The 115,343-nt window shown below is 48.0% G+C and carries 87 protein-coding genes and 9 pseudogenes (1 of these 96 running past the window's edge); 38 read left to right on the top strand and 58 right to left on the bottom strand.

Translation table 11 applies throughout. The annotated features are described in order from the left end of the window. The 16 genes from AC0YNV_RS35150 to AC0YNV_RS35075 form a co-directional block, all read left to right on the top strand. Window positions 1–31, top strand: the final stretch of a protein-coding gene (locus AC0YNV_RS35150; protein WP_475772191.1) for a helix-turn-helix domain-containing protein. Its footprint begins 2,231 nt before the window's first position; 31 of the gene's 2,262 nt are visible here — the last part of the coding sequence; its start codon lies off the left edge, out of view; its stop codon occupies window positions 29–31. Between the two features lie 157 nt (window positions 32–188). After that, the gene (locus AC0YNV_RS35145) at window positions 189–1,709 is read left to right on the top strand and encodes an extracellular solute-binding protein (protein ID WP_475772190.1); all 1,521 of its coding nucleotides are present in this window, start codon (window positions 189–191) and stop codon (window positions 1,707–1,709) included. An 11-nt stretch (window positions 1,710–1,720) separates the two neighbouring features. After that, on the top strand, window positions 1,721–2,611 hold the full coding sequence (locus AC0YNV_RS35140; RefSeq protein ID WP_475772189.1) for an aldo/keto reductase: 891 nt from the start codon (window positions 1,721–1,723) through the stop codon (window positions 2,609–2,611). A gap of 3 nt (window positions 2,612–2,614) precedes the next feature. After that, window positions 2,615–3,238, top strand: coding sequence for an MBL fold metallo-hydrolase (locus tag AC0YNV_RS35135; protein WP_475772188.1), 624 nt, complete (start codon window positions 2,615–2,617; stop codon window positions 3,236–3,238). Between the two features lie 53 nt (window positions 3,239–3,291). After that, the gene (locus AC0YNV_RS35130) at window positions 3,292–3,681 is read left to right on the top strand and encodes a Rieske (2Fe-2S) protein (protein ID WP_475772187.1); all 390 of its coding nucleotides are present in this window, start codon (window positions 3,292–3,294) and stop codon (window positions 3,679–3,681) included. A gap of 20 nt (window positions 3,682–3,701) precedes the next feature. Beyond that, window positions 3,702–4,745: an amidohydrolase family protein gene (locus AC0YNV_RS35125; RefSeq protein ID WP_475772186.1), complete on the top strand. Its 1,044-nt coding sequence runs from the start codon at window positions 3,702–3,704 to the stop codon at window positions 4,743–4,745. A 941-nt stretch (window positions 4,746–5,686) separates the two neighbouring features. Then, a complete protein-coding gene (locus tag AC0YNV_RS35120) occupies window positions 5,687–6,655 on the top strand; it encodes an ABC transporter permease (RefSeq protein WP_475772185.1) in 969 nt (322 codons plus the stop codon). A 33-nt stretch (window positions 6,656–6,688) separates the two neighbouring features. Further along, complete coding sequence (locus AC0YNV_RS35115; RefSeq protein WP_475772184.1) at window positions 6,689–7,582, top strand: carbohydrate ABC transporter permease; 894 nt, start codon at window positions 6,689–6,691, stop codon at window positions 7,580–7,582. A gap of 121 nt (window positions 7,583–7,703) precedes the next feature. Beyond that, window positions 7,704–9,377, top strand: a complete 1,674-nt coding sequence (locus AC0YNV_RS35110) for an ABC transporter substrate-binding protein (RefSeq protein ID WP_475772183.1) — start codon at window positions 7,704–7,706, stop codon at window positions 9,375–9,377. Window positions 9,378–9,578: 201 nt separating this feature from the next. Continuing rightward, a complete protein-coding gene (locus AC0YNV_RS35105) occupies window positions 9,579–9,866 on the top strand; it encodes a hypothetical protein (protein ID WP_475772182.1) in 288 nt (95 codons plus the stop codon). Then, window positions 9,859–10,632, top strand: coding sequence for a phytanoyl-CoA dioxygenase family protein (locus AC0YNV_RS35100; RefSeq protein ID WP_475772181.1), 774 nt, complete (start codon window positions 9,859–9,861; stop codon window positions 10,630–10,632). Before AC0YNV_RS35105 ends, AC0YNV_RS35100 begins: the two co-directional genes overlap by 8 nt. Before the next feature lie 23 nt (window positions 10,633–10,655). Next, window positions 10,656–11,726, top strand: coding sequence for an enolase C-terminal domain-like protein (locus AC0YNV_RS35095; RefSeq protein WP_475772180.1), 1,071 nt, complete (start codon window positions 10,656–10,658; stop codon window positions 11,724–11,726). A gap of 73 nt (window positions 11,727–11,799) precedes the next feature. Further along, on the top strand, window positions 11,800–14,100 hold the full coding sequence (locus AC0YNV_RS35090) for a helix-turn-helix domain-containing protein (protein WP_475772179.1): 2,301 nt from the start codon (window positions 11,800–11,802) through the stop codon (window positions 14,098–14,100). Window positions 14,101–14,143: 43 nt separating this feature from the next. Next, window positions 14,144–15,226 carry an amidohydrolase family protein gene (locus tag AC0YNV_RS35085; protein WP_475772178.1) on the top strand — a complete coding sequence of 361 codons (1,083 nt, stop codon included), beginning with the start codon at window positions 14,144–14,146 and terminating at the stop codon, window positions 15,224–15,226. A gap of 16 nt (window positions 15,227–15,242) precedes the next feature. Further along, entirely contained in the window at window positions 15,243–16,301 is a 1,059-nt protein-coding gene (locus tag AC0YNV_RS35080; RefSeq protein ID WP_475772177.1) for an amidohydrolase family protein, read from the top strand. Window positions 16,302–16,316: 15 nt separating this feature from the next. Continuing rightward, window positions 16,317–16,757, top strand: coding sequence for a Rieske (2Fe-2S) protein (locus tag AC0YNV_RS35075; protein WP_475772176.1), 441 nt, complete (start codon window positions 16,317–16,319; stop codon window positions 16,755–16,757). Window positions 16,758–16,965: 208 nt separating this feature from the next. Here the strand turns inward: AC0YNV_RS35075 and AC0YNV_RS35070 are convergent, their stop codons facing one another. Continuing rightward, on the bottom strand, window positions 16,966–17,229 hold the full coding sequence (locus AC0YNV_RS35070) for an IS3 family transposase (protein WP_475772206.1): 264 nt from the start codon (window positions 17,227–17,229) through the stop codon (window positions 16,966–16,968). 362 nt (window positions 17,230–17,591) lie between these two features. Here AC0YNV_RS35070 and AC0YNV_RS35065 point away from each other — a divergent pair. After that, window positions 17,592–17,798: pseudogene (locus AC0YNV_RS35065) on the top strand (OmpL47-type beta-barrel domain-containing protein); the annotation flags it as partial. Beyond that, window positions 17,755–18,045, top strand: coding sequence for a fibronectin type III domain-containing protein (locus tag AC0YNV_RS35060; RefSeq protein ID WP_475772175.1), 291 nt, complete (start codon window positions 17,755–17,757; stop codon window positions 18,043–18,045). The pseudogene AC0YNV_RS35065 and the gene AC0YNV_RS35060, both read left to right, overlap by 44 nt. Window positions 18,046–18,953: 908 nt before the next feature. Here AC0YNV_RS35060 and AC0YNV_RS35055 read toward each other — a convergent pair. The 23 genes and pseudogenes from AC0YNV_RS35055 to AC0YNV_RS34945 all read right to left on the bottom strand — a co-directional run bounded on the left by AC0YNV_RS35055 (window position 18,954) and on the right by AC0YNV_RS34945 (window position 54,833). Further along, window positions 18,954–19,163: a glycosyl hydrolase family 95 catalytic domain-containing protein gene (locus AC0YNV_RS35055; RefSeq protein ID WP_475772205.1), complete on the bottom strand. Its 210-nt coding sequence runs from the start codon at window positions 19,161–19,163 to the stop codon at window positions 18,954–18,956. Window positions 19,164–19,554: 391 nt separating this feature from the next. Beyond that, entirely contained in the window at window positions 19,555–20,889 is a 1,335-nt protein-coding gene (locus tag AC0YNV_RS35050; RefSeq protein ID WP_475772174.1) for an extracellular solute-binding protein, read from the bottom strand. Window positions 20,890–21,023: 134 nt separating this feature from the next. Then, the gene (locus tag AC0YNV_RS35045) at window positions 21,024–22,010 is read right to left on the bottom strand and encodes a carbohydrate ABC transporter permease (RefSeq protein ID WP_475772173.1); all 987 of its coding nucleotides are present in this window, start codon (window positions 22,008–22,010) and stop codon (window positions 21,024–21,026) included. Window positions 22,011–22,016: 6 nt separating this feature from the next. Then, on the bottom strand, window positions 22,017–22,883 hold the full coding sequence (locus AC0YNV_RS35040) for a carbohydrate ABC transporter permease (protein ID WP_475772172.1): 867 nt from the start codon (window positions 22,881–22,883) through the stop codon (window positions 22,017–22,019). Beyond that, window positions 22,880–25,198 carry a DUF5696 domain-containing protein gene (locus tag AC0YNV_RS35035; RefSeq protein WP_475772171.1) on the bottom strand — a complete coding sequence of 773 codons (2,319 nt, stop codon included), beginning with the start codon at window positions 25,196–25,198 and terminating at the stop codon, window positions 22,880–22,882. The genes AC0YNV_RS35040 and AC0YNV_RS35035 overlap by 4 nt, the downstream gene beginning before the upstream one ends. Window positions 25,199–25,209: 11 nt before the next feature. Further along, window positions 25,210–25,824 (bottom strand): YIP1 family protein, encoded by a 615-nt coding sequence (locus tag AC0YNV_RS35030; RefSeq protein WP_475772170.1) that lies wholly within the window; start codon window positions 25,822–25,824, stop codon window positions 25,210–25,212. Beyond that, window positions 25,811–27,310, bottom strand: coding sequence for a hypothetical protein (locus AC0YNV_RS35025; RefSeq protein WP_475772169.1), 1,500 nt, complete (start codon window positions 27,308–27,310; stop codon window positions 25,811–25,813). The genes AC0YNV_RS35030 and AC0YNV_RS35025 overlap by 14 nt, the downstream gene beginning before the upstream one ends. 8 nt (window positions 27,311–27,318) lie before the next feature. Next, a complete protein-coding gene (locus tag AC0YNV_RS35020; protein WP_475772168.1) occupies window positions 27,319–28,191 on the bottom strand; it encodes a carbohydrate ABC transporter permease in 873 nt (290 codons plus the stop codon). 6 nt (window positions 28,192–28,197) lie between these two features. Continuing rightward, window positions 28,198–29,157 carry a carbohydrate ABC transporter permease gene (locus AC0YNV_RS35015; RefSeq protein WP_475772167.1) on the bottom strand — a complete coding sequence of 320 codons (960 nt, stop codon included), beginning with the start codon at window positions 29,155–29,157 and terminating at the stop codon, window positions 28,198–28,200. Then, window positions 29,154–32,144 (bottom strand): extracellular solute-binding protein, encoded by a 2,991-nt coding sequence (locus tag AC0YNV_RS35010; protein WP_475772166.1) that lies wholly within the window; start codon window positions 32,142–32,144, stop codon window positions 29,154–29,156. Before AC0YNV_RS35010 ends, AC0YNV_RS35015 begins: the two co-directional genes overlap by 4 nt. 505 nt (window positions 32,145–32,649) lie before the next feature. Continuing rightward, a complete protein-coding gene (locus AC0YNV_RS35005) occupies window positions 32,650–33,510 on the bottom strand; it encodes a helix-turn-helix domain-containing protein (RefSeq protein ID WP_475772165.1) in 861 nt (286 codons plus the stop codon). Window positions 33,511–33,882: 372 nt separating this feature from the next. After that, a complete protein-coding gene (locus tag AC0YNV_RS35000) occupies window positions 33,883–35,592 on the bottom strand; it encodes an alpha-L-fucosidase (RefSeq protein ID WP_475772164.1) in 1,710 nt (569 codons plus the stop codon). Between the two features lie 69 nt (window positions 35,593–35,661). Further along, complete coding sequence (locus AC0YNV_RS34995; RefSeq protein ID WP_475772163.1) at window positions 35,662–37,311, bottom strand: extracellular solute-binding protein; 1,650 nt, start codon at window positions 37,309–37,311, stop codon at window positions 35,662–35,664. Between the two features lie 113 nt (window positions 37,312–37,424). Further along, the gene (locus AC0YNV_RS34990; protein WP_475772162.1) at window positions 37,425–38,354 is read right to left on the bottom strand and encodes a carbohydrate ABC transporter permease; all 930 of its coding nucleotides are present in this window, start codon (window positions 38,352–38,354) and stop codon (window positions 37,425–37,427) included. 14 nt (window positions 38,355–38,368) lie between these two features. Next, a complete protein-coding gene (locus AC0YNV_RS34985; RefSeq protein WP_475772161.1) occupies window positions 38,369–39,292 on the bottom strand; it encodes an ABC transporter permease in 924 nt (307 codons plus the stop codon). A gap of 1,323 nt (window positions 39,293–40,615) precedes the next feature. After that, on the bottom strand, window positions 40,616–42,250 hold the full coding sequence (locus tag AC0YNV_RS34980; protein WP_475772160.1) for an extracellular solute-binding protein: 1,635 nt from the start codon (window positions 42,248–42,250) through the stop codon (window positions 40,616–40,618). A gap of 34 nt (window positions 42,251–42,284) precedes the next feature. Continuing rightward, window positions 42,285–44,525: a helix-turn-helix domain-containing protein gene (locus AC0YNV_RS34975; RefSeq protein ID WP_475772159.1), complete on the bottom strand. Its 2,241-nt coding sequence runs from the start codon at window positions 44,523–44,525 to the stop codon at window positions 42,285–42,287. Between the two features lie 95 nt (window positions 44,526–44,620). Then, window positions 44,621–44,782: pseudogene (locus AC0YNV_RS34970) on the bottom strand (alpha-L-fucosidase); the annotation flags it as partial. A gap of 1,605 nt (window positions 44,783–46,387) precedes the next feature. Further along, a pseudogene (locus tag AC0YNV_RS34965) lies at window positions 46,388–46,635 on the bottom strand (transposase); the annotation flags it as partial. A 224-nt stretch (window positions 46,636–46,859) separates the two neighbouring features. Continuing rightward, on the bottom strand, window positions 46,860–51,677 hold the full coding sequence (locus tag AC0YNV_RS34960; RefSeq protein WP_475772158.1) for a discoidin domain-containing protein: 4,818 nt from the start codon (window positions 51,675–51,677) through the stop codon (window positions 46,860–46,862). A gap of 375 nt (window positions 51,678–52,052) precedes the next feature. After that, window positions 52,053–52,828: pseudogene (locus AC0YNV_RS34955) on the bottom strand (transposase); the annotation flags it as partial. A 372-nt stretch (window positions 52,829–53,200) separates the two neighbouring features. After that, window positions 53,201–53,884, bottom strand: a complete 684-nt coding sequence (locus tag AC0YNV_RS34950; protein ID WP_475772157.1) for an oxidoreductase — start codon at window positions 53,882–53,884, stop codon at window positions 53,201–53,203. Between the two features lie 478 nt (window positions 53,885–54,362). Then, window positions 54,363–54,833, bottom strand: coding sequence for a YhjD family protein (locus AC0YNV_RS34945; protein WP_475772156.1), 471 nt, complete (start codon window positions 54,831–54,833; stop codon window positions 54,363–54,365). A 401-nt stretch (window positions 54,834–55,234) separates the two neighbouring features. Between AC0YNV_RS34945 and AC0YNV_RS34940 the strand changes: the two genes are divergently transcribed. Further along, window positions 55,235–55,921 carry an SOS response-associated peptidase gene (locus AC0YNV_RS34940; RefSeq protein ID WP_475772155.1) on the top strand — a complete coding sequence of 229 codons (687 nt, stop codon included), beginning with the start codon at window positions 55,235–55,237 and terminating at the stop codon, window positions 55,919–55,921. A gap of 275 nt (window positions 55,922–56,196) precedes the next feature. Here the strand turns inward: AC0YNV_RS34940 and AC0YNV_RS34935 are convergent, their stop codons facing one another. Then, complete coding sequence (locus tag AC0YNV_RS34935; RefSeq protein WP_475772154.1) at window positions 56,197–56,454, bottom strand: type II toxin-antitoxin system HicB family antitoxin; 258 nt, start codon at window positions 56,452–56,454, stop codon at window positions 56,197–56,199. A 663-nt stretch (window positions 56,455–57,117) separates the two neighbouring features. On the opposite strand from AC0YNV_RS34935, the gene AC0YNV_RS34930 reads away from it, so the two are divergent. Further along, a complete protein-coding gene (locus AC0YNV_RS34930) occupies window positions 57,118–57,957 on the top strand; it encodes an ATP-dependent DNA ligase (RefSeq protein WP_475772153.1) in 840 nt (279 codons plus the stop codon). Between the two features lie 375 nt (window positions 57,958–58,332). On the opposite strand, the gene AC0YNV_RS34925 is transcribed toward AC0YNV_RS34930, so the two are convergent. The 5 genes from AC0YNV_RS34925 to AC0YNV_RS34905 form a co-directional block, all read right to left on the bottom strand. After that, window positions 58,333–59,154: a MerR family transcriptional regulator gene (locus tag AC0YNV_RS34925; protein ID WP_475772152.1), complete on the bottom strand. Its 822-nt coding sequence runs from the start codon at window positions 59,152–59,154 to the stop codon at window positions 58,333–58,335. Between the two features lie 50 nt (window positions 59,155–59,204). Then, window positions 59,205–59,969, bottom strand: coding sequence for an SDR family oxidoreductase (locus AC0YNV_RS34920; RefSeq protein ID WP_475772151.1), 765 nt, complete (start codon window positions 59,967–59,969; stop codon window positions 59,205–59,207). A 187-nt stretch (window positions 59,970–60,156) separates the two neighbouring features. Continuing rightward, window positions 60,157–60,831: a hypothetical protein gene (locus AC0YNV_RS34915; protein ID WP_475772150.1), complete on the bottom strand. Its 675-nt coding sequence runs from the start codon at window positions 60,829–60,831 to the stop codon at window positions 60,157–60,159. A 12-nt stretch (window positions 60,832–60,843) separates the two neighbouring features. Further along, window positions 60,844–61,239: a PadR family transcriptional regulator gene (locus AC0YNV_RS34910; protein WP_475772149.1), complete on the bottom strand. Its 396-nt coding sequence runs from the start codon at window positions 61,237–61,239 to the stop codon at window positions 60,844–60,846. Window positions 61,240–61,406: 167 nt separating this feature from the next. Further along, window positions 61,407–61,868, bottom strand: coding sequence for a hypothetical protein (locus AC0YNV_RS34905; RefSeq protein ID WP_475772148.1), 462 nt, complete (start codon window positions 61,866–61,868; stop codon window positions 61,407–61,409). Between the two features lie 1,047 nt (window positions 61,869–62,915). On the opposite strand from AC0YNV_RS34905, the gene AC0YNV_RS34900 reads away from it, so the two are divergent. The 7 genes from AC0YNV_RS34900 (at window position 62,916) to AC0YNV_RS34870 (ending at window position 70,678) form a co-directional block, all read left to right on the top strand. Next, the gene (locus AC0YNV_RS34900) at window positions 62,916–63,623 is read left to right on the top strand and encodes a GntR family transcriptional regulator (protein WP_475772147.1); all 708 of its coding nucleotides are present in this window, start codon (window positions 62,916–62,918) and stop codon (window positions 63,621–63,623) included. Between the two features lie 39 nt (window positions 63,624–63,662). Further along, entirely contained in the window at window positions 63,663–64,658 is a 996-nt protein-coding gene (locus AC0YNV_RS34895; protein WP_475772146.1) for a glycerophosphodiester phosphodiesterase family protein, read from the top strand. Window positions 64,659–65,592: 934 nt separating this feature from the next. Next, entirely contained in the window at window positions 65,593–66,780 is a 1,188-nt protein-coding gene (locus tag AC0YNV_RS34890; RefSeq protein ID WP_475772145.1) for an extracellular solute-binding protein, read from the top strand. Window positions 66,781–66,969: 189 nt separating this feature from the next. Then, entirely contained in the window at window positions 66,970–67,860 is an 891-nt protein-coding gene (locus AC0YNV_RS34885) for a sugar phosphate isomerase/epimerase family protein (protein ID WP_475772144.1), read from the top strand. A gap of 71 nt (window positions 67,861–67,931) precedes the next feature. Further along, on the top strand, window positions 67,932–68,942 hold the full coding sequence (locus AC0YNV_RS34880) for an ABC transporter ATP-binding protein (RefSeq protein ID WP_475772143.1): 1,011 nt from the start codon (window positions 67,932–67,934) through the stop codon (window positions 68,940–68,942). Beyond that, window positions 68,932–69,792 carry an ABC transporter permease gene (locus tag AC0YNV_RS34875; protein ID WP_475772142.1) on the top strand — a complete coding sequence of 287 codons (861 nt, stop codon included), beginning with the start codon at window positions 68,932–68,934 and terminating at the stop codon, window positions 69,790–69,792. Before AC0YNV_RS34880 ends, AC0YNV_RS34875 begins: the two co-directional genes overlap by 11 nt. Window positions 69,793–69,811: 19 nt before the next feature. Then, complete coding sequence (locus AC0YNV_RS34870; protein WP_475772141.1) at window positions 69,812–70,678, top strand: ABC transporter permease; 867 nt, start codon at window positions 69,812–69,814, stop codon at window positions 70,676–70,678. 663 nt (window positions 70,679–71,341) lie between these two features. Here the strand turns inward: AC0YNV_RS34870 and AC0YNV_RS34865 are convergent. Continuing rightward, window positions 71,342–71,956, bottom strand: coding sequence for a 3-keto-disaccharide hydrolase (locus AC0YNV_RS34865; RefSeq protein WP_475772140.1), 615 nt, complete (start codon window positions 71,954–71,956; stop codon window positions 71,342–71,344). Between the two features lie 312 nt (window positions 71,957–72,268). On the opposite strand from AC0YNV_RS34865, the pseudogene AC0YNV_RS34860 reads away from it, so the two are divergent. From AC0YNV_RS34860 to AC0YNV_RS34835, 6 genes and pseudogenes are all read left to right on the top strand, one after another. Continuing rightward, window positions 72,269–73,325: pseudogene (locus tag AC0YNV_RS34860) on the top strand (IS110 family RNA-guided transposase). A 399-nt stretch (window positions 73,326–73,724) separates the two neighbouring features. Then, on the top strand, window positions 73,725–73,820 hold the full coding sequence (locus AC0YNV_RS34855) for an ATP-binding cassette domain-containing protein (protein WP_475772204.1): 96 nt from the start codon (window positions 73,725–73,727) through the stop codon (window positions 73,818–73,820). A gap of 294 nt (window positions 73,821–74,114) precedes the next feature. Then, a complete protein-coding gene (locus AC0YNV_RS34850) occupies window positions 74,115–74,234 on the top strand; it encodes a carotenoid oxygenase family protein (RefSeq protein ID WP_475772203.1) in 120 nt (39 codons plus the stop codon). Between the two features lie 5 nt (window positions 74,235–74,239). After that, window positions 74,240–74,845 (top strand): VC0807 family protein, encoded by a 606-nt coding sequence (locus tag AC0YNV_RS34845; protein ID WP_475772139.1) that lies wholly within the window; start codon window positions 74,240–74,242, stop codon window positions 74,843–74,845. 383 nt (window positions 74,846–75,228) lie between these two features. Continuing rightward, on the top strand, window positions 75,229–75,414 hold the full coding sequence (locus tag AC0YNV_RS34840) for a hypothetical protein (RefSeq protein WP_475772138.1): 186 nt from the start codon (window positions 75,229–75,231) through the stop codon (window positions 75,412–75,414). Between the two features lie 755 nt (window positions 75,415–76,169). After that, window positions 76,170–77,393 (top strand): annotated as a pseudogene (locus AC0YNV_RS34835) (IS110 family RNA-guided transposase). A gap of 155 nt (window positions 77,394–77,548) precedes the next feature. Here the strand turns inward: AC0YNV_RS34835 and AC0YNV_RS34830 are convergent. The 10 genes from AC0YNV_RS34830 to AC0YNV_RS34785 form a co-directional block, all read right to left on the bottom strand. Beyond that, window positions 77,549–77,707, bottom strand: coding sequence for a hypothetical protein (locus tag AC0YNV_RS34830; RefSeq protein WP_475772137.1), 159 nt, complete (start codon window positions 77,705–77,707; stop codon window positions 77,549–77,551). A 427-nt stretch (window positions 77,708–78,134) separates the two neighbouring features. Further along, window positions 78,135–79,247 (bottom strand): oligopeptide/dipeptide ABC transporter ATP-binding protein, encoded by a 1,113-nt coding sequence (locus AC0YNV_RS34825; RefSeq protein WP_475772136.1) that lies wholly within the window; start codon window positions 79,245–79,247, stop codon window positions 78,135–78,137. Beyond that, window positions 79,244–80,239, bottom strand: coding sequence for an ABC transporter ATP-binding protein (locus tag AC0YNV_RS34820; RefSeq protein ID WP_475772135.1), 996 nt, complete (start codon window positions 80,237–80,239; stop codon window positions 79,244–79,246). The genes AC0YNV_RS34825 and AC0YNV_RS34820 overlap by 4 nt, the downstream gene beginning before the upstream one ends. Before the next feature lie 41 nt (window positions 80,240–80,280). Then, window positions 80,281–81,135, bottom strand: coding sequence for an ABC transporter permease (locus tag AC0YNV_RS34815; protein WP_475772134.1), 855 nt, complete (start codon window positions 81,133–81,135; stop codon window positions 80,281–80,283). A 2-nt stretch (window positions 81,136–81,137) separates the two neighbouring features. Further along, window positions 81,138–82,139 carry an ABC transporter permease gene (locus AC0YNV_RS34810; protein ID WP_475772133.1) on the bottom strand — a complete coding sequence of 334 codons (1,002 nt, stop codon included), beginning with the start codon at window positions 82,137–82,139 and terminating at the stop codon, window positions 81,138–81,140. 40 nt (window positions 82,140–82,179) lie between these two features. Then, window positions 82,180–84,153 (bottom strand): ABC transporter substrate-binding protein, encoded by a 1,974-nt coding sequence (locus tag AC0YNV_RS34805; protein WP_475772132.1) that lies wholly within the window; start codon window positions 84,151–84,153, stop codon window positions 82,180–82,182. Window positions 84,154–84,473: 320 nt separating this feature from the next. Next, window positions 84,474–85,316, bottom strand: a complete 843-nt coding sequence (locus tag AC0YNV_RS34800) for a helix-turn-helix domain-containing protein (RefSeq protein ID WP_475772131.1) — start codon at window positions 85,314–85,316, stop codon at window positions 84,474–84,476. An 815-nt stretch (window positions 85,317–86,131) separates the two neighbouring features. After that, window positions 86,132–86,464, bottom strand: coding sequence for a DUF3221 domain-containing protein (locus AC0YNV_RS34795; protein ID WP_475772130.1), 333 nt, complete (start codon window positions 86,462–86,464; stop codon window positions 86,132–86,134). 1,286 nt (window positions 86,465–87,750) lie between these two features. Further along, window positions 87,751–88,524, bottom strand: a complete 774-nt coding sequence (locus AC0YNV_RS34790) for an IS3 family transposase (RefSeq protein ID WP_475772129.1) — start codon at window positions 88,522–88,524, stop codon at window positions 87,751–87,753. Window positions 88,525–88,547: 23 nt separating this feature from the next. Then, complete coding sequence (locus AC0YNV_RS34785; protein ID WP_475772128.1) at window positions 88,548–88,877, bottom strand: transposase; 330 nt, start codon at window positions 88,875–88,877, stop codon at window positions 88,548–88,550. 684 nt (window positions 88,878–89,561) lie between these two features. Here AC0YNV_RS34785 and AC0YNV_RS34780 point away from each other — a divergent pair. After that, a pseudogene (locus tag AC0YNV_RS34780) lies at window positions 89,562–90,162 on the top strand (MFS transporter); the annotation flags it as partial. 217 nt (window positions 90,163–90,379) lie between these two features. On the opposite strand, the gene AC0YNV_RS34775 reads toward AC0YNV_RS34780, so the two are convergent. From AC0YNV_RS34775 to AC0YNV_RS34750, 6 genes are all read right to left on the bottom strand, one after another. Further along, on the bottom strand, window positions 90,380–90,703 hold the full coding sequence (locus tag AC0YNV_RS34775) for a ferritin-like domain-containing protein (RefSeq protein WP_475772127.1): 324 nt from the start codon (window positions 90,701–90,703) through the stop codon (window positions 90,380–90,382). A gap of 268 nt (window positions 90,704–90,971) precedes the next feature. Then, complete coding sequence (locus AC0YNV_RS34770; protein WP_475772126.1) at window positions 90,972–91,112, bottom strand: hypothetical protein; 141 nt, start codon at window positions 91,110–91,112, stop codon at window positions 90,972–90,974. Window positions 91,113–91,207: 95 nt separating this feature from the next. After that, the gene (locus AC0YNV_RS34765; protein ID WP_475772125.1) at window positions 91,208–91,345 is read right to left on the bottom strand and encodes a DUF4023 domain-containing protein; all 138 of its coding nucleotides are present in this window, start codon (window positions 91,343–91,345) and stop codon (window positions 91,208–91,210) included. 296 nt (window positions 91,346–91,641) lie between these two features. Further along, window positions 91,642–93,660: a serine hydrolase gene (locus AC0YNV_RS34760; protein WP_475772124.1), complete on the bottom strand. Its 2,019-nt coding sequence runs from the start codon at window positions 93,658–93,660 to the stop codon at window positions 91,642–91,644. A gap of 605 nt (window positions 93,661–94,265) precedes the next feature. Then, window positions 94,266–94,577 carry a hypothetical protein gene (locus tag AC0YNV_RS34755; RefSeq protein ID WP_475772123.1) on the bottom strand — a complete coding sequence of 104 codons (312 nt, stop codon included), beginning with the start codon at window positions 94,575–94,577 and terminating at the stop codon, window positions 94,266–94,268. Window positions 94,578–95,021: 444 nt separating this feature from the next. Further along, window positions 95,022–95,186: a phBC6A51 family helix-turn-helix protein gene (locus AC0YNV_RS34750; protein ID WP_475772122.1), complete on the bottom strand. Its 165-nt coding sequence runs from the start codon at window positions 95,184–95,186 to the stop codon at window positions 95,022–95,024. A 991-nt stretch (window positions 95,187–96,177) separates the two neighbouring features. On the opposite strand from AC0YNV_RS34750, the gene AC0YNV_RS34745 reads away from it, so the two are divergent. Next, entirely contained in the window at window positions 96,178–96,462 is a 285-nt protein-coding gene (locus AC0YNV_RS34745; protein ID WP_475772121.1) for a YolD-like family protein, read from the top strand. A gap of 3 nt (window positions 96,463–96,465) precedes the next feature. On the opposite strand, the gene AC0YNV_RS34740 is transcribed toward AC0YNV_RS34745, so the two are convergent. After that, the gene (locus tag AC0YNV_RS34740; protein WP_475772120.1) at window positions 96,466–96,663 is read right to left on the bottom strand and encodes a hypothetical protein; all 198 of its coding nucleotides are present in this window, start codon (window positions 96,661–96,663) and stop codon (window positions 96,466–96,468) included. A gap of 482 nt (window positions 96,664–97,145) precedes the next feature. Between AC0YNV_RS34740 and AC0YNV_RS34735 the strand changes: the two genes are divergently transcribed. After that, the gene (locus AC0YNV_RS34735) at window positions 97,146–97,484 is read left to right on the top strand and encodes a YmaF family protein (RefSeq protein ID WP_475772119.1); all 339 of its coding nucleotides are present in this window, start codon (window positions 97,146–97,148) and stop codon (window positions 97,482–97,484) included. An 855-nt stretch (window positions 97,485–98,339) separates the two neighbouring features. Here the strand turns inward: AC0YNV_RS34735 and AC0YNV_RS34730 are convergent. The 3 genes and pseudogenes from AC0YNV_RS34730 to AC0YNV_RS34720 all read right to left on the bottom strand — a co-directional run bounded on the left by AC0YNV_RS34730 (window position 98,340) and on the right by AC0YNV_RS34720 (window position 100,802). Continuing rightward, a complete protein-coding gene (locus tag AC0YNV_RS34730; protein ID WP_475772118.1) occupies window positions 98,340–98,972 on the bottom strand; it encodes a TetR/AcrR family transcriptional regulator in 633 nt (210 codons plus the stop codon). A gap of 275 nt (window positions 98,973–99,247) precedes the next feature. Next, window positions 99,248–100,374 (bottom strand): annotated as a pseudogene (locus AC0YNV_RS34725) (IS3 family transposase). 257 nt (window positions 100,375–100,631) lie between these two features. Beyond that, window positions 100,632–100,802 carry a hypothetical protein gene (locus AC0YNV_RS34720; RefSeq protein WP_475772117.1) on the bottom strand — a complete coding sequence of 57 codons (171 nt, stop codon included), beginning with the start codon at window positions 100,800–100,802 and terminating at the stop codon, window positions 100,632–100,634. Window positions 100,803–101,126: 324 nt separating this feature from the next. On the opposite strand from AC0YNV_RS34720, the gene AC0YNV_RS34715 reads away from it, so the two are divergent. Beyond that, a complete protein-coding gene (locus tag AC0YNV_RS34715; RefSeq protein WP_475772116.1) occupies window positions 101,127–101,255 on the top strand; it encodes a hypothetical protein in 129 nt (42 codons plus the stop codon). A 1,463-nt stretch (window positions 101,256–102,718) separates the two neighbouring features. Here AC0YNV_RS34715 and AC0YNV_RS34710 read toward each other — a convergent pair. The 6 genes from AC0YNV_RS34710 to AC0YNV_RS34685 all read right to left on the bottom strand — a co-directional run bounded on the left by AC0YNV_RS34710 (window position 102,719) and on the right by AC0YNV_RS34685 (window position 113,104). Beyond that, window positions 102,719–106,141, bottom strand: coding sequence for an early set domain-containing protein (locus tag AC0YNV_RS34710; protein WP_475772115.1), 3,423 nt, complete (start codon window positions 106,139–106,141; stop codon window positions 102,719–102,721). A 237-nt stretch (window positions 106,142–106,378) separates the two neighbouring features. After that, window positions 106,379–107,254, bottom strand: a complete 876-nt coding sequence (locus tag AC0YNV_RS34705) for a carbohydrate ABC transporter permease (protein ID WP_475772114.1) — start codon at window positions 107,252–107,254, stop codon at window positions 106,379–106,381. Window positions 107,255–107,268: 14 nt separating this feature from the next. Further along, the gene (locus AC0YNV_RS34700; protein ID WP_475772113.1) at window positions 107,269–108,186 is read right to left on the bottom strand and encodes an ABC transporter permease; all 918 of its coding nucleotides are present in this window, start codon (window positions 108,184–108,186) and stop codon (window positions 107,269–107,271) included. A 231-nt stretch (window positions 108,187–108,417) separates the two neighbouring features. Further along, window positions 108,418–109,941 carry an extracellular solute-binding protein gene (locus AC0YNV_RS34695; protein WP_475772112.1) on the bottom strand — a complete coding sequence of 508 codons (1,524 nt, stop codon included), beginning with the start codon at window positions 109,939–109,941 and terminating at the stop codon, window positions 108,418–108,420. Window positions 109,942–110,147: 206 nt separating this feature from the next. Further along, complete coding sequence (locus tag AC0YNV_RS34690; protein ID WP_475772111.1) at window positions 110,148–112,415, bottom strand: helix-turn-helix domain-containing protein; 2,268 nt, start codon at window positions 112,413–112,415, stop codon at window positions 110,148–110,150. A gap of 443 nt (window positions 112,416–112,858) precedes the next feature. Next, window positions 112,859–113,104, bottom strand: a complete 246-nt coding sequence (locus AC0YNV_RS34685; protein WP_475772110.1) for a hypothetical protein — start codon at window positions 113,102–113,104, stop codon at window positions 112,859–112,861. Between the two features lie 597 nt (window positions 113,105–113,701). Here AC0YNV_RS34685 and AC0YNV_RS34680 point away from each other — a divergent pair. Then, a pseudogene (locus tag AC0YNV_RS34680) lies at window positions 113,702–114,904 on the top strand (IS110 family RNA-guided transposase). Window positions 114,905–115,053: 149 nt separating this feature from the next. Here the strand turns inward: AC0YNV_RS34680 and AC0YNV_RS34675 are convergent. Beyond that, the coding region (locus AC0YNV_RS34675; protein WP_475772109.1) for a hypothetical protein at window positions 115,054–115,343 on the bottom strand (290 nt) is incomplete at its 5' end.

The following is a 115,343-nucleotide window of genomic DNA, read 5'->3' as shown; positions in this document are numbered from 1 at the left end:
TGTACAAAAAATTTGTACAACAAATAACTAAATTAAAGGCCGTATTTTAAATTAATATACATTTTATCTTTGCAATGAATTCGCTATCATTCTCGGTAGGCTCAAGGAGGGGGGAAGCAATTGGAGCTGAAGTAGGTTCAGTTGAATACAACCGCAGGTTCTGTAAACGAAAAAGGAGGACTCATATTATGGAGAAATATTTGAAACGGCTTCGCACTTCAGTGATTGGCATGTCTGCAATAATGATGACTCTATCAGGATGTAGTTCAGCGGTAAAACCGGAATCCGAAGCCCCTACAGCCAGTGCAGACAACCCGGTTAGTGTTAATTACATGTTCGATTTTAATGTCGATTTGACGGAAGGAACCTTGCTCGAAAATAAATATGTGGATTTTTTACAGAAAAAAACGGGTGTTAAAGTGGTCATGGATGCCCCTAGCTCTAGCGGGTATGCAGATAAACTGAATATTATGATGGCTTCGGGAAACCCGTTAGATGCTTTTATGTCAAGCTCCAGAGACACGATTCTAAAATTTGCAGATCAAGGATTGCTTACTGACTTAGCACCATATATCAATGATACATCCAAGTACCCCAATATAGCTAAATTTATGAAAAAGGAAGCATTCCTTCCCGTCACTAAGGATGGCAAGATCTATGCTTTTCCTTACTCGCGATTTGATGCTCTTAATCAAACCGTCTACATTAATAAATTGTGGATGGAAAAGCTTAATCTAAAAACGCCCAAAACGATCGAAGATTTCTATCAGGTAGGGAAAGCTTTTACGGAGCAGGATCCAGATGGCAACGGTAAAAACGATACATTTGGATTCTTAAGCATTGATGGGTTGACTTATGTTGGGCAAATTTTCTCGGCGGCTATGGACGCCAATACTTATAAAATCATTGATGGTAAAGTAACTCCTCCCGAGATCACCAATGAGTATAAAGAGTATTTGAAATTTATGAAAAAATTGGTCAAGGATAAGTTGCTCGATCCTGAATTTGTAACAACCAACACTCAAATCTACATGGACAAATTAAAAACTGGAAAATACGGGATTACATCCAATTTCTGGCATGCAAATCAATTCCCAGGGTATGAAGATGGAACAGTCGACAAAGTGTGGGAAGCCATTGACCTTCCTGTCAAGCTGGATGGATCACCGGCGAAATTCAGTTACAACTCCATTAACCGCCATTATATTGGCATTCCCGCTTCCAGCAAAAATGTAGAGGAGCTTATGAAGTTTTTTGATTGGGTTTGTTCGGACGAAGGAAAAAAATGGCTTTACCTTGGGGTTGAGGATGATGAGTATAAAATGACTAACGGAATACCGGAAATACTTAAGCAAAAGCATTCCCTTCACTGGGGTTTTTCAATGGTCAATCCAGGACAGTATGATGACGAAGTGAAATCGTATTTGAGCTTGGTATATCCAAAATCTTCCATTGACCGGCTTGATAATGCAATCAAAAATGGCGCATTGGATAACCTTCAAGCAGCCTTACCTTATTACCCGGAGCTGTCCAGCTTCAGCCTTACCAAAATCTCGGATGAATACAAGGTGAAAGCAGTGCTTGGTAACGCCGATATCGATTCTACCTGGGATGATTATGTGAGAAACTGGAGATCCTCCGGCGGAGATAAGGCCATTCAATTTTGGACAGACTGGTACAATAAAGAGGGTAAAGATATTATCAAATAAAAGGAGAATGGATGATGAAATATAAAACTCTTGGTCAAACACAACTGCATGTTAGCAGGATTGCTTTGGGGGGGTACCCATTCTCAGGAGTTAATAAAGCTAATGGTTGGGATCCCTATAGTTCAGATGGTCGTACGACAGCTATACGTACCATTCACACCGCATTAGACGCAGGGATCAATTATATCGATACGGCACCTAGTTACGGCAATGGTCACAGCGAAAGCATTATTGGCGATGCTCTGAAAACCAGACGAAATGATTGTTACCTGGCTACCAAAGTCGGTTGGAAGGGCTTGGACAAAGCATCCGTCATCAAAAGCGTAGAGGACAGCTTAATTAGATTGCAAACGGACTATGTAGATGTGATTCAATTTCATGGCGGAATGTATACTCAGAAAGATACCCATCATATTCTTAATGATGGACCTCTGGAGGGATTAGAGTCACTCAAGAGTCAAGGCAAAGTCAGATGGCTGGGACTTACGACAGAGGAGCCCTTCTCGGCTCTCGATTTAGTCGAATCCGGACATTTCAGTGTCGTGCAGCCCTGCTATAACATTATTTATCAGTCCGCAGCGCTTCACTTATTGAAAAAAACAGCGGAGAAAAATATTGGTGTAGCAGTAATGCGACCGATGACTTCAGGTATTTTTCAACGTACGCTAGAGTACCTGGAGCCTCAGTTGTTGTCTGCTACCGATTTATATGCCTTATGCATGAAATTTTTACTTTCTGACTCGAGAGTTGATGTTTTGAATATCGGAATGAGATGGCCGGAAGAAGTAGAGCAAAATATTCGCCTGCTGGATGCATTCACCCCTTCGGTCGATATTTCCGATATTCCGCGGTTAACGGCACGAATTTATCAAACGGACGATGAGCGAAAAGGAGTCAAATAGGCAATGTCAGAAAATGTTGAACTAGTAAAATGGAAACTATTAACGCTTGGAAGTTTGAGCAGAAATAAGTTTTGGGGTGAGGATGAGGGAAAGTCGTATAGACGTGCTTATTGCACCACGGTATTATTGGTTGCCGAAGGCAAGAACATTCTCGTTGATCCTTCCTTCCCTGCCGATGAAATGGGACGCATTTTAGATGCACGCTGCGGACTTACTCATACTGATATTGATGCAGTCTATTTGACACACTCGCATGGTGATCATGTTGTAGATATACACGCTTTCGACAAAGCGGCTTTGTTAATGGCTAAAGAGGAATTTCACCTTTTGAAAAATCCAAATGATCCTTCTTTATCCGGTGTAAAGCCTGCGGAATCTCAACTGGCAGCCGGAATCGGGTATATTCACCTGCCTGGTCATACTTTGGGGCTGACTGGTCTCGTTTTTCAAGCGGCGGAAGGCAGAATTGTATTGGCATCAGATGCGGTAATGACCAAGGATTTTTTTAGGGCAAAGCAAGGTTACTTCAATAATGTTGATCCGGTTGCTACTGTGGACTCGATTAATCGGATTGCTGAAATCGCCGATATCGTGATACCCGGACATGATAACTATTTTTTGGTTTAAATAAACAAGCTATTAAAAATAAACAGAGGTGAATGAAAGTGGGAAGACACGTTGTGGGTACAGTGGCTGAACTGCCCCCGGGCTCAAGAAAAATCGTTACACTGGAAGATCGGCCTGTTGGGTTATTTAATGTAAATGGTATCTATTATGCATTAAAAAATACGTGTCCCCATCAAGGAGCGCCACTGTGCGTGGGCACCGTAACCGGAATGACTTTACCAGCTGCTCCAGGTGAATACATCTATGGGAGACAAGGGGAGATTGTCCGATGCCCATGGCATGGCTGGGAATTTGATCTCACCACGGGCAAATCAATCTACGACCCGCTTAAATGTTTGGTTAAAACCTATGAGGTTGCTGTGGAACAAGAGGAACAAGCTGAGGTAGAAGTCGAAACTTATCCCGTAAAAGTAGAATCGGGATTGGTCATTATCTTAATGTAAAGAAATGAGGAGGATTGAAAATGAATAAAGGAATTATCGATTGTGACGTTCATCCGATGCCCCAAAATATTGACGAAATTCGTTCTTATATGCAAATGCCATGGAAGGACAGGCATAAAGGCGGTGGGCGTGGCTTATTTGGTAATCCGGTTCACGGAGCCCGTTTGGATGCCAGACCGACAAACGGAGGACCTGAGGGAAGCGACCCGGAATTTCTCCGTGAGCAGCATATTAAGCCTTTCAATGTTGCCCATGCGATTCTCTTGCCAAGAGCTTTCTGCAACCTGCATCCTGATCCTGACTTTGCTACCGCTGTTGCTGCGGCTTACAATGATTGGCAAGCAGATACGTGGTTAGGTAAATACAACCCGGATGGCGTGTTCAAAGGATCGATCACGATTGCGCATCAGGACCCCATTGCGGCCGCGAAGGAAATCGAACGTTGGGCAGGGCATCCACACTTTGTACAAGTAATGACGGACTCTGGGGCACGAGCGCCGTTTGGGCAGCGGCAGTACTATCCGATTTACGAAGCATGTGAACGTCTTGGATTTCCTCTGGCCATTCATCCCGGTACGGATGGAATGGGGATCAATATTCAACCATCGCCGGGTTATCCCACCCATTATATTGAATGGCATACCTGCCTGTCCTTAGGTTTTCAGGCACACCTGGTCAGCTTTATTACGGAAGGCGTATTTGAAAAGTTTCCTGGATTAAAAGTTGTCATGGTAGAAGGTGGTTCAGCCTGGTTGCCAACTCTAATGTGGCGTTTGGATGCTGAATATAAAGCGCTTAGGTACGAAGTGCCTTGGGTGAAAAAACGTCCAAGTGAATATTTGCGTGATCATGTTCGTGTGACTTCGCAGCCTCTTGAACGTCCGGACAATGACAAGCATTTGCTTAATACACTAGAAGCGATGGATGCGGAACACATATTAATGTTCTCCAGCGATTATCCACATTGGGACTTTGATTCACCGAAGATGGCTTTCCCGAAATTACCGGAAGCCATGCATAACCGCATCTATTACGAAAATGCGAGGGAGTTGTATAAGCTGTAAACTATGTACATTTGATATAAAGACGATCTATGATCATCATCAGACCTCAATGTATAGATAGACAGGATAGTATGAATATTACCTAGATGTTCGATCGAAACGACCGGCTCCAGCGATGGTTTTGCTTTTTGAACCATCGCTACACTTGTTTTACGGCTTATTTACCCCAAAATTTTATTCGCTACTCCATTTGCCGGGGGTGCGGAATGTGAGGCAAGCGTGCAGTAGAACTGGAGATGGTCGACTCCATTGGGCGGGAAACGCTTCGTACGACGTTAAAAAAACACAACTCAAGCCGAATCCGGAAACCCCCCTGATCTGCATGGACGAACAGCCGTACCAGTTGCTGGATCATTTGCTGAAACCCATTCCGATGAAAAGCGGACGCGTCTTGCGAGAAGACTACGAATACGTTCGTAAAGGAACCTGCAGCATTTTCATGTTTAAAGAACCGTTAGCCGGATGGCGTCATATTGTGGCCTCACCACGTCGAACGAAAGCGGATTGAGCCTTGCAAATTCGGGAACTGCTGAAAGTGCACTATCCGAAGCTGAAGCGGATTTGGATCGTGATGGACAATTTGAATACGCACGCGATTTCGTCTTTATACGAAACCTTTCCCGCTGCCGAAGCTTTAGCGCTAGCCAAAGGCATTTTACAACCGAACAAGCACGTCACAAGCTAAAATACTTATATCCTAAAATTTAACACGGTCAAGGTACTAGGCTATACGGCGGACGATCAGTCAGCCGCGCTTGCCTGGTTCCTTCTGGAGAGCCTGTCATAATCGCGGTCATCCCGCTTGCGGCGCGCCTTTTCTGGGCCGATCCTAAAAATTGCACACTTCGCTGACTTATTTCATATTTACTCTTTCGGAGACTGTAGCTAAGATATTTCTTGTAAGCGCTTCACAAAAAATCGGCCGGAAAGGAGTCGCCCGCATGAAGGTCATGGATCGGCCGGTCAGTTCCGGCACGGAGGCGGTCGTCGTTGCCGGAAGAAGAACCTGGGTCAAACGGCTTGCGAAAAGCTGGCAGCTGCATACCCTGTTCTTTTTGCCTCTGGTCTACATTTTGGTGTTCAAGTATTATCCGATGTACGGCGCGCAGATCGCGTTCCGCAATTTTGTCGCTTCACAGGGGATCACAGGGAGCGATTGGGTGGGCTTCCGGAACTTCAGCCAGTTCTTCCACTCGTACGACTTCTGGAGAATTATCCGCAATACGTTCGGGTTGGCTATTTATCATCTGGTTGTAGGCTTCCCGATACCGGTTCTGCTCGCCCTCAGTCTCAATTATGTGCGCAGCATGAGGTACAGGCGGAGCGTGCAGATGATCACGTATGCGCCGCACTTCATCTCGGTCGTCGTCATGGCCGGCATCGTGCTGCAGATGCTCGATCCGCGGACGGGGCTGCTCACTAAGTTCGTCACGGCGATGGGGTTCGAGCGGATACAGTTCATGGCCCGGCCGGAGCTGTTCAAGACGATCTACGTCTTCAGTGACGTCTGGCAGAACATGGGCTTCGCCTGCATCGTCTATCTGGCCGCGCTCGCTGGCATCAGTCCGACGCTGCACGAGGCGGCTGTGATCGACGGGGCCAGCAAGCTGAACCGGATGAGGCATATCGACATACCGGGCATTTTGCCGGTGGCGATCATTATGCTGATTCTGAATACGGGCAACCTGATGGATATCGGCTTCGAGAAGGTGCTGCTGCTGCAAAATCCGCTGAATATGCGCAGCTCGGAAATCATCGATACGTACGTGTACAAGGTCGGGCTGACGTCCAGCGCGCCAAGCTTCTCCTATGCCTCGGCGATCGGCCTGTTCAAGTCAGCCATCAATCTGTTCTTACTCGTAACGCTCAACCGCGTGGCCCGCAAAACGGGACAGGAAAGCCTCTGGTAGGCGCTATGTCGGAAAAAGAAAGGGGGCGGTCGTATGAGTTCCGTCGGCATCCGCGAATCCAGTGGAGACAAGGCATTTAACTGGATCAACAACGTACTGCTAGGTCTGGTAACCGTCATCATTTTGTACCCGCTGATCTATATTGTCAGCGCTTCCGTCAGCGATCCGCATGCAGTCGCGTCGGGCAAGGTGTGGCTGTGGCCCGTCGGCCTGTCCTTGGAGGGCTATAAGGCGGTATTCCGTTACGACCTGATCATCAACGGATTTGTCAATTCGCTCATCTATATGGTCAGCGGCACGGCGATCAACATCGCACTGACGATACTGGCGGCATATCCGCTGTCGCGCCGCGATTTTTTCGGGCGGGGATTCTTCATGCTGCTGCTCGTATTCACCATGCTGTTCGACGGCGGGCTTATCCCAAGGTATCTGCTGGTAATGAACCTCGGAATGCTCAATACGCGCTGGGCGATGATTATTCCGTCCGCGCTGGCCGTCTATAACGTCATCATCACCCGCACCTACTTTAAGGTGACGATACCGGGCGAGATGCACGAGGCCGCGCAGATCGACGGCTGCAACGATTACCAGTTTCTGTGGCGCATCGTCATTCCGCTATCGATGCCGATTATCGCCGTCATCGGGCTGTTCTACGCCGTCGGGCACTGGAACCAGTTTTTCAATGCATTGATCTATCTCAGCAATGAGAAGCTGTTCCCGCTGCAGCTCGTGCTGAATCAGATATTGATTCAAAATCAGGTGACGCTGGACATGATGGACGTCAACGAGATGATCCAGAAAGAAAATCTGCGGCAGCTGCTGAAATATTCGCTTATCGTTGTCGCCAGCGTGCCGGTGCTGCTCATCTATCCGTTCGTCCAGCGGTTTTTCGTGCAGGGTGTCATGCTCGGCTCGCTCAAGGAGTAGCCGGAAGCGGCAGCGAAGGGAGGTGAGGGGCGACAAGGAACCGCAGCCGGATTCGGCCCGCGGTGGCAAGCGGGTTTTTGCAAAGGGCAGGTCACCACAACACAAGGAGAGATTCGGACGCATGAAAAAGATTACGATTCTGATCGCCGTCCTCAGTCTGCTCGTCATCTCAGCCGCGTGCAGCAAAAACGACGAAAGATCATCCTCAGGCTCCGCCGGAAGCGGAACGGGGAACCAGTCGGCGGCCGAAGCGGTAGCGCCGGCAGGAACCTTTCCGCTCGTGAAGGATAAGGCGACGCTTAAAATTCTCGTCATTTCTAACGAGAAAATCAATTTTTCGACCAATGAGTTCACAAAATGGTACGAAGACTACACGAATGTTCATATCGATTGGGAGGTCGTGCCGAACAGCAATCCGATGGATCAGCTCAATCTGAAGCTGAGCAGCGGCCAGTATCCCGACATTATCATGGGCTTCCCGATTACGCCGACGCAAATGATGATCTACGGCCAGCAGGGCATCTTCCTGCCGCTGAACGACCTGATCGACAAGTACGGCGTCGACGCCAAGAAGGTGTTCGAGACGACGCCGCAGGCGAAGGAAATATCTACCGCGCCGGACGGCAACATCTACGCGCTGCCGCGGATCAACGTCTGCTACCACTGCTCGTATCAGCAGAAGATGTGGATTTATCAGCCGTGGCTTGACAAGCTCGGTCTAAAGATGCCGACGACGACCGACGAGTTCTACAACGTGCTCAAGGCGTTCAAGGAGCAGGACCCCAACGGCAACGGCAAGGCCGATGAAATTCCGCTCGCCTCGCGCGATAGTACCGGCACGGACAGCATTGTGCCGTTCCTGATGAATTCCTTCATCTACACAAGCTACTTCAACGAGAGCACCAAGGATATGTATCTGGACAACGGCAAGGTTCAGGTGAACTACGACAAGCCGCAGTGGAAGGAAGGCATCAAATATTTCAAGAAGCTCTACGACGACAAGCTGCTGGCGCCGGAGACGTTCACGCAGAGCTCCGATCAGCTGATGTCGATGGGTGAAAATCCCGACGCTCCGATTCTCGGAGCCGCGCCCGGCATTACACCCGGTCTGTTCACCACTTGGCAGGGACCGAGCGGACGCTCCGAAGGCTACGTCGCCGTGCCGCCGCTCAAAGGGCCGGATGGCGTGCAGTACAGCGGCTGGGACGGTTATTCGATCGGGAACACGGGCTTCTTCGTCATTACGAACAATTGTAAAAATCCCGACCTGGCCTATCGTTGGGCGGACGCATTCTACTCCAAGGAAGTCACCTTCCGCTCGAGTATCGGTCGTCCGGATATCGAATGGCGCGACGCCAAGCCGGGCGAGATCGGCCTTGACGGCGGCCCCGCCACCTATTACGTCAATTCGGACGGCGAGAACGCGCACTGGTTCAGCTCGGGTCTGGCGAACAAGACGAACGCTCTGCGAATGAGCCGCGTCACCAATCCCGATAATCCCCTCGAGGATATTCTGTACAAGGAATCGAAGGAAAAATACGAACCGCACAAGCCGGATTTCAGCCAGATTGTGCCACCGCTGTTCATCACCAACGAGCAGGCTGCGGAAATCGCTCCGATCCAGAAGGCCGTCGGCGACTACGTCAACGAGATGTTCGCCCGCTTCGTAACCGGCGACGCCGATGTCGACAAGGAATGGGAGAGCTACGTGGCGACGTTGAAATCGATGAAGGTCGACCGCTTGCTGGAAATTTATCAAGCGGCCTACGACGGCTACAAGAAGCAGCAAAGCTAGCGCAACCTGCCATTGCAGAAGACGCGCCAAAAACGGTAAGCGCTTGACGGGAGCAGGCAGGGGCATCGCGCGTCCGTGCACTTGCTCCTCCTGCTTCCCGGCGCATCGAGTCGGAAGGGCGGCCGCCATCAGGCGGCAAGGCTATCAGCGCGTTGCGGCCGCAAGCGGATAATGGCACACATTTACGAAAGGGTGAACGAATTGATCACAAGACAGCAGTTGTTGTTTCTGAGTTTGAGATCCCCGGAGCTGGACTCCGGGACGGTCGCATGGGCGCTCTACGACGGGGCGCTGCCCAAGGACAAGATGCAGATGGGCTCGGGCGATACCGGAGAGCCGCCATACGCTTCCGTCGTTGACGCCATGCGCGACGGCTGGAATGTCATCCATATTCCGACTTTGCCCGTCTATATACCGGGACATGAGCATGAAAATGCCCACTTGCCATACGAATATGTGCTGGAGAGGAAGGTAGAGATCCATGACTAGAGCGCTGCGCGAACATTTGCTGACCGCCGGCGAGTTCGCCCGGTTTGTGGCCGACGGTTTTCTCGTCTTCGAATCGATCGTGCCGCAGGAGCTGAACGAGGCCGTCTACCGCGACGAGCTGGAGATCGAGCGGCAGGGGTACCATTTCTGGGAGGAGTCGGAGTCGCTTCGCTCGGTCTTCCAACTGCCTCGGGTGCAGGGGATCATTCAGAGTCTGCTTGGCGAAAATTATGTATACGACCACTCATTCCTGCATACCGTCAAGCCGAAGCATCTGAAGGCACAGGATTGGCATGTCGATTCGCTGATTAATCCGAATCCGCAGCGGTTCGATATCCAGATTTTCTACTTCGCCCACGATACACCCGTAGAGATGGGACCGACGCTTGTGCTGCCGGGTTCTCATCTGCGGCGCGTCAGTGGCGGCAGCATCGGCCGCTACAAAAATTTCAAGGGCCAGCGCCAGCTGGCGGTGAAGGCGGGCACGCTGGTCGTCTGGCATGCCGACATCTGGCACTGCGCGCAGCCCAACTATACCGACGACACCCGCTATGTATTCAAGCTGCGCCTGAACCCGGGAGAGCTGCAGCGCAATCTGTTCAATACGGACGGCTACCGCGATCCCGAGATCGTCGCTATTCTGAAGACGCCTCAGCCGTGGTACGGCGAGGACATGAAGATCGATTTCGAGATGCGGTATAAGATGTGGAATCATCTGACGGGCAACGACCGGGCGATTCCCGGCAGATACAAGCCGATCCCGTAAAGAAACAGGAAGGAGGTAGCGCCATGAAAATAACCGATGTCAAGGCATACGCCGTCAGGGAGACGATTCAGCCGTACGTCTGGCGCGCGGGCCTGCCCGGGTCGGGCAGCTTCAAGGAGACGACGGTGCTGCGCATCATCACCGACGAGGGACTCGAGGGAGTCGGCACCTTCCGCCGCGGAGCGATTGCCATCGATCTGATTTCGCGCAGACTGAAGAATCTGCTGATCGGCGAGGATCCGCTGATGAAGGAGAAGCTGTGGCACGACCTGTGGGAGCTTGACCGGACCGAGGAATTTCCCATCTACATGATGGGCGGCGTCGATATCGCCCTGTGGGATTTGACCGCCAAGGCCGCGGGCCTGCCTCTGTACCGGCTGCTCGGCGGCTACGCCAACCGGGTCCCCGCCTACGCCAGCACCGTCACCTACGAATCCGTCGATCAGTATTTGCGGATCGCGGACCAGGCGCTGGAGAAGGGCTACCGGGCCATCAAGCTGCATGCGTGGGGCGATGCTAGGAAGGACGCGGAGCTGGGCAGGGCGCTCCGCAAGCACGTCGGAGACGAGATCGCCCTCATGTACGACGGCTCGGGCGCCTTCGACCTGCAGCAGTCGATCTGGCTCGGCAAGCGGCTGGAGGAAGCGGGCTTTCTCTGGTACGAGGAGCCGATGCGGGAATACAATATCGGCAATTACCGCAGGCTGTGCGAGGAGCTGACGATTCCGGTGCTCGCCGCCGAGACGTCCGATGGCTGCCACTTCAACGCGGCCGACTTCATCGCCTTCGGTGCGGCGGATATACTGCGCACGAGCACGCATTTGAAGGGCGGAATCACCGGGGCGCTGCGCATCGCGCATCTTGCCGACGCTTTCGGCATGAAGGCGGAGATCCATTCGGGCGGGCTGCCAAATCTGCACCTGGCCTGCGCGATTCCGAACAACAGCTATTATGAAATCATCGTCTCCGGCGATCCGTTCGGCAGCCATATGGAGATCAATGCGGGCGGATTCGTGTCGCCGCCGATGGTGCCGGGAACCGGCGAAAGCTTTGATTGGAATCTGCTGGAAGAAAGCGCTTTTATGAAAGTGTAACCGAAACGGCGCGCCGTAATGATAAAATATAGTTGGCACGGCATTGTTCATAAGTAACCGAGGGGGGTACTTTATGAAACGCGTCTATTCTATCTTCTTTCTGCCGTATCTGTTGTTTCTGCTTATCCCGATTCTGGTGGGGACCGTCATTTATTACCAGACCGTCGACGTCGTCCGCAACGAAATTATCAGCAACAACATGTCCGTCATCGCGCAAACGCGGAAGGTGCTCGAGCGGGAGCTCTCCGGCATCGACAGCATCGTGCAGCAGGCGGTCACCGATCCCGACGTGGTGCAGTTCCAGTATGTGAACGACCCGTTCCAGGGAGCGGACGTGTACAGGACCAGAGCAACGCAGAGAAGTTTGGCAAAGTACGGGTTTTCCAATAATTTCATGCTCGATTATTTTATTCTGTTCAAGAACAACGGCGTTGCGCTGAACGGCACCGATATTTATTCGCTGAACGATTTCTACCAGAATTATATGCATTACGACAGCCTGACCTACGATCAGTGGTACAGCAAGGTGTTTGCGCAGTACCAGAAGCGCAATTACTGGCCAGCCGAGCAGGTCGTCTTCCGCAATCAGCGCCACTCGGTCATCTCCTACGTCAATTCGCTCGGATACATCGGCTATTCGGGGGGCAGCATCGTCGTGCTGATCGACAACCAGGAGATACAGCGGCTGCTGAGCAGCTTCAACATCTCCAGGGGCGGGTCGGCGTTCATTACGGACGCGAGTGGCGCGATTCTCAGCTCTTACAGCTCGGCGAAGGGCAGCGCGGAGCCGCCCCATTTGAAACTGGACGACTCGAGCGGCTTTCTGGAGCGGACGATCGACTCGGAGAAAATGATGATCACCTACACCAAGTCGCCGGCGACCGGATGGACGTATTACGTCGTCCAGCCGCGCAACCTCGTGCTCGGCAAGGTCAATTACATCAAGGGAATTACGGTCACCATCGTGCTCTCCTCGCTGCTGCTCGGGCTGATCGTCGCGCTGCTGCTGGCCCACCGGAACAGCCGGCCGCTGCGGCTGCTGCTTAAAAAGATGATGGAGCAGCTCGACGGCAAGAGCGGAAGCGGCAGAGGCAGCGGCGGCAACGCCTATCACTTCATCGAGCAGACGGTGTCCCGGCTGATTGATAACAACGAGGAGCTGCAGCACGAGATCGACAACCGGATGCCATTTTTGCGCGCGGCCTTCTTTGAACGGCTGCTCAAAAACCAGCTCTACATGAAGGACGACATCGGCGTCATGCTCAGGCACATCGGGGTCGATCTGCAGGGCAGCCGCTTCAACGTCTCGATTCTGCATCTGCACGATGACGGAAGCGCATACAACAAGCAGGCGCTGCAGGAGCTGGACGTGAAGAAGATCATGTTCCGCGAGCTGCTGCGCGACATCGTCCTCGACCGGGGCTATATTCACGAAATCCAGGAGAACAAGCTTGCCATCATTCACGTCTTCAAGTCGGGCGACGAGGCGGCTTGTCGGGCCGAGCTGGACGAGATGCTCCGGAGCGTCTATAGGGAAGCCCAGCGGACGCTGCGCTTCCGGCCGGATTTGGCCGCGGGCGGCCTGCACGGCCAGATGGCCGACCTGCCGCGCTCCTATGCGGAAGCGGAGCAGGCGCTCAGCTACAAGCTGCTGGAGATGGTGAGCGGCATCGTCATGTACGACGACCTTCCGCGGCCGGAGAACCCCGGCGCCTATTATTATCCCGACGACGTCGAGCTGCGGCTGATGAACCTGGCGAAGGCCGGCGAGGAGCGGGAGATGAAGGAGCTGCTCGCCGAGGTTGTCCGGATCAACTACGCGGAGCGCCGGCTGCCGCCTCCGATGCTCAGGCTGTTGGCGAGCGACATGGCCGGCAGCATCGTCAAGGTGCAGGAGCAGTCGCGGCTCGACGATCCACAGCTGCGCCAGGAGAGCGAGTCGCTGCTGTCCGAGCTGGAGAACTCCGAGGATCTGCCCCGGATTACGGAGAACATCGTCCGCATCTGGAGCGGCATCTGCGGCACCTTGCAGAGCCGCAAGCGGAGCAGCAACGAGTGGATGAAGCACGAAATCATCGATTATCTAAACAGCGTCTATCATTTGCCGGAGCTGAATTCGGAGCAGGTGGCGGACCATTTCCAAATATCGGCCGTCTATCTGTCACAGTATTTCAAGGAGCATACGGGTGTCAATTTTTTCGAATATCTGGAAAATCTGCGAATGGATAAAGCCAAGAAGCTGCTCCTCGATCCGGGATTGTCGATCGGCGAGGTGACGCAGCGGGTGGGCTATAATTCGCTGAATACGTTCGGAAGGGCGTTCAAAAGAATTCACGGCATCAATCCGACGGCTTACAGGCGCATCGCGAAATAAACTGTGCCGGCGGATTGCTGCCCAACAAGGAGGTTGCCCGTTCATGTTGCTAACCAAGCTTAACTCGGATGCGTCCGAAGGGCGCACCGGCGTATCCGTAATCGATTGCGACGTCCATGTCCACCCGGAGAACATAGCGGAGATCAGGCGGTTCCTGCAGCCGCCCTGGGATAAAAGGTTCCGCTTCTACCGCAGCGAGCTGTACAAGCGAACGGACCTCCCGGACGGCGATCCGAGACAGACCGCCAACGGCAAGCGGGTCGTCACCGATCCCGAACAGCTTCGCGGGCAGTGGATGAAGCCGCAGGGCATCGCCCATGCAATTTTGTTGCCGCGGGCCGAGGTGTCGGTCAACCCCGACCGCGGCTACTCGAGCGCCGTGGCGGCCGCCTTCAACGACTGGATGGCGGACACGTGGCTCGGCCGCCATAACGCCGACGGCGCGTTCAAGGGCTCGATTACGGTGGCCCACCAGGCGCCGGAGGAGGCGGCCGAGGAGATCGCCCGCTGGGCGGGGCATCCGCATTTTGTCCAGGTGCTGCTCGACTCCGGCGCGCGCGCGCCCTTCGGACAGCCGCACTATTATCCGATCTACGAGGCGTGCGAGCGTGCCGGGCTCCCGGTCGTCATCCATCCCGGCGGGGACGGCATGGGCCGGAACCTCGTCACGAGCCATGGCTATCCGGCCCATTATGCGGAGTATTACACGGGCCTGTCGTTCTCGATGCAATCCCATCTGGTCAGCCTGCTGACCGAAGGCGTCTTCGAGCGCTTCTCCGGGCTCAAGGTCGTCATCGCCGAGGGCGGCGTCCTCTGGCTGCCGGCGATGATGTGGCGGCTCGACACCGAGTACAAGGGGCTGCGCTCGGAAATTCCGTGGGTGCGGCGTCTGCCGAGCGACTATTTGCGGGAGCATGTCCGGCTGACGAGCCACCCGCTGGAGCGTCCGGCGTGCGCCGCAGACCTGACCGACACGCTGGATATGCTGAATCTGAAGGAGCTGCTGCTGTACGGCAGCGATTATCCGGACGGCACGGGCAATTTGCCCGCCGACCTGCCGGATATGGACGAAGCCGCGCTGCGGCGCATTTTGCACGACAACGCCAGGGAATTCTACAAGCTGTAACGGAGGAGATGAGGCTATGCCGACGCAAACGGCGGTCAAACGCGGCATTATCGACTGCGATGTTCATGTTACACCGTACAATGACGAACAGATTCGCAAATATTTGCCGGAAAAGTGGCGGAGCCGCTTCAACCAGACGGGCAGGGATATCTACCACCATCCGATGAGCGTCAACAGGACCGACTCGGTTCCCCCGTCGGGCCCTCCGGGGTCGGACCCGGACTTTCTGAGGAAGCAGCTGGTCGACGAGTACGGGATCGACCATTGCATCCTGCTCCATCGTCCGTTCAACAGCCCGGTTCCGTACGCGGACTATTCGTCTGCGGTCGCGAGCGCCTTCAACGATTGGTTGGCGGAGACGTGGGTCGGTGCCTATAATCCGGATGGCGTGTTCAAGGGCTCGATCTGCGTCTCTTCGCAGGACCCTGCTGGCGCGGTGAAGGAGATCGAGCGCTGGGCGGGCCGCGAGCACTTCGTCCAGGTGCTAGTCGATTCCGCGACGCGCGCGCCCTACGGGCAGCCGAACTATTATCCGATCTACGAAATATGCGATCATTACGGGCTGCCCTTCGCCATGCACGCCGGCAACGACGGCATCGGCATCAACAACCCGCCGACGATAGGCTATCCGACGCATTATATCGAATGGAGCACGCTGCACTGCGTGTCCTATCAGGTGCATCTGGTCAGCCTGCTGCTCGAAGGTGTCTTCGAGCGGTTTCCGAAGCTGAAGGTCGTCCTCGTGGAGGGCGGCGTCTCCTGGCTGCCCGCGCTCATGTGGCGGCTGGATATGCAGTACGAGCGCTGCTACAAGGAGCTGCCCTGGCTGAAGCGCAAGCCGAGCGAATATTTGAAGGATCATATCCGGCTGACCTCTCAGCCGATTGAGCGGCCCGACGAGGACCGGCATCTGCTGCAGGTGCTGGAGCAGATGAACGCGAAGGATATTCTGTTGTTCGCGAGCGATTATCCGCATTGGGATTTCGATTCGCCGCGTCTTGCCTTTCCCCGATTGCCGGAGGATTTAAAGAACCGCATTTTTCACGAAAACGCGTGCGAGCTGTATCACTTGTAAAGGAGCGAGAGCCATATGGGACGGCACCCGGTCTGCCCGTCCGGAGAGCTACTGCCGGGACAGTGCAGGATTGTGACGCTGGAGGGCAAGTCGATCGGCGTTTATAATATCAAAAATGTTTACTACGCGATACGCAACCGCTGTCCGCATCAGGGAGCGGAGCTGTGTCTCGGCCATATCCAGGGCATCATGATGCCGTCGGAGCCGGGCGTCTACGAATATGGCATGGACAGCGAAATCGTCCGCTGCCCGTGGCACGGCTGGGAATTCGACATTAAGAACGGACAATCGGTCTTCGATCCGATCAAATGCCGGGTGAGGGCTTACGAGGTGAACATCGTCGGTCTGGCCGCCACCCCGGATCGGCCGGGGGCGGATGCGGAAGAGGGAGAGTGGCCCTCCGTCGAGACGTTCCCGGTAAAGGTGGAGGATGAATGGGTGGTCGTCACCCTGTAGCGGGAATATGGTAAGCGGGAAGCTCCCCTGACATTGCGGTTTGCGGTCGAGGGAGCTTTTTCCCGTTATGCGGCACGGATTCGCAAAATAAATTTGGCGACAGTCCGGGGTTATTTTCCCCAAAGATGCCGCTGTTTTCTTGTTAAACAGAACTATTTATAGTCCGAGCCTCCTGAATCCATTCCGCGATATCGCCTATACAGCTTCTTTATCCTTTATGTATATGTGTTTTATCCTCCGATCCCACTCGAGGGAATAGCAAGGCTTGTGCCGCTACTTTCATGGAGTTCAAAACACACCTCTGGATTGTCAACAATAAACTGGACAGATTTTTCTGAGGCAACCGTCTTGCTTCAACCAGTGTTCGGTAACCGAGTATCCCGTGAATGCGGTGGTAATTAAACCAGTGGACATAATTGTCCACCTCCCCTGAAGCTGTTGGAGACTGTGGAAATGTCGTTGTGTGGCAAATTCCGTCTTGAAAATCTTAAACGTCGCTTCGGCAAACGCATTATCGTAAGGACAACCTTTTTTGCTTAGCGAACGTCTGATGCTAAACGTCTCCAGCGCCTTGGAAATGAGTTGGTTATCGAACTCACTGCCGCGATCCGTATGGAGCATCTCAATGCCATCCAGACAGACGCTCGCAATCGCTTTGTAAACGAGTCGGGCTGTCTTTCGCGTCCCGCAACTGTGACCGATGATTTCACGGTTAGAGGTCGACAAATAAGCAGACGTAATTCCATTTAGCGTCTACCCGGATATACGTCAGATCGCTTACGACAACGGCATAAGGTTCATCTTGCTTAAATTGGCTGATAGGCGACGGACAATGCCAGTCAGATTCAGAAATATCAGTATAAAATAGGGACGGACGGCGAGTGGAAAGATTATCTTGTACCTTTTTCTGTTGACATTAAAGGCCTGATACCCGTTTTTGCGAGATCGGTGGACTGGGCGGGAAATGTAAGTCAAGAAGCCCAAAAGACGGCCAAGCTTGATAAAGAAACCTCAAGCGCCTCAGCTTCTCATTTTAATTAATAAAACGGGAACTGATACTTTAATAAGTTGGGAGCCGGGCACGGACGAAAGTTCGGGCGTTTACGGATATGAGGTTTATGAGGGCGATGAATTATTGGCAACGACAAGTGGAACGCAAGTTCGTTTGACGGATTTAGCGAAAAACACGAAACATACGATAACTATCAAATCAGTTGATAATGCGGGGAACATCTTCGATCCTAATTTAGCTATGGTGTTCTATACCAATGATCCGATGATATCGTAGAGTTGGCATACTCGTGGGGACAGAACGACAGAGGGCAAGGAGAAGGTACATTAACCGGTAGAGCAAAAGCAGTCGAAAACCCCGATTTAGGACAATATGTAATGAGACTGTTTCGAAAGGTTTTAATGGAAAAATCTATACTTTAACACTTTAGAGTATAGATATGTACAAAACCCGTATTTTATACATATGTCTAAATTGGAAAATCCCCATGTCTCACAAGCGTTTAGATATTATTAATTTTACAAGTTTGTCTGCAGACTTTGCGCCTGCAAAGTCTGCTGGTCTTCTCAACAAGATTTTTATAAACTCTGATTTTCTTCCTTCAAAAAAGCACAATTAAAATGGCTTAATGAATCCACGCCATATCCGGTTTTGTAACATTAAATACCAATTAAGGTAAATTTAAATTTTGTTCAGTGTCAACAGGTAATTGACCATCATTTACAGTTTCCAATTCGCCACTACTTGAAGACCACGATTTGAGCTAATAATTTTTTCCCTTTCATAAAATACCTCCCCGTTTACTTAATAGCATCTCGGCATTCACCGAGACAGATGGGACAAACTGCTTTCCTCCTTGCATTCGTAGAGGGATTTTTTATTCCAACCATAACTCGAACTTAGATAAAATCCGGGGCTCCGCTTTCTCTCAACACATAAAAACGCTTACAAAAATCACACCATAGATCTCCTCCTAATTAGATGTTGTCCTGTTTTCATACTGAAATATTTCACGGAATTAAAATCATCCTTAAGTATCAAGCCACATGGAATAGCTTTATACAGACACACATGACTATTCCCTCAACTCGGGTAGCCATTATGCACGACCTCCGTTTGAGACAACGTTACGATATAACGCGCTTTCAGCAAAGAACCCGATACATCCATTCCCCGCTTGAACATCATGAACCTCTTTGCAAAGTCGACATTCCAAGCGCCGGGCAAGGCCGACAGGAGTTCCAAATATCCTTGATGCGATGCATCAGCATCTCGGCAATCCCCGCGGTGGCTGCGAAGTTTCCGTCGATTTGAGGAGGATGCGCGTCAAACAGATTGGCGTATAAGCCGCATCTGTCATGATTATTCGGTTCATCCCCCTTAACGAGAGTCAACAAGTTCGAGATTAACCGCTCTGCGCGATTGCCGTCCTTGAATTCTGGTTCTCGTCACCAATATGCGGTGATATCGGCCTTCGCCACCTTCCGATACCCTTATCTCCATGCATAGAGAGGCCCAATATATGAAAAAATTGCTCAGAATCGGCATCGTAGAACGCTTCCGGCGCCCAGGCTCAGCCAGCATCCGGAGGTGCAGCCTCAACCATTCTCAGCTTGGACCAATGAATTAGTTCCTGCGATTCCCATATCAGGATGGAGAGGCTGCCTTAGTTTACAGCACGATGGCAGTTTCCGTCGGCCACTACAAGCCCCCACAGTGGACTTTCACCGCCTGGTTAACCGCCATGCGTGGCGCACACAGAAGAAGTGCAACAAGCGGAAATGCTTACTGGATGCCGTATTCGGCTTTCAACTTATCTTTGTCAGCCTTAATAGCTCTTTCGATATCTTCGGCGATTTGTTGAATGGCTGCTTTCGGATCCTTGTTCTTCTCAATCGCGTCGTCGATGCCTTTATTCCAAATTTCATTTGCTTTGTCGTCAAGCGGAGTAGCTACTTCATTATTCATGGAGTTTTGTGCCGCTTCCGACATGATTTCATTTATTTTTTGGTCACCTGTCGTCACGTACGTGTAATCCTTGAATTCAGGGAACGACCACGCCGGTTTGTATGCCGTGCCACCGCCTGCTGATACGTAATTCTTGGTGCCTTCGTCCGTTGCTTGCATACTCTTGATGAATTCCCAAGCAAGCTCCTTATTCTTGCTCTGCGACAAAATAGCAAATGACATTCCGTTGCTAGCATACGCTTTGCCGAACGGCAGTTGTGTCATTTTCCATTTGCCGGCTGAATCGGGCGCCGTATCCTTGATTGTCCCGAGGATCCAGCTGCCTTCATAAATCATCGCCATCTTGCCGGCTGCTACCGCTTGTTTACCCGGATCGCTCCAGAACGCGCTCTGGTTGAGCGCAAGCCCTAATTGCTTCACCTGCTGGGCAAGCTTTAGACCTTCCACATATTTTTCGGTATTGCGCACGAAGTTCAGATTGCGATCAAACATTCTGTCGCCAACGGTATAGACATCCATAATCGTCCGATTGTTTTCCAGCAAGAAAATGCCCTTCGCCTTTAGCGCTTGCGCCATCTCCAAGAATTGTTCCGGATTGGAGATATACTCGGCGAGCTCCTTCGGATCGCTCGGGAAGCCGTTCTCTTCGAGAACGTCTGAGCGATAGATTGTCATTTTCGGTTCCACGCTGAGTGGCAAAGAAAGCATTTTATTTCCGTCCAACGATCTCCAGAAATTCCAGCTCGGATCCGTATAATAGTCTTTCAGATCTGTTGCGTTGTATATAGGATCCAACAGATTCTCTACGCCCGCAGACATGTTGGCCGGAGCCAACCAGCCGTTTTCAAACATAATGACATCTGGACCGCCTGTCCCTGCCGCAATCGCCGTCTTCAGGTTTTTCTGTATTTCGTCCCACGCAAGTTGCTCAACATTAACTTTGACTTTCGGATTCGCCTTCGTTATCGTTTCATAGAACGGCATTATTTTATCTTCTTTCCAGATTGTCCATAAGGTCAGTTCTCCAGACAGCTCCTTCGCAGGCTCCTGGTTCTCATTTGCAGTATCGTTTCCATTCGATCCGCTACATGCGGTCAAGACTGCTGTGAGTAACAGCATCAAAGCAAGCATGATTGACATTTTCTTTTTCATTCGATTGAACCTCTCCCTTTTTTAAAATTTGACATACCCGTAATTGCATCGTAAGACCAAAACTACATCTGTTTGTTGCCAGGACATTCCCCCCTTTCCAGCAGAAAAGCATTACTGCCAGACGATCGGACAGATTATTCGCCGCCAATTCCGGCACGCTCGACGCCTTCGACGAAATACTTCTGTGTAAACAAGTACAACAGCAACATCGGTAATATCGTCATCAGCGCCCCGGCCATAATCCTGTTCAGAAAGGTCGGAGCGAGACCGACCTTGCCGCTGGAGGCGCTCCCCAGCCCTTGTTGAATTTCCTGCTCGCCCTGGCCGTCAATAACTGCCATATACTGCGTAAGATTGAATTTATCGTTCAACGTCGTAAATAAATTTGATTGAAATAGGTCGTTCCAATGCCAGACGAGCGAGAAGAGAAACACGACGAGCATGGCGGATCGGGCGAGCGGCAGCATGATTGACCAGAAGGTTCGGAACGCGCTTGCGCCGTCAATTCTGGCAGCCTCCTCCATTTGCGAGGGGAGACCACGGAAAAACTGCATGAAGATGAGCACGAATAACGCTCCGCGAAGTCCATGGCCGAATAACGCCGGTACTATGAACGGCAATATTGTATTTATCCAATGTAAATCGCTGAACAACATAAAAATAGGAACAGTAATTGTCTGTGGTGGGACAAGAAATGTAAACAACACCATGCCGAGCAGCAATGTATACCCCGGAAAGCGGTGTCGGGCGAAGCCGTAACCAGCAATAGCACAACTCAAAATCTGAATCAGTGCTGGAATGAGCGATGTCTGTATACTATAAATGAAGCTTTTGCTATAGTGGAGCTCCTGAAAAGCATATTTGTAATTGACGAACGACAGCTCCTTTGGGATCCACTGAACGGATGCATCCGTCACATCAACTGACTGCATAAGCGATTTACTAAGCATATACAGCATCGGATAGACGAACACGAACGACAGACTCAACAGCATGACATAATGGAATGTGACGACGGCGCCACTTCTGAACCGCCGTTTGAGGGCGGATACGGTGCTATCTCGTCCCACGCATCGAATTCTGTGAATGGCGGCTTTGAATAATGAATGATCAGCTTGCATATCGCGTTACCCTCTCTCTCTGATGGAATCGCGGAAAATAAACAGCACCAGACCGATAATGATGAATATAACCACAAAATAAATCCACCCTAATGCGGCGCCGTATCCATATTCCAGTTTTCCAAACATGACCGTCTTGAGCAGGTAGTCCATTACGTCATTGTTCGCTTTCGTGAAGGAATTAACAATACAGAACAATATATTGACCAGAATCATCGGCTTAATCATCGGAAAAGTAATTTTCCAGAAGCTTTCCCATGAAGTAGCACCGTCCACCTTGGCCGCCTCGTACAGGCTGCTCGAGATTGATTGCAGTCCGGCAAGGAAGATGAGGATCGGTACGCCGGAATCCCACATTGACACTGTCAGCGACTCAAGCATAGTAAGCAACGGCATAAGAAGATCGGAAGGTATAACATTACTCAGCTTCACGGCAAGATCGTACTGCTTGAAAATCGGCAACGATGCGGCGCCTTGTTCACGAAGCTTCGACAGAACGGAACCGGATGCGATGATAACCGGAAGAAAGAAGATGCCCCGAATGATCATCCGGCCCCGAAAATTTTTGTTCAACAGCAGCGCAGAAAACATCGAGAATATAAGAATAATCGGCACAGTCAGAAGCATGTCTACGATATTAGAGATTAGCTTCGGCGTAAATTCAACATCAACGGTGAAAGCGTTGCGATAATTTTCCCAACCGACCCAAACCCCCTGAAGACCCGATTGCGAGACACTCAGCTTCTGAAACGAGTAGTACAGGGAGCGAAGGAGCGGCATCGCCATGAAGAGCAGAAAACCGACAACCCATAAGGAAATGAACGCATAGCCTTCTAAATAATGCCGGGTTCGCATCGACAGTCTTATTTTCATTCAACCGCCCCCTTTATGACCTCGAATCCGTACGCTTCGATCGTCTTACCATCAACTGTAACGTTTGAACGGTTATAGTTCACAATAATTCGCGTTCCGTCCGAATAGATCGTTTGATACACTTTGGGCATCAAGGACTGATGATCCTCAATCGTTTTGCCGACAAGCGGTGCAAGCACCTCCGCAATCTTCGCATACTCTTCGGCATCAGGCTTCTCACAAACGGTGTATTCGCTGCTAAGCAGCTCATCATAAGTCGTCCTCTTTAAATCCGTTGGGGGCTGATACGTCATTGTATAGCTAGGCAGAGCCCCGTATTCGAGCATGCGAAGCATATAAACGCGCGGATCATCCTGATAATTGTTTGAATCCTCGGCATAATACGGAATTAATCCGTGGAGCGCGATCTGGTAGAACGGCACAGTCTCATCTGTATAGACGAATCGGCTGGAGTCAAGCGGAACCTGATCGATCCGGTCGATATGGCCGAATGTGTACGCGAATCCGTAATCGACAGCTGCGTCTCCAGTTTGCTTGCGGACAAGGTCCAGCGAATTTCGCCAAACATCAATCGTCTGCGCTCGCTGAAAAGGCGAGGTATCCGTATGATCGGAGTAAACCAGATCGCCCATCCATTCGAGATGAACGCCGTCGACACCGAATTCCGTAAATTTGTTCGCTTCCTTAGCAATATACTGTTTGGATACACGGTCTGGCTTCATCAAGTAAAACTTGAAGTCGGACATTTGTTTCGTATCCCACCAGTTGCGGAACAAAGGCATCGGCTCGTTGTTCAGCCCCCGGATGGCGTCGCGGCTGGCCTCCAACCCATCGCTTCCCGCGAACGGCTTTACGTAATTTGTGTTCAAATAAAGCGAAATCTCCTTCTGCTCCAAATAGTCCGCTAGCTTCATTAATTCCTTATTTCCACCGAGCTCATCTTGTGCCGGGAAATGCTTGGGCTGATTGCCGTATTTCCCTCCATCGTTCCATGCATCGTAGGTAACCTCAATCCGACTTACCCCGAGACCGAGCAGACGATCTACAATAGTTCTCGCCTGCTCGAACGTCGTCATCGGAATGTATGTGCTTCCGATGATTTCATCCCGTACGACACCCCCGACCAAGTGCAGCTGAAATGGGGCCGTTTGATCCTGCACAGGCGTCAATCCTTGATCATTCATTAAATAACCGCGGTATTCATGTGCCATCCCGACATAATTCGCTTTATCGTCCTCTAGCAACAAATAGCGGATTGTGCGATCTCCCGGAATGAGCGTCCTTTCAATCATCGGAATTTCTCCTGATTTTCCGATGAAAATCACATCGTCTTTACGGTACATAAATTCAACGGATGTCCGGTATAACTGGACGTTGCGGATTCCGGACGGCGTCGCATTGATCTTGGCATCACTGTCTCCGTGCGTGATAATGCCAAGAAATGCGCTATTGTTCTCCACGTACAATCCGTAAATCGGGAGAGCGATTTTCTCTTTGGGAGGGTTGACGGTGATCTCTGCCTGCACCTTCCTTACCTTCTCATATACGTTTGTTTGAAACGCATTGTCGCCTCCGTATACGAACTGGCTGTACGAATCGAAATTGTCCGGTCGATTCTCCTTGAACTTCATGAGCGCTCCCGAACCGTCCGGCACCAAAATCGCCCCCCGTTGGCCAGGTGCGGTTGCGTTCATAAACGGCAACTCCTCAATACCAGTCAACCGTACGTCGCCGGTCTCCTGTACGGAGTCGAACGGGATGTTTAACTCGAATCCGGTATCGTTCAGGCGATATTCCATCGCAAACGATATACCTAGCGTCTTGAAAGCAAAATTGAACCGATACCCGGACTCGATCGGATTTCCGCTCACCTGAGCCTTCGCCTTGGACGGGTATGTTGTGGAGATGCTTTTGCCTTCCGTATATTTGATTTGTACGGGCGCTTGAATATAGCTCAAGTTGTTGGGCAGGACCTTATTATCAACGGGCGGAGCGCTGTGCCATTCCTTTCCGCTTGCTTTGTTCCGGATGCGGATCTGTCCGTCATCTTCGGATACGTACAATTGGAATTTTCCGTTCTCCGCAGCCAGCTTCGTCGTCTTTATCTGCGTAAGCTCCGAATTGACTGCCACCGCTTCTGTCGGACTCACGGTCGATGCTTGCACGGTTGCTTCGGTTGCTTGCGTAGACTTCGACGCTTTTTCGGCGCTTGCATAAGGACCGTCCTCCCAGGTCAAGAAGTAACAGAGTAATCCGGTCAGCATCGCGACGCTTAGCACGGCAAGGAGCAGATGTTGTTTGCTTATTTGATTCATTTTATCTCCTCCTATACCCTGTAGCTGATCTCTTTGAGAATGTCCAATACAAACTGAATGGATTGGCTGATCAGACCGAATATGAGCATACTGATAAACCAGATGATCAGCATCCCGAAGATTGACAAAAGCGTAATCCATATCGTCTTGCCAAGTTCGAAATCGTGGATGATTTTCACATGCGTCAGAAGCAAAAAGATCATCCACAATGTCACAAAGGTCGTTATTCCGTTAAGGAGCGAAGCTTCGTTCTGGGTCATGATATTGCTTAGAAGTGAAATCGGTATGGTTAGCAAAATGTACGGAAGGTATATATATGCACTACTAATAAACACATCCTTGAACTTTCCTTCGCCGTCAATGATCGTTGCAACCGCCCAATTGGCTACTGACCAGGTCAGCCACGGAATTACGATCCAGGCGGCTTCAAGCGGTACGGATACCTGATAGGCTTCACTCGTACGGAAGGCGTAGCCGGAAAACATTAGGCTAATGATTCGAGTCACGACGGCAAGAGCTATAAGCAGAAGTGCATTCCGTACCTTCGCTCTGCCGCCAAATTGAATGTCGTAGTAGAATTCCACTGGATGAAAGAGGGATCGCTTCATCAATTTATACCCTTCCACTGATTCCCTCCCCCTTCCGTGGTTGTTTACGTGCGCTGCTCCATCTTGCGAACCATCGGCGCTTGATCGCTCTGTGCAGCAACATCAGCGCAATGGTAAAACCACTGATTAAAGTAGCGATACCGCCGAAATGTTCTCGAATGAACACCTTCCGATACTCAAAGAGCGCGTTGGAATATCCTCCACGGTCTCCTCCCAGTTTGAAATACCGCATGGCGTCATCGTATTTGTGCTGTCGAAAGAGCGATTTGCCAATCGCCAGATAAGCCAAATCGTAATTGCTGTTCCGCTCCAGCACTTGTTTCCATGGACCGTAAGCCTCATTATACTTTCCATCTGCATAAAGTTGTGAAGCTTTGTGCACCAGATCGGCAAATGGCGTAGGGTAAAACCTCTCGATCCGGTTCCGCGTTTTATCGGTGACATAGATCGTGCCGTCAGACGTTTCGGCGACTCCGGCAGCCGTCTTGAACAAGCCGTCCTGATTTCCGATACCGCCGAATACAAAGATCAGGTTGCCGAGCTTATCGTACTGATACAGTTCGCCGTTCGTTTGATCAAGCGCAGTGATAAATCCCGTTTTGTCGACTGTAACGTCTACAAACGCATCCCGCAACGGCTCGAGATCATCCTTAGCCATAATCAAATCTCCATATCGGGTTTGCCCGTTCGCATTAAGCGTATCGACGCCGACAGCGCTTAGCCGTTTGACCTGATTTTGCCGAATACCGAGGGTTGTCGTATAAATGAAGCCTTCGCTATCCTGGAACATATTAGAGAATTCCGGAGGTCTGACTAACGCCATTTGGTCGCGCTGCTCCTTGGTTGCAATAAGCTTAACGATATTACGTGTCCAATCATATAGTACATGATTGGCCCCAAAGAAGCCGGCGAACTTTCCGTCAGGTCGAATCTGCATAAGCCCCAAGCTGTTACCGTCGCTCGATACAAACAGGTAGCCCCGTTTGTCGACAACTAGCTTGGATGGGGAATAGACAAAATCTTTCCCGAGTAGCGGACTATTCGGAACCCCATATTCCTTCTTGAACGCTCCGCTTTTGTCAAAAACGACAATTCTCCGGTTTTGCGTATCAGCAACGTAGACGTCTCCCCCCTGCGTTACGAATACGCCTCTTGGTCCGTTAAGCTTGCCCGATCCGTCGGAGGTCCCATAGATGCCGATAACCTGCTGCATCACGTCGAAATGAATAATCCGGTTGTTGCCCGTATCCGTAACGTAAATCGTGTCGTCAGCAGCGACAAACAGATCCTCCGGACTATTGAACGGACCGCTCACCATGTCATAACCGTCAATCGAGTCCAATGGTAAATAACCGTTGATCGATGGCTTATTGGATTTATTCGTATTGTAGATATAGCCCCAGTAGGGGTTTTCCGCATAAGCAGCTGTAGGAGCCGTCGTTAGCAAAATCGCCAGCCCGACGAGAAGCAGTGCAGCCTGCTTCCATTTTTGCATGTTTGACATAACGCCCCTCACTCCTTAATTCCGGAATGCGCCATCGTTTCCAGCACCATTCTTTGTGTGATGATGAACACGATAAATGTTGGAAGGATCATAAGCAAGCTTGCCGCCGCCACCGTCCCGGCTCTCGCCACAACACCGGCACCACCGTTCAAGGTCTGCAGCGCAAGCGGCAGCGTCTTCATGCTTTCGGTCGTCGTATAGATCGTCGGCGACCCAACATCGTTCCAAGCTCCGACGAAGCTGAACAGCGAGAGCGTCGCCCATGCGGGCTTCAGCAACGGCATGATAATCCGCCAGAATATGATCCATTCGCTCGCTCCGTCAATCCGCGTCGCTTCGATCAGCGCATCTGGAATTTGGTCCAGAAACTGCTTCATGAGAAACAGAGACACGGCAGAGGCCAATGACGGCACGATGAGCGCAAAGTAGGTATTCATCATTCCAAGCTTGGTTACAGCCAGAAATTGCGGAATTTGCGTTACTTGAGGCGCAAACATCAGCGCAAAGATGACCACACTGAATATAGCCTTTTTGAACGGCATATCGTGCTTGCTTAGCGGATACGCCGCAAGTGCCGAAATGACAATGCCGCCAACGACGACGCTTGCCGATACCACAATGCTGTTAAAAATATACCGACTGAATGGAACGATTGAGGTCCCTGTCGCAAACAGCAGGTCCCTGAAATTCTTGAGCGTCGGATTCATAACTAAAAATCTCGGCGGGAACAAAAACAGCTCGGAGGTCGGCTTCATCGCCGATGATACCATATACATAAGCGGCAACAACATTAGCAGTCCGAACACAGTCAGAAACACATATAACAAGTTTCCGCTGAGGTCGATTCGCTTTCCTTTAACAATTCTTGAAGTACGTGCCATCGAAGTTCACCCCCTATCGCCCAGCCATTTGAATACAACTCTGTTTAATACGGTCATCAACAGAAAAAGAAAGACGGCAATTGCAGAGGCATAGCCCATTTCGAATCGAATGAACGCATAGTCTTGCAAGTGCGACATGATCATATGTCCGGCATACAGTATGCTTGGCATACCAAGCAGTGATGTGCTGAGATCGCTTACTTGCAGGGAGCCTACAACTTGCATGACAGCCCCGAACAATAGCTGCGGTTTAACCGACGGCACCGTAATATACCACAGTTCCTGCCAGCGATAACGAACGCCGTCAATTGCTCCGGCTTCGTACAAATCCCGAGAGACATTTTGCAAGCCTGCAAGGAAAGCCAGGAATCCAATTCCCATGCTTGACCATAAAGAAACGATCATCAGAACGGGCATCATCGTTTTGATGTTGGAAAGCCACAACCACGGCTCGTCTAGAATGCCGAGCTTTATTCCCCAGTAGTTGATCAACCCGTAACTGTCACCTGAGAATAAGTACATCCAAATGACAGAGATCGCGACTCCGCTCGTAATCGCTGGAGTATAGAAGCACAGGGTATAAAAAAATCTGTACTTGACCGGAATTTGGCTAATCAACCACGCGAGCAAGAACGCCAGAACATAACCGATCGGCCCGGTAACAATAGCAAATTTTAGTGTATTGGCGATTGCCTTTAGAAACACTTCGTCATCGACAAGCAGCAGCTTGTAATTCGACCAGCCGATCCAGCGTGGCGGTTCCACAATGTTGTAATACATGAAGCTTTGTACGAACGAGGTAGCAACCGGAATAACCGTAAAGGTTGTAAACAGGATCAGAAAGGGGGCCAGAAAAAGAAACGATATTTTATGCTTCTTTATGTCCAGCCACAGTTGCCCGACTCGGCTACGTTTCGCCGGTCTGTGCTTGATTTCTGCCGGTGCAGCCGCCACAGTTTGATTCATTGTTTCGCCCTCCCTTCGACTGGTCCCGCTTCGGTAGATTCGGAAGCTACTGGCAATCCGAACTCTTCCCTTTTTTTGCGTATTTCCTTGTCAATCGCGATGACAGCATCTTCAATCGATTCCCGCTGGTTTTTCCCGTTTAGCACGATCTCGTTCCAAACGTTCGCGATCTGTCTCGTCGTATAATAGCCGCCCAACACAATCTGTTTTTCCCTGAACCAATTCCATTGTTCCATAATCGAATCAATATCCTCAGATGACCAAGGCAGCCGTTTCAATGCTTCTACATTGGCTGTGTTCCAACGGGCCTCAACGCCAAGCAACGATTCCAACTCGGCACCGAATTGCTCCTGCACATCAGCGCTGGTCCACCATTTGAGGAACTCCCAGGCTTCCTGCTTCTTCTCCGAATTCTTGAATATCATCGCGGTTTGCGCAAGACCGCCCGTCGAACGATCGATTACCCCGTTCCCCTTGTCAATGCCCGGTATCGGCTTCATCCCCCACCAGCCAGTCAATTCCGGAGCTGCAGTAGATAAGAGCACGTAGGTGGAATAATCGGCCACTCCAATCGGCATTTCCCCTGTGCGGAAACGGTTATAGAAATTGGCTTCCTTGTTGATTTTGTAATTGGTGTACAGTCCTGTCCACATCTTGACCGACTGCATCGCTTCCGGCGATTCAAGCGTTGAGTATGATCCATCCTTATTATAGAAGTCGCCGCCATACTGGAATAAGAATGTCGAAAAATCATTGATTGCACTGTCGCCAGCGCCATGAGGATAGTAGAAATCCATCCCCTTCTGCTGCAAGAGCGGAATGAGATCAAGCACCTCGCTCCATGTCTCTGGAATTTTCGTTACGCCGAGCTCCTGCATAATGTCCTTGCGGTAGAACAGCATATTGAAATTCTGGTTCTCCGGTAACGCATAATCGCCTCCGTTAAACTTATATGGGATGAGAGCGCCCGGACGGAACCGTTTCGCCACCTCCGCGTAATCGGTGAACTCATTCAAATTAACCAAAGCACCCCGCACAGCGAAATCAATCGGAATTTGCGCATCGACGCCGAGAGCCACATCCGGCTGCAATCCGGTTGCCGAGGAAAGCAAGAGCTTGTTTTTGTCCCCCGCAGGGAGAATGTTGATATTAACCTTAACGCCCGTTTTTGGCGTAAAATCTTCATCCGCGAGCTGCTTGATAATTTCTGCCCAATCTCGACCTCGGGATACCCAGACATCAATCGTTTTCTCGCTGCCCTTGTCGAAGACGTTGCCAACGCCCCGGTAATCCTTTCGGAATGACAGGAAAAAATCATAAATTGATACTTTGGTCCTGGCAACGAAGCTCGAAGTGACCTTCGGCCATTCTTGATCCGTTGATTGGATAACAAAATAATCAAGCTGCAGCGCCTGCTGACTCAGGCCGTTAATCCACGTCCCCAGCGAGGACTGCGTATCAGACAACTGCTTTAGTCGCGAAGGTATGGTATCTGGCTTTTTCGCCATGTTCAGCAGCTGGTCGCGCGCGATGCCGAGAGGACTGATCTGTGAGCTTCCCTTGTGTACTCCCAGTTTATACAACACTTGAATGGCATTATCCAAGTCTCGGGCCATCATATGCAAACGCGGGATCAGGTTCGGGATATTGCGATTCAACTCCCAATCACGGTTCGGGTCCGGATTCGTTCCGGTATATAAAATGATTTCGCGGCTTAAGAGCGACATACGCCGAGAAACGCTTTGCACCAATTCGAACGTCTCTCCCAACGTGCCGATCTGAACCTCCATCCGAAGCGTATGTTTTCCCTTCTCAAGATAAAACTCATATTCGCGTTCACCATCTCCGAGCTTCTTCAGCTGCCATTTATCGCCGCTCTCGAAAGTAACCGCATTCATTTCTTTGAAAGGTAGCCGCCCGTCAAGCTTTATCGTCCGCTGAACCGGCATTCCGTCGATAAACCAACTGCCGTTTTTTATTCCAATATTATATAAACCCGACTCCGGAACCTCAAAATTCCACTCGGCCCATTGACCTCCGCTGCGCCAGCTTGCTCCGCCAAAACTGTTCAAGCCGACGCCCCGCTTATTGAACGGCTCCGTTGCCGGATCTCTGTTTTCCAGCCTCCGTAGCGTCGGACTGGACTTCAGTGTCGTCTCCTCTGTTTGAATCTTGATGAGCTGCTTTGTCACCGGCTTGTAGCCTTTTGTCTTGTACTCGGCTTCGAGCTCCTGATAGGTTGAAACCTGTTCAGGCGAAAACACGCGAAGCGTTCCGATCGCTGACGGCTCCCGGATGACGCCGATCCGGATCATATGCTCGCCTTGCGTCAAATGGTATCGAAGCGGCTCGAGTACCTTGGCCTCAGAATCCCTAAAGACGGAGGTTTGCCAGCCTTGCACCTCCTCCTGCTTCGGGTTGTATTGATTGCCCTGATTATCGACGATAACAGGTCCGGCCTCTTTCCACATTCTCATGAATTCCAGCTTTTTCGATTGCATAAACGGATATTTCCCGTCCACTTGTACGTTGCGAAGTAAAGAGCTACGCTTGCCTTCCAACGCATAATAATCAAGGCTTATTTGGTAAAAGCCATCCTGCGGGATGTCCACCTTATACTCGACCCAAGCGTTCTCTTCGTTCAGCAGGAGCGACTCTTCCTCTCTCCCGCCGACTCCGGATTTTTTGCTTACGCCAGCAGCGCTGGCAGCATTGTATCGAACAGCCGGAATCTCCAGGTCAACTCCCTGTGTATCCTTGACGCCCTCTTTTTGTTTCGTTGCATAGTAGCTTAAATAGGTCGGCTCAAGATTGGCAAACACATCTTCATCCGATAGTATGGATTTCATGTCCACTCCAGCGTAATCGGGAATCCCTGCCATCGCCTTGTCGTCAAATCCCTTCCCGCTTTGCCACCACAAAAAGAAACATACAGCAAGCAACACGGATACGATCGTTATGGTATACCTGCGAACAACTCGAAACAATCCGGTTCCAACCTCCCTGTCAGTCAGGCTTCTATGAATTACCAAGCCTTAACTATCACTTCGATACTCGGTTACGATAAATAAAAATTGCGCCAGAGTAATGGAGCTTTCAAGACTTGTTTTTAAGCGCTATCATGGATGGCTGATAACAATCCCTTCCTCCTATTTTTCAATACTCTTTTTTTAAAATGATTACAGTTTATTGTAGCTGAATTACAATAAGCATAAAGCACAGTTTAACTTAAAACCTTAATTATCAGGTCATGTAATAGCACAATTTAGACGCGCGTCCAGTCGTGGATTCGTGGAAGGGAGAAACGGCATAACTATTGTCTTTGATATTCAAGTCATTGAATTGCATAATATAGATAATTTAATAATTTGGGGTTTAGGGAGGAAGAGTATCACCAAATTTGGATGGTTTAACAAGGATAGGACAATAGGAAGCTCGTGAAATGAGCGCTTTGTTTCCGCAGGAAACAGGCGCTCATTTGCGCATGGGAGATTACCGATTCAAACGATATGCCCTGGGGGGAATCCCGTAAAACTTGGTAAACGAACGGGTGAAATAATTGCTGTCGGCAAACCCGCACTGGGAAGCGATTTCGGTAATGGTAAGTTTGGTATGTCTCAGTAACGTACACGCACGTTCCAAGCGGAGATACTGTAGATAGGAGATTGGACTCGTTTGATAATAGGATTGGAAAATCCGATTCAAGTGCCTAACAGAGATACCGGATTCTTTCGCGACCTCCTCCAAAGTAAGTGGCTCGAGATAATGGTCTTCAATATAAGAGATCGCTTTCGCTAAATTCATCAGTTTGCTGTCACTGCCATACTCCTGACCATCATACTGCCTGGACAAGTAGACAACGAGCTCCATAAACCGGGCAAGAAGCATCGTTTGATACCCCTGAAGCTTGCCGTTAAATTCATCAATCATGTAAGAGAGAAGCGTAGAGACATATTCCATGCTGGGAATCGGCAAACTGAGCTTGCTTTGATAGGAATGAATATTGCGGTAAAACGGTTCCAAAACAAACAGCGCCTGAAAACCATTGGATGTTCTTAAATCCGGGCTAACTGATCGAAGCATTTCGGGCGGATACATAATATTGCAAATATTAAAATCGTGAGGATCTTTGAAACCATGGAAGGTGGATCCGTTGATAACAAATACGTCGCCTTTCTTGATAAAGGAGCTTTCGTTATTGACGATATGCGTAGCGTTTCCGTTCAACACAATAACGAATTCGGAGAAGTCGATATGCTTATGAAGTTCAAGGTCCGTATCGTGCCTGCCATAATGAATAAAGAAAGGGAATTGCTTGTCCTTCGTAAACCATTCCAAAAAGACGACGCTCATAAGCAGATACTCCTTTTTTCTTTACAAGTCTCAAATTATGAGTAGCACCAAAGCATGCAGGTAACCGCTGATACCAGCACGCATTATGTCCGGAATTCAGGTGGGTCGTGCCTCGTTCCATTCTCAAGGCCCTATTCCCATAATTTCGGTTTCATACCTTTACTTCGAAACAGGGCGTTTGTCCGCTACTTCAACTTGACCTTGGCCAAACCGTTCAAGTGGACGTACGCAGGCAAGGTTTTGCAAAGTTAATTGTTTGTTGATTTACGCATTACAGTACTAGAGGGTACACGCTTCGGGGCACGCAACGTCAAGCAAAAACCGCTCCAATGAGCGGTTTTACGCTTCAACTTACCATATTCCCAGCGGCATTCAGTCGACGGGTACAAGCTTAATAGTCTGGAAGGTCAATCCGCTCAGGTTTCTTCCATTGATCATCCTCGCTCTCAGCTCGGCACTGTAACGCTCCGCATTATCGAGCGTAATACGGCCGACCTGAAGTTCAATGGGCTGACCGTAATGAATGATGTCTATTTCGTCTATCCGGCACACTATATTTTGACCGTTTATGATAATTTCCACTTCATGCCCGTAGTCCCATTGCTGGTCATTGTGTCCAGTGCTTGCCATAAGCCGGACGCTGTATTCGCCCGGTTGGGTTACGAAGAAATCCCAGCTTAACCAGTCCTCTTTAAACAGCCAATCCTGCATCGCTCCCGAACGTGAGAGTTTAAGCCTGCTATCCTCGGCTTCGCGGTGGATGGAGGCCTGAATTGCCGTCAGTTGAATCAAGCCGGATTCTTCCTGCAGGTTGAGGTTATCCACATCGGGTTCGCCGTCAATCTCGAGCACCAGAACCGTGCAGAAAGGGTCCGGAGTACTGTTAGGCAGCTCGATCTCCAGCCGCTCCAATCCCAATTTATCGTCCCGAGTCCGCTTGTAAGATAGATGAACCTCGGGCTCGGAAAGAAGATAGCATCCCGTTATCTGGTTATTCAAACCGTGGAGAGAGATCATCTTTTGCCAGTCATAGACATGAAGGTAGAGGCGGCTTCCCTTGAGCGTAATCCGGCCCCAACGGGGTGGCTTTTCGAAGGGAGATCCTTTCGTTCCGTAGATAGCCTCGCCGTTGACTCTCATCCATTTGCCTACGGCCTGCAGCCGCTCCCTTGCTTCACTCGGAATTTCTCCTTCGCCTGTAGGCCCGACGTTGAGCAAATAATTGCCTCCCAGACTTACAATGTCCACAAGCTGATGTACGAGTTCCTCAGGTGATCGATAAATGTTCCCGGGCTGGTCATAGTAACCCCATGCCGTACAGATGGTCATGGGCGTTTCCCAATCGGCTCCTGCGCTGACACCAGGGATCTCGCAATCCGCCAGGCTCAGATAATCATAGTCCACTTCCTCGTCATCGGATACGCGGCTGTTGACAAGGCAATCCGGTTGAAGCTCCCGGATCAGGTCGACCAACTGCTGAGCTTGGTCCGGCCGGATCAGGGATGGTGTGTCAAACCAAATAATCCCGACCGGTCCGTACTGGGTAAGCAACTCCTTAAGCTGCGGTTTGTTAAACTCGTCCATGTAGGTTTGAAGGTTCTTGCGCCTCTCATCGCGATAGTCCCAAAAGTTTCCGTAGTTTCCCAATAGACTGGGCCCTTTCGTCTCCAAACTCTGGGCATGGGGATGACGCCATTCGCGCACGTGGGAATAATAGAAACCCAGTTTGATATCATGGCGTTGACAGGCTTGTGCCAGATCGACCATAACGTCGCGTCCATACGGAGTGCTGTCTACGATATTGTAGGCGTCCACCTCCGTTCTGAACATGGAAAATCCGTCGTGATGTTTGGCGGTAATTACGATATATTTCATGCCCGCTTCCTTGGCTAGCCTTACCCAATCATCCGCGTCAAACTTGACAGGGTCGAAATCTTGTGCCAGCTTTTCGTATTCCTTGACAGGGATCCGTTCGTTGAACATCACCCATTCGCCCCGGGCCAGCAGGCTGTATAGTCCCCAGTGAATAAACATGCCAAAGCGGCTCTCTACCCACCAAGCCTTCTTTGCTTCTGATGTCATGGCAGTACCTCCTGATTCCGTAAGCCATGAGTCCCCCTCTTGTTGAGGACTCCGGCTTAATCCCTTTTTTTATTTCAGTTTGTCATAACCATTTTGCAGTATAGTCAAATAATCGTCTATCTTCAACTTGCTGTAAGCCGAAATATAGCCATCCCATTTCGATTCGATATCCTGATTTCCGGTTATAAATGACACCGTTTTTTCTTCGATATATTTTTTGATATCGGTCTGAAGTTGGGCAAGGCGATCTTGTTCTTCCGGCAGTAGCGGCAAGGCCGGCGGAAGTACTTCTTTCGGAACGTACGGTTCATAGCTGTCTTTCGTATCCCGATAGAGCCTATACTCGTATCCCTCGGGCGCAAGGATATCGTCCACTGCGACGAACGAGGCTCGAATATCGTTCGTCAAGCCGGCTCCCGTCCCCAGCCACGTCACGTTTTGAACTTTGGCTTCGGAAATGACTTTCGGATCCAGCAGGTATTTTGCAGGCCGGCCTTCGAAATCCTTCGCACCATCGGGAGGTTTGTTCCAGAAGTCGCCTTCCTTTCCGTAGGCGGTTCGTATTGTGCCTTCTTCAGTAATCAAGTAATCGTACATCTTGATCGCTGCGATTGCTTGCTCTTCTGTGGCTTTCTTCGTGATCGAGAATCCCCCTCCGTTGAATCCGGAAGGATAGTAGCCCGCAACCCGGTTCCCGTTCGGACCCTCAAGCGGAGGGAGGGCGACCCAGTCTTTGTAGTGTGGCGAATCAAGAGTAACGCCCATCGCCACATGACCTGCTGCATAAGCGCCTACCCGATCGGCCGAGTTGATCAGTTGTATCATGCTGTCGTTGTTTTGCGTAAATGCCGCCGAGTCGACCAACTTTTCCTTGTAGAGCTTATTCATATACTCAAGTCCTTGCTTGTATTCCGGTTTGTCTCCGACAAAGAGCACCTTTCGGTCCTTGACTTCAACATAGTCGGTACGGTTGTTCAGAATGAACGAATCCATGAGGAAGCCGTATACTTCACCGTTCCATGTACCAACGGCACCGGTAAGCGGAATCTCGTCGTCTTTTCCGTTTCCATTGGGATCCTTCGTCTTGAACGCCTGGAGTACCTCGTAAAACTCTTCGGTCGTCTTAGGAATCTGAAAACCGAGCTTATCTAGCCAGGCTTTGTTAATCCACATTTTCTGTGAGAACGAGCAGTGAAAACACTCTCCAAGCGAGCTCAGTGCATAAATGTTGCCGTCAGGCGCTGTAATACCGTTTTTGTACAGCTCATTTGCTTCTATCGCTTTTTTTACATTCGGAGCATATTTGTCGATCAGATCATTCAGAGGAATCAGTTCACCCGTCTGACCATATTTGTATTGCTCAGCCGGGGAAAATCCGACAAACATCACCTCAGGATAATCGCCTGTAGACATAAGCAGGTTTTTCTTCTGATCGACATCTTCGCTGCTGGCTACGGTCATCCAGTCAATTTTTATATTTTGTCGCTGTTCAAGATATTTTGTAAATTCATTTGTCTCGATGCTTTCAACCAGCTTATCGGGTACAGCAAGCATTTTGAATGTTACCGGTTTAGAAGAGGCGCTATCGGCATTGCCTTCATTTGCATCATTCCCCGCTTGATTCGCCGCTTCATCATTGGATTTGCTGCATGCAGAAATCACGACCATGAGCGCCGCCAATACGGCCAGTACGACCACCCTCAATATTCTCCTTTTCAAACTCTGACTCCTCCTTTGATTGAATGCCTTGTATCTTCACGTCATGTGCGTCTTCTTTCTTGGCCCATCCGACCAGCCTCACCTCCTCTCCGGTTTTGAAAATGGCCTTCTGTTCAGCCTTTAAGCGAGCCGATCATGATGCCCTTAATAAAAAACCGCTGCACAAACGGATAGAGGATCATAACCGGGGCGCTGGCAACGACAATAAGTGAATACTTGAGCAACGTCGATAAGCCTTGTGATTGAATCATCTGCTGAGCGTCTCTCATCATTTGGGGATCGAACTGATTCATGACAAGAATGCTGCGGAGTACGAGCTGAAGCGGGAATAGTTCCGAATCGTTCAGATAGATTAACGCGTCGAAATAACTATTCCACATGCCGACCGCATACATTAAGCCCATCACGGCGATGATCGGCTTGGACAGAGGAATTACCATCTGCCAGAAGAATCGAAAGTCGCTGCTTCCGTCGACCTCGGCAGCCTCAGATAATTCATCCGGAATGGTCGTTTGGAAGAATGTGCGCGCAACGATAACCTGCCAAGCCGATATGGCCCCAGGGATAATCATGGCCCATCGGGTATCAAGCATACCCAGGTACTTTACCGTCAAATACATGGGGATGAGCCCCCCGCCGATAATCATGGTAAGTGATAAATAGAACATGATCGGACCACGTCCCACCAGATCCTTGCGCGATAACGGATAAGCAATTAGAAGGGATAAAATTAAATTCACAGTGGTTCCGACTACTGCATAATAAAGAGAATTACCAAACCCCAACAACAGTTTTGGATTTTGAAGGATTGCCTGGTAAGCAACAAAAGTAGGCTGGACGGGCAGTAGCCAAACCTTCCCCGATAATACCGCTGCCGGATCGCTGAAGGATGCACTTACGATATAAAGCAGCGGGTAACATACAACGATAGCCACCAGAGACAAGACAATATAGACGGCAGCGACAAACACACGGTCCGAAAACGGCTCGCGTATGGACCCTTTCTCCTTCTGCGCTTTCTGCAATGTCAGCCGTTGAAGCATTCCATCACTCCCAATCAGAACAGACTGTTGTCCGAAATTTTACGTGCCACATAATTGACCGACAGAATCAGGATCAAATTGACCAATGAATTGAAAAGGCCCACAGCCGTGGAATAGCTATAGCTGGCGGAGACTAATCCGACCTTGTAAATATAAGTCGGTATAACCTCCGATACGCTGACATTCATCGGATTTTGCATCAGAAATATTTTCTCGAAACCGATGCTCATGATGCTCCCCGCGCTGAGAATCAGAAGGATCGTAATCGTCGGAACCAGCCATGGGATATCGATATGTCTAATTTTCTGAAGACGGGATGCACCATCAATGCGCGCGGCTTCGTAGGATTCGAGATTAACGCCGGCAAGAACGGCAATATAGATAATTGCGCTATAGCCTGCCGTCTGCCAAATATCCGAGAGAATATACAGAGGTCTAAAAAATTGGCTTTCGCCCATAAAATTGATTGGCTCCATGCCCATCTTCACAAGAACGGGGTTGATGAATCCGGTATGCGGCGAGAGCAGGGACATCAGCATTGAGACCACCACAACGGTCGATATGAAGTAAGGAGCGTATGTCACCAACTGAACGAATTTCTTGAAACCTTGACTTCTTACCTCGTTCAGCATGATCGCCAACAGGATCGGAATGGGAAACGAACAGATAAGCGTCAAAAAACTTATCTCTATTGTGTTGCGAATGGTGGACAATGCCTCCGGCGAATCAAAAAACTGCTTGAAATATTTGAAGCCGACCCATTCACTTCCCAGCAATCCTTGACTGAAAGAAAAATTTTGAAACGCAATTACATTGCCGAACATTGGAACATATTTGAATACTGTAATATGAAGCAACGGTATAACCAGGAAAAGATACAGCTGCCATCGTCTTCTAAAACTTTTTCTAAACCTCCTCAAGGTCTTCGGTGTCGTCATGCATGCAACTCCCTCCCATATCAGTGCGTGCTGCCTAACTGAATCCACCTTACCGGGTCAACACAAATAAGGGCAATAAACATCTTTCTGTTGAATGTGCCGTATTCTACGATGGGCATTTAAACAGCATCTAGCGCCTGATTGCCTTACCTGATCGTTTTCCCAGCAGCAAACTGTTTTCTACGCTAGAGTAAAGGGCTAAAGTAATCTTTAAGTCCAGCCATCTGAGCTAGCATCTTTACGTCTCGAAGCGAACTCATCCGCCGATTCCGTTGGTGTTTCTAGGCGTACCACCGGGTCAGCTTCTAGAGGTTTTCGCTGGCTGTAGGGCATATAATAATAGTTGCGCCATCCTGAATCTTTGATTTGAACTACACTACATGTTCGCTCGGTGACAGGCTTTCCGGATACGTTCCGGCGCCCCTTTGGCGCTTCGCTTTGGACAGAATCTGAACGAGGACTCCTGAAAATTCCGCTTCAAGATAGGCTCGATGACCAACTTCGCCGCCCTCTGGATGACCCGGTCCCGGACAGTGTGAATGTCGATTGGCCGCAGTTTGCCATCCTTCTTCGGAATGTAGTATGACAGTTGCCTTTTCAAGAGACTGTGGCCGTGCAGGAAAAGATGCTCGCCTTGTTTCTTGATGTCCGCTAGCGTCTCTCCGTCACGCCTGCCGCTCCTTTGTTGGCCCGCAACCCTCAGCCGTACCTCTCACGAGATTCCATCCGGTACATCTTGTCAGACACGGCATGAAATAGACGCTTCTGTTTTCCTTGGCCGCATGATCTAGATTCACTTGAACCGTTTCGGTTGGAGTCGTTAGCCGTTTGGCATTTACTGACTCGCACCTTTCTTCTAAAGCATAAACAAAGCAGAGGCCTCTGCAGGTTGTGATATACTGCGTTCCTTGGTACTACGCACCACACGGACTCCCTTCCTGCAGACGGCTCACCTCATCTTCAGGTCTTCTAGAGCGCCTCTTTTCGGGTTAGGTAAAAAAATTCCCATTCAGGGGGGCCTCCTCGTTCACTACATCCTCTTTCATACAAGCCACCGTTCCATGTTCCATGCAGCTTCCATGGCGTTGATACGCACGCGACTCGGCTTCCCTTCATCCCTCTCACGGATTTCGCCGTACGCAGGCATTCCAGCTACGCTGGGGCTGGTCCCCTCCCGAGACCGGACATTTACCCGGCTAGAAGATGTGTGCCTCGTTGCACGCAACGCAAAAAAACCCACCACGAAGTGTGGCAGGCAAATATGGACCGTAAGACGAACGGGAGAGTTCATGCAACAGAAATTCCGGGCTCTCGCTGACCGAATTAAGGAAGATTGAGGTGCGTATTCTGTTGGATTCTTCCGTAAGCCGTTTCGTATAACTGTATATATCGGTTTACGTTCAACTTCTTGAACCCGTTCACATAGGCATCCCATCCCACATCGATATCCTTGCCCCCAGTGACGAATAATACGGAGTATTGATCGACGTAGCGTTCGATCGCTGTCGTAAGCTGCGCGATTTCGTCGGCTTCTTCCGGCTTAAACGGTAAGGTGTTCGGAAGCACTTGCGTCGGTTCATGACCAACATATTTTTCTTTGGTTTCTTTAAACAACCGATATTCGTAGGAGTTCGGATCAAACACATTGCCCGTCGATGCAACAAACGTTTCCCGAAGCGCTTCCGTCAAACGAATTGGACCGCCTTGGCTCCAGGTTTCGTTCTGGACCATATTCTCCGACTGGTACGAGCCTGTTTTGTAGTAATATTTCGCTTGACCGCCATTGTAATCTTTGTCTCCAGGCTTCGCCGCCGTCCAGAATTTCCCTTCCGCCCCGAACGTGCTGTGAATTGTCCCTTCCTCCGTATACATGTAATCAGCAATCTTGATAGCAGCAATTGCCTGCTCTTTCGATGCTTTATTGGTGATGCACCAAATCCCGGTATTATAGGCGTTGGGATAATAACCGGTCAGCTGACCGCCTGGCCCCTTGAGCGGCGGAACCGCTACGTAGTCCTTTTGCAACGGGCTAGTCAGCGGTATGCCCATGGCCATATGTCCGGCTGGAAACGATCCCAATACTTCTGCCTGGTTGGTGCCTATTTGCTCAAGCGAGTCCAGATTTTGCGTAAAAGATGCTGGATCGATGAGCTTGTCCGCAAATAATTTATGAATGTATTTAAGCCCTTCTTTATACTCCGGCTTATCGCTGACAAACTCCAATTTGCCATCATTGATCCTTAAATACGTCATGCGGTCATTGTAAATAAACGGATTGATCATAAACCCGAATATATCGCCATTCCACGTATTGATTGCGCCACTGAGTGGAATTTCGTCGCTTTTTCCGTTTCCGTTCGGATCGCGCTCTTTGAAGGCCTTGAGCACATGGTAGAAGTCATCGATGGTTTCCGGCATATTCAACCCAAGCTTATCCAACCACTTTTGATTAATCCACATCTTCTGGCTGTAGGAACAATGGAAGCATTCGAGATTTTGGGGAATCGAATAGATGTTTCCGTCGGCGGATGTCGCCGCATTATTCAATGACGCATCTCCCAGAAAGGCCTTCTTGATATTCGGTGCGTATTGCTCAATCAGATCATTCAAAGGCAATAATACTCCCGAAGTTCCGTATTTGTATTGATCGGCCGGAGTCAGACCGGTCATGATGACTTCCGGGTAATCTCCGCCGGCCAGCATCAATTGTGTTTTTTGTTGAATGGAATCGCTGGGTGACAAGCTGAAATTCAGTGAAAGATTCAATTTACTCTCCAATTGCTTCGTAAACCAATTCGTTTCATAATCCTCAATTCTTGGCGATTGATCGGTAAAAATAGTCAGAGTTACAAACTCCTTCATTGTTGCAGCATCCGAGTCAGGCTTTGTGGTACAAGCAGTCAATAACATGGCCGACATTACGATTTCTGCAACCATTTTCATTGCTTTCCGTACCATTTATGATCCCCCTCACTACCTATGCTTGATCAAACTAGGCTGTCCCGCCGTGTGCTTTCATCCGTACCCTATACATGCTGGGTGAAACCCCGACAACCCTCTTGAATACGCGGCCAAAGGCAACAGCCCCGGAATAAGCTACATCTTCGGCAATTTCTTGCACAGATTTTTCTGTCTCCAGCAGATAGGTTTTCGCCAGCTCTATTCGGAGTTGTGTGACATAATCGATAAAGTTGACACCAAATTCTTCTTTGAATAGCTTACTTAAATTTTTCACTCCAATCCCGTATTTTTCGTTTAACAGCTCCAGCGACAAATTGGATTCGGTGAAATGCTCCTCTATATAGACCTTAACTACACGTATTAAATGGTAATGTTTCCCTTGTGCGCTATCCGCATGGATTTGATTGCACAGTTCGGACAATTCCGAATAAAGCTGGGTCTGAAGCTGTACAATTTCCTCAAACTGGTCAATCTGCAATTTCATCTTATCCAGACGGATTTGATATTCCCGTGACTGTTCATGCAGTTTTACCGGCTCTTGATGTTCCAACTGACTGATAAAATATAAAAGCAATCTAACCACGTCATCCCGGGAAAGACGATACGCTTTCATATTCATAAAGGCTTCCATGAACTTCTCTTTCCATTCTTCATTCTGAATCCGAATACTCTGGGCAAGCATCTGAAATCGCGCATATAAATCATAATAATATTTGCTGTTAGCTGCCATTTGCACTTCTTTATGATAGATAATATTGGCGGCGCCGGTGGTTGCTTTGTATTGAATGGCAGTACAGGCTTCTTTGTATGATTCGGAGATCGCCTCAATCGAGTCTGCTTGCTCCCCTACGCCAATCGTAATGGAAAACTTTAAATGATGATTCGACCAATCGTGAAACCTCTTTAAAACCTCTTCGAATGATCCTGCCTGCAGATCGCCGAACTGGATCAAACTGCAAAATCGGTTAGGGGAAACCCAGTCCGACCAGACGGTGCCTTCATATGAATCCACGATCTCCCTGAACACTTGGAAGAGTGTAAACCGTAACAAATTTTGATCCCGGAGTGAGTAAGACTCGCTAAACAGATGAAACCGGTCAATTTCAACGATAACACTCCATCGAAATTTCAAAAGCTCGGGGACTTGGAGCTTGAATACTTTCGCCTGCCATTCCTGCAGTGTGATCTTCCTGGCGCCCTCAATTACATCGTGGAAGAACTGCCTTTTTCGCAAGTGGATGTCTTCTTCCAGCAATAATTGAAATTGGGTGGATTGTTCGGTCATCAGATCCAAAGCCGATTCGATTATTGTAAACTCATTCTTTCCTTCTTGATGTTGGATCGATCTGACAAAGGGGGTTGAACGGATTCGTAAAAATATATTTTTGATCGGCCTATAATGTTTTCGAGTGTTTAAAATCATAAATACTGAACCGCATGCAACCAGCATAAGACCGATAATCATCCATATATTTGTCAGCATTCTGGTTGCAGAGACGAGTTTTTTATTTTGTGAACCGCTTGCAACAGTCCATCCTGTGTATGGAGAAACCACCGTAGACATAATGAATTGATTGTCTGTTGTTCCCATGAAGTTATCCTTCTTGGAATGGAGAAATGTGTTTCCTGAACGATCACTGATTTGAATTACGTGAAGCTTGAAATCGTAAAACGATTGGATCAAGCGGTTGATCGAGTTGGTGGAAATATTGACAACTATATAAATTCCATCTGTTGACGTGGAGGGATATTTCCGAACCAAGCTAATCACATTCGTGCAACCCTTAAGTGTAAATTCAAGAAAACAACGAGCACTAGACCAGCTTGCGGGAGTAGACTGGCCCATAACCATCTTAATAAACGGATAATCGTTATATTGCCGGAGTGACTGTATTGTACTTGTACTGACCACATAGTCATGTTTTGGATGGACAAGATAAATCGAATCGACAAGCGAATTAGATTCCTTCATTCTTAACAGCTTTTGTACGGTAAGGTAATTCAAATAATATTGATCTTTGGTACCGATTGCCATGAAATCGTTTATCTCCGAAGACTTGACAAGTTCCTTCAGCATGTCCTGGTCAATCATTTGTAATGTGGAGTCGACGGTTTGCATAACCTGAGCCGCATATTGCCCGCTGACATGTTTGATCTCGTCTTCGTTTTGCTGCATTAAAAAGTTAAAAAGCAAACACAGCAGAAAGGCTGCAACCGCCAAAAAAATAGACAAGTTAAACAAAAGCGTCTTGAAGAACCAGTTCTTGATCATGCTCTTTATCCCCCAATTGCAAGGCTGGAAGAATTCTTTTATAGAATGGAAATAGGATGGATAATCGCTCCAAGCGATCAAAAAAAGTGAACACCATGATGCTTGCAAGTCAGGATGAGTCCGCGCATTCCCGCCGACTTGCAAACTTCGACCCACTGCTCCACATCCAGTTCCGATGGATTGAAAGTAGAAGAATCCTCGTCCCCCAGTCCCCATTCCTTGTTTGTAAACGTATTCACAATACAGTGAATAAACGAATTCTGGATCCTCATGCAGTAAATAACGAACAGCTTTTTGTATTTCTTTGTCTGAAGAATTGCCTTAAATCTTTTTAATGGTAAATGTGAGCTTTAGATATTAGACTTTGTTCAATTTGCTGTATCTCCATCATAACCTCTGATCTCAGAAAAATAAAATATTCTTCACTAAATATTTCGACGAATTCCATGATATCCCTTTCTCACTCGTCTTGGAATGTAACTTTTTTCCTACGAAACTCTACAAGTTATGCAGGTTTCGTCTGCTTTGCTAACATAGCTATCGTATAATTTGATTGGGAGGCTAATTGTGTGAAAGCAACCTATCCTTAGTTGAAGATGTACTGCTTTATGGTGCTACAAGATGTCAAGAAAGGTTTTTTAGATTTTTAAGGTGTAAAAAGAGGCACAAGGTACTTCCTCTAGTTTCTTAGCCTCATAGTGAGAAGACACTTAAACTGAAAAGCGTAATGAGATGGCGTCCCGCGAAGCGATGTCCTCTGGTAGAGGACAAAGCCCAAGCGAAGGCGCGGGAGACTTAGGTTATTCACTTGTGGATGGAAGCAAAACAGCCTGAGTATACACAGAGAGGCCAGATTTTTTTAATCCACGACAATTGCGTGGAGAGCTTCCCGACCTCAGCGTAGAGATTTTTATGTGCATATCCTTTACCATCACTTGAACATTGGAATGAATACCCCTTTCGACATATCTCCAACAATTGTTTTACAAGTAGATCAATTGCATTTTATATGGATTTACTGCTAGTCTACCCTATAACTTAACAAAACCTGATTGGCGACGCTGACAGAAAAGGCCATTCCCGTGAAGACATTTCGAGAATGGCCTTTTGCTTCCCGTTTCGCTCAGTACGATAGCAGCAGGTTGATAGCCTGATTGAGATGAGGATATTTCTCCGATTCCTCCAGAGACCTTTTCTCCGCATAGAACAGATCCTCCTCTGGGCTTGGAATGAGGAAGCCGCATTGAGAGCCGAGATTGTGTACAGGCAGACCATAGCGGGTCAGGCGTCCCGCGGATTCGAGCATAGCCCGAAAGGCGTTGATCAGATGCAGGAACTGGACTGGTGGGGATGCTCATGAAGGCGCTGATGGCATGAACATCGTCCAGGCCGTCACTAAAGCTGTTTTTCCTTCTAATCTTCTCATAATTATCTCTCCTTCTTAAATGGTTGAACACCAGTCTACACCCTCCCCAGCAGGGGAGAGTCAAGAAGGAGAGATAACTTTTTTCTGCCGATTTAAACCGTGCCATTTCCTCCGCTTAACAGGTGTTGTCGATGGTTCTCTGTTGATCAATCAATCAATATATCTTATTCGGACAAAACCAGGGACATCTGATCGTTCTCTTCGGAGGGCATATCGTAAACATACGTGATTGGGCGGCTTTTTGAAATAATCTCGGTCACTGCATCATGCTTCAGAAGATATAATTATCTACTCCTTTTAGTTATTGGACTAATTACATTTGAACCTATATTTGAAATCGGACAGAAAATATATATCCGGTGACAGATATAGGTTTTCTTTTTGGCTAAATATGAGTATAAATCGGTATTTTATACATATGTCTCTGTTGTTAAACGATATAAAACTTCCCTTTTAGGGCGTACTTCGAACGCTCGACGATATCCAGGTCAGACAGCTCAAAAATTGCCTTTAAGAGCAAATACTTAAACATTCGAATCGGTCAATCGCGCTCTTTAAGTTCTTCATAAACAAAAGAAAAGTCAACAAGTTCATTGATTTGTCGCAACCTATTACTTTCTGAATCACTAAGTTATAAAGTTCTATATAAGGGCTTAAAGCCAAGGAATGTTGTTGTTTTATCATCACATTCACCTACTCGGTGTAGTACCTTAAATTATACAGAAAAAAAGCATAGTTCCTCTCAAAATTCGAGAAGAATTATGCTTTTTTACATATCAAGAACTTTTTCAGTGGCCTCGTGCAATACAGGAATCATCTTTTGTCGGCTGTCTAACAGCCTCCTTTTTAAAGTGTCTTTGACAGGGGGCCAGATCAACGTCCGCTCTTCTCTTCCCCCTAATTTCTTATTAATGCGCAGCGTTGTAGATATTGTACAGCATAACTGCCGCTTCCGCGCGCGTTGTCGGCGCTGTCGGCTGAATTTGCTCGTTGTAGCCCTGAATGATGCCGCTCTTAATCAGATATTCGAGGCTATCCTTCGCGTAGGCGGCGACAGAATCGCTGTCTCTGAAGTCTTCTAGACCGGAAGCTGTCTGCTCGGACAGTTCTTTCTTCGCCGCTTTCAGCGCTTTCTCCGTCAGGACAACCATCTCTTGTCTGGAGATCGGATCGATCGGCAGGAACAGGTTATCTCCAGCGCCGGTTGTGATGTCGAGGCCTCTTGCCGCAAGCAATGCTTCACTGTAATATGCGTCGGCAGGGACATCGGCAAACGCTTCTCCCGCCTCGCCCTTCAGTTCCAGCATACGCATCAACAGTACCAGGAAGTCCGCTCTTGTAATTTGCTGCTTCGGCTCGAATGATTCGTCCGAGATGCCGTTGACGATTCCTTTGGACGCAAGCACCTCGATTTGGTTTTTCGCCCAATCAAGCGGCGTGATGTCTTCAAACGTTTTTTGTACAAACCCTACGACGAATGTGCCCGGCTCGGTTGCGTTAAAGATTACTTGACCCGAAGCCGTGTCGTATTTGCCGCTCGTTACCGGCTTGGCTTGGCCTGCTTCGTCAATCGCCCAGACGACGATATGCTCAGGATCGGCCAATTCGGCTGCGCTAGGCTGGTACGGAATTTGTACGGCAATCGGTCCAGACCGGTCATTCCATGCCGGAGCTGTGCCGTCAGATTCTACGGTCAGTGTAACCGACGGACGATCGCCGACTTGTTCCTTAATCGTTTCGCTCAGCTTGCCTTCTTCCGGCTCGCCGATATAGAACTCTACCGTGTCGGCGGCAGACTCGCTGCCTTGCAGCAGATCGGTCGGTACGGAAATCGAAGCCAGCGGCGTTTTAATTTCAATGGTTACAGGCGTCGTCTCGTCGCCAAGCACGGCTGCCGGAAGCTTTTGCACATAACCCTCAGCGCCTTCCGCGTTCAGCTCGATGTTGACGGTCGTGTTGCCTGTCGGATCGGCTTTGGCCGCTGCAATCGCTTTAGCCAAAGCGTCCCTATCTACGGATGCCGTTCCGATTTTGGTCGTATCGTCCACAGCCACTTCCGGCTTGATTGGATTCGACGGCGGATTCGTAGGCTCTGTAGACGGCTCCGGAGACGGCGATGTTGTCGGCGTCGGTTCCGGCGTTGTCGGTGTCGGTTCTGGTGTTGTCGGTGTCGGTTCTGGTGTTGTCGGTGTCGGTGTCGGTTCCGGCATTGTCGCGCTTACCTCCGCGGATGCCGTACTTTCTCCATTTGAATTGATTGCAGTGACTACAAAATAGTAGGTGGTTCCATTTTTCGGATCCGTTACGACATAGCTATGGGTCGTATCGTTTACTTCATCGTATTCCGCATCCGCCAACGAGAATCCCGGCGCCGTATCTCTGTATACCCTATAGCTCACCGCTCCAGATACTGTGTTCCAGCTAACCGTTACCTGTCCGTCTCTGGCCGCCGCCTCAACACCCGTCGGCGCTTCAGGTACTCCGGGCAATGGCACCTCCGGCGTCGCGCTCACCTTTAACACAAAATTTTGCGTGGCGCTTATTCCGTTTACATTCGTGCCGTTAGATCCATAGAAATACGCTGGCACACCGTTTCTAAGCAATACGGCAGGCCTTTCGAATTTGCTTGTGTTGCCGTAAGGGTAGACTGAATACGGAGGTATGGCGGTATAGTCCGACAGCAAGCCAAACCCGATCTTCGCATCCGCTAAATCAAATGAAAGGCCATCATCCGACTCCCATAATATGCCGTAGCCCAATACACCTGTATTATCGCCAAAATTGTCGGTAGTCAATAAATAATATTTTCCGTTCATTTCAAAGGCTGTGGCGTCTTCAATATAGCTTATATTGTTGGTGATCGGGGCGTCGCTTTTCACATACCCCGTTTCCAGCGTATTGGAAACGGCGTAACCATATTTTGCGTCCCCGACCGCCCCGGCTTTAAAGTATATATAGTATTTATCACCTATTTTTAAGATATCACAGTTATCGGTTCCCAAGCCTGAGCCTACGGTCCAACCCGTACCGGAGCGATCTGCTTCAACAACAACTCCGTCACCGGCCTCTCCCGCGAGGGTCCACGGTCCGTCCAGGCTGTCGGCAACCGCCATGGCTATTTTTTGCCCGGTTTGATTACTCGCGGTTTGGACTATATAAAGCAGAACGTATTTATTATCGATCTTTTTAATCCGTACATTGTGGGGTGACCTTTGACCGGCGGGAAGATTCTCGTTGTCAAAAACGGTTTCCAGCACGGTGAAAGGCCCTTCCGGGCTGTCGCCCACAGCGTGAACGATTTCACCTTCCGTCGTCCATGCGCCCATTCCTAACTCCGAGGGCCATCGGATAGCAAATAAATGTGTTTTTCCATCATCGCCATCTATCGGGTCTATGCACCAGTAATACCAGTCCTTGTCCGAAAGCGCCGGCCCTATATATTCCATATCTAGCGCCAGATCGCTGTATGGCAAATTCAAGCTTTTACCAACGCCGGACAACAGCTCATTATCCGGGGTGTTGTTTTTTGTGGCAGCGTATACATTGCTGCTGGTGGCGATTTCCTCGCCCTGAATGATAGCTGCCACAGAAAAAGTATTGTATGTCAGCGGTTTCAGGTTGGTCACGGTATAAGTTGTGCCGGTAATAGGCTGCGTGTTGAGTTTTGTTGAATTCCTGTATAAATTGTAACCCGTCGCGTCGGCCATAGTCTCCCATGAAAGACTGATACTTGAATCTGTTATATTCGATGTTGTCAAATTCATTTCTATAGTTACGAAGTCTAAAAGGATTTTTATGAAGTTATCTCCCTCACTGGCCGTTATATTGTCAATCCATACTATATTGTCCACATTCGCGGGAAACTTGTTCTTGATCATACCTAGGCGAATATTCTCAAGAAAACGGTTTTCCGTATTTTTAAAGAAAATATACCCGTCGAAATTTTCGGGAATTTTAAATCCTCCCGATACATTATCATATTGTATCGTAATGAATTGTTTTAACGCTGTGTCGAAACCTGCCGCGTCAGCTTTTGAAAACTGGGCGCTGTCAACGTCTGATATCTCTAACGTGCCACCTGATGTGCTCTTTATCTGAAACATTATATTGTACATGCCGACTAATTTGTTAATGTAGGCATCTAAACCGTTTGCGCCTCCTTCGCCCGAATTCGAATTATTAGAAAGCATTAATGCTTTGTTCCCGGATAAAACGGCGCCCGTTACAACGTTCCGGCTTTGACCAGACACAAGTGTGCTGCCCGGCGCCGTTTCCCCGTCGGAATATCCTTCAAAGTCTTCAATCATGCTAGAGCCGGTTAAGAACGGGACGTTGTAAATTTCAATCTCGTCCACGTTAATGCCGTTTGACTCCCCGCCCAGTACAAACCTGACAAAATTAGCGCGTACCAAAGGCAGTTCGCATTCCTTTAAATCGTTATCCGTTTTGGCGAATGTAAACGATTTGATCTCAGTCCACGAGTCGTCCTCGCCGTCGTCTGATATCAGAACCTTTAATGATGCAATTCTTTTCATGTCCTGAGTTTCATAAAGCCTTATCATATTAAAAGCAACAGACTCACCAAAATTCACCTGAATCCATTGAGGCGTGCCGTCCGCTGAAGCCCACCTGTCATAATTAGTTCCTGCAGGATTGCCGCTAAACGCCTTATCCGGTGTCAGCACCGGGCCGCCGGAATAGTAACTGCTGGCAGAATAGCTTCTGCCGCTGCCTCTTGCGAGGTTTGGTGACTTTTGCGTTGTAAACGACACCTCTTTAGCGGGTGCTCCGCTATATGACACGCTTATAGAAGCGTTTACCGGCTCTATATTGGCGGCTATGGGGTTGAATTTAAAAGAAGCTATGTTTGAGCTTGCATTGTAACTGAAATTATAAACCGGAAGGGCTTGATATTCCCCGCCGTCACTCTTAATTTTAATGTTAAAATCATCAGCGGTAACAGTTTCAACGTCATCGCTAAGAACAACTTCGACCGAGCCGTTGGTAGCGGTTACAGATCCAATTTCCGCATCCGGCGCGTTATAAATTTCAATCTCGTCTATGTTAAGTCCATATCGGTTTCCAGTAAACATAAGTCTTACAAATTTGGACGTTACGGGGAATACTAAATCTAAATCTTTTAACGCGTCACCTGACGGACTAAACGTAAATGTTCCAACTAAGCTCCAAGAATCGTCCGTGCCGGTATCTGAGATTTGAACCGCAATTGACGTAATTCTTCTTTCCGACGGGGTTTCATAGATCCTTAAACTGTTAAAAGTAACCGACTCGCCAAAACCCACTTGAATCCAAGGGTTTGTTGCATCATCATCAGCAGATCCCCAACGGTTGAGATCTGCTCCTGTCGTGTCGCCGTCAAAGGCATTTTCCGGCGGTAAAGAGGGGCTTGGAAAAGTGCTGCTTGCGGAATAGAATCTACCACTGCCTCTGGCCAGGTTTTCCAAGCCTGTCGGCGCAAACGCGGGAGTTATGTCGGTAAAAATATATTCGTTAGATTCCTCGTTTGCGAATTCACTATCTCCCTGCTGGCTTTGAGTAAGCTGATCAGATGGATTGTCCTGCCATAATTCCAACTCCGCAAGCTCGTCAGCAACCATCGGATTGACCTCTTCAGCCGCAAATACGATATTTGTCGACAGCACGGATACGGCCATCGCCAGTGTTAATACAATGCTTATGCCTTTCTTCAGACTTGCTTTTAACATTCTGTATTCCTCCCACTATAAAGTAATGTTTTCTCCTGTTTTCTCACTCATTCTTAGTATTTCAGTGATTATCTGGTTACTTGTTTAAGCATAGGCGGGCACAGAACTTAGGATTATTTATTCCAAAACTTGTAATAATGGCTATGATCGCACAATGGATCTCCACGTCCGCCCTCGGGGTTTACCCTCCCATGTCACGCGGGGTCTATGCCCTTACATTCCTTCGTACTACCTCTCAAGGGTGGAGGCCGATTCTTGATCCCTTACCGGGTCGTTGCCCTTATGGTGTGTTGTTCGTCGGCTTCTCCGGTGCTTCTGTTGTCATGGTTGTCTACTTGTGAATAACGTTGAATACCAGGAAGTTGCTTCTTGTGATTAAGCAGCTTCTAACTGCATCTGGCCTTGTCGAACCGGGCTGATCATTTCGTTGGCATTGTAGGTTCGTTGCTTGGTCCCCAGCGTATGCAGGACTCGAATCAGTTTTCCACATAGCGCGATGAGCGGTTTTTTCTTCTTCAGATCCGACTCGTGTAATGCTTATGCAGTGCTCGAAATGCTTTGTTCTTGGCTATCAGCGGCATCACCGCACGGAACAGCAGCGCCCGCAGGCGTGAGCGTCCTCGCTTGCTTATGCTGGTTCTTCCCTTTCGTTTGCCTGAACTGTTTTCCTTGAGATTTAGCCCCGCCAGACGGATGATTTGCTGACCATGATCGTAGTTGTTCAGGTCTCCTCTCTCGGCCAGAAATCCGGCTACTGTGACCACTCCAAATCCAGGTATGCTCAGCATGTGTCCTGCTCCAGGAATGTTCTCCAACAGGTGCATGACTTGTTTGATGATTTCCTCTAGTTGTTTATGAAACAGTTCATACTGACGGAGCAAGGTATTAGCTCCATTCGTGCCGCTACGGAGCCTTCGGTTAATCCAATGGAGGCCGCGCAGCGGCAACCAGCTTCTCTGCCCGTTTGATACCTACACCGCGCTTCACTTCCGTTTTCCAATGATCCAACACCTTTCGGGCGCCTTTAGACACGAGATCTGCCGGGAGAGGAAACGCCGCATGGTCATTAGAGAGGCCTTCCCACTCCAATCCTTGAATACAACAGCATATTCCGGGAAGAACCGGTCCAACCATGGCTCCCCTCTCTTCTTGCGGACGGTATTCGGCCGATGACTAACCTGCGGCAATTCTCTGCGAACGATCCATACCCGCAACGAACCGATAAGTGTTGAAACTTCTTCTACGAAGTCCATACATTAAGCATAGTAAATAGGATGTTTTTAACAATGGAATATTCTCCTCAAACAGTTTAGAATCATTCGATGTGTGGTAGGGGGTCGGCGCTTCATCGCTTGCAGAGAAACGAAAAGGAGTAAAGTAACGGACTCCTATCCGATGTCGCACCCGACCAACACCGTCACTTTATTTTTTTGTACACAATTTATTGGAATGGATCTCTCCGGTGTTGTTTTTGTATACAGATAATAGCCGGACAGCCATCACCCTTTCCTTCTCTTCCTCATTCATCTTACGGTACCGTTTGGCAGCTTCGACAATCCCGGAAGAAGGCGGATATCGCCTGCGTTCGCAAACCCGGTTATGCCTGGATGAGAGAGAACGAAAGACACGCAGCGATCGGTAATCGACTGCTCATCGAATGGCTCGTACCACGTTGCGTAGTTCCTCTCTGCATCTTTCGCACACTCCCCTTTGGCCACGGCTTGAATGACCATCAAGCCGGTGTTTTGATGCGTCGTCTCTTCCACCAACGAACTGAAACCGGCGCAGCGCCTCCAGATGAACGGCCCATTACCGAAGACGGCGTCGGCCATCGACGGATTTTCCAGCATCCCAACCGCAACGACGGGGACATTGAGGGCTATTCTGATGCTCCGGGAGAACGACACCTGATAGCCCGGATAGTTACAGGGCCTTCTTTCCCCCGCTGGGCCCTCCCCACCTGAGCTGACATGGAATACATCCACGCCTACGTCCCGGTAAGCTTCGCACATGGATCGCGTGTTCGATGTTATAGCCGCCGTCTGCGTATTCGACGGCCGCGAAATCCGGAAGGATAACGGGATGTCCACCGGCATCTCTTTTTTCACTGCCATTATGATCTGAACGCCGAAACGAGTCAGATCTTTTCCGTATTCATCATCCCGCTTGTTGGTTAGTGGGGATTGAAACTGATGAATTAAGTACATTCTGATGGAAGTTTGCCGGCCTGTTCAACAAGCCCAATAGCCTGCTCGAAAGCCACAAGAAAAGCAACAAATCAGCCCCGCATCGCTTAGAGTTCACTTTTACAATTAAAAGGCAATGGATTCGAGGGTATAGTCAAATCCTTTGCCTATTAGGGCCGAGATGTTAGTTAAAAAAGAACGCCCTATACAAAAATGCTCTTTATGTTGTCGATGGCTCCCTAAGGGATCCGTATTAAATCTTAACGCGAGTTCAATGGGTTCTCTTTAATTAACTCAGATAGGATTACATTTCCCACTTCTTTGTAAACAGGATATATGATCATCAATTCTGCAGGGTATAGCTTTAAGAAGTTCAGGATTTTCTCTATTTCGCTTATTTCTGGGCTTAACCTTTGCGAAGCAGCGGAGGCGGTCAAGATATCAAATATATTACCAGGTACAAAACGTGCTCCGGGCATGCGTAGCTGTTGTGGCCAACTCACACTTTCGTCTTCAGCCGCGCTATCAGCTCCGTTGTATACTTCGTTAGTCGAACTCCTATCTCCGATCGCATAACATCACGTGTCATTCCGAATCGTTCTTCGTAACCCCGATAAAAACACTTATGATAAATAATCATGTCTTCTTGTTCTTCCGCGACAACGCGAATATTCCGTTTCTTCAACTCGCTTCTTAATCGATAATAGTCTTCAGCTACCGTGGTTAAAACTTTGTGCCCGGCGGCCAGGTAGAGTCGCTTCAGAACGTTAGATGAATTTTCGATATCGGATATGCTTTTCTGAATCATCTTCTCCATATGCGGCAAAAGGATATAATCGCGGATCATGATGCGTTCTTCCGTCGTCAAATTCTTTCGGGTGCCCGCTGCTTGTTTCCGTTCATATTGTTCCGCGTGTTCAGTCAGCAGCATTTTGGACTTCCATCGTTCATTTCCGTCGAGTTTGCTCATTTAAAGTGACCTCCGATCTGCTCCGCTCTCTCGCGGGCGACTCCGGACTCAAGAAGCGAAGAAGCGTGTAAAATGGTGTCGCTCCTGAATCTGTTTTTATCTCGTCGATCGCACGCTCATTACGGTAAGCGCGGGAACGGTCCTCAAATAAAGTCAGTTGGATTACACTGTTTACGTAACGCCCTAATGGTATGCTGAGAAGGCTTACTGGCATTCACACCAATGTTATAAACAGCGCATGCCGAGGCTGCAGCGACCTCATGTATTAACGACTAATACGAACATTTGTTCTAGTACATTATATGACTAGAATGCCAGTTCGTATACAGGTAAAAAGTTTCCTGTGTGAATTGAACTCAAATCGTATTATGATTGGGTATAGATACGTGGAGGTGTTCGAAGTGTGCGGACGATATACAGTTAATGTAGATATCGAAGAATTGATGGAAATATTCGCGGTTGATGAAGCCAATGTTCGTTACAATTATAAGCCGAATTATAACGTAGCTCCGACGCATACGGTTCCAGTCATATTGAACGAAGACGGCCGCCGAGTAGTCGATGGATTCCGTTGGGGACTCGTACCATTTTGGGCGAAGGACGTGAAAATTGGATTCAAGATGATCAACGCACGTGCGGAAACGGTAGCGGAAAAACCTGCTTTTGGCCGCCTACTGAAAAGCCAGCGCGTCGTCATACCAGCTGACGGATTTTATGAATGGAAGAAGGAAGGCGGAGAGAAACAACCGTATCGATTTACGCTGAAGGACGGACCGGCATACGGATATGCCGGTCTATGGGATGTATGGACGCAGCCTGATGGTGAGCAATTGCGTAGCTGTACCATTATAACGACGACACCGAACGAACTCGTAAAAGATGTACATGATCGTATGCCCGTTATCTTAGCGCCTTCTGACGTCGATACATGGCTAGACCCCCAGATTACGGATAAAGAGATGTTACAATCGTTGCTTATACCTTATCCAGCGGATCACATGACGAAATATCCCGTTTCAAAAGACATCGGCAATGTAAAAAACTTCGGGGCGAAGCTCATCGAGAAAATAACGATAAACAGCAATTAACCCCCTCCGTACTCCGACAATTATAACGTTTTGTTTGACCAGGCAATCACAAATAATCCCAGGCCTTTTCGACCCGGGATCGCTGTTGTTTTAACATTTCGTCACTTTTTTTCTGTGTAATTTATAGTAAAGACCTCCGATCTTTCATCCATACCTCGTACAGCTTTTTATTCACGATCTCCTTCAAAACTAGTCTGGATTGTTCCGTCAGATGTTCGTTCGACACCCCAAGATATTCTATTAAAGCCGGGGCATCGAGCTGAAATTCATTTCGCTTACTTTGTGATTGAAAGTGGGATCGCGATCGTCAAACGTTCCATCATTGCAGTATTGTCGGATGGAAGACACCTGCCCAACTGACGCCGAGACTCGATTTCCAACTGCAGTAGGTCGGCAGCGTTTGCTCGAACTTCTTCTAAAGAATCACCGTGAACACCAAGGCGCACAGCCGGAATATACCCAATAAAATCGCCCTTAACTTTGTCCTCCTCGATCAAAATTTGATAACTCATATCAGTGGTCGATTGGTTCATGATTATTTCCTCCCAAATTCTTGTGTTAGGCCTGCACGGGCAGCCTAGTTAGAGAACCGAAGCTGATGGCTTCGGAACCCCTCAAGGCGTCCGTACGCTTGTATCGCGATAATAAGCAACCGCTTGATAAGATTCGTTTCATTTTTGAATTCGCCCCGAAGTGGGATCGCCATCGACGTGTATGTGTTCGAGCTTGATTTTTTCCTTTAGATTCCAATAACCGTGTAGCTCAACAAGCGCGGTCGCAATACTATCGGCTCCACCGGATACGTTCACATGAGCTTCGTCGTACTCCTCGAATAGGCAACCGAATTCTCTCCTGTGTTTTGAGCATGCAAAAAAAAACCATGAAAACACAAAAAAACACCAACTGTACAGGTGCTTTGCGTCTCCATGGCTAAATAAGCCCTATATGAATGTACCGTTAACCGGTGAACCCCTTCTCTGCCGAAACATTAGCGACAAAGAAAAATAAATTGTAATCGTAATAGGTCTATAATAGTACATCCAGCAATTTCCGTCAATCTTTTCGAAAAAAAGCGGTTAAAACTGCAATTGCCTTGCCCCTTTCTTACTTATAATGCAGCGCGTCCGTTATTCCCACTATTTCTCTGGTCATACCTCCAGGACTAAGTGATAAAATAGCCCTATGAGGTGATACGAATGTTTATTCCCCCAATGCTTCTCCAAAAACGTGAACAGCCCTTTGATGATCCCCGATATCTCTTTGAACCTAAAATAGATGGACATAGGTTGGTACTGACCAAGGTGAATGGCGAAGTTAGATTATTCACCCGTCACAATACCGACGTCACAAACCAATACCCCGAGCTACATAATGTTCCAGTCGGCAGTGCCAATGTCATACTCGACGGCGAAGTTGCATGCGTAGATGCAAGAACCGGGGCAGTTGATTTCGAAGCTGTTATGGGGCGGTTTAAAGCCAAAAGTCCAATGCAGGCTGCTGCCAGGTCACCGGTACATTTCTACGTGTTTGATGTGCTGCAGATCAATGGGGAGGATGTACGAAGCCGCCCGCTGGTTGAGCGAAAAGCATTGCTTAATGAAATAATGGTTGATAGCCCGTATTTCAGCCATATACTTAGTGTTGACGGCGTTGGAACAGCATTGTATGACGTGATTAAGTCGCGATCCATGGAGGGCATAGTTGCCAAGCGGAAGGATAGCAGATATATCAGCAGACGCTCTCCTGAGTGGCTAAAAATTATTAATTACACATATGTCGAGGTACAGATCGCAGGATACCGTAGAGATGATTTCGGGTGGATGGTGCAGCATGAGGGTAAGTATGCGGGAGTAATCGAATTGGCGGTACCGGCTACTTGCCGGAAGGCATTTTATAATATGGCGAGAACGATCACTATCGGTGAGGACAAGAATTATGTTTACGTGAAGCCTTTTATCAAGGTAAGAGTGCGTACAAGAAATTGGACGAAGGCTGGACTTTTGAGATCACCTGAGTTTGTTGACTTTGTCGTTTGAAAATACCTCCTTGCCTTTAGCGGCCTTTAGCAGGGAGGTATTTTTATTTTAATAGGCTATGTTAAATTACAATGTTAATTTATAGGGATAAGAAAAGGAGGTTTTATCCACTCCTTCATTTCTCATTTAATGTCTTTAGAATCTTTTCTTTGCTTAATCATTTTTCAGTACCATGCGAATGCAATGGTTCAACTCCAGGAAAATCCATCACCTTCGTATCTTGGAATAAGGTCTGATTCTCTAAAATTGGTCGTTGGAGGTCTATTCAAAGCATGCAATCACCGATGCCCAGCGGGAATATAACGAGGTCATCAATAAATGACCCATTTAATTACATCTATTTAGCGGGTGGTGTCAGCTTCGCTGGTACTACCCCTATTCTTCCGACACTTTCACGATCGGCATCTGCATTTCAGCTATAACCGCCGAGTCCGGGTCGCCCGGGAGCTCCCAATATAGCTCACGGCTCGGCTTGTCGTCGGGGATGCGGTAACCGTTTTCCTTCAGCCAGGTGGCTAATCGTTCATTGACGGCATAGGAGCTTTGGAGGCCTGCGTCATGGGCGACGCATGCTGACAAGGTGCCTTCAAGCTCTCTCACTTTTACTCTGTCGTTCTCGATTATCCGGTTTGTCACCGGGACCGCGATCTCGAGATCAACGGAATCCTCGCATTCCGCGCAGCTGTGCCACAGAATCAGGAACGGTCGCGAGGCTTGCTTCGTCTGCCGCTTTACATACTGCGCCAGCTCCTTAGCCATCCGCGGAATGGCCGCCTTCGAAGCAACTTCCCGGATCGACGCGACCGGAAAGGACTCGAGCCGCTTCATGATGACATCGAGCGGCGCCCGCTCACCATCATCCCCGACAAGCTCGGACAACCTTGCCCCGATACGGGCCAGGCGCGCCTGCTCGGTTTCGAGAAGTGACTGCACTTCCGCGGATTTGTGAAGCAGGAGCGAGCGAATCTGCTCCTTGGTCGTTCGACCGTCCAGCAGTGGGATCATCTGCTCCAGCGTAAACCCCAAATCCTTGAAGACCAGAATTTGATGGATCTTCGGCAGCTGATCAGCTGTATAGTAGCGGTAGCCCGTTGCCGGGTCGGTATAGGAAGGCTTCAGCAGCTCGATCTGGTCGTAATAGCGCAGCGCCTTGACCGATACCTGGCTAATCTTCGAGAACTCGGTAATTTTAAACATGCTCCGCCTCCTCTTGGCCGACATTTATTTTTGCACGTTAGCCGTCTGTTTTAGAGATGAGATCCGCCGGTTGCATCAAGTAGTTGGCCGGTCACCCAGCGGCTGTCCGGCGAAGCGATGAAGGCGACGACGTCGGCGATATCGGAGACCTCTCCGACGCGGCCGAGAGCCGACATGTCCTCCGCATGTTTGCGCCCTTCTGGCGTGTGAAGCCACGGCGCATTCACATCGGTATCGATGATGCCCGGCATCACTGCATTCACCGTGATACCCCATGGGCCAAGCAACTGTGCCAAGTGCAGCGTAAACGTATTAAGCGCGCCCTTGGTCAGGTTATAAGCCATAATGTGAGGGTAAGCGATCCTCGTCACGCCGGAGGAGATGTTGATGATGCGGCCACCATCGGCTAAGCGCGTCAAAGCTTGCTGAACGAGAAAATAGGGCGCCTTCACGTTGACGTTGAACAACCGATCGAATTCCTCCTCGCTCGTTTCCTCGAAGGTGCCCGAGGTGCCGATACCGGCGTTATTCACCAAAATATCGATTCTGCCGCTGCCGGCAAGCGCGGAGAGCTTCCTGTCCAGCTGTTCGATCAACGAGTTTACGCCATCCATCGATTCGAGAGCGGCGCCTATCGCGAATGCCCGCCCGCCCTCCAATTCAATAAGACGAACGACCTCCTCCGCCGCATCGGCGCGGCTGCCGTAATGGATGGCTACAAGCGCCCCTTCCGCCGCCAACCGCAGTGCGATTCCCCGACCGATTCCTCTGCTTGCTCCCGTCACTAAAGCTGTTTTTCCTTCTAATCTTCTCATAATTATCTCTCCTTCTTAATGGGTTGAACACCAGTCTACACCCTCCCCTGCAGGGGAGAGTCAAGAAGGAGAGATAACTTTTTAACAGGTGTTGTCGATGGTTCTCAGTTGATCAATCACTATATCTTATTCAGACAAAACCAGTACATCTGATCGTTCTCTTCGGAGGGCATATCGTAAACATACGCTATCGATTGTCTTTTTTCTTCAGGAACGCCTCGAGCGTTTCCGGAGAAATCTTTTTCTTCATATGATTCGGAATATGCTGGAAGCAGTAAGTCATTCGCGTTCGATCAAGGTTCGGAATGCTTCCAAGCAGCTCCCACTCATCGCGCGTCAACTTGGCACCGCAGTTCGTAAAGATACAATTGCGGTCAATCATTTTGGCCGTTTGGGAGGACGAATCGGGCTTGCCTGGAGGCGCAGAATGAAGCAAATGTTTGAGAGCTGGATTGCTTCCCCAATCTTTCTCTCCCTGATAGTATGGCGCAAGGTCTTGCCAGCCGATCTCCCATGTATCGAGCGCTTCGCGGATCGCCTCGGCTTTCGCCTGGTCCACTGTTGTCGATAGCTGTTTTGTACTCCCGTTACCATCTACGGAGATTTCAGAAAAACCTATACCCTCGCGCGTGTGCGGCCCGATCGTCACCCGCGCAACTACCTTCACGAACCGGTCCCGAATGTTAACGTCCACTTCGGGAAACGTCAGATCCCACCGACTCATCGTCGCTTCCTCAACACGGTCATTGTAGACCTGATTTGGAATGTAGGCGCGGCCGTTATCCCCTCGTTGCTTTACCGTACCTTCCGGAAAGCGGTCTTTGATTCGGGCGATCGCATCCTGGTAGTTCAGTTCGTCCATGATCCCGCTCCCCTATTTCAAATTCATCTTTCCGAACTTCTCGATGTATGAATCGAAGCGTTCGTAAACTCGCTTGGCTCGCTGTACCCGCTCCGGCAGCTCGCGGAGCATCAGCTTAAAGTACTCCATGCCCGAGTCAGTCATTTTATAATAACGATTGTACCGGTTATCACCGTCCCAATTGCGCGTGACATGTCCGGCCTCTGTAAGTGCCTTCAGACGGTTGCTAAAGTAGGCATCGTTGACACCGACTCCGCCAAGCGTTTGGATGATGAACTGCTCCATTTCACTATGGTAACGCTGCCCGTTTATTAGGTCGGAAAGCACGATAAAGTCGATGACTTGCTGTACTTTAACAACGTGGCCAAGAGATTCTGACTTCTCGATAGGATTTTCATTTCTTGGCATTTGTGATCCCTCCTCTTTTTCTTGAAATGCATGTTTCCGGAAACTCATCCCAGAAATCCAAGATTGATTTTCCATACGACGAGATTCGATTAGTATAGGAAGCGATATAAATAGAGATTTCTTATTTTAAAGGTTCCGACATCTGTCCGGCAAGTAGATAAAAGCAGCTATTCTAAATCATCCTTATACATGTCCTTGTAGGTCCGAACCATCCGGATTGCCATCTTCCGCTTCGCCTCATCGTTCATGGTTCTCTGCGGCTCCGTGCTCTGTACCTGACGTATAATGGACTCACACATGAGGCAGACTGGTGCTCCGGCATACGCTACGGACGCAGATTCCTCGCAGATGAAGCAACTTTTCAAGGTCGTGACGGCACTCTCAATGGCAGATATCATGATGTCGTTATACCGACCTGTATCGAGCACACCGCTCTCGATCGCACCTAAATGATTTAGATATACGTAGTGCCTCGTCCAGCGATGTTTGTATGCATAGAGACCATCTTCAAGGAACATAAACATGTAATTTTCCGTTGTCTCTTCCCGCTCCAGCTCTGACAAATCCAGCTTTGCGATTGCGAGGAAGAGAGGTTCGAATTGCTCCCAAATATTAATTGCATTCACCATCGATTATACCCCCATTATAACGAACAAACATTCCTACTATTACACCCATATTATACCACACAATAGAGTGATTGCGATATACTTGTTTACACTCTTATCGCTGCCCGCTCTCCGCAGGTTTTGCCATTCGTCGCGACCTTCCCCTTAATACTCGACCTTCCCCTGCTGTCTGTACCTAGATTCTAATCTAGCTGCAAAACTGCAATTCTTCGACTAGACACGTGTTTATCCTGAGGCTCTTTTCGAACCTAGCATCAGACTTCCTCCCTGCACCTTCATCCGGACCAAGTTACTTTTTTTCGATCGTCGGGGGGGCCGGCGCGGCGCGCGAAAACCGGGTTAAAAAGGGGAAACAAAACTAAAGAAATTGATGGAAAAATTTGGTTGAAAGAAGTGTGTCAAGGCTGCAGTGATCGGCCGCCGCGTGCCGGATGATCAAACGGAGCGCGGGCAGTCGCAGGAAGCTGGAGCGGGACAAACAGAGGATCAGAAAATGGTAGTATATAGGATGCGATGATTGTGGCAGTGAGGCAAGAAAGAGCTGAGGAAGAACAGACGAACGAACGAGGACAAGGATCGACAGGCGCATCGCAGTAGGAGGAAACACGAACGCGCCAAAATCGGCGAGCGCGGGTGGTGGTAAGGGTGTAAACAAGTATATTAAAAAGAAGTATTGCAGTCCATCAACTCCCCCCCTTCTGATACAATTCGACCGGCAGTTTGGGCTTCATGCCCAGGTTGCTCTTTTAAATTTAATTACAATTAGAAGAACTCTCCATTCTCAAAATGGTCTAGAGAAGTTTCTTTTGACTTTCACACAAATCAAATTCCCTTGAATTCCGCGATCACAAGCAAAGATTACTTGAAATTATCTAGACATCTTGTGATATTATCCATTTCAGTCTAAATTGGCTCAAGATTTGTTCATGCTAATTTTACGATCTGTTATTATTCGGTTAATGAAGTCCGAATACTCCACCTGTAGACTTAAGGCTGTCAACCATGAAGAGGAGCCCCGAATGAACGAAAAAGGTAGGCTAACGGACAATGATGAACAAATACGAGGGAATCAGCAAAGCCATCTTAGATGAGATTGATCAGAACTTGTTTGCCGAGAAGGACAAGCTGCCGTCCGAGAAAACGCTGGCGGCTCGGTTCGAGGTGAGCCGCGAGACGATCCGCAAAGCCCTCAAGAACTTGATCGATTTGGGGAAAATTTATAACGTCAAAGGCTCAGGCTATTATTTGCGGCGAAATGGCCTACATATGGCGAGCACGTTAAATAAATTTTCCAGCATTACGGCTTTGATTCGGAACGCAAACCTGTCCGAAGGCGACATCGAAGTTCAGCTCTTCAAGCGCAGACCGAATGAAGAGGAAATGAACCTATTAGGTATCAACAAAAAGGATTCCATGTTTATCCTTGAACGGATTCGGACAGCCAATGGAGAATCCATCGTCTATTCGCGAAATGTGCTGCCTCAGAGCATTGTCGGGAAAGACTTCGCGGAACAGTACGACCCTGGTTCGCTTTCGAAGCATTTGGACCAAAAGTGCGGCATACGTATTGTCGAATCGTTAATGGAGATTCAAGCCGTGCGGGAAGATGACGTGCTGCCTTACCGTCTAAAGCAAAGCGACCCTCCGCTCCTGAAATTTATTCAGGTGCACTACGATGACAAGGCTAACGCGGTTTACATTTCTTATGACTTCATGAGAAATGACCTCATCCGGTTTTATGTCCGCAGAACTTAACTGCAACAAGGTACACATAACGAAATGGAGGCGCATGATATGGAATTGAATCCCGTCGTCCGACGGACCGCCGAGGAAATTTATTCTGATTTTTTAAATGTGAATGGAAGGGTTATGATGGCGGCCCATCGAGGCCATTGGAGACCAGCAGCCGAAAATTCTCTACGTTCGATCGAGCTCGCCATCGATATCAACATGGATATCGTGGAGCTCGACATCCGGAAAACGAAAGACGGCGCGCTCGTGCTCATGCACGACGATACCGTGGACCGAATGACCGATGGTTCCGGCAAAATCGCTGACCTTACGCTGGAGGAAATTCGCTCTCTGCGTCTGAGGCAGGGCGGTGGCGGACCCGAGGCACCTTTTACTGACGAGTTGGTCCCAACGCTGCACGAAGCCATGCTGGTAGCCCAGAATCGAATTCTGGTCAATCTAGACAAATGCTGGCCAATTCGCGAAGATGTTTACCGGGTTCTGGTCGAGACCGGAACTGTCAGAGAAGGGATCTTCAAGAGCGAAGAAGCGGATCTGGACAAAGTCGAGAACTTTCTAAACGGCAAAGCCGAGCGCCCTGCATTTATTCAGAAAATCCAGGACTTCCGGATTCCGGCAGAAAACGAGGCGGAATTCGAGGCGTTGTTCCACAACACCGTCGGAATGGAAAAGCTCAAAGCGTTGCTGAGCGACAACGTCAATCGCGAAGCCTTTCTTCAGAAAGTGCTTCCAGCCAATGTACATTTGCTCGATCAAGTGGATGAACTCTCCGAGAGAATTCAACCACAAGCAATTGAAATCAACTTCCTGTTCGATCGCAGCCCGCTTGCACGTCCGGAAATGTTGGAGAAGCTCAAAGCGCATCAACTCAGGGTTTGGGTCAACACGATGTTCGCCTGGGATTGCGGCGGGCATACGGACGATGTGTCGCTGTCGAATCCCGAGGAGGGTTGGCAATGGCACATTAATAACGGAGCCAATATGATTTTGACGGACCGTCCGGAACAACTAGTTCAATATCTGAACGCAAGGAAGTGAATGCTTAATAAGCAAGAGACGATAGGAAGGGCGTTCGGATGCGGATTTTTGCTTCCCTCATTGGCGGGATTCAGTCTTTTGTCTTAAACAATTCTAGAATCCAGTTATTTGGTTGCCCGTCACACCTTAAATCATGTGATAACAGTGCAAATTTAGTGTCTACTAAGTGCTCAATTATTCTGCCCGTCAGCATTCTTGTAGAGCGTTAAATATCCGCTTTGCAATAAAACGAGCGCCTCGGTACGATGGGAGCACGCAACGGCTCATAGTCCTTAAATCCCATCATTCAAGAGGCGCTCTACTATGAAGTTTAAATCGCATGCCCGACCTCATTGAACTCCCTGAGTATCTGGTCGTTGAGATCGACATCACCCAGTGAACGCATGTCGCACGTGCCGTAAACTTTCGCGGTATCGTGATCGGCAATCCCCCGGACAAAAATTTATTTTAGCCTCCCCCTTGTCGTCTCCGTCTCGAATTGAGCCATGACCAGTCGCGATTAAAATGGTTCTTACAACATCTCTCCTGTATTTGTATACATCTAACCTAGACAAATCATCTTCCGCCGGGGGGGCACCCCTCGCGGAATGCCTGTTTTTCTACACATATTTCCTCTGTCATTCCCTGATCGTTCCCTCTACTAGACTAGACAGGTTAATAAAATCTATAAACAACCCTAATAATAATTATTTTTCCAATAATAAAACAGTTACACAGGACCGGTAAGATAAATTCAGCAACGGCAGAGCGGGGCAGGAACGATCAGTGAAGACTTTCCCCGGTAGCTTGAACAGGCTGATCCCGATTTGCGAAACAATCCATGCCACTTGAGAGGAAGGGAGATTTGCCGTGATCAAAGAAATGATGCGGTCGATGGAGCTTAAGCCAAAATATTCAGGAATGAAGAGTGCCTAATCCGAAAGGGGAGATTAAGATGAACCGGTTGATAGGAAAATCGCGAGTTGTTGTGCTGGTCGTTATTTCAGTGCTGTTAGCGGTAAGCCTGGCAGGCTGCGGAAGCAGCTCGGCAACAACGAATAATGCAGGCTCCTCCGATACGGACTACTTGAACATGTCATGGGATCAAATTACAGAAGAAGCCAAAAAAGAGGGAGAAGTTGTCTTTTACTCCTGGCACAGCGAAGATCTGTACAGAACGATTGCCGACAATTTCAAAAAGAAATACGGCATTAACATGAAGCTCGTCATTACGGACAACAGCCTGACCCAGCTGTTGGCAGAAAGCGGAGCATCGAAAAGCTCTGCGGATGCCTACATCATCGGTGGAGGTCCGAATGTTAAAACAGTCATGGACGGCAATCTGATGTACGGGCCGATCCTCCCCATTATGGAGAACAAGGACAAGCTGCCAACGGGACTTAGCCAAGTTCAGGAAGGCATAGCCCATAACGGCTACCTGGTCCCGCTGTACCGGAACCAGACCGGCTTTTTGTACAATCCCGCCAAAGTCCAAAACCCTCCCCAGACGTTCGCCGAACTGGAAAAGTGGATCGACGAACACCCGAAGGAGTTCGGTTTCTGCGATCCGAGACAAGGCGGTTCGGGCGAAGCGTTCGTACAAACCGTAGTCTCCAATGTAGCAGGCGGATTGGAGAAGTATGCGGGAGATACCGAACTGGATCCTGAAAAAGTGAAGGATTGGGACAAAGTTTGGAAATGGTTTAACGACCGCAAAGACAAAATCACGATCACCTCTTCCAACGCCGATTCCATCAGTAGACTTAACCAGCAAGAGCTTTCCATTGCCGTTGCCTGGGATTCCGGGGTTCTGGAAGGATGGAAAAACGGGGAACTGTTCAAGGAAAGCAAGCTTTACGTCCCAACGATGGGAATGCCGGGCGGCGGCGATACGGTAGGCATCACCAAAAACGCTGAGCATAAGGCGGCGGCTCTACTGCTGATCAATTATCTGACGTCTGCTGAAGTGCAGCAAATGATGTTTGACTTTAACGGAACCTACCCGGCAAGAACGGATATTACGGTAACCGATTCCGCGATGTCGCCTGAAGATTTCAACGAAAAGAACATTCCTTGGGTTCCCGGAGCTTATAAACAGCATTACGATGAGGAATTCGTAAAGAACGTATTGATGAACGGCTAATTTAAAAGTCCGGTAAATAAAGAAAGCCGCTTCTACCGGACTCCTCTTCCGATCGTTATTGTTTCCGGGTTTCTTGATTTTGCCCCTTCAAGCGAAAGAAATCCGGGAACAAGGGCGGACGATATCCGCTTCTTTGGTGCTATACTCCGGCCTTCTTGGCCAAAAAAAATGAGTTGGAGGATATGAAAGATGAGAGACAACAGAGTTGGAACCAATTTGCCTTATGTCCCGCTGAACGCCCTGGAATCCAGACTTGAACAAATTGCCGAATGGGGCTTTGGAAACGTAGAGATCTACCTGGGCGCGTATCCGTTTATGACGTACGGCAGGATCCATGAAAATTACGTGAACCAATTCCGAAAAATATTGGACGCCTCCGGTCTCAGCTTCACGGCTCACATTGCGCAAGGTGTTGATTTAAGAAACCAGGCCGATTATCAGCTGCATCGAAGCGTTATGGTTAAGTCGGTTGAGATTTGCTCGATGCTTGGCATGAAGGTATTGTCTGTGCATTTCGAGAAAAAATCACTTGACCGGTTGATTGAAAATGCGTTTGTGGAAGGGCATAGCGAAGCGGCGGAGAAAGCCTCGGAGTTGGGCATTGTCGTCGGCCTCGAAAATATTGAAGTAGACGATTACCGCAATGTGCTCGATTGCATCCGGCAGGTAAACAACGAATCGTTCGGCATGACGTTCGATACCGGCCATATGTTTTTGACCGCCAATTATTTCCACCACAATTATCTGGAAGCGGTGAAAGAATGCGCGCCCTTCGTGCGGCATGTGCATTTAAGTGATAACAATGGCGTCTTTGAAGAGCTGCGTATTCAAAACTGGAACGATTATATAGCGCTCAGCATGCCGTACCGCTTTGCCTTCGGGAGAGGTGACGTACATCTGCCACCTTATTGGGGAGACATTCCGATGGATGATGTTATCCGCATTTTTGAACATCATAACTTTAATGGGATATATACTTGCGAATATGAGGTAAATTATTTCAGCGGCTGCGAGGCGGAGCTCCTGCAGAAAGTAAGCCATGCGATTGGAACATCAAATAATTCGACGCAAATCTTGTGAGGTGATCGCTCTTGAATGCAACTTCGCTCCAAGTACGAAACCTGAGTAAGCTATTTGGGGAGACTACCGCGGTGAACGATATCAATTTTCAAATCCGTCCGGGTGAGTTCATCACGTTGCTCGGTCCGTCGGGCTGCGGCAAGACGACCATTCTCAGGATGATTGCCGGCTTTATCGAGCCTGATGCTGGCGCTATCCTGTTTGACGAGAAGGACGTTACCCAGGTGCCACCCCATAAACGGTCAACCGCGATGGTGTTCCAGTCCTATGCTTTATTTCCGCATATGACGGTTTATGAGAATATCCGGTTTGGCCTGAGGATGCAGCGCGTTCCAGAAAACGAACAGCAGAAACGGATTTCCGATGCCATCGAGCTGGTGAATCTGGGCAACCTGGAAAAAAGAAAGCCTTATGAGCTTTCAGGCGGCCAGCAGCAGAGAGTGGCGCTTGCGAGAGCGTTGGTGGTCAGGCCGAAAATTCTCCTCTTTGACGAACCGCTATCGAATCTGGACGCGAAGCTGCGGGAAAAAGTTCGGGTTGAAATTAGGGCGCTTCAAAAAGAACTCAAAATTACGACCTTGTATGTCACCCACGATCAAGGCGAAGCGCTCGCCATATCGGACCGCATCTTCATTATGAATAAAGGGAAGATCGAGCAAATCGAAACCCCCGCGAATATTTACAACTATCCCCAAAACAGCTTTGTGGCCGATTTTATGGGAATTGCGAATATTGCGAAAGGCGAGGTTGTCGCTCATAACGACGGTATTGCAACAATTAAGACCGAATTCGGACTCCTGAAGGCAAAAGCCGAAAAGGAGATAAGCAAATCGGTTTCAATCTGCTGGAGGCCGGAGGATATGCTGCTGGATTTTTCGGAAGGCAGCGACAATGTCGTGCAGGGAGATGTCACCCAGGCGGTCTATATGGGAAGCAATACGGATGTGTTTATCAGCATTAACGGCAGAAGTACAAGGGCACAGGTCTCCAAAGATATCAAGCTGAATGAAGGCTCCCTATCCGTCTTCCACATTCCGATCGACAAGATTCACATTATGGAAGGTGACGCGGATGCAAGCTAAGCGGAAAAAGATCGACAAGTGGTTGATTCCCTTATTGCTCGTGCCGAGCGTGGGCTATATCCTCTTCATGATCGGGATGGTTTTCGGCATGACGGTGCTGCAGAGCTTCGGCTTTTTCAATCTGACCGGAGCGTCTTCCTTCACTTTGAAATATTGGAAGGAGCTCGTCGACCAACAATTTCTCGATTCGTTAGTGTATTCCATTTACATCGGCCTGGGCAGCTCGATTTGCTCGATGATCGTATGCTACCCGCTGACATTGTTTCTTCATGGCAAATTTCCCGGTAAGAATCTGGTTATGCCCTTGATTCGGATACCGCTTTTTATACCCGCCCTTGTCGCTACCTTCTTGATTATAAATATCTTTGATTATCACGGAATCGTGAATGAAATTTTAGTGCGGCTAGGACTGATCGCCGAACCGCTGAGGATGAGGAACGACAAGTACGCGCTAGGCGTGCTTGTTATCCAGGTATGGAAAAATGTCCCCTTTCAGCTTGTTATTGTAGCCTCCGCTTTGGACAGCATACGGGGCGACATTAAGGAAGCGGCGAAGAATTTGGGAGCGGGCTCCGTTTCTCTCTTTATGCGCATTATTTTGCCGCTAACGATTCCGAGCGCGCTCGTTGCCATGATTATGGTGTTTATCGGAACATTTGGCGATTATGCCGTCACTGCGACGGCGGGGCCAATTTACCCGTCCTCCATGTCCGCACTGATGCAGGCGAAGGCTTACATGTTTCAGGAGTGGAATTATGCCGCATGCGTCGGCGTGGTCATGATTGCGGTCGTTGTCCTGTTCGTGTATTGCTACACTAGAATAGCTACCATTTTTCAAAAAAGCCGATAGAAACGGTGGAATGATACAAATGAGCGAAATCGTTGCGGTGAAACATGCCGTCGGCCGGAAGGCCCGGATTCGGATAGGGAAAGGGGCGAAGCTTGGGCTAATCTTGCTGATCTTTGCCGTTTGGGTCGGAATGCCGCTCCTGATGGGGGTTCTTTGGTCGCTTGTGGATCCGGATCATGCCTGGTCCTATCCCCACATGTTTCCTGAGAAACTATCTTTTTATCATTGGATTCACGCTTTCCGCTATACACAGATCGTGCCGGCTATCGGTTCCAGCTTTTTCATCGCGCTTTGTTCCACGGCACTGGCGTTTGCGTTGGCATTGCCTACGGCTTACGCCTTCGGACGCAAGAAATTTCCGGGCAAAGAAACGTTCAAGATTGTAATCCTGCTTCCCGTCATCATTCCGGGGATGGTGTTTGCGCTCTTTTTGAGCAAAGTCTTTATCATGATGGGCCTTTCCCAAACGTATATCGGGCTCATTATGGGACACACGCTTCTGGGGCTGCCTTATATGCTGCGCATACTGTCGATCAGCTTTGAATCGGTTCCCCAGGAGATCATCGATGCCGCCGATAATCTCGGGTCCGGCACATGGGTGAAGTTCAAGGAGATTTATATTCCCTTGATTATGCCAGGCGTAATGGCAGGTTCGCTGTTTTCATTTATAGCTAGTATGGAAGAGTTTAATATTTCGTTTATTATCGGATCGCCAAGCATCCAAACGATTACGACCATCCTTTATTCTTATCTGGGACAGAACTTTGTGAGGACCAGCTCTTCTGTCATCTCTCTGATTTTGATCATACCGAATCTGCTTATTCTGTTTGTTTTCGAAAAATATTTCAAATCGGAATATATGTCGGCTGCGCTCGGCAAGATGTAATATTTATCATATGCCCACTCGTTGTTCAGTTAAGATTCCTCAAATAACCGCTAGTTAAAATTAATCAGGTTGATGCGGAATGAGAACAACGGGATGGGAGGTATGAAGCCATTGCCACGATAAACAAGTACAAGGAAATTAGCGGCGCGATCGCGGCTGATATCGATCAGCATATATATGTCGAATGAGACCAACTGCCTACCGAAAAAGAGTTGGTGGAACGATTTAAGGCAAAGGCAAGCTGCGGGACGATCCGGAAAACGCTAAAACATCTTATTGAGCTGGGCATGGTCAAAAACATTCAAGGCTCCTGCTATTATTTGCGTCGGAAAAGTGGCTCTCTTCATTAAATGATCAAGGCTTCGTTCTTATCTTGATTCCTACCCCATCTTTCGCTCAGTCCTATCAAATTACTGGCCAATACAGCGTATCTTTGTTCAGGCCGTAGCGCTATGCAAGCTGGGAAACGATAGTGTTGAGTCGTGAGTCACTTCCAATTAGAAAATCAAAGCTTCGTTAACGAGAAAACGTTCAGGGTACCCACCAGAGGACCCTTGAACGTTTTTGTCTTGCTGCGTCTTTTTTGTCCCATTAACTCATTAATCAAAATCATACTTTATCAAAAAAAATACTATGGTTCTAGCATGAGTCATTCAGCCAAAACTATAATATAACAAGTTTAATATTGCGAAATTCCGCGTATCCCCCATGGTCCTGAAGCCCGATATGTCCTAAACGGGGCATGCCCCGCCAAGCATATTTAAATTTATTGTCAGTCCCATCCGGATTTTTCCCAGCAACCGACCACTCGTCGATATCGGCTTGTACGACAATTGTACCGTTCAAGGTAAGCTCGATATGACTGCCGTCACATTTTATCGTAATTTGATTCCATTCGCCCGCTTGACGAACAGTATTTGATGCAGGAGCTACAAGATCATACAAGGCGCCAGAGCTGTTTCTCAGCATTTTTTCATGATCGTATGTATCCAAAATTTGCATTTCTAGTCCAGTGTTTACCGGATCCAGCAGATCAGACCATCTAAAAAATACTCCGCTGTTCGCCTTTGGCGCCGTCCTGTACTCCAAATGTAAAATAAAGTTTTCAAACTGCTCGAGGGTATACAAATATCCGGTGCTCTCACCCTTACATATTATATGAGCATCCTTTACGAGCCAACCCTCCGGATGCTCGGTAGCCGACCAGTTATTCAGTGTCTCGCCGTCAAATAATAGCCGGTATCCTTGCGTTCGTTCTTCCTCAGTCAAAATATTCATTGTTTACCTCCTCGTTTTTCCATCTAATAAAAGTTTACTACAAAATTGAACTTACGTAATCTGATATTTATCAAACCCCTCTCGGGGCACCACAGAATAATGAAAATTTTGGTGCGGTGTTTTATACTATGTTTACGGCTGGTGAGGAAGGTCGTTACGCTATGGTGTCACGAACCCATCCGTTAGTCTGACTACGACGATCACGGTGCACCACGGTATGTCGCTCCTTTTGGGACGCACGCGGGGTAAAGTCATCCTTTTCTGGTTGTTGCACCAGTCCTCCATTTTCATTGCCGTAAAAAGGTGAATGTTATGGATGTCCTGATCGAACGCGCTTGTGGTTTGGATGTTCACAAGAAGTCCATCACTGCTTGTGTTTTGACGCCCGAAGGAAAGGAGATGAAGACGTTTCGTATACATACGGTTTTCCTGCTCGACTTGATCAACTGGATCAAGCAGCATCGCTGTACACACGTGGCCATGAAGAGTACCGGCGTTTTCTGGAAACCCATCGTCAACCTGCTTGAAGCCGAGGAGATTCCGTTTCTTGTCGTTAACGCCCAACACATCAAGGCAGTCCCCGGCAGGAAGACGGACGTGAAAGATGCGGAGTGGATTTGCAATCTGCTGCGACATGGGCTGCTGAAGCCTCGTTATATTCCTGACCGTAACCAACGCGAACTTCGCGAATGAGTCCGTTACCGTCGCAGCCTGATTCAGGAACTCTCCCGCGAACATAACCGGGTCCAAAAGGTCTTGGAAGGTGCCAATATTAAACTCGCTGCTGTTGTCTCCGACATCATGGGCGTGAGCAGCCGCGATATGATGGGTGCCATGATTGAGGCGAAGAAGATCCCGAAAAGCTGGCAGCCTTTGCACGGCAGACACGAAAGAAAAAGAAAAAAGAGCTGGAATTAGCCTTACGCGGCAACAGGAGTGCCCACCAGCGCATCATGGACTGACGTCGCTTCACGCTTCCCATCTGCCGTCACTCTGTTCATGGGCTGGCCTCGTTCCAGAGCAAAATGAAGGTGCCGGAAAACGTAAATCCTCGAAAACTCGCAAAGGCAACAAATATCTCCAAGCGGCACTGATCGAAGTCGCCCACTCCGTATGCAGATCCGACAACTACCTGGGAGCTCAGTACCGGCGCATCGCCGCCCGAAAAGGGAAACACCGAGCAGCCGTAGCCGTCGCACACTCCATCATGACCATTGTTTATTACGTTCTGACACGAAAAGAGGATTACAAAGATTTAGGCAGTCATTACTTTGAACAGCGACAGCAAGATGCGATTGTTAGACAAGCCGTACGAAAGCTCGAGAATCTTGGTTTTCAAGTCGCTCTTTCTAATTCGGAGGCCTCTTAACTTCCTCATGTTTCATACATTCCTAAGAAGTACAGCTTTTAAAAACCATCAAAGCTGGGCTTAGCTTCGTGCTGCCATTTTTGGGTTTGTGCTAAGAGTAATTTTCGGGGTAGCGTAATTTCTCAGCTGCTTGTTTAGAACCGCACTATTTTAAAGCGCCTCTAATGTACTCGTCTGACACCGTGTACAGCACGAGAGAAAATGACTTTCGTCATCTTGGTTTCATGACTTTATTGACCTGCGCCTTGAGCCAGCAGCCTTTACAATAAAGCCAAGAGGAATAACGGAGAGGGGATACACGATGAGCTTAGTCCATTTTAAGGAAGTCGTTTAGCATTATGATACGACGCTTTCTATCAACCATTTGTCGCTTGCCATCATGAAGGTGAAATCTTCGGGCTGCTTGGCCCCAACGGCGCCGGCAAAAGCACGTCGATCCATATGTTGTCGGGACTTCTGTCCGTTAATGGTGGAGATAGTACGGTTAAAGGCTAATTCTGTCCGAAAGGCCCCGCTGGAAGTCAAACGGCGGATCGGTCTTGTACCGCAGGATATGGCGATCTACGATTCTCTGATAGCTGCCGAGAATCTAGTTGTGCTGCCTCTGCGGACAGCTTCTGCTCTATGGCGGCATTCCAGGGATGGACCTCTTTGGCAGCAGACTTACCTAAGGCCGTCCGCCGCACAAGCTCGGAGAAATCGGCCGGAATCACGATCCCATAATCGGCCCCGCCACCTGCTTCATATGTCTATGTTCATCTTGTGGTTTAGCAAAAGTTTTATCTTCTAATAATCTCATCGAATGCCGAGACGTTCGAAGAAATTGGAAGAGCGGAAGTTCCTCATCACATTCCTTATGGATTTCACGGTTTATATACGAAAAAATTATTTTTAGGGGAAGGAAAGTGAAACCTATGCAAAAGACAAAAACCGGAATTATTATCACATTGTTGATCAATATTGTGTTGCCTTATGTGGCCTATCGCCTGCTGGTTCCACACACCGGCAGCCTGACAGCTCTCACCGTCGCCGCCGCGATTCCGTTATGCGACACATTGTTCAGCCTGGTTACATCGAAGAAAGTGGATACTTTCTCCAGCTTTATATTTATCGGCCTGATCATGGGCGTGATTGCCGTCCTCATCGGCGGAGACGAGAGGTTTATTTTACTAAGAGAGTCTTACGTTACCGGTATTTTGGGATGTCTGTTTTTAGGTTCCCTTTTCTTTTCCAAACCGTTAGTTTATCACTTCTCCATGCGATTTACCGGGAACAATCCCCACATTGCCGACAAGTGGGAACGATTGCCCGAATTTTGTAATGCATTCCGCTTGATGACGTTTGTTTGGGGAATCATTTTAGTGCTGGAATGCGTCGTGAAAGTGCTGCTCGTTTATTCGTTTTCGGTATCGATGTTTCTGGCCGTCTCCCCGATCCTCAGTTACGGCATGATGGGATTGACTATTTTTTGGAACGTGAAATATAGCAAACAGACGAAGGAACGATTCTATAACCTGTAAAAAAACAGCAGAGGTGACCATATGCAAGCAAAGACCATTTATCCGAGTCTTCAACTGATTTTGGACATTGCCAAGAAGATGATTTTGGAAAAAGGGTGCCGCAACACCACTTTGCAAGATATCGCCGATTAGAGTGGTTTAACCAAAAGCGTTATATACCATTACGTTAAGAGTAAAGACGAATTGTTCGCGATGATCCTGGAACTCGGGGTGGTAGAAGCAAATCAAAGCTTCTTTGAAGCCGTCTCCGATTCCATGTCCCAAAAAAAAGGGGACCACGCGCCATGACGTCCGATTCGAACGAAATCGGCATCGGCGATATATATACATTGTTATTGGGTACGCTGGGCGCGAAAAAGTCTTAAATGGGGAGAGATGATTGTATGAATGAGACAAAGCAAGAAAGAAATGTAGCCATCTTGATTTTCGATCACGTCGAAGTATTGGGCTCGAAAGGCAGCAGCAGCTCAGGAACCAATAAGAACAACTCCAGCAACAACAAAAAAAATAAAAACAACAATAAAAACAAAAATTCCAGCAACAAAGGGGGAAAATCGAGAACCTCTTAAGCGAATGAGGCCTTACACAAGGCATAATATTCATGATTCGCGATACCGATGTTCGAGTTTGCACCAGGGAAATTCACATTTATCTTTCGTTCCGATGTGGCGTTATTTTGAATGGTAATCATGTTATTAGTTCCGTTGAAATCCAGCGTTTTTCTAAAAGAATTTCATCCCTAATCTGCCCGTAGTATTATAAGGTCAGCCAGTTTTTACTGGTTGGCCTCTTTTGTCTTTAAGGGGTTTAGTAAACGGTAGCCGAGGTCGAACGTAACTGCCCGTGGGACCGTGATCCCGTGTGCTAAACTGTTCCGTTCCCCCTACTTGTAGAAACATGTTTGAGGCGAAGCTATGACACTGCAAGAAGGACACATACGTTAGATACATAAGAAGATTAGGTTTCACGTTATCGAAAAAAAATGTTTCCAGAATGCTTATTGAACATATCTGCCTGTTACTTCAAAAACGAAAAAGGAACTGCCGCGCGGCAAGCTCCTCACTGACGTACTCGTTAGCCACCCATGCCCCTCTCGGGGCACCACAGAGTAATGAAAATTTTGGTGCGGCGTTTTATACTATATTTACGGCTGGTGAGGAAGGTCGTTACGCTATGGTGTCACGAACCCATCCGTTAGTCTGACTACGACGATCACGGTGCACCACGGTATGTCGCTCCTTTTGGGAAGCACGCGGGGTAGAGTCATCCTTTTCTGGTTGTTGCACCAGTCCTCCACTTTCATTGCCGTAGAAAGGTGAATGTTATGGATGTCCTGATCGAACGCGCTTGTGGTTTGGATGTTCACAAGAAGTCCATCACTGCTTGTGTTTTGACGCCCGAAGGAAAGGAGATGAAGACGTTTCGTACACATACGGTTTTCCTGCTCGACTTGATCGACTGGATCAAGCAGCATCACTGTACACACGTGGCCATGGAGAGTACCGGCGTTTTCTGGAAACCCGTCGTCAACCTGCTTGAAGCCGAGGAGATTCCGTTTCTCGTCGTTAACGCCCAACACATCAAGGCAGTCCCCGGTAGGAAGACGGACGTGAAAGATGCGGAGTGGATTTGCAATCTGCTGCGACATGGGCTGCTGAAGCCTCGTTATATTCCTGACCGTAACCAACGCGAACTTCGCGAATGAGTCCGTTACCGTCGCAGCCTCATTCAGGAACGCTCCCGCGAACATAACCGGGTCCAAAAGGTCTTGGAAGGCGCCAATATGAAGCTCGCTGCTGTTGTCTCCGACATGATGGGCGTGAGCAGCCGCGATAGGATGGGGGCCATGATCGAGGGCGAAGAAGATCCCGAAAAGCTGGCAGCCTTTGCACGGCGGACACGAAAGAAAAAGAAGGAAGAGCTGGAATTAGCCTTACGCGGCAACAGGAGTGCCCACCAGCGGATCATGCTGAAGACCATGCTCACTCACGTCGACTTTTTGAATGAGCAGATTCTCGAACTGGATACGGAGGTAGCCAAACGGCTCGATCCTTTTCAGCAAGACATGGAGCGTCTAGATACGATTCCAGGGATCGGCCGGCGTACCGCGGAACAAATCTTAGCCGAAGTTGGGACTGACGTCGCTTCACGATTCCCATCTGCCGCTCATCTCTGCTCATGGGCTGGCCTCGTTCCAGGGCAGAATGAAAGTGCCGGAAAACGTAAATCCTCGAAAACTCGCAAAGGCAACAACTATCTCCGAGCGGCACGGATCGAAGTCGCCCACTCCGTATGCAGATCTGACAACTACCTGGGAGCCCAGTACCGGCGCATCGCCGCCCGAAAAGGGAGACACCGAGCAGCCGTAGCTGTTGCGCATTCGATCATGATCATTGCTTACCATCTCCTTGCGCGCAAAGAGGATGATAAAGATTTAGGCAGTCATTACTTTGAACAGCGACAGCAAGATGCGATTGTTAGACAAGCCGTACGAAAGCTCGAGAATCTTGGTTTTCAAGTCGCTCTTTCTAATTCGGAGGCCTCTTAACTTCCTCATGTTTCATACATTCCTAAGAAGTACAGCTTTTAAAAACCATCAAAGCTGGGCTTAGCTTCGTGCTGCCATTTTTGGGTTTGTGCTAAGAGTAATTTTCGGGGTAGCGTACTGCTTGTACCACCGGTTGACTTCATTCGCGAGTCCTCTCAGCTTACCGGCCCGGCTATGGGCATGACGAGACCACGATCGGAAGCTACTCGCTGCGGGTCCCATGAAATAACCGGTTTGACGAAGTCTTCCGGCAATTCGTTAAACGACGTGTTCAAGCTGTGCCCGTAGTTCGAAATCAGGCTGTGGAACAGCATATCCTGATACGACTTCTTCGTGCTGGGACATAGAATTCACTCGAACACAAAAAATCCCTTCGGAAAACAAGATGACTCCTACGCAGAAGTATCTGATCTCTTGTTTAAACGAAAGGGATTTCTGCACGCCTGGGCTAGCGGTTATACACCGTTCTCCCCCTCTTGATTAACAGGGTTAATCATTTCAAATATTGCTGCTCCTGCCCTTCCATCTCTTCCAGCTTGAGGCGCTTCGTTTCGCGTATGCGGCGCCAAAGCGATAATAAGATAATACAGCCAGAGAGGCACCCATTAATCCAAACGGACATAACGACCACCACATAGGGACCCGTCCCCGGTTGGACTGCAGTCAGCGAGACAAAGCACAGAAACAACAAGACGAGCGACATTGAAAGCACAATTCTGGATAAGGCTCGGAGGTCACTCATCATGTGCTCTTGATGACGCCGATATCGGCCATTTTACGCTGCCAGTGATCATGCGCCTCCTCCGCATAGTGACAAGCCGCCTCTTCGGAACCGACCATACGCAGTTGAGGCTCTTCGGACGAACACTTGTCGGTTGCCATCGGACACCGCGGGTGGAAGCGGCAGCCCGATGGAGGACGGGCCGAACTGGGCATCTCCAGACTTCGCAGCGGCAGCTCCTCCATCGCCCTGGCGATCTCGGGATCTGGCGTTGGTACCGCCGAGAGCAGAGCTTGCAAATAAGGATGCTTGGGTTGACTCAGCACTTCATTGACACTGCCTAGCTCCATCACGCGTCCGAGATACATGACGGCCATCCGTCCTCTGCCTGCAATATAGCGGGCTGTAGCCAGATCATGCGTGATATAGATGATCGCGATATCCAGCTTGCGGTTGAGTTCGGCCATCAAATTCAATATGGAGATTCGCAGGGATACGTCAATCATGGATACCGGTTCATCGGCTACAATAATTTTGGGATTCAGTGAAATAGCCCGGGCCATCAGAATCCGCTGGCGTTGACCACCAGATAACTGATGAGGATATTTATCCAAAAAGCGTTCCGGAGGGGTCAAGCCCACGGTTTGCAGCAATTCGATAACACGGGCACGAGCCGCTTTCCGGCCCTTGACGATTTTCCGCTGGAGTATGGGAGATGCCAAGGACTGATAGATGGTGCGCATCGGGTTGAGCGCTGCGTAGGAATCCTGCTGCACCAGCTGCACACCGCCGCGGAAGTCGGTCATTTTATCCCCGCTCAGCTTGACGACGTCTTCTCCTTTGTACAGAAGTTTACCGGAGGTTGGCTTGAGCAGCCCCGTCATTATATTGCCAAGCGTCGTCTTGCCGCACCCGCTCTCGCCCACCAGGGCTATAATTTCACCGGGATGAATATCAAGACTGACATTTACGACCGCCCCCACCTTCTCCGGAGCGGCAAATATCCCTTGGCTGCGTTCATAATACATGCTTACGTTATCCAGCCGCATCAGCACTTCCAGGTTGACCGGACGGGCTGCTTCGCGGATGCGCTGTCTGGGATCGCGCTCGAAATCCAAATTTCTGGCATTCATGACGTACGCACCTCCGAGATCGAATCGGGATTGGGATATAAATGACAAGCCACTTCATGTCCGGTCGGTGAATAAATCTTGTCTGGAGTGCTCTCTCTGCACTTGGCGTGAGCATACTCGCAGCGCGGCTCGAATGGACATCCGGGCGGCATGTTCAAGAGATCCGGCGGAGATCCGGGTATTCCTTTACGCTCCGTAAGATCCTCGTATAGACTGGGGACTGCTTTAATCAATTTGACGGTATATGGATGCTTGGGACGTTTGAACATATCATACACGTTGCCCGCTTCCACCACATTGCCCGCATACATGACGCCCACGCGGTCGGCAACCTTGGCGACCACGCCGATATCATGGGTGAGCAGAAGCATCGTGATGTTCATATCCTTATGAATCTTTTTCAGAATATCGAAAATGTAAGCCTGCGTAATGACATCCAGCGCCGTAGTCGGTTCATCAAGAATGACAAGCTGCGGATCGAGCAGCAAACTGAAAGCGATCATAACCCGCTGTTTCATCCCTCCCGACAGCTCATGGGGAAATGCGTTCAGCACCCGGTCCGGCTCCAGTCTGACGTAGTCGAGAAGCCTGCGTGCTTTATCCACCATCTGCTTCTCCGTCATTGACTTGGAGTGAGCTCGGAATGTCTCGATCATCTGATCTTTGATCCGCATAACAGGGTTGAGCGCATTTTGCGCTGCCTGAAACACCATCGCTGCTTGCTCCCACTTGTAGGACTGCAGTTCTTTTTTGCTGAGGCTCATCACATCACGTCCGTCAAAATGAATGGAGCCCCCTCCCACGCGCCCAGGGACCGATATCGCCCGCATAATGGCTGAGGCCATCGTCGATTTGCCGCTCCCGCTCTCACCGACGAGTGCCGTGATTTGTCCTTCCGGGATGACAAAATCGGCTTCGTTCACTGCCCGGAGAAGGCCGGCCCGCATGGGGAACTCGATGGTCAGCCCCCTTACTTCCACCAATGGTTTCATCGTATCACTCCTTTTTCATACCGAAATTTCATGACCTCATGTCATGATCTGAGCCTTGGATTCAGCGCCTCCTCCAGACCGTTGCTGAAGAAAATACAGGCCATTTGAAACAAACCGAGGCACATAATCGGCGAAATCAGATAGATATACCCCTTGGGATTAAAGATGCCTCCGGTGTTTTGTACCGCCAGCTGGATCATCATGCCCCAGTTGGTAGGCGAGTAAGGAGCCAGACCGAGCATCATGAGACCAACGCTGGCGACAATCGCTCCTTGAGCTGCCATGATGAAGTTGATGGCCAAATACGGCGTCAAGTTCGGCAGAATCTCGCGGAACAGAATATAAGGCGTCTTGAGGCCCATAATGCGGCATGCGATGATAAACTCCCTGTTTTTAAGCGAAAGCAGTTGGGAACGAATCGCTCTGGCGAGCGGTGCCCATGACCAGGCTGCCAGAATAAACGAGAACATCACCGGGTTCTTGATCTGTACGAGCGCCGCAATAATCATCAGGACCGGAAAGCTCGGAACGGTGAGAAACAGGTTCGTGATGAACATGAGCACCGTATCCGTTTTACCCCCGGCAAAACCAGCCACAGCGCCTATGACAAAACCTAGGAGCAGCGTGAACAATGCCGCGAACAGGCCGATGGACAAGACGTCCCGGGAACCATAGACCAGCTGCAGGAACGTATCCCGCCCGCCATAATCGGTTCCCAGCAAGTGGCTGAAGGAAGGACTTTCATATCTCCCTTCGAAGTTAACAGTCATGTCCAGACTCGCCAGCACCGGCCCAAAGATCGCCATGAAAATAAAGATGGCCAATATAATCAAACCGGAAAACGCTTTCTTGTTGCGGTACATCGTCTGCCAAAAGTCGATAAAGCCTTGGCTCATGCTTATCCCTCCTCCAGCTTGACGCGCGGATCCAATTTAGCGTAAATCAGATCCGAGGCCAGGTTCGCTAGAATGACCGCCACACTGGTCACGAGCAGAAGGCCCTGCATCAAAGTGTAGTCACGCTGCTGCGTCGCCTGTCCGATATAGTATCCCATGCCGGGGTAGCTGAAGACGTTCTCGATCAACGGAGAACCGCCCAGCATGAAACCGAAATTGACAGCCAGCGTCGTAATCAGCGGCAGCATGGCGTTGCGTTTTACATATTGGCTCATGAGCGTTCTTTCGGACACTCCCCGTATGCTCGCGGCAACAATGTAATCTTCACCAAGCACGTTCAACGCGCTTCCCTTCATGGTCAGCGCCCATGTGCCGATCGTTGTAATTACATAGGTGAGGATCGGCAGTGCGCCGTGATATAACACATTCAGGATAAAGGGCAAGTTAAATCCCGGTTCAACGATCGGGTCATAAGCCCCGTTCACAGGGAACCAGCCAAACTGGAAGGCAAAAATGACGAGCAACAGAATGCCCACAATGAAATTAGGCACCGAAGAAGTCAGAATGGCATAGATGGAAATAATCGGATCCAGGATCGTTTTGCGCTTGAAGGCCATCATCGCCCCCAAATTAATCCCGATCAAAAAGCTGATGACCAGCGACACGCTGAGCACAAATAACGTCCACGGCAGCGCATTGGCAATGATTTCATGGACCGATACATTTTGATAAATCATCGACATGCCCAGATTTCCGTGCAGCAGTCCACCCAAGTAACGTCCCAACTGGGCGAAGATCGGCTCATTTGGATTATAGTTAATCATCGCGGTAATCTGACGGTAAGCTTCATCCAGACTCATCCCCCGCTGTTGGGCATAATCCCGTGCCCATGAATCGATGGCACTGCCCGGAGTCATCCGTAGCAGGACAAAGGTGAGCAGCATCGCCAGACAAACCGTTATCAAGGAGACGCCAATTCGTTTAAAGATCCCTTTTAGGCTCATTTCCTATCACCTCCATTAGGATAACATTATGACTTCGGTATTAGCGGGGCCAGTTTTCCTGCGGCATATAAGTCGAGTTAAAACCATGATTCAAATGGGTGATAGCCAGCTGATCTTCCGGATCTGTAGCCAGAGGCATATCCCGGTTGTATTTGACAATCTCATCCATCATGGGGTAATTGCCTGCCATCGTTTTCGTATTAATCCAAGCCCCTGTAGTGTTTTGGAAGAAATTCACTCCCCAGCAGTTCTCATTGGCGATCCAGGCCAAATTATCGATCATTTGCCGGCGTTCTTTTTCGTCCTGCACGTAAGGGTAGCGTTTCATTTCTTTGTCGATATCATAGACTTTGCCGTCGATCCCCTTTACTTTGAGATCGAGCTTGCCGGTATCCACTTCATTCCCTTCCGCATCCTTTTTCTTGACGTTAGGGAACCCGACCTTCGTCTTTGTTCCTTGCCAGAACAGCACCCGCATCGAACTCCAAGGATTCTGGAAGCCCCATGATACGTCTACCCAGTCCATGGACATGTCATACTGCCCTTTATCTGCATTGGAGAAAAAAATCGTACTGTCCACGGCTTTAAGCTTGGTCGGAATACCGAATTTGGTTAGCTGCTCTGCGGCAATCTGCGCTGAATTCACGCCGGGAGCCCAGTTGTTGGGCGCCCCGATGATGAAGGAAGGAACCATGCCCTCCGGGTCGTGCCACAAACCGTCATTTCCCTTTTCCCAACCGATTTCCGTCAGGAGAGCTGTAGCCTTTTCCGGATTGTGCGTATAATCCGTCATCTTATCGAGTACGGAAGCGTCCACTTCCTTCGTCAGGGAAGAAGGCATAATGCCTGTCATTGAGATTTTCGGGTACTCCTGACCGTAATAATTCCCGATCTCTCTCAGCTTGCTCTTATCCAACACGTACGTTAGCGCCTGCCGGAACTTGACGTTTTCAAACGGTTTGTTGCGGATGTTGTACATGAGCCCGACACTCGCCGGATCAAACATCTGATAGTGAAGTAAATCCTTATTCTGCTTAAGCAATGACTCGAGAATATCCTTGGGCGGAGTCCCGTCATACCAGTCGAGCTTGCCTGCTTTAATCAGCGCATATTGAGCGGATAGCTCCGGCACGTTTTTAAGCCATATTTTGTCGTAGTTGAACGCATCCGGTCTCCAGTAGTCCTCAAACTTATCCAGCAGCATATCCGTTGTTGTTACTTTTTCAAACTTGTAAGGTCCGGTCCCCACTGGGATTTTCGGGCCGGAGCGGGTAAATTCATTCCAATTCAATGCGATTTTTTTACTGAGTTCATCCGTAATATCGAGGTTAAACGGGCCATCCTTAGATTTGTCTGTAAGCGGTTTCGCTTCTTTCAACAATGCATCGGCCTTATCCACGTATTTCTTGTAAATGTGGTAAGGTATTTGGCCCTGAAGATCCTGTGCAAGGAGGAGCTTTCTCAGCTCAGGATACGGCGCCGGGTTCATCCAATGAAAAATGACCGTATAGTCGTCTGGTATCTCGATGGAGGTTAAATACTTCGTAACTTCAGCCCCGTTATTCAACCGGTAATAAGCCCAAACATCCTTGCTGGTGAAAGGAGCACCGTCATGCCATTTTACGTTGTGATGCAAATGGACGGTCGTCGTCCCATCGCCATCCTCACTGGATTCCGCCAGCAGATTGTACACATTGTTCATGGACCGGATGAAAAAAAAGAGGCCTTCGTACATGTAACGGTTGTTCGTGTCCCCGATGCCGCCGGACCCGAATGGGTTGCCCTGATACAGCGGCGGTTTGGGCCAACCGCCCAAACCATGAAAAATCTTGCCCTTGTCATACTTAATTTGCTCGGCTGGAATGGGCTGTTGCAGATCTTTGACATCACCTGCATTCAGACGATCTACCAGTCCCGGAGCGGAGGTCCCGCATCCGGAGAGCATTACCGAGGCTCCCAGCACGGCGGATAAGCACATTGCTAATAATCTTTTTCGTCTACTCCAGAGGTTCATGAAGGTCCTCCCATCTTGATTATCTTCCCCTAACTGAATCGCTTGTGGAATCTCCCCATTATAGCGGCCGAAATGAATGCCATGTTCATAAAAACGCTTACATAAGAACGCCGAAAAAGACAGAAATCTCTGCGTTTTCGACGGTCGAAAAAAAATATAATATTTACCAAATGCAGTGGTTTATATTCAAGTACATGAACCAGCAAATACCGGTTCGCATCTTATCAATTACAGAATTCTACGTCAGCACAAAAAGCCTCTGTATCGAGGCTTTCAATGGGTTTATAAGGTCCTTCACAGGCAAGGTAAGGAAGGTCTTCTCACGGACTTGCGCTCCTCCTCCATTCCATCGGAGTCATGCCCACATGCTTAATGAAGAGATCATGGAAGCGGCTGGAGGAGCTGAAGCCGACTTCCGAAGCGATAAATTCAACGTGCTTGCGAGAGGTTTCCAGCAGACGCTTGGCCTGATCAATCCTCAGAGAAATGATGTACTGCTTAGGCGAAACACCGAAGCGGTCCGTAAACTTTTTACGAAAAATGCTCTCGGACAAATAGTGGTTCGCAGCAAGATCCGATACTTTGAGCGACGTGTGGTAGTTTTGGTGAATCTCCTTAAGCGCATCCTGAATCATCTCTTCTTCCGGATTGTCACCATTTGACTCGGTGGGTTGTGACTCTTCGATTTCGGTGTGGTAAGCAAGCAGGAGCGACTCCAATGCATTGCGGAACAGATCATACGAATAATCGGTTTGCTTCTCCCGTCTGCACTCTTCTTCAATCTGCCGCATGGCCGTTAACGCCCGCTCCATCGCGGAGGGATTCAGCGCCGCCTTCAGGATCGGTCCGGGACGCTGGGAAAATGCATGTGACATGAGGTATTGGCAGTATGGCGGAATGTACTGATCATAGATGTGCAATGAGTAGCCTTCCCATGCTTTAATGCAGACATAACTGTGTTTCAGATCCGACGGAATAAGCAAGAGATCACACGGCACGACCTCCATATTCTGCTCTCCGGATGCATAATAGCCTTGACCGTGCATCAGGAGAGTAATCTCGGCAGACTCATGGGAATGGGACTGAAATAGTCCTTCTGTGTTATCCCGTTCCGACGGATCGGTGGAAAAATTCCAGATGCAGTCGATAAATCCGATATCCATCAACGATCCCTGCCCTTTCTTCGTTTGGTAAATGGCTTGCGCCAATTTGTACAAAAGCGTTCTCAGATCAGGTCACAATCGGGCCCTTTGTCAATTCACCACACTCATTAGTTCTTTTCCAAATAATAATACCTCACTTTTTACTGTTGAACTAATTTCCCTCTATGGAGATTCACTTTGCTCTTAAATGCCCACGTTTTTTAGTTTTTGACCAAGTTGGGGTACGCAGGGTGCTTGGCGTAAAGCGAAGAATGAATTTGCACCCTTCAAGCGTATACGAATAGATGAAATTTTAAAATCCGCCAATGAAGGACAGCCCTCCGGGCGCAACCCGAAACGCTAGGCGCCTTCTGTGGAAAGCCGGACCAACTTTACGGCTCTTAACTTTTTTATTCAAATCTTTTTAGACCTGTCTAATATGGCACCCTCATGGATGTCTATGCCCCAGATCTCCTGTCTGCTATTGTCTAATACCTCGTAGCCGACTACTACTCTTATGAGGACACCACTCAGCAACATCTCTCGTGAACTGGCAGGTTGTTTAGATCTGCATTTACTGCCATCTTTGTTCAGATAGTGGGGAAGGAGAATCTGGTATTATTGACAGACCCACAGTGGCAGTCTAGGACTACATTTTCACGTTCATTGACAGCTGCTGTTTCGTTATTGGTGGCAGTTTTATTTTAAGGAGTCTAAGGTTTTGTATTTTGAAAATTCGCATGAATTCCATATATCCAGTCTATAACTTTATTTTCTCGGAACATTTGGTATGCGAAGTTATAGGTATATTACTATTTACTCTTTAACAACTAAATTTATTTCGGATTGAGCTGATTTTGCATCAAAAACAAGCACGTTCCATTTCTTTTCATTTGATAAATATTCCACCAACTTATTGTGGGAACACTCATGGTTGGGTTGTTGTTAAGTGCATTTGCGATTACTTGGTCTTGAGTAAGCGACGAATTTGTAAAGTCAGTGCTTTCGTTAATAATTTTGATTTCTTTCGGAGTACCTTGAGCAGGATCAGACGTTTCAATCAAACCTTCAAATTCTACCTTAACCTTTAAACCGATTGCAGGTTTTTCCTCGGTTTTAACCCAAATTGCTTCATAATTAATTTTTGAATTTGGCATATAAGAAGTCAAGGTAAAGGTATTTGCTTCGATCTAACTCCGCGACTTCTGCCTTTTTATCAATCATCTCCAATTCCTTATGAGTAACGAAAAACTCTTTATTTCTTTATCTCTGTATCGTTTTTTATCCAATGGCATCACCTACTTTTTTCAGGGGTTTTAGGGCGCAGCCCTAAATAATTTCGGGGTCATAGGGGGAACCCCTAACAAGCATTTTTCGGAAGTGTGGCTACACTTCCAATGCTGTTTTATATGCCAGGACACGCTCGATGGAAGGGATTCCAGGCTGTATCATGCACGCCACATCCTATTCCCTTTCCAATTCCGAAATCATTCCATCGAACGGTACGTATTCGTAGCGAGAAATAAGAATGTCACAATCAACTTTTGAAAAAAAGCGAATTTGCTAAAACTGGACGCCCGAAACTGTGCCCAGAGATGGTTAATGGACATATTGAACAACTCCATTTTCATTTAACCATCGATCAAAGTCCTGAATAGGGGCGTTCATTGCGATCTCACCTCACTTTCCTTTGTCATGACTCATAGAATTCGCGACCGAACTTTGCGGGGCTTTTCTAAATCAGACAGCCCCCTCTTAAATTTTGAACGGTCAAAACGGTCAATACCGGTATTTCCATTTCCTTAGATATTTTCTCTATGTCTTTTCTTACATTAGTCAAAGACGAAATACCTAACAATTCTAAGAAATGATGGCTATCAGGTCCGTAGGTTACGTATAACTTCTCATGAATAATGACTTTCCCAATGTAGCATTTGTTTGCGAAAAATGTTCGAGTTTGCATTTCATCTCCCCAATCTGGCCAATGGTGCCATTCAAGATTACTTCGGCGTCTGATACGAAGTCTCTTTTCTGCTACTCAACTTTAACAATCGCCTGCTAGTATATAGTTATATATCGAATTAATGTTCAGATTTTAACATAGTTATTGAATCAGAGCAGAAACTACTGAACCAGTCGTTCTGTGTGCAGCGACAAGAACTTACTTGAATAATGGACAAAAATATACTTGATTGCAAAATAGACAGCTTGCAGGTGAAGCGGCTGTTCGTTTTTATTAAGCTATATTGCTAAATGACAGTTCGTCAGTCTAGATCAAAGATCAATTTTTTTCATATATTAAGTTAGGACAATCCAATTGGCCCCTCCCAATTTGGCAGTGTCTCTTTTTGTACTTATGTGTAAATCTCTTATTTTGTGATGATCTGCAGAAAGCAGAAAAAGACCCACATCTCGTTCTGGTCAAGCCCCAAATTTGTAGACAATGAAAAAAGCCCTAGGCTATGAGCTGGCGTCGGTACTCTACCGGCGTCAGTTTGTTTAATTTTAATTGAATCCGTTCTTCGTTATAAAAACGAATGAACGCCTCAATTCTTCTTTGTGCTTCGACCATGGTTCGTATGTCATAGGGATAGAGCGCTTCCGCTTTGAGATGCGAGAAGAAGCTCTCCATAGCGGCATTGTCAAAACAATTGCCGCGGCGAGACATGCTGATTTGGGCGCCAACCTGTGGCAGCATGTCGTGGTACGCACGAGACGTGTACTGGCATCCCTGATCGCTGTGAACGATCAAACCAGTCACGTCTTCTTTATGTACAAATGCTTGTTTAAAGGTTTCTAAAACAAGCGTCGTATCGTTGCGGGTACTCATGTGGTACGCTATAGCCGATAGGTACAACCACGTATCTCCGACTGCATATTGCGTGATGTCGGTCACCCACTTTTGGTCAGGTGATGCCGCTGTAAAATCACGCTGCAGTAGATTTTCAGCTACCCGAGGAACTGAGCCATCTCCCTGTGGCTTCGATTTGCGTTTACGGTGTATAATCGATCGGATTCCCATCGCTTGCATCAAACGCAGCACATTCTTGTGATTGACCTTCCAGCCTTCACGCTCAAGCTCTCCCTGGATACGTCGATAACCGTATTTTTTCTCTCGCTTCACATAAATCGCTTGGATGCGCGCTTTCAGTCCCTTGTCGCGGTCGTCGCTTTGTCTCTTCAAATATTGATAATAGCCGCTCCGTGAAAGCTGTAGATAGTCACACAACTGCTTGACCGTATACGGCCCCTTTAAAGCCTCGACGACCTACCGCTTCTCTTGCACACCTCCTGATTCAAGATGGCTAACCACTTTTTTAGCACAGTAATCTCCATCTCAAACCGCTTCACATACCGATATTCTTCGGTTGTCTCCCGAAATGGATTACCTCTGCGATCCTCAAAAAGACGCTCGACTTCCTCACGATACTTCCTCATCCATTTTTTTATTCGATCCTTATCATGAATTCCCAAGTGTTCCGTGATCTCTCGGTACGACCACTTTTCCTCCACATGCAATCGAATCGCTTCACGCTTCACCGATTCTGGATAGTATGGATACTTTTGTCCTTTAATCGCCATAAAAATGCACCCCTTAGAATTCATCGGAATAACCAGGGGGTTTTTCCAATGTCTATTCTAAGGGGTGCACTTCATTCTCGTTGATGTAGGTCTTTTTTTTATTTTAAAGGGGGTCGAGTTCTATTATAGGCTCGATTCATTAACGCCAGATGAAAACCAAATTTCATTCTAATTACAAATGCCGCGGCAGCTCCCTCGTCAATTGTTTTTATCAAGCTATCGTTACCCGTTTCTTTAATGAGCAAGGAGCTGCATTAATGATTTTCGCCTTAATGGCCTGCTGGCTAATATTCAACAGTTCAGAATCCTTGGTCACGTTTCCACCGAGGCAATCGTATGAAACAATCGTAAGGCATGCAGATTTAACAAAGCAACCTTCCCCTTCCCTGCCAAAATCAAACCTATAAAATAAAAACATATATTATGCTTATCATTATAACTCGCTTATTATGGAAGCAGAAGTTATTCCGAAGCGAGGAGAAGTGGTAAATATGAGGGGATACCCGCGCAACTTCCTAGTGCTGCCGGATGGCAGCCAGCTACTGGTTGCGAATTAAAGGACAGGCAATACTGTGTTATTTTCAGTGAGACTGGACTTATTCAATCATACTCGAAGTGCCAAGCCCGGGATGCATTCGTTTGGGTGCTGCCAAGTAAGCTTGGAAAGGAAAGAAGGAATTGGTCATGTTTGTTAGCAATTCAGCGAAACTCTCTCCAGCCGTTAAGCTAGGAACGGTCTACTCGATTCTTTTTGCCATCAGCTCTGTCCATCTGTTTAATGATGCGATGCAATCCGTTGTGTCCGCATTGTTCCCGATTTTTGAGGATTCACTTGGATTAAAATTCGGCCAGATCGGCTGGATTGCTTTCACCCTTAATATGACGTCTTCCGTGCTGCAGCCTGCGGTAGGAATTTTATCGGACAAAAAACCTGCTCCATGGATGCCTGCCCGTCGGGATGGCATGCAGTCTGGTCGTTATGGTTGGACTGGCCTTTGCCCCAAGCTTCTGGGTGCTGCTGCTTGCCGTTGTGTTCGTCGGTTTCGGCTCGGCAGTGTTCCATCCGGAAGGATCTCGCGTTGTATTCTTCGCTGCAGGGGAACGGCGCGGACTTGCTCAGTCGATTTATCAGGTTGGGGGTAACTTCGGTCAAGCGCTTGCGCCGTTGATGACGATATATATTTTTGTTCCGCTTGGTCAGCATGGCGCGGTACTGGGAACCTTCCTTGCTCTAGCCACCATTATGGTGCTCCTTCGGGTGGTGCCTTGGTATGGAGCACTGCTTGCGGTGAATGGAGTGTCAGTGAATAAAAAAACATTAGGTGTCGCACCTGCGGCATCGCCATACAATTCCTGGGTTTTGCGAAGAAGCTAAAGAAGGAGCTGCCGCTTCAGTCCTTCTTCCAAATGTCTTTTATTAAGCCTTGAAAACCAGCAAACCGCGCCGGCTTCATCATACATCAGGTGTTTAGGATTTACGGAAATATTTTTCTATTAGATAGTTATATTTGGTGGCATGCTTCAAATTCGTCCAAAATAATACCGAACACCGTGTCTTTATAAATACCGCTCGGAAGGCCGAACCAGATTTGACGGTATCGCTCGACGGCACCTAGTTCTCCCATGAGCACCTGCTGCAATCCGTCCGGATAAGACGTGATTGTCGTAGACACGATATTGCTCACACCTGTTACGGGCTGACCCGTAAGGTCCTGGTTTTGGCGGAACATCATGTTATGTCCCCGCTCATCGTTACGAATCGATGTAATGACGGCGACATCGAGAGCCAATAGCCCGAGGTTCGATCGCAGTTTTTGTTTGCTCAAGCTGTTGCCGCGACGAATCGTAGTCTCCTTGGCTTTCTATAGTTTCTATCGGGTCATATCAATACTCCTTTCTTCGAAATAATCATGTATGTGGAACGCCATTAAAGCGGTTTCTTATGTCTTACAGGTTCCGTGCTTAAATTAAAAGAACCCCGTTTTTACTTTAAGAGCCTTTTTTAAAGGATTCGGGCGTTCGAATCATGGATCGTAATTTCCGACAGCAGCCAGTTGCGATGTACTTCCAGCCGTTATCGTCATAGAACAGCGATTAGTCGAAGCCATAGCTATTCAGGTAGACCGGCTCTCCCATATAACGGAACGGATTCGCGATTAACAGATTAAGTGTGTCCTCTGGTCCTTTAACAAGACCGTCATCGGCCACAATCATGGCATTGACTACCGTTTTCATTATGAAGTACTATAAAAAGGCTCTAAAACCAAATACATTGCAACATAGGGACAAAAAACGCTTAGATTTATAAGTCTAAGCGTTCTGCATTATTCTTACTTATTTCTGTTTCCCGGATGCTGATTATGAGGCAGCTTTCCGCCGGGATCCCCTCCGCCTTGACGCTTCTTATTCTGCTGATCTTTCTTCTGAGTCTCATGTAATTTTTCCACAAATTCATGTGTGTCAGTCATCCAATGACCTCCTTTGATTATAGAGTCTTGTGTTACTATATCCATTTTCCCTCCAATCAAACAGATGAATTTGTTGGATAAATGGTTAGACACAAAGAGCTGTTACAGCTCATTCAGACTCAGGATTCTAGACCAATATCAGCTAACGGCGATAGTAGCGGCTAAACTTCCCGAAACTAAGTCTGCAAAATCCATTCAGGTCCCTAAGCGTCTGCAACGTTTTGCAAACTAAGATTAATAAATCAAGCCGTACAGCTTTCACTGGAATTCACAGTGAAGATATACGGCTTTTCATCTTACATGCCGAGCAAATTTTTCGAGAATTTAGCGAGCAGCGCGGCGGCCTCCTGCCGAAGCATCGGTTTTTCCGAATCGTAATCGATTGCACCTGCAGTATCGGTAACTGTTTCCGGTCCATACATACTGGTGGCTACCACGTAGTGGACCCCCTCCTTCGCCCATGGAGCAGGATTATCACTAAGCTTTGCCTGCTTCGGTGGTGTACCGAACTGTCCCTGCGTGATCCGCCAAATGAGAGAAGCTGCTTCCTGTCTGGTGATCGGCCGATTAGGTTCGAAAAGGTGTTCCGGCATTCCTGTCACCACACCCAATTCAGTGGCAGTCTGAATAAAGCTCGCATATGGGTCTTGGACCGCATCGGGGAACATGACCGGATTCTTCGAAACTCCAAGTCCGGTCATACGAATAAAAGCGGCGATAAATTCAGCACGGTTAATCGGCTTCGAAGGTTCGAATGTTTTGCCTCCTGCGATATCTTGCAGCGTCTGCAGCTTGTGTAAATAATCAATCTCAGCTGCATAAGGGTGACTGACCGGCACATCGGTGAAGCGCTCTGGCTCCGGCAGCATCTCGGACCAGCTGTCAGGCTTGTTATAGTAGAAATAGGAGATTAACCCAGTATTATCTTCCTTGAAGGCTGCAAGCTTGCTGGTATCGTCCTGGAAGAGAAGGTCTCCGATCGGCTTCAGTTTATGAGATCCATAGGGATCCTGGATCGTCAGGAAACCGTCTCCTGCACTCACTTGAGTGGTCCACAGCGGGATTCGGAGGTCGCGGAAAGTTCCCTCAAACCGGGACAGCTGTTCTTTGGTTAAAGCTATTTCCTCTCGCTGATCGTCTTTCATCGGATAATAATGGTCCATGAAAGACACAAACAAAGGCATGTAATCGAAGGCGTCGTCATTGACAATGATCAAACCGCCGACCTTATGCTCCGGCAGTAGCCACATCCATGTATGATGCCCTGGCATATCACCTGCTTTGCCAATGAGGTATTGCCCGTTATGGTGGTCTTGGAAAAAAGACTCAAACCCGTACATCATATTCGGCAGCTCTTCATGAATACCGGCATGAACTTGCTGCATTAGTACCAAAGTGTCATTGTTCAAGATGCGATTGCTGCCGAGTTGACCACCATTGAGATGGGCCAGCATGAAATTCGCCATATCACTACCAGTCGAGTATAATCCACCTTCGGGCGCCTCCGTCGGCATATTCGCGTACATCGGATAGGGTTCATGCTTCGGGTTATAACCTTTCGCAAGATTAGCGTTGATCTGCGGCGTCAGTAGAAAGTCGCTGTTCTCCATGCCAAGCGGTGTCAATATTCGCTCCTTCATGTACTGCGCGAATGGCATGCCCGATACCTGCTGCACGATATAGCCCTGCAACGCCGCGGCCATGTTGTCGTACTTATAAGACGATCCTGGCTTGCGGATAACGGTGGGCTGGAATTGCTTGATATATTGTTCCAGTGGGAATAATGTCTTAAGGTCAGGTGTTCCCACTTCTGGAAAATCCGAATAGTCAAAGCCGGTTGTATGCGTAAGCAAATGTTCAACGGTAAGAGGAGAACCCGTCTGGTTGGCGATTTGGATATCTCCCGTATACGTGCCGATATCCGCGTTTAAGTCGACCTTACCTTCCTCGACAAGCTGCATGATGCCGGTTGCCGTGAATACCTTGGAGACCGAGGCCATGCGGAACATAGTCTTATCCGGATCGACGGGTAGCTTCTTCTCCAGATCAGCATAACCATACCCTTTATTAAGCAGCACCTTGTCGTCCTTTACGACAACAAACAAGGCCCCGGTCAGCTTCTCCATTACCTCCGGGCGGCTGAAGAACGAGTCTGCAAACGTTTGAACTTCCTTAGGGTCTGTCGGACCAGGAGGTCCTGCCTCTGCGGCAACTGAAGCTTGCGTAATCGGAACAATGCACAGAACTGTGGCAATTGACAAAGCAAGCAACCGGCGACGAAAGGGTATGAAACGGGAAGGCTGTTGAATACCCATTATTATTTATTCCCCCTATCCATATTTTTACAATCCTTAAACATTATCATAACTGATGGACCGCAGGCCATCAACGGACTAAGGGCTAACAACGAAACACGACTTTAGTCGAGCATATGTCTAAGTACTTGTGGCTTAACCGTCATATACTGGCCTCCCGGATGACCGGCCTATCACAACCCCGCCCACAAATTGATTTGACTTCGACTTCTCACATAGCAGACAGATTATCTCGTTGGTACGTACCATGATTCACAACTTGAATAATAAATGCTGAATATCTGGTGTTCAAAATTCCAGGGTAAGGATTATCCAAGACAACCTCTTTCTCAAGATCCGCATGCTCGTTATACATGCTTTTAATCTCACGGACAAATCGTCAAACATAGCTTCCAGTTCCTCATTATCCTGCCTGTCAGCGTAGCGAAGGGCTGCCGCGCGGCAGCCCTTCGGCATCATGCTATCGTGCTTCGTTTACGTAACGTATCTGCTTATCGAGCGGGTCCAATAGTCTCACCTTTCGTTAAGGCCCTGAAACGCCTTGTGTGATTGACGAAATACAAGGCTTGTTAATCGCTTTAATCCCCTCCCCGTCCGTTCAAACACTAAGAACCGCGCTCCTTGCTTATGGCTGGCACTTCCGCTTTATCGCGTTGACCTGGGCAAGTCCATTTACCGGCATTATTTCGAAGAAAAAATAATAAAGCCCCCTGTCGGATAATATCCAAAAGGAAGCGGAAGTATTTTTTTGAAATAAAAACTAATTGGATTTCGGGCTCACGCGCACCCGCATTTCTTTCAAGTCCCAGAAGTACCCCTACATTTACGAACTCGAAACTATTGGGCTTCGCCTTCAGGGGAGAAAAACCGCTCCCCCTCAAACCTAATGAACCTGCTATATCGTTGGTATAATCCAATGGCAAATAGAATGTCCAACTTTGGTGACGAGCGAAGCGAAGGCACTCCGAAGCGAAGCGTAGGACTATAACTTCTTATTGAACGTTGTACAAGAACAGATAACTGCGTGGTAAAGGCTTTGTCGTTCGGAAAGATTGACGTTGAAGAAGCATTTCAAAAAGTAACTAAACAAACACAATATCAAGGGTGAGCCAATATATGCCTATGTAACATCCCACCAATCAGACAAAACAACAGGTAAGTGATTATTAAGTGATGGTACGTTAACCAACGTGAATATACGTGATAGAACGTTATTCAACGGTTAGTTAATGAACGTCAGTAAGCTTGCCCCTGTTCTTTAAGCCTTAGCCTAGAGCCATCGCTAGAGCCGCTACGAACGATGTTACGCAGTTATACGTTTCAGAAAGGAAGTCTTCCATTACTGATTCAGCTATTTCGTTCTAATTCCGGATCAACGCGGGTTCCTGCTTCCAACGGTAAAGCGTTCGGGTACTAATGCCGAGTTCATCAGCAATCATTTCAACGATCATTCGGTAAATATCGTTGGTGGCTAGTATTTCAGCACACCGTTTCTGGAACGCGGGTAACGGGTTATTCTTTGCCATTTTGAAACACCTAAACCTTTCATCATAAATTTTTCCTTTTAATAGAGGACGTTAAAAACCTCTTATGTCACAACGTCAACCAAAACGTTGGCAGGTAAGGGGGGCAAGAGTGGAAACTGTGAATCAACGAAAATTGACTTGAATAAAACGTCATCCAACGGAAAATACTTAATAACGAAACTTCCGTTACCTCGTCAGGAGCTAACTTAACGGTTGTTTTTTAGACTGAACCTCATCCGGGGGTTCGGTCTATTTACGTTAATGAATAAAACGTCATTTAACGGAAAATACTTAACTTAATAACGAAACTTCCGGTCCCGCAAATGACTCCCAAAGCATATCGGACGGATTGTTTTTAGACTGAACCTTTTCACTGGGGTTCAGTCTATTTTTATGTTAATAAACGCTTTATTATCGTGAACTTCTGAATAAAAGTCATTTATCGTAAATCACTCATATTGAGTAGCCAAAATGAACTACTAATTCATCTATTCAGGAGACTTTGACAAACCCTTTCTTTGCCATCAGCCCAATGACCTTTATCTGCTCGTCACCGTCAAGCATGGATACAGCAAAGAACAAACACTTAGCGATGTCATTCGATGTGGCTTGGTGGTAACTCTACGCTGACTTCTGAGGTCAGACGCCTTTGCCGTCTTTAATTCATCTCCTTCACGAAAAGGATTTAATGCCTTAGACGCTAGTCGTCAAGGGTGTGGCGAGAGTACGGGTCTTGAATCCCGTAAATAAAATTACTTTTGAGAGTCCTTAAAGGGCGCTCATTTTCAAGTTAAACGAAGCCGCAAACGGACTGGCAGAAAGCAGACATGCTAAGAGTTAGCAGTTTCATTTAAAGTGAAAAATATCCATGGAATAAGAACTGGTGTTCGGTATATAACAACATCACTACATTTTAGGGTGGTGGGTGAATGATATGGATAACACGAAGAAACTAACCCCAGGTGGAAACTGGTTGTGGGAGGGAAGTCGGATGATGCTGCCTGAACATAAGTTGCGGATCAATGAGCATCAGCGTGATCTAAAGCGCCGGCCAGAGCGGAATGAGTTGGATGAGCAAGAACTGCAGCTAATCTCACAGGAGATTTGTGAATCGCTCGAACAAAAGACCCTTATTGGACTGAAACTGTTTGATCCTTGGGAGCAGCGACAGGTGATAGGCGTTATCGAATGTGTGGATCAGCGCGGTGGCCGCATTATAATTGACGGGGAATGGTTCAAGATTCGTGAGATCGAGGGCAGGCTGAATATGGAATAAGGTTCAGCGTATGTAAAAGTAGCATACGCTTTTTACGTAATATATGCCGTTTATTTTGATGGATATTGAGGTATTTGTCTCAATCGAACCGCCATAGTCGGCAATCTCACCATCTTCATATTTAACCATCACTGGTTTTCTGCTTAGCTTTGCTTTCTTAAAATCTAATTCGGTCTGAAGGTGGTAGCCTGGCTCCAACATTTTATCAACCTCCTAAAAATCTCATTCGACCTTTGAAGAGGTTATTCCTCTTTTGGTGTCGAATGCGATATTGATGGAGGTGGATTGATGTCGGATTACATGATCCGGGGCATGATATTTGGTAAAACCCCTTATGAATTCAATGGTAAAGTTGACGAACACAAATCGCGGTTTATCGCTAAATCACGATTCTCGATCCCAGTAGGGTTCCAGAAAACTTCACATATTTTTCAGTTAACGAAGAAGAGGCAAAAAAATATATCAAAGACTCTTGGTTTGAATTGGAAGCCAGAGTATCTTATTTACAAGAAAAACGTCTCTAAAAAAGTACATATTCAATTGCTTACATAATTGGATGATAACTGGTATTTATTTGTCTGTGAAGCATGGGACATCTAACACATAAAGACATTGGTCTAACACATTTCCTTCCTGATCAAATACTATAATATGAGTTACTTTTCGGGAGAGGAGTGTTTCTTATGAAAAAACCAATAACAGCAAAAAGAAAACAGACGCATGTTCATGAATTTGAAGGGAGTACCAAATTAGCAGAGCAAGGTTCAGATAGACATAATCATCGATTTGCAGGTGTTACAGGTCAAGTAATCCCAGTAGGTAACAGTCATATTCATGAAATAGATCTAACGCATACTGATTTCTTTAACCACTTTCATAATCTCAAAAAGATTAGGACTGGACGTGCAATTCCTGTTGGCAACGGTAAGCATGTACATTTTGTAAAAGGAATGACTACACTTAATGATGGCCATGTACATCAGTTTAATTTCGCTACCTTAATTCAACAACCACTTGTATGATATAGAAAGGCGCATCGGTGAACATAAAAAACGTGGGCTAATATTGCTTCGATACAAACGATAGTAGCACCCTCACCGGAGCTTTTTTCTTTTTATATCGATAGCAAAGATGATGAAATAGGAAAAAAACAAATTAAAAAACCGTAGTATAACCACCAGCGGTTTTCTATAACTTTTAGGTGAAGAGCTCTCGCTCTTCACCCTCCAGGGTATAGCGATCAAACGAGTTACTTTCTTTTCCAAAATGATACGATCAGCGTTAACTTATCAACCCTCCTACCGAAGGAGTGGTAGTGATATCTCCTTTTCACAAATGTTTTATTCGCAGTAATCAGTAACATTGAATTAATACGGAAGGTGGTGATACTTAACGGTTGTTTCTAGACTGAACCTCATTGGGGTGTTCGGTCTATTTACGTTAATGAATAAAACGTCATTTAACGGAAAATACTTAATAATGAAACTTCCGGTCCCGCAAATGACTCCCAAAGCATATTGGACGGATTTAATCAAAATAATCGATGACGAGCCCCTGAGTACTACAAAAAAAGACCACTCGCATTAGAGAGGCCCTTTCTTCAGTTCTTCCTTAATTAGCTTAATCATACGAGCTGTCATCCATATGCTGAATGTAACCAAGCCAGCATCAACAACACTTCCTATCCATCGTTCCGCCATTCACTCAGCCTCTCTGTATATTGTTATTCTTCATTATCCCCACCTCACTTACATATTATCACAAGCGGAAGCGCTTACTAAATTACGATTCCGATTTCAACTGGTGGCAGTGGCTCAAATAAGGTCATTGTGGATTGCCCGAGATGACTGGTCCAAATTGCATTGGAGCGAAAAGCTCTAGGAGGGCGTCTTTGCTGACGGGCTCGCGCGGTAGCGTAACCCATCTACGAGCAGAGCAACCATACGCCTCGCATGTACTGGATCACCTTTGTGGACCGTCGTACAGAGGCTCGCGGCAGCTATCAGCAAATCGTCTGGCTCGACGTCAGCGCACACCTCACCGGCAGACGTCGCCGTTTCAAGCAAGATTCTCAGCGCGGGATTTAGTCGCTTCTCGAAGTAGGCAGGCAAGGTCTCGTATGCCGGGTTGCCTGAATGTAGAGCCGCCACTAGTCCGCGTTTAGTCGCGATGAAGTCCACGTAATGCTGCATCCATCGCGCTAGTGCCTCATCGGGTTCATACTTGGCTGCTAAAGCCTCTGCAGCATCTGCGCAAGCATCAACCTCTTGACGGAAGACGGCAACGATCAGGTCCGAGCGCTTTGGAAAATGGCGGTAAACGGTGCCGACGCCGAGGCGGGCCTTCTCCGCAATCTCCCGTACTGGAGCGTCAACACCTGAGGTCGAGAACACCGTCATTGCGGACTGGAGCAACGTATTTATGTTTCGTTGTGTATCGGCGCGCACGCGTCGATCCGTGTGGTCGCGAGGTTCCAAGCCATTACTTGGCTCTTCCATTTTGTCGTTCATAAGTAGTTGCCCCCTAAATTTAATCCTTCAATTTACATTTACGAAATGCATCCATTAGACTTTCCACCATAAAATTTGCATACCCGAAAAATTCTACTTTTAACACCAACATGATTTAAACCCGCCGCCCTTGGAGGTTCTCACTCCCTTGTCTCAAAGGGTCTACGCCTCTTCATTCTTTCTTTACGCCTGTCCATGCCGCGACAGCTACTCCTTTTTTCTTAAAGGATAGTTTGTACCACTGTCAATAGAATGGACACATAAAACCAAGAGAATCACAACGCAGATCGGTACATACGCTCAAACTGGTTAGGCGTAAAATAACGAATTGAAGAGTGGATTCGCTTGCCATTATAGAAGCAGGCAATATACTCAAATATCTTGGCTTTTGCTTCTTCGCGAGTCTTGAACTTCTCCAGGTAAACAAGTTCCTTCTTTAGTACGCTATGAAAGGATTACCCTTACGGCTCATGCTTCCGTTCATTTCATAGGTAAGGAGCTGCGTCTGGTAATCAAGCGAAGCATACTGACTTCCGCGGTCAGAATGATGCATCATGCCTTTACCTGGACGCTGCAGCTTATAAGCTTGCTGTAGTACCTGCAGTACAAGGGATTTCGTCATTCTTTCATCCATGGAGAAGCCTACAATCTTACGGCTGTAGAGGTCCATAACGCTCGCCAGGTATAGCCAGCCTTCATCTGTATGGATGTATGTAATGTCTGTCATCCACACTTGATTGGGCCTCTCAACAGCCTTAAACTGCTGGCTGAGTACATTCTCTGCCACCGGCAGGTTATGTTTGGAGTTGGTTGTGGCCTTGTACTTCTTTACGGTACGAGATTTCAGACCGAGTTCTTTCATAATACGGGCTACGGTTTTTTCAGAAACTTGCACACCCTGCTTCTTCAATGTTTCCCACACTTTAATGCTTCCATAAAGCTTTCTAGAATCAAGGAAGGCACGGCGGATCTGCCGCTCTAGACGCTCTCGACGCTTGTCTCGCTAGCTTTTCCTGCGTTTAGTCCAGGCATAGTATCCGCTTCGTGAGATTCCAAATACACAGCACATCTTCGCGATACGGAGCTTGAAGCGGTGATCGTGAATAAACTGACAGATCAGCGCCGGTCTTTTGCGAAGTCAGTGCATCGCCTTTTTTAAAATTTCGTTCTCTTCCTTTAGATCTCGTAGTTGTTTCTGAAGATCACGCACAGCCTGATCGTCTGGCTTTATCTTCCCGCTGCCAGGGAAGGCCTGAGTACCCTCTTGCTTGAATTCCTCCATCCAACGATACACCGTGTTCTCATGTAATCCGATTTCTCTAGCGACTTGTGCGACTGACTTTCCGCCTTTGACCAGTTGTACGGTCTGCAGCTTGAATTCCTTATCGTATTTCTTTGCCATCTCCGGACACCTCACTTAGGAATGCATTTATTTTCGCACTCTCGGTTATCCGTGTCCATTATTTAGTCTAACTCCAGTTTAATCACATAACGAATACTTCAAGTAAAAGGCATCTCGGAAAATATGGTTGAAACCATCCTTTTTCACCAGAGAGGTGGGGGCCGTTCTTGCTAACATTACGGGTCGGTGCAATTTTTAAAGAAGGCAACAATCCCCATCCCCACTTCTACCGCTTTTAGCTGCAGGCATGCAAGGTTTTATGAGATTTCTTTATTAATCCATTTTTGAAATATCTCAATTGGCTCTACTCTAACAATATCATCATGCTGAGTTAAGTAGTTTACCATTGTCTCGTCTACAGAAAGAACCTCTAAAGTAGTTCCTAATGCATCCTTGAAAACTTTACCTTCTTTAATTTCCCAGTTCACTTGTCATCGGCTCCTTTTAAAATAAAGACTCACTTATAATCCTTTAAGTATATTCCAGTTATTCTTTATTTTTTTAGGTATATGTTACCATATTAAGTCATATCGAGGAAGGACATTAAAATAACACTCTAAACAAAAGGCTAAAACTGGTGAACTCAAAATAATCCATCCTCTTTCATACTCAATCACAAATGCCAAAAGGAAGGAGATCCCTCTACTGCGACGAATAGTTTCAAGAGAGAGGTGATTATTTTGTTATTTAAAAGTAGGCACCATCTATGGACAGATTTAGATTTTAAGAAAGCAAAGCTAAGCAGGCAACCAGTGATGGTCAAATATGAGGATGGTGCAATTGCCGACTATGGCAGCGCGATCGAGGCAATTACCTCAACATCCATCAAGATAAATGGCATATATTATGTGAAAATCGTCTGCCGCTTTTACGTACACTAATCCTTAATCCATGTTACAACGGTTCTCTACCTCATAAATATTAAAACATTCGACTTCAACCATAACGCGTCCGACCTCTGAGTTCCTCCTCCTACACACCCCTATCACCTTACCTAAACTGTCACTCTCGTCTACAAGACCTTCGCGTCCTTACTATGTATAAATAGTACCATATGATGGACTTTTAGATTGGAGGACGTTGGAGTTTCAAACCTACCGATTTTTTATTTAAAACAACGTTCTGCGCCCGCTCCCCCAATTCTTTTCTTTCCAACCGAAAATGACAAAAAACCGTCAAGCCGTGCTACTGCGCCACTTGACGGTTTTTCAACCTATTCAATTAAAGGTCTTCACAAATTATGCCCTAGGCACTGTCTATCATGACGAAGAGATGTGATTACTCCATTTAAAAATAGTCGCATTGCGAGTAGAAGGTTGATGAGAAGCCAGTTAGGTTTTGAAAAGAAAGGACAATGGTCCTCCCTTATTGAATTCCCTTGATAGAATTAAGTTTTCTCACGAATGATCGCTTATTCGCAGGATTTCTCCCTTCCAAGAAATATAGAAGGATAGTAAAAGCGACCACGTAATAGCCTGGGCACATGAAGATGAGAGGAAATAGAAGAAAAGGTTGAAAGCCCTATTTCCTTCGATAAATCTAAGTAATCGGTAGCTTCTTTCCATGAATAAAAGCGTCATGTCATTTTATAATTCAAGATGACTCCAATCACTCGGCATTTTACTTAACAAATTGAATATCGGGATGTTTCTTTGAGGGACCATCAAACAATTTCTGATGTTTATGAAGTAGATGCTCGTCAAAAAATGCAGTAACATAAGCCCGCACAGATGTAGCAACTCGTGTTGGGTATTTTGATGTTCCGATCTGCCCTGCCGAAGCCCCACACGGAATTCACCGCTTCCTTCTTTCAGTCAGGTCCTTTCGGATTTTCTGCTTTCACCACTCATCCTGAACGCCTTGATGTACAAATACCTATTTCATGTTCAGCGCTTCCGGGAGCTGTTGCAACAGCTTCCGTACTATGGCCTCTGCTGACTTCTGTACGTTCAGCCTACTTTCACAAGCAGGATTACGAAATTATTTCGCGTTCCGTACAGATCTCCCCAGGTAAGAACGCTATCTTCCTCTCCATCTATCTGCTTCATTTACTCTCGTACGCCTTCGGCAGTAAGGACTTTGGTTTGTACTGCAACCTCATCCAACGTACATTAGCCTCATATGAAGTTCGTGTTCCTCAGACCGGAGATTTGCCGCCGGCTTCCTTCAGATTCCACCTCGCGGTGGACACCCTTGCCTTAAGCTATGGCTACTACTGCCTTCACCATTCGGGACTTGAACCCTAGAGATAACGCCCATGCTGTGCGCACAGCAAAAGGAGCTGCCGCGGCAGCTCCTTCGTCAATTGGATTTATGATTAATCATCAACTTCCGGTCAATCTTCTTACTTGACGGTAACGGTGATCATTTCGCTGGATGTCTCGCCCGCCGCATTAACCAATACACTGCGGTACTCGTATACGCCTGGCATCTTTCCGGAGATACTCGTGACCGTCTTCTGGGCGTTCGGTGTTACTTCACTCACCGGCTTGGTGTCGATCAGTACGCCGTTCTCATACAGGCGGTATTCGGAACCGTTCGTTCCCCACCACATGTTCATCGAGACATCATAATTCGGGTCGCCGTCCCAATTGTTATGGGACAGCACCGGCTTGCCCGGTGCTGCGTCGGTTACATTCACGATAAGCGGGTCGCATGCCGTCGTGCCGAAGGTGTTCGTCAGTTCGCAGGTATACGTGTACGTTCCGTTCACCTTGCCCGCGATATCGTTCTTCACGATTTGCGCCTGCGGCGAGATGTCCGTCAATGGCTGCGAGTTTATCAGCACGCCATTCTCGTACAGCTTGAACTCTGTTCCGTTGTTCCCCCACCACAGGTTCATGGTAAGGGTATAGCCCCCGTCTTTCAATCCCGTGTCATACCCGTTGTTATCGGAAAGCACCGGTTTTCCCGGAGTTCCCCCCGCTAGCGGTGTCACATCGTGCAACCATTGTGCCCAGCGGACCAGCACCGCTGCCTGTCCAGACGTGAACACTTTGCCACTTTGCTTGTTCACATCATTGATATACGCTTGCAGCAGAGTGCGGGCTTCCTCGCCTTTCCTTTCGTTGGCCCTCGCTTCTGCCGTTTCCAGCTGCTGCCGAAGCGATGCTGCAACTTTCTCCGCACCCCCAGCGCCGGTTTCGGCCGCGAATGTATCGGTCAGCGCAGACAGGCTGTCGAACGTCGCATATACGCTGTAAGAATGTTCGGCCGATCCGCGGTGTCCGGAGACATCTTCCGCTTCCGCTGTTACACTGTGAACGCCCGGTTCATTCATATACGCCTTGACATCCGCGAGCGGAGCGCCGCACGAAGAATAAGTGACGCTGGATACGGTATCAACCGCACTACAGGTAATGTTAACCGTCTGATCAATGGTATAGGACGATTCTCCGATGATATTAACTAGCGGCGCAGTGAGATCGATTTTCGCCTCCACCGATTTCGGGTAAACCGAACCGGTTACGGTTACCGGCCGGTACAGCATTTGGTTCGAACCCTCCCGTTCCAAGGTAACAGGCGCGTCGTAGACGCTCCAGCTGCTTCCGCCGTCCAGACTGTACTGCACGTTCCCGTAGGCGGCCGACAACGTTACGGTTACTGGAACCGTGTACCATTCGTTCAGGCCGTTCGGTGCAGAAGGATCGAGTGTGAGATTAATCTCATTAGCATGTATACTTTCCAAACCTGCATTGACGATCCTCATGATATTTACCATATCTGTGTAGGGCTGATCCTGTTGGTTTAGTAGGCCTATATTGAAATTCTCACCGTCTTTACGCCATGTTACCGCTTGATCGTAGTACGAAAAATAACCTGAGCCAATAAACAGCGGATGTAATGTCTGACTTTCTACAAAAGATTTGAAGGCCAAACCTCTATCCGCTATACTTGCTACACTTGTAGCCGCATTTACGGGTGACAACCCGCGTTGGGTCGTGCTAAAGGTATATTCCAAATTCAATAGCGGTTTTCCATAAGCTTCGTATCTGGAAATCCAATCTGCATTATTCGTATAATTATCTACAGAAAAAGCATCTACAAACTCCATTGCTGCCGAATCCCAATCCAGACTGGTCCGCCAGGTGGGAACGACAGACGATCCCAGGAACAGATGGTTTGTGTCATGTCTTGTGATTATATTCTTGATTGTTGAGAAATAGGTTCTGGATGCCAGCTTGATATAATCCGAAACATCCACAGCAGGAACCTTGGTAATATTGATCGAAGTATCCTTTAATGCGGTAAACGAGACAGAGCTGGTACCTAGCAGTTGGTTGACGGTAGTAATGTCATGGTTGTACCTTGGTGCAAGAAAATCCACAAATGCGCTTTTAGCCGGAGATGTCGAAGTATACGTCAGTACCTCTTTTACGATATCGGTTGTCCACCCGGCCTCATTGTCGTATGTATAACCGATTAGCCATGGATCATTCTTCGCATTTTGAAGCTGGGAAATCAATGCGGTTTCTATGTTGGATTCACTCTGCGGGTCAAAAACATCGTATGTCCACTGAATCCTTCTTAAACTACTTGGGTCTTGCAGGACTTGAATGTATGGAAACGTTACATTTTCGGGCCTTGTCCACTTACTGAATGCGTTAAAGCCCCAATCTATCAAACGCTTCTTGGTTATATCCTCCCATTTCGACTCATAGTTGCTGCCGTATTTTTTCATAACATTGGCAATGACGAAGCTTACTCTTTCACCATTGGCATCGTTTGAATAGGCAGGAGCATATGCGACCGGATCAGGAAGTTCCTCAAATACCCGTCTCGGCGTTATACCGTCAGCTTTTTTAAGCGGCGTCCCGTATCCCCACTCCCATAGACTTGTGGCATCCACGCCCTTTAGAATAAACTTATACCCGTCTGGGGTGATAAACCACCATTTGTTATCGATTTGTTGAAGTCTGAAATAACCGGTGTTTAAGTAATGTCCGCCGGCTTTAATCCCACCGTACGGATCGTATTTTGCAGGATCCAGTGAAACATTTGAAAGTGCATCCGCCTCATTCCTATATTCCTGCTGAAGCTGCTCATCGGATGTTACTTTTCCAGGCCAGGTCTCGTAAACCCACTGCCCGTACTTGTCTGCCATTAAGCCGTCTTTTTTCAGTTCAAGAGCCATTTGCTCCGCAGTAAGCGCAGGTCCTGGATTCACGCCTTCCTGTCCGGTCCCTTTATAAATTTGAACCTCGGTGAGGGGGATATGCTGAAACGCATGAGGACGCTTAATATCGATTACAATAAATCTTGCCGTCTTGTTCGCCATCGGTATGTTGACCGAATAGTTCCAGGTTGAGCTTGGGCTCGTTGAGGTTATTCCAGGTGTTCTGATGTGTTTTGCAGCAATATAGTAATAATCCGTTACAGCCTCAGGGCGATATTTTACAGTAAACTCTTTAAATCCCCAATAGCTGTTGGGTGAATTCAGTACGACGTTAATACTTTCCAGTGGGTAGTCCTTCAGCAGGTCAAATACCACCTGTACAGTCCCTTGGGAAGTCTCGCTCCCCATCCATCCGGCATATGTTGTGGTTAATCCGTCAAGCAGCACACCATTGGTTGAGGGTATGAGCCCGGTCTTTCCTTTGTCAGGAAGACTACCTCCATCCGGAGCAGGGCTATAGTAATAGTTTCCGGTTTTAAGCAGAGTACCTGCTCCATGAACATCTCCTGCGGGGATCAACGCCGCTACCGTTATGAGTGCCAGAAATAGTGTCAGAACATAAGTTGAATACCATTTACACCATTTTCCCATCCTTTAACCTCCTCTTTCCTCCCAAAAAGTTTTTGATGGCCGCGTTAGCGAACGAAAAAATACTACGCTTATTCTTCCTACAAGTATTGAAATACTTGATTTTAGTGATACATTCAGACCACCTCCTCACATATTTTCAATATTTGTTTTTAAATAAATAAGCGCTTACGTAATATTGGGCGTTAATACGGCAGTTAAGCAGACCTCATTTATTTTCCGCAATTCAGGAAGTACTGACTACCCCTTGACCGCGCCGATCGTCATACCCTTAATAAAATAACGCTGCAGGAATGGGTACAAGAAGATAATCGGCCCGATGGTGATGCATACCGTCGAGAGCTGGATGCCCGACGCTGTGACTGGAATATTTACATTCGTATTTAAATAATCGAGATTCTGCGAATTGGACACGATTCTTCTTAACATCATCTGCAGCGGGTGATTATGCGAGTCGTCAATAAACATCAGCGCATTGAACCAGTCATTCCAATAGGCTAGCGCATAGAACAGCGTGATCGTTGCAATGACGGGCATGGAGATCGGCCATATAATCCTGAAGAAGATATATAGCTCATGCGCTCCGTCAACGGTTGCCGCCTCGCTTAATTCAAAGGGCAGCGTGCGGAAATAAGATGTCATCAGAAATGCGTTGAATGCGGAGAACATCAGCGGCAAAATCAACGCCAGCAAGGAGTCCCGCAGGTGCAGCCAGTTGGAGATGAGCAAATAATAGCCTACAAGACCGGGTGCAAACAGCATGGTAAAATAAATGTAAAAGGAAAGAATATTCCGGTACTTCACCTTCGGATGTGCCGCTACATAGGAGAACATGGACGTCATGAGCACGGCTCCGACGGTACCCACCACTGTTATAAAAATGGAAACGAAGCCGCTCCGGTACACCTGGCTGCCGTTAAACAAGAACCGATAGGAATCGAGCGAAAATTCCGTAGGGAACATGCGGAAGCCTCTGACAATCTGATGCTCTGCCGTGAACGATCCGATATACACCAGCCAGAAGGGGATAAGGCAAATCAGCGCAAACAAGCCGATGAATACATATGCCGCGGCGGCGACGGCATATTGGGAGGTATCTCGCGGTTTTGATATCATGAAGAAGCTCCTCTCTAAAATAACTTCGAGTCGTTATCGACTCTGCGGACAACCCAGTTGAAGAATAGAATGGTGACAAAGCCCATGACCGACTGAAACAGCGCTACCGCCGCGGCATTGCTGTAGCTGTTCATGCTCGCCGATCTCAACGAGCGGTACGTATACGTATCGATGACATCCGTAGATTTGAAGAGCAAGGAATTATCACCGATGATTCCATAAATCAAGCCGAAATCGCCGTAAAAAATGCGGCCCAGCGCGAGAAGTGTCAGCACGATAATGGTCGGACGCAGCAGCGGCAGAGTAATATACCAGATCTGATGCCACCGCTTGGCGCCGTCGATTCTTGCGCTTTCATAATATTCCTCGGAGAAGCCGGTAATGGTCGCCAGATAAATAATCGAGCCCCACCCGGCACCCTTCCATACGAACAAAATCGTCAGCAGCGCAGGCCAAACCGACGGCGTCTGAAACCAGTCAACCGTCTGATAGCCGAATTCCTTCAGAACCCGGTTAACCATACCGTCCTGTCCGTTAAAGAAATTCGTGACCATCAGATTAACGACCATAATGGAAATAAAATGCGGCAAAATGACAAGAGATTGAGTCACCTTCTTGAAAAAGGCAAATCTGATCTCATTCAGCAGCAGGGCAATCAATAACGAGCTTACCGTTCCCGACACAATAAACAACAGGTTCAGGAATACCGTATTGACCGTAACCCCGAACCAATCTGGACCCGTGAAGAAAAACGTTAGATTATCTAACCCCACCCACCGGCTCCCCCAAAGCCCCTTGACGGGAATAAACTGCTTGAAGGCCAATAAATGAGCGGACATCGGCAAATAAGAAAAAATAAATACGAACACGATGACGGGAAGAGCCATAGCGTACAGCCATTTGTTCTTCCGGATCTCCTGTAGAATTTCCATGCTCACCTTTCCTTTCTTATGTACTTGAATATTACGCACCCGCGGTGCCGCTCGTATAGTCCGGTTTTTACCAATGAGTCTGAACTTTAACACCCTAAAAGGGTTTGAAATGTCACACTGAGAGAAAGTCCGGAGTTTACCGGTCTCCGGCCGGATCTATTTGGGATGGCGCGCGTTTAAAAAAAAGCCGGCAGACCATAAATTAAGGTCACCGGCTTGCTTCCAGAGCTCTTACTGCTTCTTGCTAGCCAAATATTGATCCAGCTGCTTTTGGTACTCTGCCTGTATTTTTTTCATATTGTCATAGCCCTTCTCCTTAAACGCAGCCAAGCCCTCTTCCGGATCGACAACACCCATAACGATAGGATCATAGAGCTCCAGACCCGTATTGTTCAGCTGCGCAGCTTCGTTGGCAACAGGGCTCGGATCGAAGGTGAAGCCGGAGAGAATATCCGTCGTGAAGTTCCCCGTATCCCGCTGCCATTTGTTCAGCTCAATGACGTCCTGAGGCAGGCTGGCATCGATGCGATCCAGCTTGGAGTTCCAGCCCCAGGCGAAAGGAATGCCGGCATAAGGATTTTCCTGGATTGGTTTGAATAGGCCTTCGCCCGCATCCTCCCAGTTCTTTCCCTTTATCCCGTATGCAAGCAGGTCGTAATTATCCTTTTGATTCAGCCAGTTGACGAATTGAACGGCGCGTTCTTTGTTTTTGCTGACGACAGGAACGGCAATATAGTTGCCCGCTTTATACGTCGAGCTGAGCTTCATGTCGGGGGTAAACAGGCTGAAGGCTTCCGCAGACGCCCCGGGTACCGCCTTTTCCAGCGCAGTGCGGGTGCTGATATTAACACCGAAATCAAAAAATGTCGTAACGGCCGCTTTTCCTTTGGCAAATTCCGCATTTTTAAGCGTAAGGGCATCTTTAGCCAGAATTCCGTCCTGATAGAGCTTCCGGTTCTGCTCGAAGGTCTTCATCAGATTAGGGTCCATATTTTCAAACATATTATAGACCTTGCCGTCATTGCCTTTGGTGTATAATCCCGGATATTTCAATACGGAAGCAAGGTTGGCTTGCGGATCAAGCATGCTTGCCAGCAGCATGCCGATATGCTCCGGACCGTTAGGGATGTAAGCCGTAATGTCCGGTTCCTTCTCCTTTACGGTATACATGAATTGGATCAAATCGTCATAGCTCTTGATCGGAGCGACACCTAGCTTCTCCCGAATGTCCTTGCGGATCACAAACGTCCATGGACGGATGAAATTCACTTCAAGGGGAACCGCGTATAGCTTGCCGTTCACTTTGTTGGCTTCCATCAACTGTGGCGTACGGTTGCTCTTGATTTCGGGACCATACTTGTCGATGAGCTCGTCCAGCGGCTCGTAGAGGCCGGCGGCAATATTTTGGGTCGGGTTATTATCCCAGATCAAATCGTAGTCTTCCGCGGAGGATAAGGCGACTTGACGCTTCTGAAAGACATCCGACCATGGAATAAACACCACGTTCAGCTTCACGTTAAGCGAATCGGCAAGGCGTTTTTCCATTTCACCCTTGACCTCATCCCAATTGGCAGGCGGATCTCCAGGAAACATGATTTTCAGTGTAACCGGTTCCAGCTTGGCGTCTGAGGAAGCTGCCGGTTTGCCGGAATCGGACGCGGGCTTCGTCGTCTCGTTCGACCCGCAGCCAGCCATTGCTGCTGCCAATAAGAGCGACAGAACCATTAGCAATAAGTCTTTTCTTCGTATTCTCATTCGTTTTACCCCTCCAGATGTTATGATCGGCCGAGCGGCGACATCCTATTATTTGCGTATAGGCTTGGTGCGTCCCGCCTGCCCGTTTCATACTTGATCATAGTCGGATTGCCCGGCTTTCGTACAGTCCGGTATCTATCAATCGGTACGAAATGTTCCAAACGGGGAGTATTTGTTCTCCTGCACTCGGAGTACGAATTTCCACTCTACACTCCGTGGTTTTCCAAACGGTATTGGCTTGGCGTCATTCCGGTCGCCCGTTTAAACACCGAAAAGAAAGTGCTCTTGGTTTGAAAACCGGACTGTTCCGTTATATCCGCTACGGTCCAATCGGTCGTTGTCAACAGCTTGATGGCATACTCGATCCGTTGGCTCGTTATATAATCCGACAGCGAGGACTGTAAATGATCCTTGAATATTTGTCTGGCATAATTCACGGACATCGATACGTGAGCGGCAATGTCGTCCACGGAAAGCATCGGATTGTGAAAATGATTGCGCACATAATCGATCATTTCGGCAGCGACCTCATTCTTCCGGCTTGAGGCATTCTTTCTGCTGTGCTGGACCATAATTTTCTGCATTTCTCGATACAGCCACGATTTCACTTCTCCCAGAGATGCGAACTGCTCCAGGAAGGTATGGATGCTCTTCATCCCTTGAAATGTTTTATAGTTTTTAAAGCTTTTCATAATCGAATAAATAATGTGAGTCAGCTGCAGCTTGCATTCTTCATAGCTCAGTGCCTGCATATGCAAGGTAAGCTGGTTCAAATAACCTTCCAAATCCTTGTCGTTCCTGAGCTGAACGGCGTGAATAACCTGCTTTAGCAGTACATCGTCCAGATCGCTGTCTTTGCCTCCTTCATACCGCTCCAGATCCTCCGAGGTAAACACCCTTGCCTCATGATTGATGAATCCCATCAACGTCAGGTCGTACAGCTGGGTATAAATAATTTGCAAATACTCCTCCACATCGAGCACGGAGCTGACCGCGGAATGAACCTCGAGCTTGAGCCATCGGCTAATTTGAGCCCTCACATCCTCCAATGCAGCGACTACTCGCACCATTTCGTCTCCGGAAGCAGATGAAGAAAAGAGCGCCACGACGTGATCTGAGCCAAAATCGACGGTTTCCGGGGCAAAGCCATGATTATCGAGCACTTCGGTCATAATGTTAGCCAATGCAAAACGCAATAATTTTCGCGAAGCGAAATCGTGATTTTCTTTGAAGCGTCCGTACGATTCCAGACGTATGACCGCCATGCGGAACCATCCCGTCTGGAGAATTTGGGTTTGATGTTGAATAAACGCTTCGACCGGTCCGGGGGATTTCGAATTGAGAATCCACTGACGCAAGTAATCGTCCTTTACCAAAGCTTTGCTGCTCTTGATCGACAAGTCCAATTGCTCAATTTCCTCAACCAGAGAATGGAAGCCGGTATGTATCCACGCCATCTCGTTACCCGGATTCGCCGTCTGTACGATGGGATGCTTCTTGCCTAGCTTGTTCTGGATTTGAAAGGCCAGGTCGGTGATCGGCTTCAAGCTGCGGTAGGATTGCCAAAACAAAAACAAGAGCAGCGTTAATAGAAGAACGATCGAAGATCCGATAATTTCGACCCGGATTTTGTTCACCTTATCCTGCCACAGCGAGAGCGGCGACAAGTGATATACATTCCATCCTTCTATGGGCAGCTTTGTAGTCTGAACGGACCAGCTCTCCTTGCCGGACTTCCATTTCCAGTTGTTCACTGCAGCCGGCTTGGCCATTTCCATTAGTTCTTTCGTTAACTCAGGGTCCGTATTTCCCAGAAGGAACTCCTTATTGCTGCCTTCAATAACAATTTTATTTCGGTCTTCCGCCGATATCTGGAGCATGTTCTCATTCAATAACGGCTTGCCTAACAAGATCGCTACATAGCCCTGATAGTTCAGATTCGGTCCGGCGGCCGGTACGACAAGCGCCAGAAACGAATTTCCGCCGACCTCATGGTTGATATACTGCATATACGGCGTTTTTTGGCCCTTGATAAAGGCCAGCATCGTTTGGTCGTAGAAATCCTCCGGCGTATAAATACTTGAATCCGAGGTGTAGATTTGGCCGAGATTGAAGTTGATTAAATAAATGCCGTGGATAAAGGGCTCGCTGCTCATGAATTCCCTTACACTTTTCGCGGCTTTGTTGAGCGACAATGGGGAATAATCGTCCTCCTTCATGTTCAGCCAGTTTCCGATGCTGTCCTCCGAATAGATTCTCAAAGCAATCTGGCGCAAATTTTGCAGGGTAAATTCCGAGGTAGTGACGACTTGTTTCATTTTCTCCTGAGTAGACTTGTCCATTTCATCCATTGCGCTTCGGGCGAACTGCCGGCTCAGGAACAAAGTGAACACCAAAGTGAGCAGGCTTATGGCAATGCAGGAATACAAAAATATGCTTAAATACATCTTCTTCGGCTTTATCCGGTTCCACATGTTCGACCCTCCCCCTATACGATGAGTAACATAAGACAGGATAACCTGCTTTACCAGTATGAATTTTAATAAAGAGGTGCGAGTTTTATCTTTTTTAGACTTTACCTTCTGACAGCGGTTTCGGCAAGACGAATATTCCTGACCATATAACTTGACGATTCCATGAAGAAAAGCGGAGCTATCAAAAGAAGCCGGCTCTCCCGGCTCTTTCTCAAGATTTCAAGCTGGGGGAGTATCGCTTCTGTATCGCAGTATTAATGGGCACATCCATTAGCCAAGAAGGAAATGCTTGCTGTTTCCGATTCATATGGAGAACGGCATGTCCGCTTGATGGGACAGGTTAACGCAAAAAAATTACGTCTGCTCGTTCCACTAACATTTGTGGAAAGATTCTCCTACCGGGTAATAGTAGCTAAGGAAGGAGGAGGTTCCTATGCCTTCAATCAAAAACCGGATATATTTTCACAGTGAACTACGACAATTTGCCTCGAACCAATAATGACCATGAACGATTTTTCCGTCGAACGAAGTCCCGTCACCGCCGAATGACCGGATTGCGCAGTTGGAACCGCTATATCTTGCGCAATGGAGAATTTGTATTCTTGGTCGATGATGCACTGGAACAAAATGATCCCCTGAAGCGACTCCGACAAGTGGAGTACGCCGCCTACCTTAAGGAACGTACGCATTTGGAAACTCGAATTACGGAGGGAACAAACCGACTTCGCTTCCGCCAGAATCCCAACAGTACCTACACGTTTTGAACAACTTAGCAGACGTAGTTTTTTTGTACATATTTGTAGAATATATGATTTTGCGAAGAAGCAAAAGAAGGAGCTGCCGCGACAGCTCCTTCTTCAAATGTCTTTTATTAAGCTATCGTTCCCCGCTAACGTAATCCTTTTTCGCTTACCATTGATACTCCAAGTCCCGTCTCTTGCTTGGCCATCGTCACTACACTTTGCCTTGAGAAAGTTAGTTGAACAAAGGCAGCCGGTCGATCGTGGCCGGCTGCCTCATGTTTGTATTGTGCTATCGTACCCGTTCGTATTATGAGGTCACCAGATCTTTCTGGTCGACCTCTTTTTTACATGGTCGTAAAATAACGGTAGCCGGTGATCGAACGTTCGTACCCGTGGGACTGGATCCCGAGAGCTATTCCGTTCATCCCCCTACTTGTTAAACCATGATTAGGCTGGTTGGGACAAAGATCCCGAATAACAAGCGATACTGTGGACGACAAGATGGTTAGGGTTGCCGGTGAAAATAAGGTAAGGAGTGGTGGAATGAACCCTGTTATTGGATTGGACGTATCAAAAGGAGAAAGTCATGCACAAGCTTTTTCAGATCGAGGAACGCCTTACGGAAAGACCTTTCGATTTGAGCACAATCTGGAGGGATTAGCCTCCTTCCTTCGTTATGTTCAAGACCTGCAGTCCTTTACCGGGCAGCGTCCGGCCGTTGTGTTAGAAGCAACGGGTCATTATCATAACCCAGTCGTTCAGTTCCTCGACGAGCATCAGTATCTGTACATCGTCATCAATCCGTTCCTTTCACACCAAGCAAAAAAAACCAATTTGCGTAAGGTGAAAACGGATATTGCTGACGCCCACCAACTGGGGGAATTGTTCTACAAGGAGGAGCTTGAGCCCTACAAAAAACGTGGTCAGTACCTGCTGAATTTGCGCTATCTAACGCGTCAACGTGAGTCTCTGACGGAAATGGTTGTTCAGGCAAAGCTACAGTTTCAGGCTGTGATGGATCAAGTCTTTCCGGAGTATCAAGGCGTATTTGGTGACCTTTATTCGAAGGTATCACTTCGTTTCCTGTCTCTGCATCCAACATCTCAATCGGTGTTGGCACTGTCCGAGGAAGACGTTACGGCAACCATACAACACCTTGTCGGACATGCCAGCTCCAACCGTTGGTCAATGGAACGCGCACAAAAATTAATGGACGCAGCAGCGCGAAATCCCTTTAAGGATACCGCTTTTCCCAGTCATCTAATCGCATTGGATCTGCTGATTAAGTTGCTTCTTCAATACCAAGAGCATCTAGCTAAACTGGATAAATCGATAGATGCTCTGGCCGAAGAATGAGCTGAATATGATTTAATCCAATCGATACCCGGCATTGGCACCAAAATTGCAGCAACAATTTTAGCTGAGATCGGGGAAATCGATCGATTCGATCACGCAAAAAAGCTGGTTGCTTTCGCAGGCATAGACCCGAGCGTCTTCTCATCGGGTAAGTTTACAGCCACCCGAAATAAAATTACCAAACGCGGTTCCAGGAGGCTTCGCACTGCCTTGTATCAGGCTGTGCGATGTGGTTTGCGAAGCTCACGTAATAAGAAACTGAAGGCTTATTACGACAAAAAGCGTGAAGAAGGTAAGCTTTTTAAGGTGGCCGTAATCGCTTGTGCAAATAAACTACTCCACTGGATTTATGCGATTTTAACCAAGAAAGAGACGTTCCGCTTAAATTAATAAGCAATACTTAGTTGCCGAGGAAACCATCCCCAATTTTCAGGGAATGGTTATTCGTCATGGCTTTTTTCAGTATAACACTCTTCGCCTCGCTCATTAATAATTAATTATTGACAAGCTATTAGCTGGAATAGCTCAACGCCTCACTGTCATCGATTAGCGTTTTTCATATAATAAACTGTGAAAAAGGCATCCTCGTTAAAACCAAATTGCCTCTTTTCAATTTCATAACTGTCATCGAAAATGTCAATGACATCACCAGGTATTAAGTTTGGTAGCGAAACTTTTGTTTCCTGTTCAAAAAAGCATTTGTTACCAACAAAGAAACTGTTTATAAGGGGAACTGAACTCCTGCCATGGTTTTTCTGAGGCCCCCCGTGTTGGTCATCCATCGTGACCATGAGTTGCTGAGCTACTGGCAACCTCGACAAATGACTTG

This window comes from Paenibacillus sp. JT31N11 (assembly GCF_056269285.1).
This window is presented reverse-complemented; position numbering and strand designations above follow the sequence as displayed.

What these genes read in the sequence shown, in the direction of transcription:
- AC0YNV_RS34885 (WP_475772144.1), top strand. Translation starts at nt 66,970, where the DNA reads ATGAGAGACAACAGAGTTGGAACCAATTTGCCTTATGTCCCGCTGAAC.
- AC0YNV_RS34905 (WP_475772148.1), bottom strand. Translation starts at nt 61,868, where the DNA reads ATGGTGAATGCAATTAATATTTGGGAGCAATTCGAACCTCTCTTCCTC.
- AC0YNV_RS35000 (WP_475772164.1), bottom strand. Translation starts at nt 35,592, where the DNA reads ATGACATCAGAAGCAAAGAAGGCTTGGTGGGTAGAGAGCCGCTTTGGC.
- AC0YNV_RS34910 (WP_475772149.1), bottom strand. Translation starts at nt 61,239, where the DNA reads ATGCCAAGAAATGAAAATCCTATCGAGAAGTCAGAATCTCTTGGCCAC.
- AC0YNV_RS35035 (WP_475772171.1), bottom strand. Translation starts at nt 25,198, where the DNA reads ATGAATCAAATAAGCAAACAACATCTGCTCCTTGCCGTGCTAAGCGTC.
- AC0YNV_RS34875 (WP_475772142.1), top strand. Translation starts at nt 68,932, where the DNA reads ATGCAAGCTAAGCGGAAAAAGATCGACAAGTGGTTGATTCCCTTATTG.
- AC0YNV_RS35125 (WP_475772186.1), top strand. Translation starts at nt 3,702, where the DNA reads ATGAATAAAGGAATTATCGATTGTGACGTTCATCCGATGCCCCAAAAT.
- AC0YNV_RS34690 (WP_475772111.1), bottom strand. Translation starts at nt 112,415, where the DNA reads ATGTGGAACCGGATAAAGCCGAAGAAGATGTATTTAAGCATATTTTTG.
- AC0YNV_RS35045 (WP_475772173.1), bottom strand. Translation starts at nt 22,010, where the DNA reads ATGCAAGCTGATCATTCATTATTCAAAGCCGCCATTCACAGAATTCGA.
- AC0YNV_RS34740 (WP_475772120.1), bottom strand. Translation starts at nt 96,663, where the DNA reads ATGTTGGAGCCAGGCTACCACCTTCAGACCGAATTAGATTTTAAGAAA.
- AC0YNV_RS35120 (WP_475772185.1), top strand. Translation starts at nt 5,687, where the DNA reads ATGAAGGTCATGGATCGGCCGGTCAGTTCCGGCACGGAGGCGGTCGTC.
- AC0YNV_RS34800 (WP_475772131.1), bottom strand. Translation starts at nt 85,316, where the DNA reads ATGGATATCGGATTTATCGACTGCATCTGGAATTTTTCCACCGATCCG.
- AC0YNV_RS35110 (WP_475772183.1), top strand. Translation starts at nt 7,704, where the DNA reads ATGAAAAAGATTACGATTCTGATCGCCGTCCTCAGTCTGCTCGTCATC.
- AC0YNV_RS35020 (WP_475772168.1), bottom strand. Translation starts at nt 28,191, where the DNA reads ATGGCACGTACTTCAAGAATTGTTAAAGGAAAGCGAATCGACCTCAGC.
- AC0YNV_RS34745 (WP_475772121.1), top strand. Translation starts at nt 96,178, where the DNA reads ATGATGCTGCCTGAACATAAGTTGCGGATCAATGAGCATCAGCGTGAT.
- AC0YNV_RS34760 (WP_475772124.1), bottom strand. Translation starts at nt 93,660, where the DNA reads ATGGGTATTCAACAGCCTTCCCGTTTCATACCCTTTCGTCGCCGGTTG.
- AC0YNV_RS34840 (WP_475772138.1), top strand. Translation starts at nt 75,229, where the DNA reads ATGAATGAGACAAAGCAAGAAAGAAATGTAGCCATCTTGATTTTCGAT.
- AC0YNV_RS34830 (WP_475772137.1), bottom strand. Translation starts at nt 77,707, where the DNA reads ATGCTGTTCCACAGCCTGATTTCGAACTACGGGCACAGCTTGAACACG.
- AC0YNV_RS34865 (WP_475772140.1), bottom strand. Translation starts at nt 71,956, where the DNA reads ATGAATATTTTGACTGAGGAAGAACGAACGCAAGGATACCGGCTATTA.
- AC0YNV_RS34730 (WP_475772118.1), bottom strand. Translation starts at nt 98,972, where the DNA reads ATGAACGACAAAATGGAAGAGCCAAGTAATGGCTTGGAACCTCGCGAC.
- AC0YNV_RS34735 (WP_475772119.1), top strand. Translation starts at nt 97,146, where the DNA reads ATGAAAAAACCAATAACAGCAAAAAGAAAACAGACGCATGTTCATGAA.
- AC0YNV_RS34990 (WP_475772162.1), bottom strand. Translation starts at nt 38,354, where the DNA reads ATGCTTCAACGGCTGACATTGCAGAAAGCGCAGAAGGAGAAAGGGTCC.
- AC0YNV_RS35135 (WP_475772188.1), top strand. Translation starts at nt 2,615, where the DNA reads ATGTCAGAAAATGTTGAACTAGTAAAATGGAAACTATTAACGCTTGGA.
- AC0YNV_RS34770 (WP_475772126.1), bottom strand. Translation starts at nt 91,112, where the DNA reads ATGAAAACGGTAGTCAATGCCATGATTGTGGCCGATGACGGTCTTGTT.
- AC0YNV_RS34915 (WP_475772150.1), bottom strand. Translation starts at nt 60,831, where the DNA reads ATGGACGAACTGAACTACCAGGATGCGATCGCCCGAATCAAAGACCGC.
- AC0YNV_RS34975 (WP_475772159.1), bottom strand. Translation starts at nt 44,525, where the DNA reads ATGATCAAGAACTGGTTCTTCAAGACGCTTTTGTTTAACTTGTCTATT.
- AC0YNV_RS34705 (WP_475772114.1), bottom strand. Translation starts at nt 107,254, where the DNA reads ATGATATCAAAACCGCGAGATACCTCCCAATATGCCGTCGCCGCCGCG.
- AC0YNV_RS34845 (WP_475772139.1), top strand. Translation starts at nt 74,240, where the DNA reads ATGCAAAAGACAAAAACCGGAATTATTATCACATTGTTGATCAATATT.
- AC0YNV_RS35005 (WP_475772165.1), bottom strand. Translation starts at nt 33,510, where the DNA reads ATGAGCGTCGTCTTTTTGGAATGGTTTACGAAGGACAAGCAATTCCCT.
- AC0YNV_RS35090 (WP_475772179.1), top strand. Translation starts at nt 11,800, where the DNA reads ATGAAACGCGTCTATTCTATCTTCTTTCTGCCGTATCTGTTGTTTCTG.
- AC0YNV_RS35015 (WP_475772167.1), bottom strand. Translation starts at nt 29,157, where the DNA reads ATGAATCAAACTGTGGCGGCTGCACCGGCAGAAATCAAGCACAGACCG.
- AC0YNV_RS35075 (WP_475772176.1), top strand. Translation starts at nt 16,317, where the DNA reads ATGGGACGGCACCCGGTCTGCCCGTCCGGAGAGCTACTGCCGGGACAG.
- AC0YNV_RS34750 (WP_475772122.1), bottom strand. Translation starts at nt 95,186, where the DNA reads ATGGCAAAGAATAACCCGTTACCCGCGTTCCAGAAACGGTGTGCTGAA.
- AC0YNV_RS34930 (WP_475772153.1), top strand. Translation starts at nt 57,118, where the DNA reads ATGTTTATTCCCCCAATGCTTCTCCAAAAACGTGAACAGCCCTTTGAT.
- AC0YNV_RS34825 (WP_475772136.1), bottom strand. Translation starts at nt 79,247, where the DNA reads ATGAATGCCAGAAATTTGGATTTCGAGCGCGATCCCAGACAGCGCATC.
- AC0YNV_RS34710 (WP_475772115.1), bottom strand. Translation starts at nt 106,141, where the DNA reads ATGGGAAAATGGTGTAAATGGTATTCAACTTATGTTCTGACACTATTT.
- AC0YNV_RS34960 (WP_475772158.1), bottom strand. Translation starts at nt 51,677, where the DNA reads ATGTTAAAAGCAAGTCTGAAGAAAGGCATAAGCATTGTATTAACACTG.
- AC0YNV_RS34920 (WP_475772151.1), bottom strand. Translation starts at nt 59,969, where the DNA reads ATGAGAAGATTAGAAGGAAAAACAGCTTTAGTGACGGGAGCAAGCAGA.
- AC0YNV_RS34765 (WP_475772125.1), bottom strand. Translation starts at nt 91,345, where the DNA reads ATGACTGACACACATGAATTTGTGGAAAAATTACATGAGACTCAGAAG.
- AC0YNV_RS34950 (WP_475772157.1), bottom strand. Translation starts at nt 53,884, where the DNA reads ATGTACTTAATTCATCAGTTTCAATCCCCACTAACCAACAAGCGGGAT.
- AC0YNV_RS34695 (WP_475772112.1), bottom strand. Translation starts at nt 109,941, where the DNA reads ATGAGAATACGAAGAAAAGACTTATTGCTAATGGTTCTGTCGCTCTTA.
- AC0YNV_RS35025 (WP_475772169.1), bottom strand. Translation starts at nt 27,310, where the DNA reads ATGTCAAACATGCAAAAATGGAAGCAGGCTGCACTGCTTCTCGTCGGG.
- AC0YNV_RS34900 (WP_475772147.1), top strand. Translation starts at nt 62,916, where the DNA reads ATGATGAACAAATACGAGGGAATCAGCAAAGCCATCTTAGATGAGATT.
- AC0YNV_RS35085 (WP_475772178.1), top strand. Translation starts at nt 14,144, where the DNA reads ATGTTGCTAACCAAGCTTAACTCGGATGCGTCCGAAGGGCGCACCGGC.
- AC0YNV_RS34785 (WP_475772128.1), bottom strand. Translation starts at nt 88,877, where the DNA reads ATGGCGATTAAAGGACAAAAGTATCCATACTATCCAGAATCGGTGAAG.
- AC0YNV_RS35115 (WP_475772184.1), top strand. Translation starts at nt 6,689, where the DNA reads ATGAGTTCCGTCGGCATCCGCGAATCCAGTGGAGACAAGGCATTTAAC.
- AC0YNV_RS34810 (WP_475772133.1), bottom strand. Translation starts at nt 82,139, where the DNA reads ATGAGCCTAAAAGGGATCTTTAAACGAATTGGCGTCTCCTTGATAACG.
- AC0YNV_RS34685 (WP_475772110.1), bottom strand. Translation starts at nt 113,104, where the DNA reads ATGCGTACGTTCCTTAAGGTAGGCGGCGTACTCCACTTGTCGGAGTCG.
- AC0YNV_RS34890 (WP_475772145.1), top strand. Translation starts at nt 65,593, where the DNA reads ATGAACCGGTTGATAGGAAAATCGCGAGTTGTTGTGCTGGTCGTTATT.
- AC0YNV_RS35080 (WP_475772177.1), top strand. Translation starts at nt 15,243, where the DNA reads ATGCCGACGCAAACGGCGGTCAAACGCGGCATTATCGACTGCGATGTT.
- AC0YNV_RS34945 (WP_475772156.1), bottom strand. Translation starts at nt 54,833, where the DNA reads ATGAGCAAACTCGACGGAAATGAACGATGGAAGTCCAAAATGCTGCTG.
- AC0YNV_RS34870 (WP_475772141.1), top strand. Translation starts at nt 69,812, where the DNA reads ATGAGCGAAATCGTTGCGGTGAAACATGCCGTCGGCCGGAAGGCCCGG.
- AC0YNV_RS35100 (WP_475772181.1), top strand. Translation starts at nt 9,859, where the DNA reads ATGACTAGAGCGCTGCGCGAACATTTGCTGACCGCCGGCGAGTTCGCC.
- AC0YNV_RS34980 (WP_475772160.1), bottom strand. Translation starts at nt 42,250, where the DNA reads ATGGTACGGAAAGCAATGAAAATGGTTGCAGAAATCGTAATGTCGGCC.
- AC0YNV_RS34700 (WP_475772113.1), bottom strand. Translation starts at nt 108,186, where the DNA reads ATGGAAATTCTACAGGAGATCCGGAAGAACAAATGGCTGTACGCTATG.
- AC0YNV_RS34805 (WP_475772132.1), bottom strand. Translation starts at nt 84,153, where the DNA reads ATGAACCTCTGGAGTAGACGAAAAAGATTATTAGCAATGTGCTTATCC.
- AC0YNV_RS35145 (WP_475772190.1), top strand. Translation starts at nt 189, where the DNA reads ATGGAGAAATATTTGAAACGGCTTCGCACTTCAGTGATTGGCATGTCT.
- AC0YNV_RS34815 (WP_475772134.1), bottom strand. Translation starts at nt 81,135, where the DNA reads ATGAGCCAAGGCTTTATCGACTTTTGGCAGACGATGTACCGCAACAAG.
- AC0YNV_RS34925 (WP_475772152.1), bottom strand. Translation starts at nt 59,154, where the DNA reads ATGTTTAAAATTACCGAGTTCTCGAAGATTAGCCAGGTATCGGTCAAG.
- AC0YNV_RS34895 (WP_475772146.1), top strand. Translation starts at nt 63,663, where the DNA reads ATGGAATTGAATCCCGTCGTCCGACGGACCGCCGAGGAAATTTATTCT.
- AC0YNV_RS35095 (WP_475772180.1), top strand. Translation starts at nt 10,656, where the DNA reads ATGAAAATAACCGATGTCAAGGCATACGCCGTCAGGGAGACGATTCAG.
- AC0YNV_RS34820 (WP_475772135.1), bottom strand. Translation starts at nt 80,239, where the DNA reads ATGAAACCATTGGTGGAAGTAAGGGGGCTGACCATCGAGTTCCCCATG.
- AC0YNV_RS34935 (WP_475772154.1), bottom strand. Translation starts at nt 56,454, where the DNA reads ATGAACCAATCGACCACTGATATGAGTTATCAAATTTTGATCGAGGAG.
- AC0YNV_RS35040 (WP_475772172.1), bottom strand. Translation starts at nt 22,883, where the DNA reads ATGAAAATAAGACTGTCGATGCGAACCCGGCATTATTTAGAAGGCTAT.
- AC0YNV_RS35050 (WP_475772174.1), bottom strand. Translation starts at nt 20,889, where the DNA reads ATGAAAAAGAAAATGTCAATCATGCTTGCTTTGATGCTGTTACTCACA.
- AC0YNV_RS35140 (WP_475772189.1), top strand. Translation starts at nt 1,721, where the DNA reads ATGATGAAATATAAAACTCTTGGTCAAACACAACTGCATGTTAGCAGG.
- AC0YNV_RS34985 (WP_475772161.1), bottom strand. Translation starts at nt 39,292, where the DNA reads ATGACGACACCGAAGACCTTGAGGAGGTTTAGAAAAAGTTTTAGAAGA.